The sequence below is a fragment of the Micromonospora sp. WMMD714 genome, assembly GCF_029581315.1.
GTDB classification, from domain to species: Bacteria; Actinomycetota; Actinomycetes; order Mycobacteriales; family Micromonosporaceae; genus Micromonospora; species Micromonospora rifamycinica.
In genome coordinates this window covers 2,468,388-2,582,770 of the sequence record NZ_CP120744.1, presented here as the reverse complement: position 1 = coordinate 2,582,770, position 114,383 = coordinate 2,468,388, and the positions used below count along the sequence as shown (strand labels likewise).

The 114,383-nt window shown below is 73.6% G+C and carries 108 protein-coding genes, 2 tRNA genes and 1 pseudogene (2 of these 111 cut by a window edge); 38 read left to right on the top strand and 73 right to left on the bottom strand.

The features are described 5' to 3' along the window. The 7 genes from O7625_RS11595 to O7625_RS11565 form a co-directional block, all read right to left on the bottom strand. A protein-coding gene (locus tag O7625_RS11595; protein ID WP_348774013.1) for an ABC transporter ATP-binding protein crosses the window boundary here: on the bottom strand, window positions 1-1,298 show its 5' portion. It extends 337 nt beyond the left edge of the window; only the first 1,298 of its 1,635 coding nucleotides appear in the window; its start codon is at window positions 1,296-1,298; its stop codon lies beyond the left edge, outside the window. A gap of 251 nt (window positions 1,299-1,549) precedes the next feature. Continuing rightward, complete coding sequence (locus O7625_RS11590; RefSeq protein ID WP_172898518.1) at window positions 1,550-2,620, bottom strand: BMP family ABC transporter substrate-binding protein; 1,071 nt, start codon at window positions 2,618-2,620, stop codon at window positions 1,550-1,552. Between the two features lie 273 nt (window positions 2,621-2,893). Further along, window positions 2,894-3,235 (bottom strand): hypothetical protein, encoded by a 342-nt coding sequence (locus O7625_RS11585; RefSeq protein ID WP_067309545.1) that lies wholly within the window; start codon window positions 3,233-3,235, stop codon window positions 2,894-2,896. 227 nt (window positions 3,236-3,462) lie between these two features. After that, window positions 3,463-5,337, bottom strand: a complete 1,875-nt coding sequence (locus O7625_RS11580; protein WP_282345822.1) for a glycoside hydrolase family 13 protein — start codon at window positions 5,335-5,337, stop codon at window positions 3,463-3,465. A 25-nt stretch (window positions 5,338-5,362) separates the two neighbouring features. Further along, window positions 5,363-6,172: a sugar ABC transporter permease gene (locus O7625_RS11575; RefSeq protein WP_282346912.1), complete on the bottom strand. Its 810-nt coding sequence runs from the start codon at window positions 6,170-6,172 to the stop codon at window positions 5,363-5,365. A gap of 176 nt (window positions 6,173-6,348) precedes the next feature. Beyond that, on the bottom strand, window positions 6,349-7,971 hold the full coding sequence (locus O7625_RS11570) for an ABC transporter permease subunit (RefSeq protein ID WP_282345821.1): 1,623 nt from the start codon (window positions 7,969-7,971) through the stop codon (window positions 6,349-6,351). After that, window positions 7,971-9,224 (bottom strand): maltose ABC transporter substrate-binding protein, encoded by a 1,254-nt coding sequence (locus O7625_RS11565; RefSeq protein ID WP_282345818.1) that lies wholly within the window; start codon window positions 9,222-9,224, stop codon window positions 7,971-7,973. The genes O7625_RS11570 and O7625_RS11565 overlap by 1 nt, the downstream gene beginning before the upstream one ends. Before the next feature lie 197 nt (window positions 9,225-9,421). Between O7625_RS11565 and O7625_RS11560 the strand changes: the two genes are divergently transcribed. Both O7625_RS11560 and O7625_RS11555 read left to right on the top strand, forming a co-directional pair. Further along, window positions 9,422-10,486, top strand: coding sequence for a LacI family DNA-binding transcriptional regulator (locus O7625_RS11560; protein ID WP_067309534.1), 1,065 nt, complete (start codon window positions 9,422-9,424; stop codon window positions 10,484-10,486). Window positions 10,487-10,731: 245 nt separating this feature from the next. Beyond that, the gene (locus O7625_RS11555) at window positions 10,732-12,369 is read left to right on the top strand and encodes a glycoside hydrolase family 13 protein (RefSeq protein ID WP_282345817.1); all 1,638 of its coding nucleotides are present in this window, start codon (window positions 10,732-10,734) and stop codon (window positions 12,367-12,369) included. Window positions 12,370-12,714: 345 nt separating this feature from the next. Here the strand turns inward: O7625_RS11555 and O7625_RS11550 are convergent, their stop codons facing one another. From O7625_RS11550 to O7625_RS11525, 6 genes are all read right to left on the bottom strand, one after another. After that, a complete protein-coding gene (locus O7625_RS11550; protein ID WP_282345816.1) occupies window positions 12,715-13,173 on the bottom strand; it encodes a hypothetical protein in 459 nt (152 codons plus the stop codon). Window positions 13,174-13,401: 228 nt separating this feature from the next. Next, window positions 13,402-13,791, bottom strand: coding sequence for a GntR family transcriptional regulator (locus O7625_RS11545; protein ID WP_067309525.1), 390 nt, complete (start codon window positions 13,789-13,791; stop codon window positions 13,402-13,404). Continuing rightward, on the bottom strand, window positions 13,791-14,702 hold the full coding sequence (locus O7625_RS11540) for a YhjD/YihY/BrkB family envelope integrity protein (protein WP_089004322.1): 912 nt from the start codon (window positions 14,700-14,702) through the stop codon (window positions 13,791-13,793). The genes O7625_RS11545 and O7625_RS11540 overlap by 1 nt, the downstream gene beginning before the upstream one ends. Before the next feature lie 89 nt (window positions 14,703-14,791). Beyond that, a complete protein-coding gene (locus tag O7625_RS11535) occupies window positions 14,792-15,349 on the bottom strand; it encodes a 2'-5' RNA ligase family protein (RefSeq protein ID WP_089004321.1) in 558 nt (185 codons plus the stop codon). A gap of 44 nt (window positions 15,350-15,393) precedes the next feature. Further along, a complete protein-coding gene (gene trpS, locus O7625_RS11530; protein ID WP_282345815.1) occupies window positions 15,394-16,419 on the bottom strand; it encodes a tryptophan--tRNA ligase in 1,026 nt (341 codons plus the stop codon). 33 nt (window positions 16,420-16,452) lie between these two features. Continuing rightward, window positions 16,453-17,553: a hemolysin family protein gene (locus O7625_RS11525; RefSeq protein ID WP_282345814.1), complete on the bottom strand. Its 1,101-nt coding sequence runs from the start codon at window positions 17,551-17,553 to the stop codon at window positions 16,453-16,455. Window positions 17,554-17,780: 227 nt separating this feature from the next. Here O7625_RS11525 and galE point away from each other — a divergent pair, with 227 nt between their 5' ends. Continuing rightward, a complete protein-coding gene (gene galE / locus O7625_RS11520; RefSeq protein ID WP_231932833.1) occupies window positions 17,781-18,710 on the top strand; it encodes a UDP-glucose 4-epimerase GalE in 930 nt (309 codons plus the stop codon). Then, a complete protein-coding gene (galK, locus tag O7625_RS11515) occupies window positions 18,707-19,915 on the top strand; it encodes a galactokinase (protein WP_282345812.1) in 1,209 nt (402 codons plus the stop codon). The genes galE and galK overlap by 4 nt, the downstream gene beginning before the upstream one ends. Before the next feature lie 380 nt (window positions 19,916-20,295). Here galK and cysN read toward each other — a convergent pair whose 3' ends face one another. The 9 genes from cysN to O7625_RS11470 form a co-directional block, all read right to left on the bottom strand. Then, the gene (gene cysN, locus O7625_RS11510) at window positions 20,296-21,591 is read right to left on the bottom strand and encodes a sulfate adenylyltransferase subunit CysN (RefSeq protein WP_282345810.1); all 1,296 of its coding nucleotides are present in this window, start codon (window positions 21,589-21,591) and stop codon (window positions 20,296-20,298) included. Beyond that, a complete protein-coding gene (gene cysD / locus O7625_RS11505) occupies window positions 21,591-22,505 on the bottom strand; it encodes a sulfate adenylyltransferase subunit CysD (RefSeq protein ID WP_282345809.1) in 915 nt (304 codons plus the stop codon). The genes cysN and cysD overlap by 1 nt, the downstream gene beginning before the upstream one ends. Before the next feature lie 78 nt (window positions 22,506-22,583). Beyond that, complete coding sequence (locus O7625_RS11500; protein ID WP_067307177.1) at window positions 22,584-23,387, bottom strand: 3'(2'),5'-bisphosphate nucleotidase CysQ; 804 nt, start codon at window positions 23,385-23,387, stop codon at window positions 22,584-22,586. Between the two features lie 119 nt (window positions 23,388-23,506). Beyond that, the gene (gene pth / locus O7625_RS11495) at window positions 23,507-24,097 is read right to left on the bottom strand and encodes an aminoacyl-tRNA hydrolase (RefSeq protein ID WP_067307174.1); all 591 of its coding nucleotides are present in this window, start codon (window positions 24,095-24,097) and stop codon (window positions 23,507-23,509) included. Window positions 24,098-24,185: 88 nt separating this feature from the next. Next, the gene (locus O7625_RS11490; RefSeq protein ID WP_282345808.1) at window positions 24,186-24,872 is read right to left on the bottom strand and encodes a 50S ribosomal protein L25/general stress protein Ctc; all 687 of its coding nucleotides are present in this window, start codon (window positions 24,870-24,872) and stop codon (window positions 24,186-24,188) included. A gap of 293 nt (window positions 24,873-25,165) precedes the next feature. Beyond that, window positions 25,166-26,146, bottom strand: coding sequence for a ribose-phosphate diphosphokinase (locus tag O7625_RS11485; protein ID WP_067307168.1), 981 nt, complete (start codon window positions 26,144-26,146; stop codon window positions 25,166-25,168). An 87-nt stretch (window positions 26,147-26,233) separates the two neighbouring features. Then, on the bottom strand, window positions 26,234-27,733 hold the full coding sequence (glmU, locus tag O7625_RS11480; RefSeq protein WP_348774001.1) for a bifunctional UDP-N-acetylglucosamine diphosphorylase/glucosamine-1-phosphate N-acetyltransferase GlmU: 1,500 nt from the start codon (window positions 27,731-27,733) through the stop codon (window positions 26,234-26,236). Between the two features lie 74 nt (window positions 27,734-27,807). Then, window positions 27,808-27,878 (bottom strand) — tRNA-Gln (locus O7625_RS11475). A gap of 46 nt (window positions 27,879-27,924) precedes the next feature. Further along, the gene (locus tag O7625_RS11470; protein WP_282345807.1) at window positions 27,925-28,776 is read right to left on the bottom strand and encodes a helix-turn-helix domain-containing protein; all 852 of its coding nucleotides are present in this window, start codon (window positions 28,774-28,776) and stop codon (window positions 27,925-27,927) included. Window positions 28,777-28,943: 167 nt separating this feature from the next. Here O7625_RS11470 and O7625_RS11465 point away from each other — a divergent pair, with 167 nt between their 5' ends. Beyond that, window positions 28,944-29,636 carry a TetR/AcrR family transcriptional regulator gene (locus O7625_RS11465; RefSeq protein ID WP_282346908.1) on the top strand — a complete coding sequence of 231 codons (693 nt, stop codon included), beginning with the start codon at window positions 28,944-28,946 and terminating at the stop codon, window positions 29,634-29,636. 90 nt (window positions 29,637-29,726) lie between these two features. Here the strand turns inward: O7625_RS11465 and O7625_RS11460 are convergent, their stop codons facing one another. The 7 genes from O7625_RS11460 to O7625_RS11430 form a co-directional block, all read right to left on the bottom strand. Continuing rightward, complete coding sequence (locus O7625_RS11460) at window positions 29,727-30,188, bottom strand: DUF4383 domain-containing protein (protein ID WP_282345805.1); 462 nt, start codon at window positions 30,186-30,188, stop codon at window positions 29,727-29,729. Between the two features lie 101 nt (window positions 30,189-30,289). Then, window positions 30,290-30,745 (bottom strand): DUF4383 domain-containing protein, encoded by a 456-nt coding sequence (locus tag O7625_RS11455; protein ID WP_282270875.1) that lies wholly within the window; start codon window positions 30,743-30,745, stop codon window positions 30,290-30,292. A gap of 89 nt (window positions 30,746-30,834) precedes the next feature. Further along, the gene (locus O7625_RS11450; protein WP_282345804.1) at window positions 30,835-32,637 is read right to left on the bottom strand and encodes an ABC-F family ATP-binding cassette domain-containing protein; all 1,803 of its coding nucleotides are present in this window, start codon (window positions 32,635-32,637) and stop codon (window positions 30,835-30,837) included. 103 nt (window positions 32,638-32,740) lie between these two features. Continuing rightward, window positions 32,741-33,694: a 4-(cytidine 5'-diphospho)-2-C-methyl-D-erythritol kinase gene (locus tag O7625_RS11445; protein ID WP_282345802.1), complete on the bottom strand. Its 954-nt coding sequence runs from the start codon at window positions 33,692-33,694 to the stop codon at window positions 32,741-32,743. Next, window positions 33,691-33,831, bottom strand: coding sequence for a hypothetical protein (locus tag O7625_RS11440; protein WP_282345801.1), 141 nt, complete (start codon window positions 33,829-33,831; stop codon window positions 33,691-33,693). Before O7625_RS11440 ends, O7625_RS11445 begins: the two co-directional genes overlap by 4 nt. A gap of 9 nt (window positions 33,832-33,840) precedes the next feature. Further along, the gene (rsmA, locus tag O7625_RS11435; RefSeq protein ID WP_282345800.1) at window positions 33,841-34,710 is read right to left on the bottom strand and encodes a 16S rRNA (adenine(1518)-N(6)/adenine(1519)-N(6))-dimethyltransferase RsmA; all 870 of its coding nucleotides are present in this window, start codon (window positions 34,708-34,710) and stop codon (window positions 33,841-33,843) included. 32 nt (window positions 34,711-34,742) lie between these two features. Continuing rightward, a complete protein-coding gene (locus tag O7625_RS11430; protein WP_282345799.1) occupies window positions 34,743-35,642 on the bottom strand; it encodes a TatD family hydrolase in 900 nt (299 codons plus the stop codon). Between the two features lie 205 nt (window positions 35,643-35,847). Here O7625_RS11430 and O7625_RS11425 point away from each other — a divergent pair, with 205 nt between their 5' ends. After that, a complete protein-coding gene (locus O7625_RS11425; protein ID WP_282345798.1) occupies window positions 35,848-37,092 on the top strand; it encodes a hypothetical protein in 1,245 nt (414 codons plus the stop codon). A gap of 64 nt (window positions 37,093-37,156) precedes the next feature. After that, on the top strand, window positions 37,157-38,008 hold the full coding sequence (locus tag O7625_RS11420) for an alpha/beta hydrolase (RefSeq protein WP_282345797.1): 852 nt from the start codon (window positions 37,157-37,159) through the stop codon (window positions 38,006-38,008). A 122-nt stretch (window positions 38,009-38,130) separates the two neighbouring features. Here O7625_RS11420 and metG read toward each other — a convergent pair whose 3' ends face one another. After that, on the bottom strand, window positions 38,131-39,933 hold the full coding sequence (gene metG / locus O7625_RS11415) for a methionine--tRNA ligase (protein ID WP_282345796.1): 1,803 nt from the start codon (window positions 39,931-39,933) through the stop codon (window positions 38,131-38,133). Window positions 39,934-40,077: 144 nt separating this feature from the next. Between metG and O7625_RS11410 the strand changes: the two genes are divergently transcribed. Continuing rightward, window positions 40,078-40,950 carry a hypothetical protein gene (locus O7625_RS11410; RefSeq protein WP_282345795.1) on the top strand — a complete coding sequence of 291 codons (873 nt, stop codon included), beginning with the start codon at window positions 40,078-40,080 and terminating at the stop codon, window positions 40,948-40,950. Window positions 40,951-41,099: 149 nt separating this feature from the next. Here O7625_RS11410 and rsmI read toward each other — a convergent pair whose 3' ends face one another. Further along, the gene (gene rsmI / locus O7625_RS11405) at window positions 41,100-41,948 is read right to left on the bottom strand and encodes a 16S rRNA (cytidine(1402)-2'-O)-methyltransferase (protein ID WP_282345794.1); all 849 of its coding nucleotides are present in this window, start codon (window positions 41,946-41,948) and stop codon (window positions 41,100-41,102) included. A gap of 83 nt (window positions 41,949-42,031) precedes the next feature. On the opposite strand from rsmI, the gene O7625_RS11400 reads away from it, so the two are divergent. The 6 genes from O7625_RS11400 to O7625_RS11375 all read left to right on the top strand — a co-directional run bounded on the left by O7625_RS11400 (window position 42,032) and on the right by O7625_RS11375 (window position 49,557). Further along, a complete protein-coding gene (locus tag O7625_RS11400) occupies window positions 42,032-43,828 on the top strand; it encodes a phospholipid carrier-dependent glycosyltransferase (protein ID WP_348774000.1) in 1,797 nt (598 codons plus the stop codon). A gap of 500 nt (window positions 43,829-44,328) precedes the next feature. Further along, a complete protein-coding gene (locus O7625_RS11395; RefSeq protein WP_067307127.1) occupies window positions 44,329-45,609 on the top strand; it encodes a VWA domain-containing protein in 1,281 nt (426 codons plus the stop codon). Between the two features lie 2 nt (window positions 45,610-45,611). Continuing rightward, window positions 45,612-46,391 carry a peptidase gene (locus O7625_RS11390; protein ID WP_282346907.1) on the top strand — a complete coding sequence of 260 codons (780 nt, stop codon included), beginning with the start codon at window positions 45,612-45,614 and terminating at the stop codon, window positions 46,389-46,391. A 237-nt stretch (window positions 46,392-46,628) separates the two neighbouring features. After that, a complete protein-coding gene (locus O7625_RS11385; RefSeq protein ID WP_282345791.1) occupies window positions 46,629-47,285 on the top strand; it encodes a 4'-phosphopantetheinyl transferase superfamily protein in 657 nt (218 codons plus the stop codon). Window positions 47,286-47,347: 62 nt separating this feature from the next. Beyond that, window positions 47,348-48,424, top strand: coding sequence for a DUF4352 domain-containing protein (locus tag O7625_RS11380; RefSeq protein ID WP_282345790.1), 1,077 nt, complete (start codon window positions 47,348-47,350; stop codon window positions 48,422-48,424). A 257-nt stretch (window positions 48,425-48,681) separates the two neighbouring features. Continuing rightward, window positions 48,682-49,557 carry a S1 family peptidase gene (locus O7625_RS11375; protein WP_282345788.1) on the top strand — a complete coding sequence of 292 codons (876 nt, stop codon included), beginning with the start codon at window positions 48,682-48,684 and terminating at the stop codon, window positions 49,555-49,557. Between the two features lie 313 nt (window positions 49,558-49,870). Here the strand turns inward: O7625_RS11375 and O7625_RS11370 are convergent, their stop codons facing one another. From O7625_RS11370 to O7625_RS11340, 7 genes are all read right to left on the bottom strand, one after another. Next, complete coding sequence (locus O7625_RS11370; RefSeq protein WP_282345787.1) at window positions 49,871-50,269, bottom strand: hypothetical protein; 399 nt, start codon at window positions 50,267-50,269, stop codon at window positions 49,871-49,873. Between the two features lie 140 nt (window positions 50,270-50,409). Next, window positions 50,410-50,483, bottom strand: a tRNA-Ala gene (locus O7625_RS11365). Window positions 50,484-50,962: 479 nt separating this feature from the next. Beyond that, complete coding sequence (locus O7625_RS11360) at window positions 50,963-51,778, bottom strand: hypothetical protein (protein WP_172898404.1); 816 nt, start codon at window positions 51,776-51,778, stop codon at window positions 50,963-50,965. A gap of 179 nt (window positions 51,779-51,957) precedes the next feature. Then, window positions 51,958-52,560, bottom strand: a complete 603-nt coding sequence (locus O7625_RS11355) for a GNAT family protein (protein ID WP_282346906.1) — start codon at window positions 52,558-52,560, stop codon at window positions 51,958-51,960. 91 nt (window positions 52,561-52,651) lie between these two features. Further along, window positions 52,652-53,944, bottom strand: coding sequence for a gephyrin-like molybdotransferase Glp (gene glp, locus O7625_RS11350; RefSeq protein ID WP_067314699.1), 1,293 nt, complete (start codon window positions 53,942-53,944; stop codon window positions 52,652-52,654). Beyond that, the gene (locus O7625_RS11345) at window positions 53,941-54,942 is read right to left on the bottom strand and encodes a UTP--glucose-1-phosphate uridylyltransferase (protein ID WP_282345786.1); all 1,002 of its coding nucleotides are present in this window, start codon (window positions 54,940-54,942) and stop codon (window positions 53,941-53,943) included. Before O7625_RS11345 ends, glp begins: the two co-directional genes overlap by 4 nt. Window positions 54,943-54,951: 9 nt before the next feature. Further along, the gene (locus O7625_RS11340; protein ID WP_282345785.1) at window positions 54,952-57,222 is read right to left on the bottom strand and encodes a diguanylate cyclase; all 2,271 of its coding nucleotides are present in this window, start codon (window positions 57,220-57,222) and stop codon (window positions 54,952-54,954) included. An 86-nt stretch (window positions 57,223-57,308) separates the two neighbouring features. On the opposite strand from O7625_RS11340, the gene O7625_RS11335 reads away from it, so the two are divergent. The 3 genes from O7625_RS11335 (at window position 57,309) to O7625_RS11325 (ending at window position 59,438) form a co-directional block, all read left to right on the top strand. Further along, window positions 57,309-57,935 (top strand): 5-formyltetrahydrofolate cyclo-ligase, encoded by a 627-nt coding sequence (locus tag O7625_RS11335; RefSeq protein WP_282345783.1) that lies wholly within the window; start codon window positions 57,309-57,311, stop codon window positions 57,933-57,935. Between the two features lie 235 nt (window positions 57,936-58,170). Then, window positions 58,171-58,569: an FmdB family zinc ribbon protein gene (locus O7625_RS11330; protein ID WP_282345782.1), complete on the top strand. Its 399-nt coding sequence runs from the start codon at window positions 58,171-58,173 to the stop codon at window positions 58,567-58,569. A gap of 215 nt (window positions 58,570-58,784) precedes the next feature. Further along, entirely contained in the window at window positions 58,785-59,438 is a 654-nt protein-coding gene (locus O7625_RS11325) for a flagellar biosynthesis protein FlgA (protein ID WP_282345781.1), read from the top strand. 112 nt (window positions 59,439-59,550) lie between these two features. On the opposite strand, the gene O7625_RS11320 is transcribed toward O7625_RS11325, so the two are convergent. Then, on the bottom strand, window positions 59,551-59,730 hold the full coding sequence (locus O7625_RS11320; protein ID WP_067314717.1) for a hypothetical protein: 180 nt from the start codon (window positions 59,728-59,730) through the stop codon (window positions 59,551-59,553). Between the two features lie 219 nt (window positions 59,731-59,949). Between O7625_RS11320 and O7625_RS30260 the strand changes: the two genes are divergently transcribed. After that, window positions 59,950-60,642 carry a hypothetical protein gene (locus O7625_RS30260; RefSeq protein WP_348773999.1) on the top strand — a complete coding sequence of 231 codons (693 nt, stop codon included), beginning with the start codon at window positions 59,950-59,952 and terminating at the stop codon, window positions 60,640-60,642. 80 nt (window positions 60,643-60,722) lie between these two features. Here the strand turns inward: O7625_RS30260 and O7625_RS11310 are convergent, their stop codons facing one another. Then, a complete protein-coding gene (locus O7625_RS11310; protein WP_282346905.1) occupies window positions 60,723-61,205 on the bottom strand; it encodes a DUF2231 domain-containing protein in 483 nt (160 codons plus the stop codon). Window positions 61,206-61,398: 193 nt separating this feature from the next. Between O7625_RS11310 and O7625_RS11305 the strand changes: the two genes are divergently transcribed. Beyond that, window positions 61,399-62,250, top strand: a complete 852-nt coding sequence (locus O7625_RS11305; RefSeq protein WP_282345780.1) for an oxygenase MpaB family protein — start codon at window positions 61,399-61,401, stop codon at window positions 62,248-62,250. A 67-nt stretch (window positions 62,251-62,317) separates the two neighbouring features. On the opposite strand, the gene O7625_RS11300 is transcribed toward O7625_RS11305, so the two are convergent. The 10 genes from O7625_RS11300 to O7625_RS11255 all read right to left on the bottom strand — a co-directional run bounded on the left by O7625_RS11300 (window position 62,318) and on the right by O7625_RS11255 (window position 70,435). Then, window positions 62,318-63,178 carry a PD-(D/E)XK nuclease family protein gene (locus tag O7625_RS11300; protein WP_282346903.1) on the bottom strand — a complete coding sequence of 287 codons (861 nt, stop codon included), beginning with the start codon at window positions 63,176-63,178 and terminating at the stop codon, window positions 62,318-62,320. Between the two features lie 181 nt (window positions 63,179-63,359). Further along, window positions 63,360-63,974, bottom strand: a complete 615-nt coding sequence (locus tag O7625_RS11295) for a MarC family protein (protein WP_067306697.1) — start codon at window positions 63,972-63,974, stop codon at window positions 63,360-63,362. Window positions 63,975-64,014: 40 nt separating this feature from the next. Then, window positions 64,015-64,881, bottom strand: coding sequence for a PHP domain-containing protein (locus O7625_RS11290; protein WP_067306694.1), 867 nt, complete (start codon window positions 64,879-64,881; stop codon window positions 64,015-64,017). 183 nt (window positions 64,882-65,064) lie between these two features. Then, window positions 65,065-66,312, bottom strand: a complete 1,248-nt coding sequence (locus tag O7625_RS11285) for a hypothetical protein (RefSeq protein ID WP_282345778.1) — start codon at window positions 66,310-66,312, stop codon at window positions 65,065-65,067. Next, window positions 66,309-67,040 carry a SigE family RNA polymerase sigma factor gene (locus O7625_RS11280; protein WP_282345776.1) on the bottom strand — a complete coding sequence of 244 codons (732 nt, stop codon included), beginning with the start codon at window positions 67,038-67,040 and terminating at the stop codon, window positions 66,309-66,311. Before O7625_RS11280 ends, O7625_RS11285 begins: the two co-directional genes overlap by 4 nt. A gap of 103 nt (window positions 67,041-67,143) precedes the next feature. Further along, window positions 67,144-68,010 carry a PH domain-containing protein gene (locus O7625_RS11275; RefSeq protein ID WP_282345775.1) on the bottom strand — a complete coding sequence of 289 codons (867 nt, stop codon included), beginning with the start codon at window positions 68,008-68,010 and terminating at the stop codon, window positions 67,144-67,146. Window positions 68,011-68,016: 6 nt separating this feature from the next. Next, window positions 68,017-68,175: a hypothetical protein gene (locus O7625_RS11270; RefSeq protein WP_165942702.1), complete on the bottom strand. Its 159-nt coding sequence runs from the start codon at window positions 68,173-68,175 to the stop codon at window positions 68,017-68,019. Window positions 68,176-68,291: 116 nt separating this feature from the next. Beyond that, on the bottom strand, window positions 68,292-68,981 hold the full coding sequence (locus tag O7625_RS11265) for a DUF6758 family protein (RefSeq protein WP_332310878.1): 690 nt from the start codon (window positions 68,979-68,981) through the stop codon (window positions 68,292-68,294). A gap of 214 nt (window positions 68,982-69,195) precedes the next feature. Continuing rightward, entirely contained in the window at window positions 69,196-69,819 is a 624-nt protein-coding gene (locus O7625_RS11260) for an RNA methyltransferase (protein ID WP_067306722.1), read from the bottom strand. 109 nt (window positions 69,820-69,928) lie between these two features. After that, window positions 69,929-70,435, bottom strand: a complete 507-nt coding sequence (locus tag O7625_RS11255; RefSeq protein ID WP_282346901.1) for a hypothetical protein — start codon at window positions 70,433-70,435, stop codon at window positions 69,929-69,931. Window positions 70,436-71,124: 689 nt separating this feature from the next. On the opposite strand from O7625_RS11255, the gene trxA reads away from it, so the two are divergent. From trxA to O7625_RS11240, 3 genes are all read left to right on the top strand, one after another. Beyond that, complete coding sequence (trxA, locus tag O7625_RS11250; RefSeq protein WP_282270815.1) at window positions 71,125-71,487, top strand: thioredoxin; 363 nt, start codon at window positions 71,125-71,127, stop codon at window positions 71,485-71,487. Between the two features lie 83 nt (window positions 71,488-71,570). Continuing rightward, window positions 71,571-72,617 (top strand): Rv2578c family radical SAM protein, encoded by a 1,047-nt coding sequence (locus O7625_RS11245; protein WP_282345774.1) that lies wholly within the window; start codon window positions 71,571-71,573, stop codon window positions 72,615-72,617. 70 nt (window positions 72,618-72,687) lie between these two features. Further along, complete coding sequence (locus O7625_RS11240) at window positions 72,688-73,095, top strand: CoA-binding protein (protein ID WP_282345773.1); 408 nt, start codon at window positions 72,688-72,690, stop codon at window positions 73,093-73,095. 63 nt (window positions 73,096-73,158) lie between these two features. Here O7625_RS11240 and O7625_RS11235 read toward each other — a convergent pair whose 3' ends face one another. After that, window positions 73,159-73,995, bottom strand: coding sequence for an SDR family NAD(P)-dependent oxidoreductase (locus tag O7625_RS11235; protein ID WP_172898519.1), 837 nt, complete (start codon window positions 73,993-73,995; stop codon window positions 73,159-73,161). 185 nt (window positions 73,996-74,180) lie between these two features. Here O7625_RS11235 and O7625_RS11230 point away from each other — a divergent pair, with 185 nt between their 5' ends. From O7625_RS11230 to O7625_RS11220, 3 genes are all read left to right on the top strand, one after another. After that, the gene (locus O7625_RS11230; RefSeq protein WP_067306668.1) at window positions 74,181-74,744 is read left to right on the top strand and encodes a DUF4190 domain-containing protein; all 564 of its coding nucleotides are present in this window, start codon (window positions 74,181-74,183) and stop codon (window positions 74,742-74,744) included. 136 nt (window positions 74,745-74,880) lie between these two features. Beyond that, window positions 74,881-75,705 (top strand): SDR family NAD(P)-dependent oxidoreductase, encoded by an 825-nt coding sequence (locus tag O7625_RS11225; protein WP_282346898.1) that lies wholly within the window; start codon window positions 74,881-74,883, stop codon window positions 75,703-75,705. A gap of 103 nt (window positions 75,706-75,808) precedes the next feature. Further along, entirely contained in the window at window positions 75,809-76,030 is a 222-nt protein-coding gene (locus tag O7625_RS11220; RefSeq protein ID WP_282345771.1) for a winged helix-turn-helix domain-containing protein, read from the top strand. Window positions 76,031-76,173: 143 nt separating this feature from the next. Here the strand turns inward: O7625_RS11220 and O7625_RS11215 are convergent, their stop codons facing one another. The 4 genes from O7625_RS11215 to O7625_RS11200 all read right to left on the bottom strand — a co-directional run bounded on the left by O7625_RS11215 (window position 76,174) and on the right by O7625_RS11200 (window position 81,455). Then, window positions 76,174-78,522 carry an APC family permease gene (locus O7625_RS11215; RefSeq protein ID WP_282345770.1) on the bottom strand — a complete coding sequence of 783 codons (2,349 nt, stop codon included), beginning with the start codon at window positions 78,520-78,522 and terminating at the stop codon, window positions 76,174-76,176. Window positions 78,523-78,794: 272 nt separating this feature from the next. Continuing rightward, window positions 78,795-79,766: a DMT family transporter gene (locus O7625_RS11210; RefSeq protein ID WP_282345769.1), complete on the bottom strand. Its 972-nt coding sequence runs from the start codon at window positions 79,764-79,766 to the stop codon at window positions 78,795-78,797. A gap of 87 nt (window positions 79,767-79,853) precedes the next feature. Next, a complete protein-coding gene (locus O7625_RS11205; RefSeq protein ID WP_282345768.1) occupies window positions 79,854-80,369 on the bottom strand; it encodes a hypothetical protein in 516 nt (171 codons plus the stop codon). A gap of 216 nt (window positions 80,370-80,585) precedes the next feature. Then, window positions 80,586-81,455: a PhzF family phenazine biosynthesis protein gene (locus O7625_RS11200; protein ID WP_282345767.1), complete on the bottom strand. Its 870-nt coding sequence runs from the start codon at window positions 81,453-81,455 to the stop codon at window positions 80,586-80,588. Between the two features lie 32 nt (window positions 81,456-81,487). On the opposite strand from O7625_RS11200, the pseudogene O7625_RS11195 reads away from it, so the two are divergent. The 3 genes and pseudogenes from O7625_RS11195 to O7625_RS11185 form a co-directional block, all read left to right on the top strand. After that, window positions 81,488-82,732 (top strand): annotated as a pseudogene (locus O7625_RS11195) (CBS domain-containing protein); the annotation flags it as partial. A gap of 94 nt (window positions 82,733-82,826) precedes the next feature. Continuing rightward, on the top strand, window positions 82,827-83,501 hold the full coding sequence (locus O7625_RS11190) for a DUF1003 domain-containing protein (RefSeq protein ID WP_282345766.1): 675 nt from the start codon (window positions 82,827-82,829) through the stop codon (window positions 83,499-83,501). A 304-nt stretch (window positions 83,502-83,805) separates the two neighbouring features. Beyond that, entirely contained in the window at window positions 83,806-84,954 is a 1,149-nt protein-coding gene (locus O7625_RS11185) for a P-loop NTPase (RefSeq protein ID WP_282345765.1), read from the top strand. 63 nt (window positions 84,955-85,017) lie between these two features. Here the strand turns inward: O7625_RS11185 and O7625_RS11180 are convergent, their stop codons facing one another. Further along, window positions 85,018-85,449 (bottom strand): preprotein translocase subunit TatB, encoded by a 432-nt coding sequence (locus tag O7625_RS11180; RefSeq protein WP_282345763.1) that lies wholly within the window; start codon window positions 85,447-85,449, stop codon window positions 85,018-85,020. Window positions 85,450-85,522: 73 nt separating this feature from the next. Then, window positions 85,523-86,860, bottom strand: coding sequence for a trypsin-like peptidase domain-containing protein (locus O7625_RS11175; protein WP_282346897.1), 1,338 nt, complete (start codon window positions 86,858-86,860; stop codon window positions 85,523-85,525). Between the two features lie 376 nt (window positions 86,861-87,236). Here O7625_RS11175 and O7625_RS11170 point away from each other — a divergent pair, with 376 nt between their 5' ends. Further along, a complete protein-coding gene (locus O7625_RS11170; RefSeq protein WP_231932363.1) occupies window positions 87,237-87,845 on the top strand; it encodes an O-methyltransferase in 609 nt (202 codons plus the stop codon). 7 nt (window positions 87,846-87,852) lie between these two features. Here the strand turns inward: O7625_RS11170 and O7625_RS11165 are convergent, their stop codons facing one another. Both O7625_RS11165 and O7625_RS11160 read right to left on the bottom strand, forming a co-directional pair. After that, complete coding sequence (locus tag O7625_RS11165; RefSeq protein ID WP_282345762.1) at window positions 87,853-89,319, bottom strand: leucyl aminopeptidase family protein; 1,467 nt, start codon at window positions 89,317-89,319, stop codon at window positions 87,853-87,855. Between the two features lie 140 nt (window positions 89,320-89,459). Beyond that, window positions 89,460-89,627 carry a DUF3117 domain-containing protein gene (locus tag O7625_RS11160; RefSeq protein WP_007455245.1) on the bottom strand — a complete coding sequence of 56 codons (168 nt, stop codon included), beginning with the start codon at window positions 89,625-89,627 and terminating at the stop codon, window positions 89,460-89,462. Window positions 89,628-89,818: 191 nt separating this feature from the next. On the opposite strand from O7625_RS11160, the gene O7625_RS11155 reads away from it, so the two are divergent. Both O7625_RS11155 and O7625_RS11150 read left to right on the top strand, forming a co-directional pair. Beyond that, window positions 89,819-90,637, top strand: a complete 819-nt coding sequence (locus O7625_RS11155) for a PaaX family transcriptional regulator C-terminal domain-containing protein (RefSeq protein WP_067306641.1) — start codon at window positions 89,819-89,821, stop codon at window positions 90,635-90,637. A 4-nt stretch (window positions 90,638-90,641) separates the two neighbouring features. Further along, complete coding sequence (locus tag O7625_RS11150) at window positions 90,642-91,433, top strand: enoyl-CoA hydratase-related protein (RefSeq protein WP_282345760.1); 792 nt, start codon at window positions 90,642-90,644, stop codon at window positions 91,431-91,433. A gap of 43 nt (window positions 91,434-91,476) precedes the next feature. Here O7625_RS11150 and O7625_RS11145 read toward each other — a convergent pair whose 3' ends face one another. From O7625_RS11145 to O7625_RS11125, 5 genes are all read right to left on the bottom strand, one after another. Beyond that, on the bottom strand, window positions 91,477-92,229 hold the full coding sequence (locus tag O7625_RS11145; RefSeq protein ID WP_282345759.1) for an SDR family oxidoreductase: 753 nt from the start codon (window positions 92,227-92,229) through the stop codon (window positions 91,477-91,479). 64 nt (window positions 92,230-92,293) lie between these two features. Then, window positions 92,294-92,878 (bottom strand): hypothetical protein, encoded by a 585-nt coding sequence (locus O7625_RS11140; protein ID WP_282345758.1) that lies wholly within the window; start codon window positions 92,876-92,878, stop codon window positions 92,294-92,296. Continuing rightward, the gene (locus O7625_RS11135) at window positions 92,875-93,471 is read right to left on the bottom strand and encodes a DNA-3-methyladenine glycosylase I (RefSeq protein WP_282345757.1); all 597 of its coding nucleotides are present in this window, start codon (window positions 93,469-93,471) and stop codon (window positions 92,875-92,877) included. Before O7625_RS11135 ends, O7625_RS11140 begins: the two co-directional genes overlap by 4 nt. 117 nt (window positions 93,472-93,588) lie before the next feature. Beyond that, complete coding sequence (locus O7625_RS11130) at window positions 93,589-94,110, bottom strand: SRPBCC family protein (RefSeq protein ID WP_282345756.1); 522 nt, start codon at window positions 94,108-94,110, stop codon at window positions 93,589-93,591. Further along, complete coding sequence (locus O7625_RS11125) at window positions 94,107-94,802, bottom strand: DivIVA domain-containing protein (protein ID WP_282345755.1); 696 nt, start codon at window positions 94,800-94,802, stop codon at window positions 94,107-94,109. The genes O7625_RS11130 and O7625_RS11125 overlap by 4 nt, the downstream gene beginning before the upstream one ends. A 276-nt stretch (window positions 94,803-95,078) precedes the next feature. Here O7625_RS11125 and folP point away from each other — a divergent pair, with 276 nt between their 5' ends. Further along, complete coding sequence (gene folP / locus O7625_RS11120) at window positions 95,079-95,948, top strand: dihydropteroate synthase (RefSeq protein WP_067306624.1); 870 nt, start codon at window positions 95,079-95,081, stop codon at window positions 95,946-95,948. Window positions 95,949-95,984: 36 nt separating this feature from the next. Here folP and ndhC read toward each other — a convergent pair whose 3' ends face one another. Continuing rightward, window positions 95,985-96,362: an NADH-quinone oxidoreductase subunit A gene (gene ndhC, locus O7625_RS11115; protein ID WP_282345752.1), complete on the bottom strand. Its 378-nt coding sequence runs from the start codon at window positions 96,360-96,362 to the stop codon at window positions 95,985-95,987. Between the two features lie 145 nt (window positions 96,363-96,507). Between ndhC and O7625_RS11110 the strand changes: the two genes are divergently transcribed. From O7625_RS11110 to O7625_RS11100, 3 genes are all read left to right on the top strand, one after another. Then, window positions 96,508-97,920 (top strand): hypothetical protein, encoded by a 1,413-nt coding sequence (locus tag O7625_RS11110; RefSeq protein ID WP_282345750.1) that lies wholly within the window; start codon window positions 96,508-96,510, stop codon window positions 97,918-97,920. 258 nt (window positions 97,921-98,178) lie between these two features. After that, on the top strand, window positions 98,179-100,026 hold the full coding sequence (locus tag O7625_RS11105) for a 2-oxoacid:acceptor oxidoreductase subunit alpha (protein WP_282345748.1): 1,848 nt from the start codon (window positions 98,179-98,181) through the stop codon (window positions 100,024-100,026). Further along, window positions 100,019-101,053 (top strand): 2-oxoacid:ferredoxin oxidoreductase subunit beta, encoded by a 1,035-nt coding sequence (locus O7625_RS11100; protein WP_282345746.1) that lies wholly within the window; start codon window positions 100,019-100,021, stop codon window positions 101,051-101,053. Before O7625_RS11105 ends, O7625_RS11100 begins: the two co-directional genes overlap by 8 nt. Window positions 101,054-101,162: 109 nt before the next feature. Here O7625_RS11100 and O7625_RS11095 read toward each other — a convergent pair whose 3' ends face one another. After that, complete coding sequence (locus tag O7625_RS11095) at window positions 101,163-102,179, bottom strand: potassium channel family protein (protein WP_282345745.1); 1,017 nt, start codon at window positions 102,177-102,179, stop codon at window positions 101,163-101,165. A gap of 218 nt (window positions 102,180-102,397) precedes the next feature. Between O7625_RS11095 and O7625_RS11090 the strand changes: the two genes are divergently transcribed. Beyond that, complete coding sequence (locus O7625_RS11090; RefSeq protein ID WP_282345744.1) at window positions 102,398-103,039, top strand: transcriptional regulator; 642 nt, start codon at window positions 102,398-102,400, stop codon at window positions 103,037-103,039. A gap of 135 nt (window positions 103,040-103,174) precedes the next feature. Further along, window positions 103,175-103,771 (top strand): ATP-dependent Clp protease proteolytic subunit, encoded by a 597-nt coding sequence (locus O7625_RS11085; protein WP_067314255.1) that lies wholly within the window; start codon window positions 103,175-103,177, stop codon window positions 103,769-103,771. Between the two features lie 68 nt (window positions 103,772-103,839). Here the strand turns inward: O7625_RS11085 and O7625_RS11080 are convergent, their stop codons facing one another. After that, entirely contained in the window at window positions 103,840-104,298 is a 459-nt protein-coding gene (locus O7625_RS11080) for a hypothetical protein (RefSeq protein ID WP_282345743.1), read from the bottom strand. A gap of 19 nt (window positions 104,299-104,317) precedes the next feature. Beyond that, window positions 104,318-104,944, bottom strand: coding sequence for a response regulator transcription factor (locus O7625_RS11075; protein ID WP_067314244.1), 627 nt, complete (start codon window positions 104,942-104,944; stop codon window positions 104,318-104,320). A 480-nt stretch (window positions 104,945-105,424) separates the two neighbouring features. Between O7625_RS11075 and O7625_RS11070 the strand changes: the two genes are divergently transcribed. Then, window positions 105,425-108,958, top strand: a complete 3,534-nt coding sequence (locus O7625_RS11070; RefSeq protein WP_282345742.1) for a BTAD domain-containing putative transcriptional regulator — start codon at window positions 105,425-105,427, stop codon at window positions 108,956-108,958. On the opposite strand, the gene O7625_RS11065 is transcribed toward O7625_RS11070, so the two are convergent. The 5 genes from O7625_RS11065 to O7625_RS11045 form a co-directional block, all read right to left on the bottom strand. Beyond that, the gene (locus O7625_RS11065; RefSeq protein WP_282345740.1) at window positions 108,948-110,384 is read right to left on the bottom strand and encodes a hypothetical protein; all 1,437 of its coding nucleotides are present in this window, start codon (window positions 110,382-110,384) and stop codon (window positions 108,948-108,950) included. The two genes, O7625_RS11070 and O7625_RS11065, sit on opposite strands and share 11 nt — an antisense overlap. 11 nt (window positions 110,385-110,395) lie before the next feature. Continuing rightward, on the bottom strand, window positions 110,396-111,736 hold the full coding sequence (locus O7625_RS11060) for a hypothetical protein (protein ID WP_282345738.1): 1,341 nt from the start codon (window positions 111,734-111,736) through the stop codon (window positions 110,396-110,398). Between the two features lie 121 nt (window positions 111,737-111,857). Then, the gene (locus O7625_RS11055) at window positions 111,858-112,646 is read right to left on the bottom strand and encodes a hypothetical protein (RefSeq protein WP_282345737.1); all 789 of its coding nucleotides are present in this window, start codon (window positions 112,644-112,646) and stop codon (window positions 111,858-111,860) included. A 14-nt stretch (window positions 112,647-112,660) separates the two neighbouring features. Further along, window positions 112,661-114,085, bottom strand: coding sequence for a hypothetical protein (locus O7625_RS11050; RefSeq protein WP_282345736.1), 1,425 nt, complete (start codon window positions 114,083-114,085; stop codon window positions 112,661-112,663). A 109-nt stretch (window positions 114,086-114,194) separates the two neighbouring features. Next, window positions 114,195-114,383, bottom strand: the final stretch of a protein-coding gene (locus tag O7625_RS11045; protein WP_282345735.1) for a hypothetical protein. It continues 1,215 nt past the right edge of the window; the window shows 189 of its 1,404 coding nt (coding positions 1,216-1,404); the start codon falls outside the window, past its right edge — the gene reads right to left on this strand; its stop codon occupies window positions 114,195-114,197.

Here is a 114,383-nt window from a genome sequence, read left to right as displayed (position 1 = left end):
GCGGTGCCGACGTCCCGCTCGCGGATGACCCGGCTGTGGATGAACTCGATCGAGCCGACGTCCACACCCCGGGTGGGCTGGGCGGCGATGAAGAGCTTCAGCGGCCGGGACAGCTCCCGGGCCACGATCACCTTCTGCTGGTTGCCACCGGACAGCGTGCCCACCGCCGCGTCCGCCGACGGGGTACGCACGTCGAACTGGTCGATCCGCTCCCGCGCCGACGCGGCGATCGCGTCCGGCCGCAACGCCAGGCCCTTGCCGAACGGCGGCCGGTCGTAGATGTCGAGAACCAGGTTCTCGGCGACGCTGAACTCCTTGACCAGGCCGTCGACGCTGCGGTCCTCGGGCACGTAGCCGACCCCGGCGCGGAGCACCTTCTTGGTGGACCAGCCGTGGATCGACTCGCCGTCCAGGGTCACCGTGCCGGCGAGGGTCGGGCGCAGCCCCATGATCGCCTCGATCAGCTCGGTCTGCCCGTTGCCCTGCACGCCCGCCACGCCGAGCACCTCACCGGCGCGTACGGTCAGGTCGACGCCGTCCACCGCGCGGACCCGCCGGTCGTCGTCGACGACCAGGCCGGCGACCTCCAGGATCGGCCGCTGCGGGGTGGCGGGCTGCTTGTCCACGGTGAGCCGGACGTTGCGGCCGACCATCAGCGCGGCCAACTCGTCCCGGCTCGCCTCGGGGGAGGCGGTGCCGACGGTCCGGCCGCGCCGGATCACGGTGATCCGGTCGGCGATGGCCTTGACCTCGCCGAGCTTGTGGGTGATGAACACGATCGACTTGCCGGCCGCCTTGAGCGACCGCATGACCGTGAGCAGCTCCTCGGTCTCCTGCGGGGTGAGCACGGCGGTCGGCTCGTCCAGGATCAGCAGGTCGACGTCGCGGGTGAGCGCCTTGACGATCTCGACCCGCTGCTGGATGCCGACCGGCAGGTCCTCGATCACCGCGTCCGGGTCGACCCGCAGGTTGTACCGCGCGGAGACCTCGGCCACCTCGCGGCGGGCCCGCCGCCGGTCCAGGAAGCCGACGATGCCGCCGCGGACCTGTTCCGCGCCGAGCATGATGTTCTCGGCCACGGTGAAGACCGGCACCAGCATGAAGTGCTGGTGCACCATGCCGATCCCGACGGCGATGGCGTCGGAGGGGCCCCTGAGCTTCAGCGGCCGGCCGTCGACCAGGATCTCGCCCCCGTCGGGCTGGTAGAGCCCGTAGAGCACGTTCATCAGGGTCGACTTGCCCGCGCCGTTCTCGCCGAGCAGGGCGTGGATCTCTCCAGGCTCCACCGTCAGGTCGATGTGATCGTTGGCGACCAGATCACCGAACCGCTTGGTGATGCCGCGCAGTTCGAGTCTCAGCGCAACCTCCTGGAGTGCGAGCGATGGTGCAGCCTAGCTGCCGGCCACCGGGGTCGCCGGTCGACCGGTGAGCGGACCGGCCGCCCCGACGTCCGCGGGATCCCCCACGGACGCCGGGACGGCCGGTCGTCCTGCCCGGTGCCCGCCGGCCGCCGCTGCCGATGATCCCATCGTGGCGGCCGGCGCGGCGGTCACTTGGTCGGCTGGGCCTTCGAGGTGACCGTGATGGTGCCGGCGGCGATGTCCGCCTTCAGCTTCTCGACCTCGGCCTTGAGGTCCGCCGGGACCTTGCTGTCGAAGTCGTGGTACGGGGCGATCGAGACACCGTTGTTGGCCAGGTTGCCCACGAAGCCCGGGGTGGCGGCGAGCTTCTCGCCACCGGCGGCCTTGAGCACGGCGTCCTTGACGGCGTCCGGGATGTTCTTGACCACGGTGGTCAGCAGCGCCGCGCAGTCCGGGGTGCTCTCGCAGCCGTCGACGTCGACCCAGACGACCGAGTACTTGCCACCCGAGGCCTTGGCCGCCGAGGTGGTGCCGAGGCCCGCGCCGCCGGCGACCGGCATGACGATGTCCGCGCCCTGGGCGACCAGCGCGTCGGAGACCTTCTTGCCCTCGTCCTGCTTGGCGAAGTCGTTGGTGAAGGAACCCTTCTGGGTCGCCTTGTCCCAGCCCAGCACCTGGACGTTCTTGCTCTTGGTCTTGTTGTAGTGCGCCACACCGTCGGCGAAGCCGTCCATGAAGATGGTCACCGGCGGGATCGGCAGGCCACCGTAGGTGCCGACCTTGCCGCTCTTGCTCATCCCCGCCGCCAGGTAACCGGCCTGGAAGGCGGCCTGGGCGGTGTCGAACTGCATCGGGTAGACGTTCGCCACGCCCGGGTTGGCGTCCACGATGCCGAACTGCTGGCCGGTGTTGGCGGCGGCGATCTTCTTGGTGGCGTCCGCCATCAGGCCGCCGACGGCCAGGATGAAGTCGCACTTCTGGTTGACGTACCCGGTCAGGTTGACCTCGTAGTCCGCCTCGGCCTTCGACGCGACGTACTTGATGTCGATGTTGTCGTTGGCCTTCTTGGCCTCCTCCAGGCCCTTCCAGGCGGAGGTGTTGAACGACTTGTCGTCGATGCCGCCGACGTCGGTCACCATGCAGGCGCTGTACTTCTTGTCGCCGCTGCCACCGGCGTTGTTGTCGTCGTCGGGTGCCTCGCCGCACGCGGCGGCACCCAGCACGAGCCCACCCGCCGCGATGGCAGAGGCGATCCGCATCCCACGCACAGAGCGCAAGACGTCTCCTTCCATTGCACACCGCCTCGTGCGGTGGCAGCCCTTGAACCGACCAGCGCTGTGCTGCCGGCATCCCACGTTACGGACGGGAGCGTAGCTCCACGCCCACCCACCGGCCGCCAATCGTGCACGACTGTTGAACGCTCGTTATCCCGGCGTAACCCTGGGGTGGGGCACATCACTCACCATGCCTGGTAAGGACCGGCCGGGAGGTGTGAACGCCGGGTTTCCGGCCCACCCACCGCCCTGCGCCGGCTATCGCCAGAACACCGCCACGGCCGCCGTGACCAGGGTCAACCCGATGATCGCCAGGAAGTGCCCCCGGGCGACCTGGGTCCGCTTACGAGAGAAGAAGACCATGACGAAGATGAGCAGGGCCAGCACCAACTTGGTAACAAGCTTGGCGGGGGCCGGCTCGTCGCCGTCCCGCAGCGGCGCGGACAGCCCCAGGCCGGTCAGCAACTGGATCACGGAGCCCCAGAGCATGGCCGCGTTGATCCGCAGCTTGCCGCTGACGTACTGGGCCACCGCACCGCCGAGCAGCAGCGCGAACCCGATCAGATGGACATAGAGAAGGATCAGTCGAAGAGCTTCCACGCCGGCAATCCTCCCCCATCAACGACACTTTGTAGTAGGTGGCCCGCCGGCTGAGTTCAATCCGTGATCTCCCCCGGCCACGACACACCCGCCTCACGATCTGCGGCTCAAGACCGTGCTTGAACCTTGTTGTAGTGGCTTTCGCGCGCGGACAGGCCACTACAACAAGGATCGAGCACGATCTTCCAAAAGACATCCCACGAGAAGTGCGGGTGCAGGGTGGGTGGTCAGAGGTGCCAGACCTGGAAGGTGGGGCCGTCACCGGGGAGGGTCACCGCGCCGTCGGCGGCGACCCGCAGAGGTGGAGCGCCACCGTAGGCGTTCTCGCCGGACCCCCCTCCCGCCCCGGAAGTCCCGGAGGCCCCGGAAGTCCCGGACGGCAGGCCGGTCAACCGCACCGGTGCCCCGGCCGCCCGGCGGGCCAGCACCAGCACCGCGCCGGTCGGCGCCTCGCGCAGGAAGACCAGTGTGTCGGCGTCCACGTGCACCCAGCGCAGCCCGCCGTGCCGCAACGCCGGGGTGTCCCGGCGCAGCGCCAGCAACGCCCGGTACGCGGCGAACGTGCCGACGTCCCAGCTCTGCGGCCGGTGCCACGGCATCGGGGTGCGCGAGCCCTCGCCGTTGACGCCGGTCAGTCCCAGCTCGTCACCGGCGAAGACCACCGGGGTGCCGGGCATGGTGGCGAGCAGCCCGGCGGCCACCTCCTGCCGGGCGGCGTCCCCGACCACCGTGCGGATCCGGGCCGAGTCGTGCGAGCCGAGCAACTGCCACGAGTGGGTGTACGCCCGCCAGGAGACCAGCGACCGGAAGCTGTCCATGGTGGCGAGCACCACGTGGGCGTCCCGCCGGCGCACCCCGCCCGGGGTGCCGAGGAAGTTCGGCACCGGCTCGCGGCCCCCGGGTTCGGCGCGCAGCCAGGACCAGACCGGGTCGGTGAAGCCGACGTAGTTCATCGTGCCGTGCCAGCCGTCGCGGTCCAGGTCGCCGGTGTGGTCGTGGCCGTGCTCGGCGAGCAGCAGCCCGTCGGCCCGGGTCTGCGCGACCGTCTCCCGCAGCAGCCGCGCCACCTCGTGGGTGTACGCGTCCGCGCCCCGCCGGCCGGTCATGTTGGCCACGTCCACCCGCCACCCGTCCAACCCGTACGGCGGGCGCAGCCAGCGGCGCAGTGGTGAATTCGGGTCGGTGGCGAAACGGCGGCGCAGCTCGGCACTGCCCCAGTTGAGCTTGGGCAGCGACCGTACCCCGTTCCACGACTCGTAGGTCGGCTCCGAGCCGTCGGTGGCCACGTCGAAGTAGTACAGCTCCCGTTCGGGGGCGTCGACGTCGGCCAGCGCGCGGGTGAACCACCCGTGTGCGTCGCCGGTGTGGTTGCTGGTGATGTCGCCGATCAGCCGCCAGCCCCGAGCCCGGACGGCGTCGGCCAGCCGGACCAGCGCCGCGTCCCCGCCGAGCAGCGGGTCCACGGTGTCGAAGCTGGCCGCGTCGTACCGGTGGTTGGAGCGGGCCGGGAAGACCGGCGTCAGGTAGACCGTGTTGACGCCGAGCCGGTCCAGGTGGTCCAGCCGTTCGGTGATGCCGTCCAGGTCACCGCCGTAGAACTGGTGCGGGGTCTGCGGGCCGCGCCCGACGACCGGGGTGTCCCAGTCGCACGGGACCGCCCAGTCCGGCGGGGTGCGGCCGTTGGCGGCGGCGGACCGGGCGAACCGGTCGGGGAAGATCTGGTAGACCACCGCGTCCCGCGCCCAGGTTGGCGGCGGGGCGTGGCTGACCAGCTTGAAGTCGCCGTGGTCGGGCACGTCGTGGTCGACCGGGCCGGCGGCGTTGAGCCAGCGGTGACCGGTCGTCCCGGTGAGCATGAAGCGGTAGTTGCTGACCGGGTTGCGCACCTGGACGTCGGCCCGCCACCACACCTCGTGGCCGCCCCGGCGGTCGACGGTCGCCTCGACGAAACGCGGTTCGCCGTCGCCGGTGGTCCGGACGTGCACCTGCCGGACGTCGCTGCCCTCGGGCACCCGGACGAAGACCGGCACGGTCTGACCGAGGGTGGGTTCCTGCTCGGGCACGTACAGCGCCGAGCCGTCGTGGTGCGGCGGCAGGGACATGGTGCGACCTCCCGGTCGGGTCTCGTCAGCCCTTGACCGCCCCGGCGGTCAGGCCGGAGACGATGTAACGCTGGAGCAGTTGGAAGACCAGCACGGTGGGGATCGCGGTGAGCAGGGTGCCCGCCGCGAAGATCCCGAAGTTGTTGTTCCGCTCCCCGGCCACCAGGCCGAACATGCCGACCGCCAGGGTCTTCGACCCGGTGTCGGTGAGGAACACGTTGGCGATCATGAACTCGTTGATCGTGCCGATGAACGACAGCAGCGCGGTCACCGCCAGGATCGGCGCCACCAGCGGCAACATGATCCGGAAGAAGACCTGGGCGTGGCTCGCGCCGTCCATGGTGGCCGACTCGTCCAGTTCGCGGGGCAGGGTGTCGAAGAACCCTTTCATCAGCCAGGTGTTCATGCCCAGCGCCCCGCCCAGGTAGAGCAGGAACAGGCCCCACGGGGTGTTGAAACCGATCGACGGCCACAGGTCGGTGACCCGGCTGAAGATCAGGAAGATCGCCACGATGGCCAGGAACTGCGGGAACATCTGGATCAGCAGCAGGGTCAGCAGGCCGAACCGGCGTCCGGCGAAGCGCATCCGGGAGAACGCGTACGCCGCCAGCGCGGACAGGAAGATCGACGCGAAACTGGCCCCGCCCGCGATGAGCAGCGAGTTGAGGAACCAGCGGCCGAACTCCGTCCGCTCGAACAGGTTGCCGAAGTTCTCCAGGGACGCCCCGGTCGGCAGCAGCTCGGTCGAGGAGAGCGTGCCGAGCGGGTTGAGCGCGGCGGAGAGCACGAACAGGATCGGGAAGAGGCTGAACGCCACCGCCAGCACGCCGACCACGTGCCGCCAGCCGACCTGGGCGAGCCACCGGCCCCCGCGCCGCCCGGGGCCGCCCCGGCCACGCGCGGTGCGGCCCGGCCGGACCGCACCGGTTCCGTCGGCACCCGGCCGGGAGTCGGATGGGCCGGCCGCGTCCCGCCGGGGCGCGGTCGCCCCGGCGACGTTCGGGTGGGTCGTCACGAGTAGACCTCCTCCTGCTGGCGGGTGCGCCGGAAACTGACCGCCGAGACCGTGGCGACAATCGCGAAGATGAAGATCGACACCGCGGCGGCCAGGCCGAACTCGGCACCCTGCGCACCGAAGGCCAGCCGGTAGGTGTACGTGATCAGCAGATCGGTGGCCCCGTTGGTCGGGTTGTCCGGCGCGAACGGGCCGCCCTCGGTGGTCAACCAGATCGCGTTGATGTTGTTGAAGTTGAACGCGAACGACGCGATCAGCAGCGGCGAGAGCGCGACCAGCAGCAGGGGCAGGGTGACCGCCCGGAACGACTGGAACGGCGACGCGCCGTCGACCGAGGTGGCCTCGGTCAGCTCCTTCGGAATGGCCTGGAGCGCTCCGGTGGCCACCAGGAACATGTACGGGTACCCCAGCCAGAGCTGCACCAGCAGCACCGCGAGCCGGGCCGACCAGGCTTCGCCGAACCAGTCGACACCGAGTCCGAACAGGTTGTTGACCAGGCCGAAGTCGGTGTTGAACATGTCCCGCCAGACCAGCAGCATCGCGAACGACGGCATGGCGTACGGCAGGATCAGCAGGACCCGGTAGAGGTTGGTGCCCCGCATCCGGGGCGAGTGCAGGGCCAGCGCGATGGCCATGCCGAGCAGAAAGGTGAGCCCGGTGGAGCCGATCGCGAAGGCGAAGTTCCACAGCAGGGTGCCGAAGAACGGGCCGGAGATGTCCGGGTCGGTGAGCACCCGGGCGAAGTTCTTCAGCCCCACGCCGACCTGCCAACCCTGGGCGAGCCGCTCGCCGTCGGCGGCGACGAAGGCACCGGCCTTCGGGTCGGCGGTCCAGGTGCGGCCGGTCTCACTGTCGGTGACGCAGTCGCAGCTCCGGTCGTACGCCCGGATGGCCCTGCCCTCGTAGGCCCGGGACAGGCCGGTGGCGCGCAGCGCGCCGCCCGGGGTCGGCACCACCAGGCCGGTGATCTCCTCGCTGCGGACGCTGGCCTGGCCGAAGGTCAGCACCGTGTAGCCCCGGGCGGCGGTGACCCGGCCGCCGGGCGTGACGGTCACGTCGGCGGCGGCGAGCGGACGCAGCCCGTCGGCGTCCCCGGCGGAGACCGTGCCGGCCGCCGGGTCGGTCACCAGGAAGACCAGCGGGCCGGTGGCCGGGTCGCCCCTGGTGGCGACGGCGAGGGCGTACTCGGCGGAGCCGGGGACCTGCTTGACCGAGGAGCTCTCGATGGCGACGATCGCGTCGTCCTTGGACCCCCGGTGCCCGTCGCCGTAGTTGGTGAACGCGGTGCTCGCGGTGTAGAGCACCGGGAAGACCTGGAAGGCGAGCAGGAAGATCGTCCCCGGCACCAGGTACTTGGCCGGGATGTGCCGGCGGGTGAGATAGAGGTAGCCCAGGCCGACGGTGGTGACCGCCAGGACGGCCAGTCCGCCCCAGAGCCGGGCGGCGACGAGCGGGAAGGCCGCCCAGATCGCGATCCCGGCCACCAGGCCGAGCAGGACCACCTTGACGACCAGACCGGTCGCGGTGATCGGCGCGTGGTGGCGCGCGGTGCGGGGCGTGCCCGGGAGCCCGCCGCCCGGGGCCTGCTGGGCAGGCCCCGGGCCGGACAGCGTGCTCATTACTTGATCTGACCCGAGATCGTCTTACCGGCGGCGGTGACGGTCTTCGCCGGGTCGGCGCCACCGATGACGGCGGCCTCCGCCTTGCCGAACGGATCCCAGATCGCGGCCATCGCCGGGATCGCCGGCAGCACCTGACCGTCCTTGCCCGCCTCGGAGAACTTGGCCAGATCCGGGTCGGTGCCCTTGACCTGGTCGAACGCGGCGGTCAGCGCCGGCGGGCGCGGTTCGGCCTGGTAGAGCGCCACCGCCAGCTCCGGGGTGGTGACGTAGTTGGTGACGAACTCCTGGGCCAGCGCCTTGTTCTTGCCCTTGGCGGCCACGTAGAACGCCTGGACGCCGACGAACGGCTGGGCCGGCTTGCCACCGGCGAAGCCCGGGACCGGCGAGATGTCGTAGGAGATGCCGGCCTTCTTGGCGTCGGCGATCGCCCACGGGCCGGAGACCAGGAAGGCGCACTTCTTGCCGGTGAAGGTGGCGATCGAGTTCTCGCCGGTGATCGAGCGCTTCAGCGCGCCGTCGCCCTTCTCGCCGAGCTTGCCGATCTTCCTGAACGCCTCGACCGACTCCGGCTTGCCCACGCCGAGGTCCTTCGGGTCGTAGTCGCCGTTGGCGGCGGTGCCGAACAGGTAGCCGCCGGCCGAGGTGTACAGCGGGTAGATGTGGTAGGCGTCGCCGTTCTGGCCGGACTGGAGGCAGAGGATCTCGCTGGCCTTCTTCTCGGCCTTGAGCTTCCTGCCGGTGGCGACCAGGTCCTCGATCGTCTTCGGCGCGTCGGGGGCCAGCGCCGTGTTGCGGATCAGCGCGATGTTCTCGGTGGCGTACGGCACGCCGTAGAGCTGGCCGTTGAAGGTCACCGCCTTGACCGCGGTCTCGTTGAAGCCGCCCTTCTGTGCGGCGGTGAGCTGCACCGGGTCGATGGCACCGTTCTGGACCAGGTTGCCGATCCAGTCGTGCGCGCCGACCACGACGTCCGGGCCGCTGCCCTGCTGCGAGGCGGTGACGAAGTTCGTCTGGAGGTCCTTGGAGACGGCCTGCACCTCGACGGTGACGCCGTTGTCCTGGCCGAACTTCTCGGCGAACGGCTTGAGCGCCGCGGTCCGCTTGTCGTCCGCCCAGATGACGAGCTTGCCGCTCGCGGCCGGGGAGGTCGCCTTGGCGGCCGGTTCGTCGTTGCTGTCGCCGCCGCCGCAGCCGGACGCGGCGAGCGCCAGGCCGAGGACGGTGACCACACCCGCGGTACGGATGCGCATCGGTACTCCTGTCGTCATGGCGAGCCGCCGGGGGAGGGCGGCCCGCCCTGGGAAAAGCTGAAAGTTCTTGCCAACCGACGCCGGACCTGCCGGGTCGCTGCTCTCGTGTGTTGCCGGGACGTTAGCAAGAGGTTGCAGCCAATGGAAGGGCTTGCAGAAGCGCCCGCAAGAACTTGCCCGTGGGCTAAAGTTCGGCCATGCGCGCTCGACTGTCCGACATCGCCCAACAGGCCGAAGTCAGCGAGGCCACGGTGTCGCGGGTGCTCAACGACCGCCCCGGCGTGGCCCCGGAGACCCGCCAGGCCGTCCTCACCGCCCTCGACGTGCTCGGGTACGAGCGTCCGGCCCGGCTGCGCAAGCGCAGCGCCGGACTGGTCGGGCTGGTGGTTCCCGAGCTGGAGAATCCGATCTTCCCGGCGTTCGCCCAGGTGATCGAGTCCACCCTGGCGCAGAGCGGGTTCACCCCGGTGCTGTGCACCCAGACCCCGGGCGGGGTCACCGAGGACGAGTACGTGGAGATGCTGCTCGACCGGCAGGTCTCCGGCATCGTCTTCGTCTCCGGCCTGCACGCCGACACGGCGGCCAACCACGACCGGTACCGCGCGCTGATCGCCCGGCCGCTGCCGGTCGTCATGATCAACGGGTACGCCCCCGGCATCGCCGCGCCCTTCGTCTCCTGCGACGACCGGGAGGCCACCGAGCTGGCCGTGGCGCACCTGGTCGCGCTCGGGCACCGGCAGATCGGCCTGGTCACCGGGCCGGACCGGTTCGTGCCGGTGCAGCGCCGGGTGGCCGGCTTCCGGGCCGCGATGACCCGCCTCGGCGCGACCGGGACCGAGCTGGACGCGCTCGCCGAGCTGTCCCTGTTCGGTGTCGAGGGCGGCGAGGCCGCCGCCGGCCGGTTGATCGAGCGCGGGGTGACCGGGATCGTCTGCGGCTCCGACCTGATGGCGCTGGGCGCGGTCCGGGCCGCCCGGCAACGCGGCAGGTCCGTCCCCGGTGACCTGTCGGTGGTCGGCTACGACGACTCGCCGCTGATGGCCTTCACCGATCCGCCGCTGACCACGATGCGGCAGCCGGTGGCCGCGATGGCGGTGGCCGCGGTCCGGGCGCTGGTGGACGAGATCAACGGGCACGCCGCCCCGCACTCGGAGTACCTGTTCCGCCCGGAGCTGGTGGTGCGCGGGTCCACCGCGGTGGTACGCCAGGCCGACGCCGGCCGGCAGCGCCCGGCCCCGCCCGCCCTCGCCGTCCCGGCCTGACCGTCGTCCCGACCCAACCTTCGTCGCGACCTGACCGTCGTCCCGGCGGGGCGCGGCCGGCTTCCCGGTTGATGGGACGGCCCGGAAGCACGCCCGACCCTGGCCGCAGGTGACGGACGTCATTTCTTGCGCAAGAGATGCTTGACGCTTGCAGCATCCGGCCGGCATTCTCTCAGCACCCGCGTCCGTCACCCGGCACCGTGCGGGTCAGCCACCGCGCCGCCGCAGAACGGGGATCTCCACCGATGACCGCCGCCGCCCCCTCCACGCCACCGACCTCCGACCACGACTGGTGGCGTGCCGCGGTCGTCTACCAGGTGTACGTCCGCAGCTTCGCCGACTCCGACGGCGACGGCGTCGGCGACCTCGGGGGTATCCGGCAGCGGCTGCCCTACCTGCGTGACCTCGGCGTGGACGCGCTCTGGCTGACCCCGTTCTACACCTCGCCGCAGATCGACGGCGGCTACGACGTGGCCGACTACCGCGACGTCGACCCGCTCTTCGGCAGCCTCGCCGACTTCGACGCCATGATCGCCGACGCGCACGCGCTCGGCCTGCGCATCATCGTGGACCTGGTGCCCAACCACACCTCCAGCGCGCACCCCTGGTTCACCGCCGCCCTCGCCGCCGGCCCCGGCTCCCCGGAACGGCAGCGTTACCTCTTCGCCGACGGCCGGGGCGTCGACGGTGAGCTGCCCCCCAACGACTGGGAGAGCATCTTCGGCGGCCCCGCCTGGACCCGGCTGCCGGACGGCCAGTGGTACCTGCACCTGTTCGACCCGGCCCAGCCGGACCTGAACTGGCGGCACCCGCAGGTGCGCGCCGAGTTCGAAGACGTGCTCCGGTTCTGGCTCGACCGGGGCGTCGACGGGTTCCGGATCGACGTCGCCCACGGCATGATCAAGGCCGAGGGGCTGCCGGACGTCGGCTTCAGCTCGATGACCACCGGCCGGCGTCAGTCGGAGCTGCTCGGCAAGGGCCGGCTGCCCTACTTCGACCAGGACGAGGTGCACGACATCTACCGCGCCTGGCGGCCGATCCTGGACAGCTACCCCGGCGGTCGGATGGCGGTCGCCGAGGCGTGGGCCGAGACCCCGCAACGGCTGGCCCGCTACATCGGCCCCGACGAACTGCACCAGGCGTTCAGCTTCGACTTCCTCGACGCCACCTGGTCGGCCGACTCGTTCCGCAAGGTGATCGACACCGCGCTGGCCGAGTCGACCATCGTCGGCGCACCGACCACCTGGGTGCTGTCCAACCACGACCGGCAGCGGCACGTCACCCGGTACGGCGACGGCGAGGTGGGCCTGCGCCGGGCCCGGGCCGCCGCCCTGCTGATGCTGGCCCTGCCCGGCTCCACCTACCTCTACCAGGGCGAGGAGCTGGGTCTGCCGGAGGTGCTGGACCTGCCCGACGCGCTCCGGCAGGACCCGGCGTTCCTGCGGACCGGGGAGAGCCGCGACGGCTGCCGGGTGCCGATTCCGTGGAGTGGCGAGCTGGCCCCGTACGGCTTCGGTCCGGAGGGCAGCGCGCTGAGCTGGCTGCCGGCCCCGGCGACCTGGCGTGCCCTCTCGGTGGCCGCCCAGACCGGGACGCCCGGCTCGACGCTGGAGCTGTACCGGGCCGCGCTGCGGATCCGGCACGAGCATCCCGCGCTGGCGACCGCCGCCGGTCCGGTGACCTGGCAGGAGGCCGGTCCCGGCCTGCTCGCGTTCAGCCGCAGCGCCGACGACACCGTGTTGACCTGCGTGGTCAACCTCAGCGGCGCCCCGGCCCGGATCGACGGGTACGGCCACCCGGTGGTGGCCAGCGCAGACCTCACCGCGCAGGACGCCGGACACGTCCTGCCGGTGGACGCCGCCGCGTGGTTCGAACGGCGCTGAGCCGGGTAACCCGCCTTTGACCTGGTCGTCCGTTGTGCCCCGCGCCGACGGGCGACCGGCTGCCGACCCCTTGTGGTGGGGGGTGAGGGTGGCACCGGTGTCCCGGGAAGTGGCTTCCCCGGGACACCGGTGCGCCACCGGGTACCGGTCCCGCCACGGGCAGCCCACCGGATACCCACTCGCGCCACGGGCAGCCCACCGGGTACCGGTCCCGCCACGGGCAGCCCACCGGATACCCACTCGCGCCACGGGCAGCCCACCGGGTACCGGTCCCGCCACGGGCAGCCCACCGGATACCCACTCGCGCCACGGGTGCTCCGCCAGGCCGGCGAGCCGGTGGCGCCGTCACCGTTCGCGCAGCAGCCCGGCGATCCGCCCGAAGCCCGCCCGGACCTGCTCCTCGGTCGGGACGGGCAGCGGCTCCGGCGACGTCGCCCCGACGGTGGCCGTCGCCCACGACTCCCCCGGCCCGTCGTCCTGCTCGTCCAGGACCTGCTCGAAGTCCCCGTAGAGGTCGGCCGCCTCGATTCCGGCGGCCTCGTCGTCGGCGGCGAGCTGCGCGGCGGCGACCTCGCCCCGGATCTCCTCGGCGGACAGCGCCGGCACCAGCGGCTCGACCACCGCCATCAACTGTTCGTCGGCCACCACCGCCTCGGCCAGCGCCAGCGCGTGCGGACGCTCGTACGGCCCGCAGACCACCGGCTCCCACTCCGCCGGGTCGGCGAGCGGGCCGACCGTGATGATCCAGGGCAGGCCGAGCAGCGGGGAGTCGTCCGGCAGGTCCAGCGTCACGAGTGCGCCCACCGGTTCATCATCGGCGGCGTGACCGGAGCCCGCGGCGGCATCCGCCCCCGTTCATCTTTTCCGGCGACCGTCAGCCACCCGACGCCGTCAGCCACCCGGCGACCGGTCACCCGACAACCGCCAGCCGCCCGGCGACCGGTCACACCTGACGACCGCCAGCCGCCCGGCGACCCGGTCGCCGACGCCGTCAGGGGGACCGTCGCCCGGCGACCGATCACCCGACGACCGTCAGCCCTGCGGCGGCCCGGAACCGGTCGGCGGCGGGACGCCCAGCGCGGACCGGACCAGGGCCAGCGCCCGGTCGGCGGGCACACCCAGCCGGGCCGCCTCCTCGGCGTACCGGGTCGCCGCCCGGTGCAACCGGTCCGCCGCGTCGTCCCGCCCCGGGGCGACGAAGCTGCCGTGCCGCCCCCGGGTCTGCACCAGCCCGGCCGACTCCAACTCCCGGTAGGCGCGGGCCACCGTGTTCACCGCCAGCCCCAGCTCGGCGGCGAACTGCCGGACCGGGGCGAGCCGGGTGCCCACCGCCAGCCGCCCGTCCCCGATCATCGCGGCGAGCTGCGAACGCACCTGCTCGTACGGGGGCACCGTCGACTCCGGGTCGATCTCGATCGACATCAGCCCGCTCCTCCCGGCGTACCCGGATCGGTCTCGGTGTCGACGTCGGCCTCGACGTTGACCTGCCGCATCACCGCCCCCTCGGAGAGGTCCACCACCCGGCCGTGCCGGCTGGTGGCGGCGAGCGCGGCACCGAAGAGCACCAGCTGGTTGAGCAGGTACAGGTAGAGCAGCACCGCCACCGCGCCGGCCACCACCGCGTACGCCGGGTTCCGCTCGGTCCGCACGATGTAGAACCGCCCCACCGTGTTGAGCAGCGTGATCCCGACCGCCACCAGCAGCACCACCGGCCGCAGCCGCCGCCGGCTCATCCGCAGCCGGGGCACCGCCACCAGCAGCGCCGTCGCCAGCACCGCGTTGACCAGCACGCTGAGTACGGCGCTGACGGTGGTCAGCCCCACCGAGCCGGTGGCCCGCAGCAGGAACCGCAGCACCGACTCCAGCGCGTCCACGGCCGCCACCGAGACACCGAGCATCACGAAGACCAGCAGCAGCACACCCAGGTCCACCAGCCGGCGGACCACCAGGTTGCCCGGCTGCTGGTTGAAGCCGTACATCAACCGCTGCGACGACCGGATCGCCTCCACCCAGCCGATCCCGGTGAAGACCAGGATGACCAGGCCCACCACCCCGACGGCGTTGCTGCTCTCGGCGATCTGCCGGGGGTCGAGGAAGGGCAGGTTGTCCCGCAGGAACTCGGCCGCCGCGTCGGAGACCTCGTCGTTGTCCTCGAGGATCGCCCCGAAGACCGAGTAGGCGACCAGGGCGAGGGCGAAGACCGCGAAGAAGCCGTAGTACGCGATGGCGGCCGCCAGCCGGCCGCCCAGCACCTCGCCGTAGAGGTCCACCGCCCGCCAGACGTGGTCGAGCCGGGGCCACCGGTGCCGGGCCACGGTGAACCGGCGGTCCATGCCGGCGGTCCACCGGTCCCACGCGTCCACCACGTCATCCTCGCCGATCTGTCGTCACCGGTGCCGACCAACCGGACCCCGGTGGACGGTCAGCCGCCGAGCCGGAAGTCCCGGCGCGGCTGCCACCGGGTCTGCCCGCTGTGCGAGAAGAGGGTGAACCCCTCGACCTCGAACATCGCCGAGAAGTCGGCGAGATCCTCGTACGCCCGGTCCAGCGCCTCGGGGGCGACGTCCTGGGCGACGGTGACGTGCGGATGGTAGGGGAAGCGCAGCTCCCGGCGCAGGGCGGGCGCGGCGTTGATGGCCGCGGCGAGCAGCTCGCACTCGCTGATCCCGGCCGCCACCGCGACGAAGACCACCTGGGTCACCGGCCGGAACGTGCCGGTGCCCCGCAGGTGCAGGGTGAACGGCAGGTGGGCGGCGGCGACCTCGGCCAGGTGCGTCTCGACCGCGTCCAGCGCCTCCAGCGGGATCTCGGTCGGGCCGAGCAGGGTCACGTGCGCCGGGACGACCTGCGGGTCGCCTGTCTGCACCCGGCGTCGGGTGAGCAGCTCACCCCAGGGCTGCGGGATGTCCACCGCGATCCCGATCTGGATCGTCTCGCCGGTCACCGGAACCCCGTCCCTGCGGTCCACGCTCCGCGCCACCCCTCCGCCCGTCGTACCGACCCGTACCGCCGCCCCGCCCACCGCTACTCGAAGTGGACCGGCGCGAGGAACCCGACCCGCTCGTACGCTGTCCGCAGGGTCGGCGCGGTGACCGCGCGGGCCTTCTCCGCACCCGCGGCGAGCAGCTTGTCGAGCTGGGCCGGATCGTCGAGGTAGGTGCGGGTGCGCTCCTGGATCGGGGTGACGAACTCGCGGACCACCTCACCGAGGTCCTTCTTGAGATCGCCGTAGCCCCGGCCCGCGTACGCGGCCACCAGGTCGTCGATGCTCCGGCCGGAGAGCGCCGAGTGGATGGTGAGCAGGTTGGACACCCCGGGCTTGGTGGCCGTGTCGAAGACGATCTCCCGACCGGTGTCGGTGACGGCCGAGCGGATCTTCTTGGCCGAGCGGGCCGGGTCCTCCAGCAGGTCGATGATCCCGGCCGGCGAGGACGACGACTTCGACATCTTCGCCGTCGGCTCCTGGAGGTCGGTGATCTTGGCGGTGTCCTTGACGATGTGCGGGGCGGGCACCGTGAAGGTCGGCCCGAACAGCGAGTTGAACCGCTGGGCCAGATCGCGGGACAGCTCCAGGTGCTGCCGCTGGTCCTCGCCGACCGGCACCGCGTCGGCCTGGTAGAGCAGGATGTCGGCGGCCTGGAGGATCGGGTAGGTGAACAGCCCGACGCTGGACCGGTCGCTGCCCTGCTTCTGCGACTTGTCCTTGAACTGGGTCATCCGGCTCGCCTCGCCGAAGCCGGTGATGCACCCCAGCACCCAGGCCAGCTGCGCGTGCTCGGGCACCTGCGACTGGACGAACAGGGCGCTGCGGTCCGGGTCGATGCCGACCGCGAAGAGCTGCGCGGCGGCCACCCGGGTGCGCTGCCGCAGCACCGCCGGGTCGTGCCCGGCGGTGATCGCGTGCAGGTCGACCACGCAGTAGAACGCCTCGTGGGTGTCCTGCAACGCCACCCAGTGCCGTACCGCGCCCAGGTAGTTGCCGAGATGGAACGAGTCGGCCGTCGGCTGGATACCGGAGAAGACGCGGGGACGGGAGGGAACGTCGGACATGACGGCAATTCTGTCAGCAACGCCCCGGGTACGTCATGACGGGCCGGCGGGTCGACTCGCCGCCGGCCCCGCCGGGGCGGTGACCTCGCGTCCCGCCGGGGCGGTGACCCCGCGTCCCGCCGGGGCGGTGACCCCGCGTCCCGGCGGCTCGGCGGGAACGGGCACCCCGCGGCGCGGCTCCGGCAGGCGGGCGGCGGAGACCGCGACCCGGGAGACCCGACGGCCGTCGAGGGCGAGCACCCGCAGCAGCCACCCGTCGGCCGGTTCCGTCGGCGGTGGATCGTCCGACGAGCCGACCGGAACCTCGTCCCCGGCGACCGGCAGCCGGCCGAGGGCCGCCATCAGGTATCCGCCGACCGTCTCGTACGGGCCGGCGGGCAGCGGTACCCCGGTCCGCTCGGCGAAGTCGGCCAGGTTGAGCCGACCGTCCACCACGGCCGGCAGGCCGGCGGACGCCGGTTCGGGCGGGCCGGTGTGCTCGTCGTAGATCTCCCCGACCAGTTCCTCGATCAGGTCCTCGCAGGTGACGATGCCGGCCGTGCCGCCGTACTCGTCGACCACCACGGCGAGGTGGTGGCCCTCGCGGCGCATCTCGGTGAGCGCGGCGAGCACCCGCTTACTGCCGGGCAGCCGCTTGACCTCCCGGCTCAGCCGGCCCACCGTGGTGGTCGGGTCCAGGTCGGGGCGGAGCAGCACGTCCCGCAGGTGGATGAAGCCGACCACGTCGTCGTGGGTGCCGTCGACCACCGGGTAGCGGGTGTGCGGCTCCATCCGGACCAGCCGTTCCGCCTCGGCGAGGGTCAGCCCGGCGGCGAGGAAGACCACCTCGGTGCGGGGCATCATCACCTCGCGGACCAGACTGGCCCCGGCGACCAGCACCTCGTCGATGATCCGCCGCTCGTCCGGATCGATGACGGTGTTGGCGGCGACCAGGTCGCGCAGCTCGTGTTCGCTGATCCGTTCCCGCCCGGCGGCGGGGCTCGCGCCGAGCAGACCGGTGACCAGCCGGGTGGCCCCGTCGGCGGCCCGCACGACCAACCGGGCGACACCGCGGGCCACCGGCCCGGGTGCGCGCCGGCTCCGTACCGGCGTACGTCTCCTGGGGCCGGCCCCGGGACCACCCGCCTCCCGCATGGAAGTGATGGTAGGACCGCCGGTCACCGGGCGTGGGCAATGTGCGGATCTGTTCAATCATGAAGGTTCATGATGGAATGGTGGCCATCTACGACGCACAGCGCGGCGACAGCACCCGGCCGTAGGGTGATCACGAACGGCCGCAGCGGGCGCGGCCAGGCAGGAGGACCGACGTGAAACTGCTCGTCACCGGCGGTGCCGGGTTCATCGGCAGCGTGGTGACCCGGATGCTGCTCGACGCCGGCCACCGGGTGACCGTCCTGGACGACCTGCGCACCGGCCACCGGGCCGCGTTGGCCCCCGACGCCACCCACGTCGACCTGCCGGTGCACGAAGCCGCCCAGGTGCTCACCCCGGACGCCGGCTACGACGGGGTGCTGCACTTCGCCGCGCTGATCGCCGCCGGTGAGTCGATGGTCCGCCCCGAGGCGTACTGGCACGCCAACACGGTCAGCTCGATCGCGCTGGTCGACGCCGTCCGGGCCGCCCGGGTGCCGCGCCTGGTCTTCTCCTCCACCGCCGCCGTCTACGGCAACCCGGTCGAGCTGCCCATCCCGGAGACCGCCGTCAAGGCCCCCACCAACACGTACGGCGCCACCAAACTCGCCGTCGACCTGGTGCTCACCTCCGAGGCGACCGCACACGACCTGGCCGCCGTCTCACTGCGCTACTTCAACGTCGCCGGGGCGTACCTGCGCGACGGCCTCGCCATCGGCGAACGGCACGACCCGGAGACCCACCTCATCCCCATCGCTCTCGACGTCGCCGCCGGCCGCCGGGAGAAACTCCAGCTCTTCGGCGACGACTACCCCACCGTCGACGGCACCTGCGTCCGCGACTACATCCACGTCGAGGACCTCGCCCGCGCCCACCTGCTGGCGCTCACCGCCGCCGTGCCCGGCCGGCACCGCATCTACAACCTCGGCAACGGCAGCGGCTTCACCAACCGCCAGGTCGTCGACGTGGTCCGCGAGGTCACCGGCCACCCGGTGCCGGTCGAGACCGCCCCCCGCCGCGAGGGCGACCCGGCCGAACTCGTCGCCTCCGCCGACCTGGCCCGCCAGGAACTCGGCTGGGTGCCCGAGAAGCCGACCCTCACCGACATGGTGGGCGACGCCTGGGCGTTCTACCGCACGCACGTGCTGGGGCAGTCGTGACGCCCGCAGCGGACGGACCGGCCGCCGCCGCCCCGGCCACGACCGACGTCGCCGACCGCGCCACCGCCGCCTTCCGCTCCGGGTACGACGAACAGCCGGCAGGCCGCTGGGCCGCACCCGGACGGGTCAACCTGATCGGCGAGCACACCGACTACAACGACGGATTCGTGCTCCCCTTCGCCCTCCCGCTGCGTACCGTGGTCGCCGCCAGCCCCCGGCCCGACGAACACTGGACGGTCCGGTCGGAGATCGCCGACCAGCCGGTCGACTTCGGCACCGCCGAGGTCGACACCCCCGGCCGGGTCACCGGCTGGGGCGGCTACGTCGCCGGAGTGGTCTGGGCCCTGCGCGAGGCCGGATACGCCGTCCCCGGTGCCCGGCTGGCGATCGCCTCGGACGTGCCGCTCGGCTCCGGGCTCTCCTCGTCGGCGGCGCTGGAGGCCGCGGTGCTCACCGCCCTGGTCGACCTGGCCGGGCTCGACCTGCCCACCGGGCGCCGGCCCCGGCTGGCCCAGCGCGCCGAGAACGCCTACGTCGGCGCACCCACCGGGATCATGGACCAGTCCGCGGTGATCCGCTGCCGCGCCGGCCACGCCCTCTTCCTCGACTGCCGCGACGAGTCCGTCGAACACATCCCGTTCGACCTGGACGCCGCCGGCCTGGCCATCCTGGTGATCGACAGCCGCGCCCCGCACCGGCACGCCGACGGTGAGTACGCCTCCCGCCGGGCCGCCTGCGAACGCGCCGCCGCCCTGCTCGGGGTGCCCGCACTGCGCGACGTACCGGCCGCCGACCTCGACGACGCCCTCGGCCGGCTGCCCGACGACGAGACCCGACGCCGGGTCCGGCACGTGGTCACCGAGAACCAGCGGGTACTCGACACCGTCGCGTTGCTCCGCGCCGGCCGGGTGCCCGAGATCGGGCCGCTGCTGACCGCCTCGCACGCCTCCATGCGGGACGACTTCGAGATCACCGTCCCCGAGGTCGACACCGCGGTCGAGGCGGCGCTCGCGGCCGGCGCGCTCGGTGCCCGGATGACCGGTGGCGGCTTCGGCGGCTGCGTCCTCGCCCTGGTCGAGACGGACCACTCGGAGGCGGTGGCGGCGGCCGTCACGACCGCGTACGCCGAGCGCGGCTTCCCCACCCCCACCACCCTCACCGCCCTCCCCGCCCCCGGCACCACCCGCCTCCCCTGGCTCCCCTGACTCCCCGGTTCCCCCACCACCCCCGCCCCGACAGCACCCAGCCCGCCTACGCCCACCCCAACCGACCCGGCCGAGCACGGGCACGACACGACTGGGCACGGGCACCGCTGGGCACGGTGATCAAGAGGTTTAGGTCAACCCCACGCTCGCATCCCGACGTAAACCTCTTGATCACCGAGCCGATCACGCCCTTGCGGGGTGGGGTGGGCCGGGGTGGAGGATCACCGGGTGGGGTCAGCGGGTGATCAAGAGGTTTAGGTCAATCTCGCGGACGAGATTGACCTAAACCTCTTGATCAACGGGCCAAGACCGGACCAGGCCGGGCCAGGGCCGGGACCAGGCCGGGCCGGGCCGGGCCGGGGGAGTTGAGGGGTGGGGGTTCAGGCGGTGTCGACGATCATGCCGGCGGCTACCGTGCGATTGGTGGCCTCGTCGATGATGATGAAGCCGCCGGTGGTGCGGTTGCGGCGGTACTCGTCGGCGAGCAGCGGCACGGTGGTGCGCAGCCGGACCCGGCCGATCTCGTTGAGTTTCAGCTCACCGGCGGCCTCGTCGCGGTGCAGGGTGTTGATGTCCAGGCGGTAGTACAGACCGCGCACGATCGTCCGCGCCGTCCGGGTGGTGTGCTTGATGGTGTACTTGCCGCCGACCTGGAGCGGCCGGGTCTCGTCCATCCAGCAGACCATCGCCTCGATGTCCTGCGAGACGGTGGGGGCGTTGTTCGGCCGGCAGATCATGTCGCCGCGGGAGATGTCGATCTCGTCGGTGAGGCGGACGGTGACCGACATCGGGGGGAACGCCTCGTCGACGGGTCCGTCGGCGGTCTCGATGGCGCTGATCCGGCTGGTGAACCCGGACGGGAGGACCATCACCTCGTCGCCGGGCTTGAGGACGCCGGAGGCGACCTGACCGGCGTAGCCGCGGTAGTCGGTGACCGTGGTCGACTGGGGGCGGATCACGTACTGCACGGGGAACCGGACGTCGACCAGGTTGCGGTCCGAGGCGATGTGTACCCGTTCCAGGTGGTGCAGCAGGGACGGGCCTTCGTACCAGGGCATGTTCTCCGAGCGGGTGGCGATGTTGTCGCCCTGCAACGCCGACACCGGCACCACGGTCAGGTCCGGTACGTCGAGTTTCGCGGCGAACGCGGTGAACTCGTCGGCGATCTGCTCGAAGACCTCCTGGGAGAAGTCGACCAGATCCATCTTGTTGACGCACAGCACCAGGTGCGGCACCCGCAGCAGCGAGCACAGGAACGCGTGCCGCCGCGACTGTTCCACCAGCCCCTTCCGCGCGTCCACCAGGATCAACGCCAGATCCGCCGTCGACGCCCCCGTCACCATGTTCCGGGTGTACTGGATGTGCCCCGGGGTGTCGGCGATGATGAACTTGCGGCGGGGGGTGGCGAAGTAGCGGTACGCCACGTCGATGGTGATGCCCTGCTCCCGCTCGGCCCGCAACCCGTCGGTGAGCAACGCCAGGTTGGTGTACTCGTCGCCCCGGGCCGCGCTGACCGCCTCCACCGCCGCCAGCTGGTCGGTGAACAACGACTTCGTGTCGTAGAGCAGCCGCCCGATCAGGGTCGACTTACCGTCGTCCACGCTTCCCGCGGTGGCGAACCGCAGCAGGTCCATCGGCCGGGCCTCGACCTCGGGCGACACCGTCTCGGTGCTCATCAGAAGTAACCCTCCCGCTTGCGGTCCTCCATCGCGGCCTCGCTGACCCGGTCGTCGCCCCGGGTCGCCCCCCGCTCGGTGATCCGCGTCGCGGCCACCTCCTCGATCACCAGGTCCACCGTGTCGGCGTCCGAACGCACCGCCGCCGTGCAGGAGGCGTCGCCGACGGTGCGGTAGCGCACCCGCGCGGTGAACGGCTCCTCGCCCGCCCGGGGCTGGAAGAACTCGTTGACCGCGTAGAACATGCCGTCACGCTCGACCACCTCCCGGTCGTGCGCGTAGTAGATCGACGGCAACGGCACCCGCTCCCGCGCGATGTAGTGCCAGATGTCCAACTCGGTCCAGTTCGACAACGGGAACACCCGGATCGACTCCCCCGGATGATGCCGACCGTTGTACAACGACCACAACTCCGGCCGCTGGTTCTTCGGATCCCACTGCCCGAACTCGTCCCGGAACGAGAACACCCGCTCCTTCGCCCGCGCCTTCTCCTCGTCCCGCCGCGCCCCACCGAACAACGCGTCGAACCGGTGCTTCTCCACCGCGTCCAACAACACCGGCGTCTGGATCCGGTTCCGCATCCCGTCGGCCGACTCACGGACCGTCCCGGCCGCGAGTGCGTCGGGGACGCTCGCCACGATCAGGTGCAGGCCCAGCTCGGTGACCCGCTGGTCGCGGTAGTCGAGGACCTCGGGGAAGTTGTGCCCGGTGTCGACGTGCATCACCGGGAACGGGATGTTCGCCGGAGCGAACGCCTTCTGCGCCAACCGGAGCATCACGATCGAGTCCTTGCCACCCGAGAAGAGCAGCACCGGCCGCTCCATCTCGGCGACCACCTCACGCATCACGAAGATGCTCTCCGCCTCCAGGGCGTCGAGGTGGGAGACCTGGTAGGAGTGCGTGGGGGCGCTCATGCCACGGGCTCGATCGGCGCGGATCCGTTCATGGATTCCAGACCTTTCCGGTCGGACAAATCAAAAACAGCGCTCAGGCTACCCGGAATGTCTCTGCAACGCTGCAAGCAACCGGCTGGCGAGATCCTTGCGGCAGACCAGCAGGTCCGGCAGGCGCGGATCCGCCTCGTTGTATCTCAGCGCAGAACCGTCGATTCGGGAAGCGTGCAGGCCGGTGGCCGTCGCCACAGCGATCGGCGCCGCCGAGTCCCACTCGTACTGGCCACCCGCGTGGATGTAGGCGTCCACGTCCCCGGTCACCACCGCCGCGATCTTCGCCCCCGCCGAACCCATCGGCACCAACTGCGCGCCCACGTCGTCGGCCAGCGCGGTGAGGAAGGCCGGCGGCCGGCTCCGACTCGCCGCCAACCGCAGCGTACGGGCTCCCGAGGTGGCCGCCTCCACCGTCATCGGCGGGTACGCCGGCGGGTAGTCCGTGGCCAGCACCCGGTGCTGCGCCGGCAGACCCACCGCGCCCGCCACCAGCCCGTGCGGCGACGGCGCGTTGCGCGCCCAAAGCGCCACGTGCACCGCCCAGTCGGACCGCCCCGGCTCGGAGAACTCCCGGGTACCGTCCAACGGATCGATGATCCACACCCGGTCGGCGGTCAGCCGGGACACCCCGCCGACGGCGCCCACCAGCCGCGACCCCTCGTCCTCCTCGGAGAGGACGGCGTCACCGGGTCGCCACTTCGCCAGCTCGCTGCGGATCAGATCGTGCGAGACCTTGTCCCCGGCCGACTTCAACGCCCCGGCGTCCGCGAACCCCAGCTCGGCGCGAAGCTCCACCAGGGCCTGCCCGGCCCGGTCCGCCAGCCATCGGGCGAACGCGCCGTCGATCATCGGAGGACTGCCCACGAACTCGCTCCCGTCGCCGCACCACGGCCCGCGCGGGGGTCGGGCCACGTCAGAAGGCGCAGACTACCGGCACCTCCACCGCGCTCCGAGTACGCCCCCGCGCCTCAGGCCCCGTGATACGCGTTCTGGGTCGGCTCGACACCCTTGGTGACCACCGACTCCACCACGTCGGCGGCCCGGTCCACCAGGAACGCCAGCTCCTTGCGCTCCGCCGCGCCGAAGTCCGACAGCACGAAGTCCGCCGGATCCTGACGCCCCGGCGGCCGGCCGATGCCGAACCGCACCCGGGCGTACTCCTTCGTCCCCAACGACTTCGACATCGAACGCAGACCGTTGTGCCCGCCCTCGCCACCGCCCAGCTTCACCCGCACCTGCCCGTACGGGATGTCCAGTTCGTCGTGGATGGCGATCACCCGGTCGGCCGGGATCTTGTGGAACTGCGCCAGCGCGGCCACCGGCCCCCCCGACAGGTTCATGTACGTCTGCGGCTTGAGCAGCACCACCTTCGGGCCGCCGAAACCGATCCGCCCCTCGGCGACGTCCGCCACCACCCGCTTGTACCGGCCGAACCGCGCGCCCAGCCGTACGGCGAGCAACTCGGCGACCATGAAGCCGACATTGTGCCGGTTCCCGGTGTACTCCCGACCCGGATTACCCAGGCCGACCACCAGCCACGGCCCCGTCTCGTCCGTCACGTCCCGTATCTCCCCTCACCGTCGGTGCCCCGATACGCCGACAGGCGCCCCCGCGACGGGAGCGCCTGCCGTGAAACGATGCGGCCGATCAGGCCTCGGTCTTCGCCTCGGCGTTCTCGGCACCCTCGGCGGCCGAGGTCTCGGCGGCCTCCGCACCCTCGGCGGCCTCGGTGGCCTCCGTCTCCTCGGGGGTCTCGACCTCCGGCAGGGTGGCTTCGAGCTGCTCGGCGGTGGGGGCCGCGGTCACCGAGGCGACCGTCTGCTCCGCGTCGGCCGCCAACTCGACACCCGTGGGCAGCTCGACGTCGGCGGCGGTGACCTGGCTGCCGGCCTCCAGCCCCTCGATCGACGCCTCCAGGTGGTCCGGCACCTTGGTGGCGTCGGCGGTCACCGAGAGGGTGTCGTGGTCGTGCACGATCAGGGTGTCCCGCGCGGCCTCACCGGTCAGCTGGACCGGGACCTCGACGGTGACCTTCTCGCCCCGACGGACCAGCAGCAGGTCCACGTGCTCGAAGCTGTCCCGGATCGGGTCACGCTGGATCGCCTTCGGCAGCGCCAGCACCTGGGTGCCGTCGCTGACCTCGATCGCGAAGAGCTGGTTGGCGCCGCCCTTACGGATGGCGGCGGCGAACTCCCGCGCCGGCAGCGCGATGTGCTTGGGCTTCTCGCCGTGGCCGTACAGCACAGCGGGCACCTTGCCGGCTCGGCGGGTACGACGGGCACCACCCTTGCCGAACTCCGTACGGGGCTCGGCGCTGATCTTTACCTCGGACACGGGAAAACTCCTGATGCTAACGCTACGGCGGCTTGTCGTCTGGCGGTGCTGGGGCGAGGGGCTCGCTTGGGGCTCATGCGTCATGAACGACTGCCCGGAGCACCGCGTCGATGACGGTGCCTCCGTGCGGCGCTCTCTCAGCGACCCGCCGGGCACCCTCGCCGTGGCAACCGCACCAGTCTACCCGAGGTCTTTCCGGGCTCTCCGGCAGTCCCCGTCTCGCGCCGCCGCCCCGCGCGTCGGCCCCGGCCCGGTCGCCGCCGACCGGGCCGGCACAGCCCTCGGTCCGGGCGTCAGCTGAGCCCGCCGAAGAGGGTGGTCACCGACCCGTCGTCGAAGACCTCCCGGATCGCCCGCGCCAGCAGCGGCGCGATCGACAGCACGGTGAGCTTGTCCAGCTGCTTCTCCGGCGGCAGGGGCAGCGTGTTGGTCACCACCACCTCGGTGACCGGGCTGTTCTTCAACCGCTCGGTCGCCGGGTCGGAGAGCAGGGCGTGGGTGGAGGCCACCACGATCTCCGCCGCGCCGGACTCCTTGAGGATGTCCGCCGCCTTGGTGATCGTCCCACCGGTGTCGATCATGTCGTCGACGATCAGGCAGACCCGCCCCTCGACCTCGCCGACCACCCGGTTCGCCACCACCTGGTTCGGCTTCATCGGATCCCGGGTCTTGTGGATGAACGCCAGCGGGCAGCCGCCGAGCCGGTCCGTCCACCGCTCCGCCACCCGCACCCGGCCCGAGTCCGGCGCCACCACGGTCATCGGCCGACCGGCGAACTTGCGCTCCACGTACTCGGCGAGGATGTCCATCGCGAACAGGTGGTCCACCGGTCCGTCGAAGAAACCCTGGATCTGCGCGGTGTGCAGGTCCACGGTGAGGATCCGGTTCGCCCCGGCCGTCTTGAGCAGGTCCGCCACCAACCGGGCCGAGATCGGCTCCCGGCCGCGGTGCTTCTTGTCCTGCCGGGAGTACGGGTAGAACGGCAGCACCACGGTGATCCGCTTCGCGGAGCCCCGCTTCAACGCGTCGATCATGATCAGGGTCTCCATGACCCAGGTGTTGACCCCGTGTGTGACGGACTGGACCACGAAGGCGTCCGAACCACGTACCGAGTCCCGGAACCGGACGAAGATCTCCCCGTTGGCGAACTCGTACGCGTCGGAAGGGGTCGGCGCTACACCGAGCACCTCACCGATCTCCTTGGCCAACTCCGGAAAGCCACGTCCGGAGAAGAGCATCAGGCTCTTGCGGTTTTCGGCCACGATGCTACCCATGGGCTCGTCTGCTCCCGTTGGTCGGTGGTGCCCGGCGGCGGTGGGCCGGGGCTATTCGGTTGCAGTATGCCCCGACACCGACGACCCTCACACCGCCTCGGCACCCCCGTGGATTGCCTCACCTTCGCTTGTCGACGGCGAACCGCCCGACGCACCCTCGGCAGCCGCCCGGGCCTGCTCGGCAGCCCGCGCGGAGACCGTCCCCGGCCGGTTACGCAGCACCCAGCCCTCGATGTTGCGCTGCGGCGCCCGGGTCACCCCCAACGCCCCCGGCGGCACGTCCTGGCTGAGCGCGCTGCCCGCCGCCACGTACGCCCCAGCGCCCACCTCGACCGGGGCGATCAGGTTGGTGTCACAGCCGACGAACGCACCGTCACCGACCACCGTGCGGTGCTTGTTCACCCCGTCGTAGTTCACGAAGATCGTCGCCGCGCCGATGTTGGCCCTCGCCCCGATCGTCGCGTCCCCCACGTACGACAGGTGCGGCACCTTCGCGCCCGGCCCCACATCGGAGTTCTTCACCTCGACGAACGTGCCCACCTTCGCCTTCTCGGCCAGCCGCGCCGCCGGCCGCAGGTAGGCGTACGGGCCGACGCTGGCCCCCGGACCCACCTCGGCGCCCACCGCGTGGCTGCGCAGCACGGTCGCCGCCGGACCCACCACCGTGTCGACCAGCGTCACGTCCGGCCCGACCACCGCCTCGGCACCCACCACCGTGGCCCCCCGCAGCTGGGTGTTCTGGTCGAGCACCGTGTCCCGCCCGACGGTGACCGTCACGTCGATCCAGGTGGTCGCCGGGTCGAGGATCGTCACCCCGGTCCGCATCCAGGCCTCGTTCACCCGGTCCCGCAGCAGCCGGCGCAACCCGGCCAGCTCCACCCGGTCGTTGCAGCCCAACGTCTCGACGTGGTCGGCGGCCACGTGCACACCGACCGGCTCACCCGCCGAGAAGAGCAGCCCGAAGACGTCGGTGAGGTACTCCTCACCCTGGTCGTTGTCGGTGGAGAGCTTGCCCAGCGCGGCCCGCAGCCGGGCCAGGTCGAAGGCGTAGATGCCGGCGTTGATCTCCCGGAGCGCCCGCTGGGCCGGGGTCGCGTCGCGCTCCTCCACGATCTGCTCCAGCCGACCGGCGGCGTCCCGGACGATCCGCCCCAGCCCGGTCGGGTCGGGCACCTCGGCGGCGAGCACCGTGGCCGCCGCCCCCTCGCCCTCGTGCGCCGCGACCAGCGCCTCCACCGTCCCGGTCCGCAGCAGCGGGACGTCACCGTTGATCACCACGACGGTGCCGGTGGCGTCCGGCACGGCGTCCAGCGCGATCCGCACCGCGTGCCCGGTGCCGAGCTGCTCGGCCTGGAGGACTCCGGTGGCCTCCGGGGCGACCTCGGCCAGGTGGGCGCGGACCTGATCCGCCCCGTGCCCGACCACCACCACGGTGCGGTCCGCGCGCAGCGGCCCGGCCGCGGCCAGCACGTGGCCCAGCAGCGTCCGGCCGAGCAGGGGGTGCAGTACCTTGGGCAGCGCCGACTTCATCCGCTTGCCCTCCCCCGCGGCGAGCACGACGACGGTACGGCGGTGGGGCTGGGACACGGGTGGGCTCCCGTCAGGGAAGGCGACAGTCTCGCCGCCATGCTAACCAGACTGCGGCGGGCGATCAGTGGAAGCTCCCGGGAGAGGACTCGAACCCCTACAATCAGGACCAAAACCTGACGTCCTGCCATTAGACGACCCGGGACGGTCTAAAACCGGCAAACCGACTAGCTCGGTCGACCTCCTACACCTTAGCGCCCCTCACCACCGCCGCCATCGCCCATTCCCCTCATGATCCCTTCGATCCGCCAGTACAGCTGCCGGGACCTGGGCACCTCGACGATCAGACAACCCCGATAGTCCGCCCCGGTATTGCGGCGAATCGTGTCGGGCCGGTGGCGCTTGAGCGACGTGGGGCGGAACGCCTCGACCGGGACGCCAACCCGCTCGGCCCACCAACGGACCGCCGCCTCGGAGTCCGCGGTCTCGTGGATGCTCACCCGAAAGCGCAGGGTCTCCCGTGGTGTGCCCGTCGCCTCGACGAAACGGATGAAGACGTCGACCAGCCCGGGATCACTGTTGATGAACCTGACCCGACACTCGTGGGGTCGCCAGGGCTTGGCCTTCTCCCCCTCCGCCCAGTAGAGCGCCGCGCCCACCAGGATCAGCTCACGATGCCGCAGCGACCCGACCCAGGCCGCAGCGTCCGCCACGGTGGCTGCCCGCGCGGCGTCCCGTGCCTGCCGATGGGCCGCCCACCGGGCGTCCGTCATCACCTTGGAGTGCGCCCGCCGGCGTTCCCGGGCGGCCTCGTCGTCCGGGTCGAGGGGAAGGTGTCTGACCCAGAGGTAGGCGGTCGACTTCGCCACCCCCAGTTGGGTCGCGATGTCGTCGACCGAGCGGCCCTCGCCGCGCAGCGCCACCGCCGCCGCGCGCAGCCCGTCCTTCGCCGTCGGCCGCCGGGTCCACGCCGGTGGCGGGACGCCGCGCAGCAGCGCGTACACCCGGTTGCGGCCGAGACCGGTGCGGGCCTGGATCTGGCGGACGGAGAGCCCTTCCCCGGCGCGCAGCCGGCGCACCTCGGCGGCGCTCGGATCGGTCATGGCCGGCAGGTTAGGACACCCGTACGACACCCCTCGGGGTCGGTGCGGTGTCGAAGCCGGCGGTGCCACGGGGATCCACCTGGCAGGATGGCCGGGTGACCGAGACGGACGGGCACGACCGGAGCATTCCACGACAGGGCGTCACCGAGCGCCGGCGAGGTGACGAGATGGCCCAGACCCCGACCGGGAACGATCCCGGTGCGCGACGACGGTCGGTACCGGCCGCGGGCGCGAAGCCGGCGTCCCGGGTACGGATGTCGGCCGCACAGCGTCGCGAGCAGCTGATCGCGATCGGTCGGCAGGTCTTCGCCGAGAAGGGCTTCGACGCGACCTCGATCGAGGAGGTGGCGGCGCGGGCGCGGGTCTCCAAGCCGGTGATCTACGAACACTTCGGCGGCAAGGAGGGCCTGTACGCGGTGGTCGTCGACCGCGAGGTGCGGGCCCTGCTGGACCGGATCACCACCGCCTTGACAGCGGGTGACCCCCGCGAGTTGCTGGAGCAGGCCGCACTGGCCCTGCTGGGCTACATCGAGGAGGAGACCAGCGGGTTCCGGGTGCTGGTGCGGGAGTCGCCGTTGATGTCGGCGACCGGCAACTTCAGCAGCGTGATGAACGACGTGGGGCACCAGGTGGAGCACATCCTGGGGGCCGAGTTCTCCAGCCGGGGCTACGACCCGAAGCTGGCCGAGCTGTACTCGCAGGCGCTGGTGGGCATGGTGGCGTTGACCGGCCGCTGGTGGCTGGAGGTCCGCAAGCCGGGCAAGGAGACGGTGGCGGCGCACCTGGTGAACCTGGCCTGGAACGGCCTGTCCCATCTGGAGGCCGAGCCGGGGTTGATCACGGTACGCAGGCCCGGCTGACCGGTGCGGCCCGGGCGGGCCGGGCACCGGGAGAGCCGGGCAGGCGGCAGCTGGGCACCGGGAGAGCCGGACACCGGGGCGGCGGGCCGGTCAGCGGGCCGGGTGGAGGCGGTCGGCCCGCTCCCGTTCGGCGTGCTCGTCGGTGCCGATCTTGTCGTACAGGCCGGTGGCGAGCAGCAGCAGCCCGAACAGCAGCGAGACGATCACCGTCGACATGGAGAAGTTGAGGATGTTGGCGCGGGTCTGCAGCACGCTCATCATCGCGATGCCGGTGACCATGAAGACCACCCCGGCGGTGAGGTTCATGACGTGGCCGAGGTTGCCGCGCCGGGACGCCCCGACGATCAGGACGAGCCCGAAGACCATCGAGACCAGCGAGAAGGCCAGGTTGGTGCGCAGGCCCAGCGCCCAGTGGCTGCCCCGGGCGAACAGCGGCTCGCCCCAGGTCTGCACCACGCCCCAGACGCCGAAGACCAGGATGTAGAGGCCGACGAGACCGGCGAAGACCCGGTACAGCGGGCGGGCCGGGTGGTTGACCGGGAAGTGCGCCATGGCCCCTCCTGCACGTGGACGCGATATCGGGAGAATTGTCCCCCGTCCCGCCGTCCGGCGTGGGCGAAACGCCAGGCTCCCGGCCTGCCCGCGAGTACGGGTCAGAGCACCAGGCGGGCCTTCTGCCAGGCTTCCTTCTCGTCGTCGGTGCCGACCTTGCCGTACATGCCGACCATCAGCAGGACGAGGCTGAGGGTCATCAGCACGATCACCGTGAGGATGCTGAAGTTGGCCACGTTGGCGTCGGTCTGGAGGAAGGCCAGCCCGGCCAGGCTGATCACCATCAGGGTGTAGGACAGCCACTGGTTGATCGCCACGTCGAGGTTGCGGCCGATCACCGTGCCGACCAGGATGACCACCCCGAACAGCACGGACAGCAGCGAGAAGCCGAGGTTGGTGCCCTGACCGAGGACCTTGGTGTCGTCCTGGGCGAAGATGTCGTTGCCGGCGCTGGCGATGACGCCGAGCACGCCGAAGACCACGAGATAGAGACCGAGGAGCCCGCCGATCGCCCGGTAGACCGGCCGCGCGGGGTGGTTGACGGGGGTGTGGGCCATGACTGTGTCTCCAACGCCGTTCGGGTGAGGGTCGCCGACGATTGTCCCGTACGCGAGGGTGTGACGCCGCACACGGGGGCGGTCCGGGGTTACAGCGGCGGGATCTCGTCGGCCAGGGTCAGCCAGGTCTCCTCGCTCCGCTCCCGCTCGGCGCGTACCTCCTTGAGCTGCGCGTCGAGTTCGGCGACCCGGGCGTAGTCGGTGGCGTGCGCGGCGAGCTGGTCGAGGAGGGCGGCTTCCTTCTGGTCGAGCTTGCCGATCTGCCGTTCCAGCCGGGTCAGCTCCTTGCGGGCCTGCCGGGCGTCGGCGGCGGACATCCCGCCGCCGGCCGGGGCGGCCGGGGCGGCGGCCGGGCCGGGCGCGGTCCGGGCCGGGCCGGGTCCGGCGGCGCGGGCCAGGTACTCGTCGACGCCGCCGGGCAGGTGCACCAGCCGTCCGTCGCCGAACATCCCGTACGCGGCGTCGGTGACCCGTTCGATGAGGTAGCGGTCGTGGCTGGCCACGATGATCGTGCCGGGCCAGGAGTCGAGCAGGTCCTCCAGCGCGGCGAGGGTGTCGGTGTCCAGGTCGTTGGTGGGCTCGTCGAACAGCAGCACGTTGGGCTCCCCGGCGAGCAGCCGGAGCATCTGGAGCCGGCGGCGCTCCCCGCCGGAGAGGTCGCCCACCGGGGTCCAGAGCCGGCGGTCGTCGAAGCCGAACACCTCGGCGAGCTGGGCGGCGGAGATCTCCCGGTCGCCGAGCTGCACCCGGCGGGCGACCTCCTCGACGGCCTCCAGGACGCGCAGGTGGCCGGGGAGTTCGGCGAGTTCCTGGGAGAGGAACGCCGGCTTGACGGTGGAGCCGGTGTGGAACCGGCCGCCGTCGGCGCTGGTGATGCCGGCCAGCAGCCGCAGCAGGGTGGTCTTGCCGGCGCCGTTGCGGCCGAGGATGGCGATCCGGTCGCCGGGGCCGACCTGCCAGGTGGTGTCGTGCAGGATCTCCTTCGGCCCGGCGTGCAGCCGGACGTGCTCCAGGTCGTACACCTGCTTGCCGAGCCGGGCGGTCGCCATCCGCTGCAACGACATGGTGTCGCGCGGCGGCGGTACGTCGTCGATGAGCGCGTTGGCCGCGTCGATGCGGAACTTCGGCTTGGAGGTACGGGCCGGTGGGCCGCGCCGCAGCCAGGCGATCTCCTTGCGGAGCAGGTTCTGCCGGCGGGCCTCGGTGGCGGCGGCGACCCGTTCCCGTTCGGCGCGGGCCAGCGTCCAGGCGGCGAAGCCGCCCTCGTAGGCGCGGACGGTCTGGTCGGCGACCTCCCAGGTGGTGGTGCAGACCGCGTCGAGGAACCACCGGTCGTGGGTGACCACGACGAGCGCGCCCCGGCGGCCGACCAGGTGCCGGGCCAGCCAGTCGACGCCACCGACGTCGAGATGGTTGGTGGGCTCGTCGAGGATGAGCAGGTCCGACTCGCGGACCAGCAGGGCGGCCAGCGCCACCCGGCGGCGCTCGCCGCCGGACATCGGGCCGACCGGCTGGTCGAGGCCGAGGTGGGGCATGCCGAGGCCGTCGAGGATGGCCCGGACCCCGGCGTCGCCGGCCCACTCGTGTTCGGCGCCCATGCTCTGGCCGAGCCAGGCGGTGCCGAGCACCACGTCCCGCACGGTGGCCTCGGGGGTCAGGGTGAGGGCCTGCGGCAGCCAGAGCACCCGCAGGTCACGGCGGTGGGTGACCCGGCCGTCGTCGGGGTCCTCCTGCTTGGTGAGCATCCGCAGCAGGGTGGACTTGCCGGCGCCGTTGAGGCCGACCACACCGATCCGGTCGGCGTCGTCGAGGCCGAGTGAGACGTCGGTGAGCAGCGGCCCGGCGGCGCCGTACCCCTTGGACACCCGGTCCAGGTTGACGATGTTGGCCACGGTCCCACCTTTCATGATCAAGGCGTCCCGGTGCCGGCGGGCACCTCGGGACGCCTGGGGCAAGGGTACGCGGCGGCCCGTCGGGGCCGGTGGGCGGCGCGGGTCAGCCGATGCGGGCGCCGGGGACCGGGCCGTGGGCGACCCGGGTCTCCCGACACACCCCGGCGGCGGCCACCTCGGCGGCGACCCGTTCCGCGTCGGCGGCGTCCCGGACCAGGAACACGCAGGTCGGGCCGGAGCCGGAGACGATGCCGGCGAGCGCCCCGGCGGCCTCCCCCGCCTTCAGCGTGTCGGCCAGGGCCGGGCGCATCGACAGCGCGGCGTCCTGGAGGTCGTTGCCGAGGCAGCCGGCCAGCACCCGGGGATCCCGTTGGCGCAGCGCGCCGAGCAGCCCGTCGGTGCTGCCCAGCGGCGCACCGGCGGTGCCGGCGGCGCGCAGCCGGTCCAGCTCCCGGTAGGCGGCGGGGGTGGACAGGCCGCCGTCGGCGACGGCCACCACCCAGTGCCAGGAGGTGGGGCGGGCCAGCACCGGGCTGACCGCCTCGCCCCGGCCGGTGCCCAGCGCGGTGCCGCCGTGGATCAGGAACGGCACGTCGGAGCCGAGGTCGGCGGCGATGCCGGCCAGCTCGTCGCGGGACAGCCCGGTGCCCCACAGGGCGTCGCAGGCGACCAGCGCGGCGGCGGCGTCGGCGCTGCCGCCGGCCAGCCCACCGGCGAGCGGGATCTGCTTGCGCAGGTGCAGCCGGGCGTGCGGCGGCACCCCGGCGTACCCGGCGAGGGCGTGGGCGGCCCGGATGGCCAGGTTGGAGTCGTCCAGGGCCAGCTCGCCGGTGCCCTCGCCCTCCATGGTCAGGGTGAGCGTGTCGCCCCGGCGGGCGGTCAGCTCGTCGTAGATCGAGATCGCGTGGTAGACGGTGTTCAGCTCGTGGTAGCCGTCCCGGCGCAGCGGTCCCACCCCGAGGTGCAGGTTGACCTTCGCGGGTACCCGGACCCGGACCGGCCCGCTGCTGCCCCGTCGCTGATGGTCGTCGTCGTCCGGTCGCCAGGCCTCGGTCACCGGGTGACGTCCCACCGGCACGGGCGGATGTCGAACGGGATCTCCACGATCAGCTCCTCGGCGGCGTCGGCGGCCGGCGGCGTACCGGCCGGCAACCAGGTCGGACGCGCAGCGGCGGCGCACCCCCCGGCGGGCACGGCGTCAGCCTACTGTGCGACGGGCGCGGGCGTCGGAGCCGACGCGGCGATCGCGGCGAACTGCTCCACGGTGAGCGACTCCCCGCGGGCACCGGGGTCCACCCCGGCGGCGGTGAGCGCCGCGGCGGCCCGGTCTGGGCCGCCCGCCCAGCCGGCCAGCGCCGCCCGCAACGTCTTGCGCCGCTGGGCGAAGGCGGCGTCGACCACGGCGAAGACGGCCCGCCGGGGCACGTCGTGGCGGGGTGGTTCGCGCCGGGTGAACGCGACCAGTCCGGAGTCGACGTTCGGCACCGGCCAGAACACGTTCGGCGGCACCCGGCCGGCGGCCCGGGAGCGGGCGTACCAGGCGAGCTTGACCGACGGGATGCCGTACACCTTGGAGCCCGGGCCGGCGACCAGCCGGTCGGCGACCTCCTTCTGGACCATCACCAGGCCGTGCCGCAGGCTGGGCAGCTCGGCGAGCAGGTGCAGCACCACCGGCACGGCGACGTTGTAGGGCAGGTTCGCCACCAGCGCGGTGGGCGGCGGGTCGGCCAGCTCGGCGGCGGTGATCCGCAGCGCGTCGGCCCGGTGCACGGTGAGCCGGGCGGCGCCCGGGCCGGCGTGGACGGCGGCGGTCTGCGGCAGCGCGCCGGCCAGCACCGGGTCGATCTCCACCGCGTGCAGGTGGGCGGCGGCGGGCAGCAGGGCCAGGGTGAGCGAGCCGAGGCCGGGGCCGACCTCCAGCGCCACGTCGTCGGGGGTGAGGCCGGCGGCGGTGACGATCCGGCGGACGGTGTTCGGGTCGTGCACGAAGTTCTGGCCGAGCTTCTTGGTCGGGTTGACGTCGAGGCGCGCGGCGAGTTCCCGGATCTCCGCCGGGCCGAGCAGGCCGGTCACGCCCCGAAGCGTAGTCGCGGGGTCCGGGCCGGTCACCACGGTCCGAAGGCCCGGTCGCCGGTGGCGGAGATCGCGACGCACAGCTCGTCGAGGTCGGTCCCGGTGGTCTCGGCCAGCGACCGCACGGTCAGCGGGATCAGGTACGACGCGTTGGGTCGACCCCGGTACGGCATCGGGGTCAGGTACGGCGCGTCGGTCTCGACGAGGAGCTGGTCGACCGGGGTGAGCGCGGCGGCCTCGCGTAGCGCGGCGGCGCTGCCGAAGGTGACGGTGCCGGCGAAGCTGAGCAGGTGACCCCGGCGGACGCACTCGCGGGCGAAGTCGGCGTCGCCGGAGAAGCAGTGCAGCACCACCGTGTCCGGGGCGCCCTCGTCGTCGAGGATCCGCAGCACGTCGGCGTGGGCGTCCCGGTCGTGGATGACCAGGGCCTTGCCGTACCGCTTGGCGATGGCGATGTGCGCCCGGAAGCTCTCCTCCTGGGCGGCCCGACCCTCGTCGCCGGTGCGGAAGAAGTCCATGCCGGTCTCGCCGACGCCCCGGACCCGGTCCCGGGCGGCCAGCGTCTCGATCTCGCGCAGCGCGGCGTCCAGGTCGGCCAGCCGGGGGGCCTCGTTGGGGTGCAGCGCCACGGTGGCGAGCACCGCCGGGTACCGGTCGGCGACGTCGGCGCCCCAGCGGGACGAGTCGACGTCCACGCCGACCTGGACCAGCCGGTCCACGCCGACGGCGGCGGCCACCTCGACCGCCGCGGCCACCGGGTCGGCGGCGTCGCCCCCGCCGGGCACCCCGGCCTCGCTGACGGTGATGTCGAGGTGGGTGTGGCTGTCCAGCACGGGACGGGGCAGCGGCGGCGGGGCGGGCGGGAACTCCCCGGCCCGGCGGGCGGCGCGCTGCTTGCGGGTTTCGGTCGGTCCGGTCATCGAGGTCAGCATCACACACCCGGCGTCCCCGACCGCACCGACCCGGACCGGTCGGCCCGGTCGACGGCGCGGCGGGATCGGGGCGGCTCCGGGCGGCGTCGGGGGCCGGGGCGGCGTCGGGCGGTGTCGGGGGGCCGGGGACCGGGGTCGGGGTGCGTTCCCGGGACGCCACCGGCTGTTCACCGGGCCGGCACCTGACCGGCTTAGCCTCGCCGGGATGAGCGTCACCGACCGGGCCAGCGACGCGGCCTCCGAGCGGACCGGGTTGCGCGTGACGTACGGCGGGGTGGTCCATCCGGCCGGGGAGCTGGCCCGGGGCGCGGCCTACGAGCTGTTCAGCGCCGAGGCGGCACCGGGCTTCGAGTGGGCGCCCCGACCGGGCTCGCCCTGGCCGTGGCGGCGGTTCGTGCACGTCACCGAGGTCACCGAGGTCACCGGCGCCGGCGAGCCCGTCGAGGAGCCGGAGGCAGCGCTGCTGATGCCGGTGCACCGGGACCGGGGCTGGTCGTACCTGCACCAGCTCAGCCAGCAGCCGACGGCGGCCGGCGATCCGACGCTGGTCGCGGTGCGCGGCTCGGCGGTGCTCCGGCGGGGCACCCGGATGGTCAAGGTGCTCTCCGCCCGGCAGCTCGCCGGCTACGTGCGGGGTTGGCTGCCGCACGGGTTCTGCTACCGCGAGCACGACGTGGCGCACCTGCGCACGCCGGCCGCGTTGGCGGTGCTGCGCGGCGACGGCACCAGTGGCGACGACAGCGACGTCGGGTACGCGCTGCGGTGGCGGGCCGCCGATCCCGGCGACTACGACGTGCCGGTGGGTGAGGCGCACCGCGGCCTGCTGGGGTTGCCGCCCCGGGAGCGGCTCGGCCCGCCGGTGCTGGGCACCGGGTTCGTACCGAGTTCGGCGCAGTTGATCCCCGAGTTCGTCACCCGGGACTTCGCCGACCTGCCGATGCCCGCCAACGCCAGCCTGCTGGCGTACACCGCCGAGGGCACCGAGGTGGTGCTCTACAGCTACCAGGCGGAGCAGCGGGGCTGGTTGCGGATGGTGGGGCCGCAGTGGCGGCACCTGCTGGCGGCGGTGCCGGGGCTCTCCCCCGACCAGGAGTACGTGCCGACCGGTGAGGTGCCCCGCTCCACCCAGCTCGTCGGCGGGTACGCGGGTGGCGAGTACGAGGCGGTGGCGGATCTGCCCGGCGGGTTCCGGGTGTTGGCGATGACCCGGGCGGCCCGGTATCCGGTGGACGCGGTGGCCCGGCGGCTGCGGTACGTCCGGTGGCGGGGTGTGCCGTGTCTGGTGCTCCGGGAGGAGGGGGGCTGGCTGCGGCTGCGGCTGCGCCGGCCGAATCCGGACGCGGTGCTCGACACCGGGGCGCAGTGCCACGAACGGGGCGTGTACGAGACGTGGGCGCCGGCCGCCGAGGTGACCGACGACCAGGTGGTGGACCTGCCGTACGCGCTGTGAGGGCATACCGGTGGCCGGTCGGGGAAAGCGCGGGGCGTCCGACACCGACGGATCAGGAGAAGACATGCCCTTCATCACCGTGGGTACGGAGAACTCCGCCCCGATCGACCTGTACTACGAGGATCACGGCCAGGGTCAGCCGATCGTGCTGATCCACGGCTTCCCGTTCAACGGGGCGACCTGGGAGAAGATGTCCGGTCCGCTGCTCGCGGCCGGGTACCGGGTGATCACCTACGACCGGCGGGGCTTCGGCAGCTCGGCCCAGCCGGCCACGGGCTACGACTACGACACCTTCGCCGCCGACCTCGACGTGCTGATGACCGAGTTGGACCTGCGCGACGCGATCCTGGTGGGCCACTCGATGGGCACCGGTGAGGTGACCCGCTACCTGGGCGCGTACGGGTCGAACCGGGTGGACCGGGCGGTGCTGATGGCGCCGTTGGCGCCGTACCTGTTGCAGACGAAGGACAACCCGGAGGGTGTCGAGAAGAGCCTCTTCGACGGGTTCCAGCAGGCGATCATCGCGGACCGGTTCGCCTACCTGACCCAGTTCTGCGACGCGTTCTTCAACTACGGCGAGAACAAGGGCAGGTGGGTCAGCGAGGAGGCCTACCGGGCGCACTGGCAGATCGGCGCGCAGGCGTCGGCGAAGGGCACCCACGACTCGGTGGACGCCTGGCAGACCGACTTCCGGGGTGACGTTCCGAACATCGACGTCCCGGTGCTGATCATCCAGGGTGACCAGGACAACGTGCTGCCGTACCCGAAGACGGGTCAGCGGTTGGCGCCGATGCTGCCCGACGGCAGGCTGGTCACGCTGCAGGGCGCCCCGCACGGCATTCCGTGGACCCATCCCGCCGAGGTGAACCAGGCGCTGATGGAGTTCATCGGCGCACCGTCGATGGTCCGCGCCTGACGTCGCGCCGACGCGGCCCCGGGGGGTTCCCCGGGGCCGGTTCGTCGTCCGCCCGCCGCGATGACGGACCCGAGGCCCGTCGTCCGGCCGTCGACGCGGCCGTTCGTCGTCCGCCCGCGCGCTCAGCCCTCCAGCCGGGCCAGCTCCTCCTCGACGATGGACGGGTCGAGCTTGCGGAAGACCGGTTTCGGCGCGGCGAGCGGCCGACCGGCGGGCAGCGGCACGGACTCCCAGCGGGCGCCGACCGTGTAGTCGCCGGTCAGCACCGGGTAGCCCGGCCCGCCGTCGAGGTCGTCGACCTCCTCGAGCACCGGCATCGGGGCGTGCACGCCGGTGCCGCCGAGCAGCTCGTGGATCTGCTGCGCGGAGTGCGGCAGGAACGGGGTGAGCAGGGTGTTGGCGTCGCTGACCACCTGGAGGGCGACGTGCAGGATGGTGCCCATCCGGGGCTTGTCGGCTTCGGCCTTGAGCTTCCAGGGGGCCTGTTCGGACAGGTAGCGGTTGGCCTCGGCGACGACCTTCATCGCCTCGCCGATGGCCTGCTTCTGCCGGTGCCGGCCGATCAGGTCGCCGACCGTGGCGAACCCGGCGCGGGCCACCGCGAGCAGCGCCTCGTCGGCCTCGGTGAGCCCGGCCGGGTCGACCGGCGGGATCTGGCCGAAGTTCTTGGCCGCCATGGAGACCGAGCGGTTGACCAGGTTGCCCCAGCCGGCGACGAGTTCGTCGTTGTTGCGGCGGAGGAACTCGGCCCAGGTGAAGTCGGTGTCGTTGTTCTCCGGGCCGGCGACGGCGATGAAGTAGCGCAGCGCGTCGGCGTCGTAGCGTTCCAGGAAGTCCCGGACGTAGATGACCACCTTGCGGGAGGAGGAGAACTTGCGCCCCTCCATGGTCAGGTACTCGCTGGAGACGACCTCGGTGGGCAGGTTGAGCCGGCCCAGCTCACCGGGCTGGCCGTCGTGGGAGCCGGCCCCGGAGTACCCACCGAGCAGCGCCGGCCAGATCACCGAGTGGAAGACGATGTTGTCCTTGCCCATGAAGTAGTAGCCCGGGGAGTCCTTGCCCTCCCCGTCGGCCGACCACCACCGGCGCCACGCGTCCGGGTCGCCGGTGCGCCGGGCCCACTCGATCGACGCGGAGAGGTAGCCGATCACCGCGTCGAACCAGACGTAGATCCGCTTGTCGCCGCGCTCCTGCCAGCCCTCCAGCGGGATCGGCACGCCCCATTCCAGGTCCCGGGTGATGGCCCGGGGCTGGAGGTCGTCGAGCAGGTTGCGGGAGAAGCGCAGCACGTTGGGCCGCCAGCCCTCCCTGGTGTCCAGCCACTGGCGCAGCGCGTCGGCGAGGGCGGGCAGGTCGAGGAAGAAGTGCTCGGTCTCCACGAACTCCGGCGTCTCGCCGTTGATCTTGGACTTGGGGTCGATCAGGTCGATCGGGTCGAGCTGGTTGCCGCAGTTGTCGCACTGGTCGCCGCGGGCGCTGTCGTAGCCGCAGATCGGGCAGGTGCCCTCGATGTAGCGGTCGGGCAGGGTCCGCCCGGTGGACGGGGAGATCGCCCCGGTGGTGACCTTGGGAACGATGTAGCCGTTGCGGTGCAGCCCGGTGAAGAGCTCCTGCACCACCGCGTAGTGGTTGCGGGTGGTGGTCCGGGTGAACAGGTCGTACGACAGCCCCAGCGCCAACAGGTCCTCGGCGATCACCCGGTTGTAGCGGTCGGCCAGCTCGCGCGGGGTGACCCCCTCGGCGTCGGCCTGCACCTGGATCGGGGTGCCGTGCTCGTCGGTGCCGGAGACCATGAGCACGTCGTGGCCGGCCATCCGCATGTACCGGGCGAAGACGTCGGAGGGAACGCCGAAGCCGGACACGTGGCCGATGTGGCGCGGACCGTTGGCGTAGGGCCAGGCGACCGCGGCGAGAACGTGACTCATGACCAGCAAGCCTAGTGACCCGCGCCGGGCGCCCGCGAACCAATAGGGCGCAGCCCGCCCCGACGACGGAAATCGCCCTTACGCCGGAATTGCCGGCCGACACGCGGAGTCAACTGACGGACACCGAGCGACACCCGGTGTCCAATGGCTGTCGTGACGGGCAGACGATCGGGGCACGACGAGCCGACGGCGGGCCGCCGGCGACCACCCAGCCCGGGCCCCGGGGACGGCCCGGGGCCGCGCGGGGCCGCCGTCGCCCCGCAGCCACGGCCCGGACCCGGCCCCGGCGAGGCGGCCGTCGAGGTCGAGCCGACCACCGGGGCACCGGTCGACGCGGTGCCCCGGCGGGTGCCGGTACGGCAGCCACGCACCGCCCGCTCCGCCGCCGGGGCGACCCCACCGGACGACGACGGGTTCTTCTGGGCGCCGATCGAACAGGTGCACTGGGACGGCACCCCGCTCCGCAAGGAGCCCAAGCAGCGGCGGCGGTCACCGCGCCGGCCCCGCCCCACCCGCCCCGTCCATCCGCCGGACCCACTGCGAGGGCTCACCGTGCTGCTGACGTTGAGCCTGGTGGCGGCGTTCTTCGCCTGGGTGAGCGCGGGGCCGCTCTGGCTGGCCGTCGGGCACTCCACGGCGGGGACGGTGGTGATCACCGACTGCTCGGGTGGTGGCCTCACCCAGCGCTGCCGGGGCATCTTCGCCGCCGACGACGACCGGTTCCTGACCCACGGGATACGGGTCAGCGGGGTACCGGCCGCCCGCACCGACGCCGGCACGGCGCTGCCGGCGCGGGTGACCGGACCGGGCGGGCAGACCGCGTACGTGGACACCGGGGTGGGCAGGCACCTGCGGTGGCTACTCGGCCTGCTGGCGGTGGCCGGCTGCGGGGCGGGAATCGTCCGCTGGACCGGGGCAACCCTGCTGGCCGACCCCCGACGTCGCCGCTGGGCGACCGGTGGCGGCTACGCCGGGCCGGCCCTGATCACCCTGGGCTTCCTCGTCGCCGCCTGGTGAGCGCCGCCGCCAGGCGAGTACCGCCGCCTGGTGAGCGCCGCCTCCGATGAGTGCGGCGGCCGGATGAGTGCCGCAGCCGGATCAGCGCGGCGGCCGGATGAGTGCCGCGGCCGGGCGGGCAGGTCCCGGGCGGGGCACGGGGTGGTCGGTCAGCGGTGCACGACGGTGTAGACGTCCCGACGGCGCAGCCCGTACCCGGTGGCCACCTCGGTGATCGCGTCCCGCCGGGACGTCCCGGCGGCCTCCCGCTCGGCCACCGCGGCGCGCAGCGTGTCGTCGTCGGGGCGCTCGGCGGGGGTTTCCGGCGCCCCCGCGACGACCAGGGTGATCTCGCCGCGCGGCTCGCCCCGGGCGGCCCACTCGGCGAGTTCGCCGAGTGGCCGGCGGACGACCTCCTCGTAGGTCTTGGTCAGCTCGCGGCAGAGCGCGGCGGGCCGGTCGACACCGAACGCGGCCGCCAGGTCGGCCAGGGCCGCGGCGATCCGGTGCGGGGCCTCGAAGAGGACCAGGGTGCGCGGCTCGGCGGCGAGGGCCGCCAACCGGGCCCGGCGGCCGCCGGGTGTACGGGGCAGGAAGCCCTCGAAGCAGAACCGGTCGCAGGGTAGCCCGGACAGGGCCAGGGCGGTGGTCACGGCGCTCGGACCGGGTGCCGCGGTGACCGGCACCCCGGCGTCGAGAGCGGCGGTGACCAGCCGGTACCCGGGGTCGGAGACGCTCGGCATGCCGCCGTCGGTGACCAGGGCGACCAGGTAGCCCTCGCGGAGCACCTCGACCAGTTCGGGGGTACGCCGCTCCTCGTTGCCCTCGAAGTAGGAGACGATCCGGCCGCCGACGGTGACGTCGAGATCGCGGGCGAGCCGGAGGAGCCGGCGGGTGTCCTCGGCGGCGACCACGTCGGCGGTGGCGAGGGCGTCGCGGAGCCGGGGGGACGCGTCAGCGGGGTTGCCCAACGGCGCACCGAGCAGAATCAGGCGTCCAGTCTCGGACATTTCGCCCACGAAACGCGCTCCTTCATCGATAGTCGTACCAATCTCGGGGACGATGGACGCCACCGGGCACCTTCTCAGCCTACGATCGCCGGGTGACGAGTGCGTCGACAGCACAGGGTGCGAGCGCGGACCGATCCGACCCGGAGGCACCCCCTCCCGAGGGCGGCGGAGGTGGCGTGCCGGCGATCGTCCGCCGCCGGCTCGCCACCGTCGAGAACCGGCTGGACGTGAACTCGTGGATCGCCACCGCCGTGGTGGTGGCGATCGCCGCCGTCCTGCGCCTGCTCGGGCTGAGCAGCCCGAAGGGCAAGATCTTCGACGAGATCTACTACGCCCGGGACGCCTACGGCCTGATCGACCGGGGCGTCGAGTGGAACTACAAGGACAACGGCCCGTCCTACGTGGTCCACCCGCCGCTGGGCAAGTGGCTGATCGGGCTCGGCGAGTGGGCCTTCGGCTACCAGGACGCGGAGACCAACATCTCCGTGCCGGGCCACCTGATGACCACCGCCCCGGAGTTCGGCTGGCGGATCGGCGCGGCGCTGGCCGGCATCCTCTCGGTGCTGATGCTGACCCGGATCGCCCGCCGGATGTTCCGTTCCACCACGCTCGGATGCGCCGCCGGCCTGCTGCTCGCCCTGGACGGCTTCCACCTGGTGCTCTCCCGTACCGCGCTGCTCGACATCTTCCTGCTACTGTTCGTGCTCGCCGCCTTCGGCGCGCTGGTGCTCGACCGGGACGCCCGCCGGCGGCGCTGGGCCCGCGCACTCGACGCGGGGCTCGACCCGACCGCCCCCGGCCGGGCCGGTCGCCCCGCCGGCGGCTGGCGGAACTGGCCCTGGTGGCGGCTGCTCGCCGGGGTGCTGCTCGGCTGCGCGTGCGCGGTGAAGTGGAGCGGGATCTACTTCGTGCCGGCCTTCGGGCTGCTGGCCCTGCTCTGGGAGGTCGGCGTCCGCCGGTCGGCCGGGGTACGCCGGCCGTGGCGCGACGCGCTCCTCGACGAGCTGCCCTGGCTGGTGCTCGCCGGGCTGCTGGTGGTCGGGACGTACCTGGCGACCTGGTCGGGCTGGCTGCTCTCCGACGAGGGCTACTACCGGTCCGCGGCCCGGTACCCCAACCTCCCGGGGCTCAACGACACCCCGATCATCGGCTCGCTGACCAACCTGTTCCAGTACCACAAGGCGGCGTTCGAGTTCCACACCGGTTTGGAGACGGCGCACAAGTACCAGTCGTGGCCCTGGCAGTGGTTGCTGCTGGGTCGACCGGTGGCGTTCCACTGGTCGGGCGACGGCGCGTGCGGCGCTCCGACCTGCGCCTCGGAGATCCTGCTGCTGGGCACGCCACTGCTCTGGTGGTCGTTCCTGCCGGCCCTGGGGGCCACCCTCTGGCTCGGTGTGGCACGGCGGGACTGGCGGGCCGGGGCGATCCTGGTGACCGTGGCGGCCGGTCTGCTGCCCTGGTTCTGGTACGCCCTCGACGGCCGGACGATGTTCTCCTTCTACGCCGCCCCGGCGCTGCCGTTCCTGGTGCTGGCGGTGGTCTACGTGCTCGGCGCGATCGCCACCCCCACCACCACCGGCCCCACCAGCCCGGCCCGGGCCACCCCGGCACCGGACGACCCCCTCCCCGACAGCTCCACACCGGGCAGCCCCGCACCGGACGGCTCCGCACCGGAGGGCAAGGAACCGGTCGCGGTGGGTGTCGCGGAGGGCGATGCGGCCACCGCCGAGGAGATCGCCGACCGGCGACTGATCGGTGGGGTCATCGTCGGCGCCTACGTGCTGCTGGTGGCGCTCTGCTTCGCGTACTTCTACCCGATCTTCGTCGGCAACCTCCTGCCGTACGACGACTGGTCCGCCCGGATGTGGCTGGACGGTCGCTGGATCTGATCCGACCCCGTCGCGGGGTGGTGGCCCGACGCCCGGCATTCCGGCCGGCGTCGGGCCTGCCGGGTGGTCCGCACCCGCCACCGGTCGCCATGGCGGAGGTGCTCGGAGCCGCAACACGGCCGCGGAGCCGTAGCGCGGGGCGGCGCAAGGCCGCGGAGCCGCAGCACAGGCGGCGGGAGAGCGCGACGCGCGGGACCGACGGGACGACGGCACACAAGGACGCGCCCCGATCGCCTGCCACGGGGGAAGCGGGCGATTGGGGCGCGCAAAAAGAGCTTAGCCACGTTGTGCCACCGGCACAACGGGTCGACTTCAGTCAGATTTCCGACTGATGCTTCGCACGGCAAATAGTTTACATCTAGCATCTAACGGACCGTCATCGACCGTCGAACGGACGTCCACCATCCGCCACTTGGACGACCCGGTGACCGGGTCACGACGTCGCGCAGACGCAGTGGTCCCCGGTGAGGCTCCACAGTGGATCTCACTACACTCGCCCGGTGATCAACACGAGACGACGATCGACGGCCGTCCTGATCGGACTGTTGGCGGCGACCTCGCTGACCGGCCCCGCACCGGCCCGCGCCGATGACGAGGAACCCGTCGAGCCGCCCAAGGTGGAGCTGGTGCTCGACGTGAGCGGGTCGATGCGGGCCGCCGACATCGACGGACGCAGCCGGATCTCGGTCGCCCAGCAGGCCTTCAACGAGGTGGTCGACGCACTGCCCGGGGAGACCCAGCTCGGCATCCGGGTGCTCGGCGCGACCTACCGGGGCAAGGACAAGAAGCAGGGCTGCCTGGACACCCAGCAGATCGTGCCGGTCGGACCGGTGGACCGCACCGCGGCCAAGGCGGCGGTGGCGACCCTGCGGCCGACCGGCTTCACCCCGGTCGGGCTGGCCCTGCGCTCCGCCGCCCGGGACCTCGGCACCGGCACGACCGCCCGCCGGATCGTGCTGATCACCGACGGCGAGGACACCTGCGCCCCGCCCGACCCGTGCGAGGTGGCCCGGGAGCTGGCCGCCCAGGGCACCAAACTGGTGGTCGACACGCTCGGCCTGGCCCCCGACGAGAAGGTCCGCAGGCAGCTGCTCTGCATCGCCACCGCGACCGGCGGCACCTACACCGCGGCGCAGAGCGCCGACGAGCTGACCGGCCGGATCAAGCAGCTGGTCGACCGGGCGAAGGAGACGTACACCGCCGCTCCGGCCGTGGTGACCGGGCGGGCGGAGTGCGCGAACGCGCCGCTGCTCGCCCCCGGCGTCTACGCCGACCGGGAGGAGTTCTCCGAGCACCGCTGGTACCGGGTGCCCGTCCGGCCGGGGCAGGAGCTGCGCGCGTCGGTCAGTGTGGCGCTGGACCGGCCGGTCAACCCGGACCACGCGGTGCTGCTGCGGGCCACCGCCACCGACGGCCGGGAACTGGTCCGGGGGGTCGACGCCGGCAGCGGTCGTACCGACGTGGTGTCTGCGGGGTTGCGCTGGTCGGGGACGGCGGACGGGGCGACGCCCAGCCCGTCGGCCACCGACGCGCCGGTGCCGGCCACCACGGTCTGCCTGGTGGTCAGCAACGCCTTCGCCCCCCGCCCGGGAACCCGGGCCGCACCCGGCATGCCGGTCGAGCTGACCATCGACGTGGTCGCCTCCTCCCCCGCCCCGGCCGCGCCGGACCTCGGGCGCGGCTGGGTGCTGCTGCTCCTGCTCACCCTGGCCGGGCTGCTCACCGGCCTGGTCGTCGGGCTGCTCACCCGCTGGTGGGTGGCGACGTGGAGGACGAACTGACCATGCGTACCCCGATCATCCGGACCAGCGCGGCGCTGGTCGCCGCCGGACTGGCCCTGCTCGTCGCCCCCCGCCCGGCCACCGCCGCGCCCACCCCCTCCCCCGGCGCCACCCCGGTCACCCGGGCCGGGACGTCCTTCCTCACCGCCACCGTCATCGCGGCCGGTCAACCGGTCCGGGTGAGCGCCTCCACCGGCGACTTCCTGTACTGGTCGTTCCCGGCGACGGCGGGGCAACGGCACGAGGTCACCGCTACGGTGTCCCTGCCCAAGGCCCGCACCGGCGCGTCCACCTGGACGGTGGAGGTCTTCGACGGGCTGCGTCGCCGACAGGCCTGCACGGCCGGGGCGCAGACCCCGACGGTGGCCGCGTCGGCGGGCAGCGTGGCGCTGGGCTGCACGCTGCGTCAGGTGCGCTCCTGGGCGGAACCGTGGTCGGCCGACCCGCTGCCCGGCACCTACTTCGTCCGGCTGTCCGTGACCGAGCTGCCCGAACCCGACCTGGGGCAGCCGGTCGACGTGGAGCTGCTGGTGTCCGCCGAGGGCGAGGGCTCGCGCGACGACGGCGAGTTGCGGGCGCCGCTGGTGCCGAACACCCGGGCCGGCACGGTGCTGACCGGGGAGCCGGCAGCCGCCCCCGCCGAGTCCGACGACGACTGGTTCGACGGCGACTGGCTGCCGACGCTCGGCTCGCGGTGGGCGTGGAGCACCGTCGGCGGCGCGCTCGCCGCCGTCGCCGGGGTGGTCGGCTTCGCGCTGACCCGCCGCCCCCGCCGCCGCTGACGGCCCGGCAGCCGGCTCCGGGGCCGGCCTTGATGCCGGAGCCGGCCGCCCGGCCCCGCCGCCGCTGGCCGGTCCTGACGCCGGGCCGACTGCCCGCGGTGACCGGTGCCGACGTCGGGGCAGGCTGACCGCGACGGGGCGGTCCGGTGTCACCCGGTTGCGGTACGTTCACCTGCCATGGCCGATGGTCCGCTCACCGGGCGGACCGGCGGCGGTCGTACCGGAAGGGGTGGGTTGATGCGTGACCTGCTGCCGGCGGCGGTCTCGGTGGCGGTGGCCGAGACGGCCGACTGGGTGGGTGAGCTGCTCCCGGCGGAGCGGGCCGGGCTGGGCGAGCGGGCGGTGGAGAGCCGACGGCGGGACTTCACCGCCGGTCGGGTCTGCGCCCGCCGGGCGATGACCGCCCTCGGTTTGCCGGCCGCCCCGGTCCCGGCCGCGCCCAACCGCGCGCCGGTCTGGCCGGCGGGGCTGGTCGGCACCATCACCCACACCCGGGGCTACTGCGCCGCCGCCGTCGCCCGCCACGCCGACCTGCGCGCGGTCGGCATGGACGCCGAGCGGGACAAGGAACTCAACGCCGGGGTACGCCGGCTGATCATGTGCCCCGAGGAGGAGGACCACCTGGCCCGGCTGCCCGGCGGGGTGAACTGGCCGGTGGTGGTGTTCAGCGCCAAGGAGACCGTCTACAAGGTCTGGCACCCCGTGGTCAGATCCTGGTTGGATTTCCTCGACGCCACCGTCGAGCTGGAACCGGACACCGGCGTCTTCACCGCCCGGATCAGCCCGGCACGGGTGTCGGCGGCCACCGTGGCCGACCCGCCCGCCCTGGTCACCGGCCGGTTCGCGGTCGAGGGCGACCTGGTCCGCACGGCGGCCGTGCTGCCCCTGCGCTGAGCCCTTGCCGCCACCCACTAGCGTCCAGGAGTTACGACCGTCGACCGCGTGCGAGGAGTACGGTGAGCCAGCCCCAACCCCCGTCCGGGCCGCAGGACCCCGACCAGCCGCCCTCCGGGGCGGCGCAGCCGTTCCCGCCGGCATCCGACCGACCGAAGCCGGTGGACCCCACCGCCGCGCTGCCACCGGTCCCGGAGCCGCCGCCTTCCTACTCCACCGACCCGTATGCACCGCCGTCGCCGTACGCGCCACCGCCGGTTTCCGGCGTTCCGCAGCCGGCGTCCGGGCAGCCCTACCCGTCGTACCAGCCGGGCACGGCACCCCCGCCGGTCTCGGGTGCGGGCTACCCGCCGGTCTCGGGCGGGGGCTACCCGCCGTCCGCCCCGGGCCATCCGCCGGTCTCCGGTGCGGGGTATCCGACGCCCACTCCTGGCTATCCGCCGGTCTCCGGTGCCGGATACCCGCCGCCGCCCGGCGGGCCGGGTGGACCCGGTTACCAGTGGGGACCGCCGCCGGCCGCCTCGTCGGGCAAGAAGGTCTGGATCATCATCGGCGTGGTGGTCGCCGTGGTGCTGCTGCTCTGCTGCGGTGGCCTCGTCGTCGCGGCGGTGGCCGGGAGCCAGCGGGCCGACGAGGCGGCCGAGGAGACCCACCGCCCCGTGCCGGCCCCCGACGTCACCAGGGTGCCGGGGCTGCCCGGCGACCGACCGTCGGCCGGGCCGTCGTCCACCGACGACGAGACGTTCAACCTCAGGGCCGGTGAGACGCTGGTGATCAACGACGACGACGGGACCATCGAGATCACCGTCCGGAGTTTCACCACCTCGTCCAAGGGCTGCCGCTCGTTCGCCCCGCCGCCGAACAAGGGTATGTACCTGATCGCCGACGTCACCGCCACGGTGACCAAGGGCACGGCATCGATCAATCCGTTCTACTTCCAGTGGGTGGCCGACGACGGCACCACGGTCAACGGGCTGGCCGGCGCGCTGTCCGGCTGCGGCGGCGACATGCTCGACTCGGGCAGCGGCATGCGGGCCGGCAGCAAGCGGTCCGGCGCGGTGGTCTTCGACGTGGCCGACAAGTCGGGCGCGGTCGAATACCAGCACAAGTTCGAGGCGGCCGGTTCCTGGAAGCCCTGACCTCCCAGGTCCCGTGCCGGGCCGGCTCCCCGGTGGGAGCCGGCCCGGTCCCGTCACCGCCCCTGCCCGGTTCCGTCACCGCCCCGGTCCCGCCCGGTCCCGTCACCGCCCGGCCCGGCCTGTGGCGGAGGCGGCGGCACCCGGTCCGGTCCCGCCCGGTCCGTGGGGGGCCGGGATCGCTGCCGCGTCTTGAAACGGGTCCGGTGCGGGCGGATGCTGATGGCATCGACCTTCACCGATCGACTTGGAGGTGGGAGATGCGCCGTCTCTCGCTCGCTGCCCTGACCCTGGCCGTCGCCCTACTGCCGGCGACCCCGGCCGTCGCGTACGCCGGTGCCACCGACCCGGTGGCCGTGCCGCCCGGGTCCACCGGACCGGCCGCGGCAACCGCTCTACAGGACGTGCGGACCGTCGGTACCACCTGGGGTCCGGATCCGACGACCGGCCGGCTGACCCTCACCGTCGACGACACCGTCCACCCCGAGCAGGTACGCGCGCTACGCGTCACCGCCGCACGGGCCGGGGCGGACCTGCGCCACGAGCCCGGTCGGCTGCGCCTCCTCATCGCCGGCGGGCAGGCCGTCTACGGCGGTGGTGCCCGCTGCTCGCTGGGCGCGAACGTGCGCAGCGGCACCACCTCCTACTTCCTCACCGCCGGGCACTGCACCGCCGCCGCGACGACCTGGTACGCCGACGCCGGTCAGACCACCGCGCTGGGCACCCGCGTCGCCAGCAGTTTCCCCACCAACGACTACGGCCTGGTCCGCTACACCGGGCGGGTCGACCGGCCGAGCGCCGTCTACACCTACCCCGGCCTGCTCACCATCAAGGGTGTGGGCACTGCGTACGTCGGCCAGGCGGTCTGCCGCAGCGGTTCCACCACCGGCGTCCGGTGTGGCACCGTGACCGCTCTCAACCAGACGGTCAACTGGGCCGAGGGCAGCGTGTCCGGACTGATCCGCACCAACATCTGCGCCGAGCCCGGCGACAGCGGCGGTCCGCTCTACGTCGCCGCGACCGGGATGATCATCGGCATCCTCTCCGGGGGCAGCGGCAACTGCACCAGCGGCGGCACCACCTTCTACCAGCCGATCGCCGAGGCGCTCGCCGCCTACGGCGTCACCATCCCCTGAACCGGCCGCCCGGCCCGGCCGAGCCGAGGGCCGGGGCCGGGCGGGCCGGGCGGGCCGGGCGGGCCGGGGCGGGGCGGGGCGGGGCGGGGCGGGCGACCTACTCCCCGCCGGTCCCGGTGATCAAGAGGTTTGAGGCAAGCTAGAGATCAAAGACGACTCAAACCTCTTGATCGCCGGAACGAGCATGCGGGCGGGGGTGAGCACGCCGGGGTGAGCATGCGGGCGGGGGTGAGCGCGCGGGGGGAGCACCCGGGCGGGGGTGAGTGAGCCGGCCCCAGGAGGCATCGGATCGGTGTCGTCGGAGGTCGGTGGGTCAGCGCCGCGAGAGGCGGACGTGGTACCGAATCTGGTCGGCGGGCTCCCGCCGGTAGTGCACCTCCTGGATCTGCCGGTCGTTGCCGTACACGGCGACGGACGCCAGCTCACCCAGGTGGTCCAGAGGTCCCCGGTGACCCTTCGACTCCAGCACGTCGGCGATGCCGCCCAGGTAGTTGGTGGCGTCCGACGGTGGCTCGGCCGGGCTCTCCAGCACGACGTCCAGCGCGAGCGGCCCGTCCGGGAAGAGCGGTCCCGGCCCCTCGCCGAGGGCCTTCCGCGCAGCGTGGAGCAGGGCCAGCACCCGGTCGGCGTAGCAGTGACCAGCAGCGAACATCGACTTGGCCTCGTTCTTGGCCGGCGGCAGTCCCTGCACCCAGAAGCTGATCTCCGTCATCGCTCCACTCTCTGCCCTCGTCGGCGGCGACACAGGTGCGGCGGCCCGCCGGAAACGGCACGACCCTGCTGCGGTACTTCGCTGACGCACCAGAGCGAAAAAGGCCGCCTCCGTGTCACGGAGACGGCCTTTGCACTGGGTGGAGCTGAGGGGACTCGAACCCCTGACCCCCTCGATGCGAACGAGGTGCGCTACCAGACTGCGCCACAGCCCCTCTGCCGGCAGACCGGCTCCGGTCCCACCCGGCTTTCACCGGGCGGGCCGGCAGCAAGACTAACAGCCCACCCACCCCCCGGGCGAATCACCCCTCCCACCACCCGGGCCACCTGCTCCGCCGCGCCGGCGGGCCGAAGATGCGGCATCTGATCGCCCCGACAGCACAACTTCGACCCAAGAAAGTCGATCACGCCGCCCCGGCGAGGCGGGCATGTGCCGCCCCGGCGAGGCGGGCATGCGCCGGCCAAACTAGGCGGGCATGCGCCGGCCAAACTAGGCGGGCATGCCGCCCCGGCGAGGCAGACACGCCGCCCAAGCGAGTCGATCACGCCGCCCGGGGCGAGGCGGGCATGCCGCCCCGGCGAGGCAGACACGCCGCCCAAGCGAGGCGATCACGCCGCCTGGGCGACGCGGGCATGCGCCGGCCAAGCGAAGCGGACACGCAGCCCGGCCGAGGCGAGGCAGGACAGGCGGGGGTCAGCGGGGGTCGCGGCCGGACTGGTACGGGCGTCCGCGCAGGCCACCGGAGCGGCGGTACGACACCGAGGCGCCCCCGCTGGCCGCCGCCGGCAGGTCGGTCGGCCGATCGAGACCCATCGCGGTACGGCGTACCGCCTCGCGTTGTGCGGCCAGTCGGCGCTGCGCCTCCCGACGGGCCGCCGCCCGGCGGGCCTGCTCGCGGCGCACCTCGGCCTGCCGGGCGGCCAGCCAGGCCTCCTCCCGGGCCCGGATCCGCCGCCGCCGACGCTCGGCCAACGCCCGCCGCCGCAGGTGTACGACGTACACGACGAGCAGGGCGGCGGTGACCGAGAAGCTGATCCAGAACCCGGGGCTGACCAGGATCACGCCGACCAGCTCGACGAAGTTGAGCAGCAGCAGCGCGGCGAGCACCCGGCGTCGCCGGTAGACGACCGGGGTGTGGTGCCGCTCACGGGGCGGCCGGCGACGGGCCTGCCGGGGGGCGGGCGGCACGGCGCGCAGGCGACCCGAGCGTCGGCCGGCGGGCGGGGCGGCTCGACGGGCCGGGGCCGGCGGCGCGGAGACCGGTGCGGTGAGGTTCCCGGTGGCGGCGTCCTCGGCCAGGGTGACCACGAGCGCCCGGGGCTGGTTGACCGGTCGCCGGCCGGGGACAGTACGACGCCGCCGGCGGCGCTGGAGCACCCGCGCCGTCGACTGCGCCCGCTCCGCCACCAGCCGCTCGGTGGCGTCGTACCGACGGACCAGCGCCGGCGCGAGGGCGAGCAGACCGGCGGCGGCGAGGACGGCGAGGAGCACCGAGGTCGGCACCCTCACCCCTCCCGTCACCGAATTTCGGGACAACCACCGAACATCAGCAAGATCTTTCCCGAAAGATCACTCTCGACGCAGATCCTGCGGTCGGGCGGTGCTTGCCGCAGCTTGCAGTTACTTGAGGTTACGGGCCACCGACCGGGATACCGGCACGCCGCGCCGATCCCGCCCGGGGGGACGGCTCACCCGACGTCGTGGCGCAGCCGGTGCCAGCGGGCCAGCAGACCGCCGTCGGCCGCCGCCTCCTCACTGGTCATCGCGTATCCGATGTGGTCCCGCCAGGCCCCGTCGATGTGCATGTAGCGCACGTGGTACGCCTCCTCGCGGAAGCCCAGCTTCTCCACCACCCGCCGGGACGGCTTGTTCTCCGGCCGGATGTTCACTTCCACCCGGTGCAGGCCCCCCGGGCCGAACGCGTGGTCGACGGCGAGCGCCATCGCGGTGGGGATCACCCCGCGCCCGGCCGCCCGGGAGTCCACCCAGTAGCCGACGTAGCCGGAGCAGAACGCCCGCCGGACGATGCTGCCCACGTTGAGGTGCCCGACCAGCCGTTCCTGCCCGCCCTCGCGCAGACAGACCGCGAACGGCATTCCCTCGCCGGTCCGCGCGGAACGCCGCTGGTCGGCGTGCACGTACCGGAACGCCGCCGTTGAGTTGGCCTCGTTCCAGCTACCGGGCAGGTGCGACTCCCACGGCGACAGCCACGCCTGGTTCGCCCGCCGTACCTCCGACCAGGCGACGGCGTCGGAACGTCGGTACGGCCGCAGCACCACCGGACCGTCCATCAGCACCACCGGCCACCCCGGCGCCCGCCCGAACCAGCTCACCGCGCCGACCTCCCGTCCACGGCCGGGACGCCGACCGCCCCGAACCGGCTCACCGCCGCCGGTCCAGCAGCAGCACGTCCACCGTGGAGCCGGCGGCGGCGGTGGTCACCCGCTCACCGAGCACCATCAGGCCGTTCGCCTCGGCCAGCCCGGAGAGGGTGTACGGCCCACCGCTGAGCGGCTGCACCGTGTAGCCCCCGCCGCGCCGCTCGGCCACGTGCGCGGGCCGGAACTCGCGCAGCCCGCCGGGCGACGAGATGGTCTCCAACAGGTGCGCCCGTACGCTCGGCCGGAACACCGGCTCCGCGCCGGCCAGCAGCTGGATCGCCGGCCGGGCCAGCACCTCGAAGCCGATCAGCGCCGCACCGGGCTCACCGGGAAGACACACCACCGGCACCTCCTCGGCGCCGACGGTACCGAACCCGAGGGCCGTGCCGGGGTACAGCGCCACGTCGGTGAAGGTCACCGGCCCGGCCCGGCCGCCCTCCCGGCGGGACAGGATCCGCCGAACCATGTCGCCGGGGCCGGTGCCGGTGCCACCGGTGGTGATGATCAGATCGGCCCGCAGGGTCTGGTCCTCCAGCAGCCCGCGCAGCCCCTCCGGGTCGTCGTCGCAGATCCCCACCCGGTACGCCAACGCGCCCACCTCGGCGGCGGCGGCGGTCAACGCGTGCGAGTTGGCGTCCACCACCTGACCGGGCTGGCTGCCCCGCCCCACGTCGACCAGCTCGTCCCCGGTGGCCACGATGACCACCCGGGGGCTGGGCCGCACCACCACGTGCCCGATGCCGGTGGCGGCGAAGACGGCCACCAGCGCCGGCGTGACGTACGTGCCGGCACGGGCGAGGACGGTGCCGGCGGGCAGCTCCTCACCGGCGCGGCGGACGCCGTACCCGCGCTTGGGGATGCGGAAGATCTCCACCGCCGCCATGCCCTGGTCGGTCCACTCCACCGGCACCACCACGTCGGCGGCGATCGGCATCGGCGCACCGGCCGCCACCGAGAAACACGAGCCGGGAGTGAGCCGCACCGGACGCCAGCTCGCCGCGCCGAGGTCACCGACCACGTTGAGCCGTACCGGACGGCCCGGCCCCGGCGAGGGGACCGGGCCGTACCCGACGAGGTCCTCCCAGCGCGCGGCGTACCCGTCCACCGCGGCCTGGTCGAAGGCGGGGAACGAGTGCGGGGCGACGACGTCCGAGGCGAGGACGTTGCCGTAGGCCTGGGTGAGGTCGAGGTCGAGCGGGGGCAGCGCGCGTAACCTGCGCAGCACGCTGCCCAGGTAGTCGGCGAGCGGCGTCAACTCGTTCGCGGCCGCCTCGGCGTCGGCCGTCGAGGTCATGTACCGGAGCCGCCCGCCGCGTCACGTACCCCGTTGAGGATCGCCGCCGTGACGGTCTCGTCGCCGTTGTTGACGAACTCGGTCAGCCAGCTGCGGAACTCGGCCCCGAGGTCCTCCCGCTCGACGGCGATCTGCACGACTGTCTGGAGGTAGCCCAGCGGCATGCCGGTGTCGTAGCGGGTGCCCCGGTAGACGATCGCGTGCACCGGCACCCCCTCGGCGCGCAGCAGCTCCATCGCGTCGGTGAGCTGGATCTCCCCGCCGCTGCCCGGTTCGGTACGCCGGATCGCGTCGAAGATCCGTCCCGGCAGGACGTACCGGCCGAGGACCGCCAGGTTGCTCGGGGCCTCCTCCGGCTGCGGCTTCTCCACCATGCCGGTGACCTTCACGACCTCGCCGAGGTCGGTCAGCTCGGCCTCGGCCGGCTCGACCGAGGCGATCCCGTACCGCTTGGTCTCCGCCGGATCGACCTCGAAGAACGCCAGCACCACACCACCGGTGCGGGCCTGCAGCTCCAACATGGCCGGCAACAGCGGCTCGGACGGCTTGACGAACTCGTCGCCGAGGAGCACCGCGAAGGGCTGGTCGCCCACGTGCGACTCGGCGTACCCGACGGCGTGGCCGAGGCCGAGCTGCTCCGGCTGCCGGCAGGTGTAGATCTCGGCCAGCTCGCTGGGGCGCTTCACCGCGGCCAGCCGTTCGGCGTCCCCCTTGGCCTCCAGCCGGGCCTCCAGGTCGGGACGCCGGTCGAAGTGGTCCACCATCGACGTCTTGCCCCGACCGGTGATCAGCAGCACGTCGCCGATGCCGGCCTGGGCGGCCTCCTCGACGATGTACTGGAGCACCGGTCGATCGATCACCGGCAGCAGCTCCTTGGGCACCGCCTTCGTGGCCGGCAGGAACCGGGTGGCCAGGCCGGCGGCCGGGATCACGGCCTTGACCGCACGGGCACGACCGGTCGCGGCGGTCGTTGAGGGGTTCGCTGAGTGCTCCGACATGCCGCGAGACTATCGGCCACGGCTCTGCCGCGGCGGGTGAGGACCGGAAGACGCGCCGCCCGGCTGCGTCACACCGGGGGTGCCGACGGCGTGCCGACCGGTCGGCTGCTCGGTCCGCGCGCCGTCGGCGGGGGTCCGGTCGGCGGCCGACCGGTCGGAGGGGGGCTGGTCGGCGGCGGACGGACCGGTGGGGGGACCGGCGCGGGGCGGATCGTCGTCCCCGACCGCCGTTCCCGCCGGGACCGCCGTCGGATCGGCCGGCACCTCCCCGCCCGGCACCGGTCGCGGACGCGCGGTCGCCACCCGGTAGCCGTCCCGGCCCGCGCCCTTGGCCGCGTACAACGCCTCGTCGGCGGCGTCCAGCACCTCCGTGCCGGTGCCGGCGTGGTCCGGGTAGACGGCGATGCCGATGGAGACCGACATCGTGATCGTCGTCGGGGTTCCGGTGTGGCCGGCCACCACGACCGGGGTCTCCCGGACCGCCGCGCCCAGCCGCTCGGCGACGGTCGCCGCGCCCCGGGCGTCGGTCTCCGGCAGCAGCACCACGAACTCCTCACCCCCCTGCCGGAAGGCCAGGTCCACCTCGCGGATCTCGCCCCGGACCCGACGGGCGAACTCGGCGAGCACCGCGTCCCCGGCGGCGTGCCCGTAACTGTCGTTGACGATCTTGAAGCGGTCCAGGTCGAGGACCAGGATGCTGAGCATCCGACCGAACCGGTTGGCCCGCTCCACCTCCCGGCGCAACGACTCCCGCAGGTAGCGGTAGTTCCACAGCCCGGTCAGCGGGTCGGTCAGCGACAGCCGCTGCGCCTCCTCGTGCACCCGGACGTTCTCCACCGCCACCGCCGCGTGCCCGGCGAAGGTCCGCAGGGTGGCCAGGTCGTCGTCGTCGAACTCGTCACCCCCGAGCCGGTCGTAGAGGACCAGCACGCCGACCGCCGGATCCCGGCCGGCGGCCTCCCCGGCGGGCGCGGTGAACGGCACCGCCACGTACGTCTCGCACCACGGCTCGCCGGACGGCGTCGGGCCGGGTCGGACCCGCCCGCGTTGCGGCTCGCCGGTGGCGGCGACCGCACCGACCACCCCCGCGCCGACCGGCATCCGCAGCTCCTCCGGATCGGTGCCCGCCGGGCAGCGCCCGGCCAGCCCCTCGACGCACTGCCCGACGAGCATCCCGGCGTCGTCGCGCAGCAGCACCGCCCCGGCCCGCGCCCCGGTCGCCGCGATGGCGCTGTGCAGGATCACCCGCAGGATGCGTTGCAGATCGTGGGTGCTGGCCAGGGTGTCCCCGAGCACCCCGAGATGGCCGCGCAGCTGGTCCCGGCTGCTGGTCAACGCCGCGACGTAGCCGGCGGTCTCCCGGATCATCCGGTTGAACGCGGCGGCGAGCCGGCCGATCTCGTCCCGGCTGCGCACCGGCACCCGGGCGGTCAGGTCGCCCCCGGCCACCCGGTCCACCGCGCCGGCCAGCTCCACCAGCGGCCGGGTGGTCACCCGGGCCAGCCGCCACGCGGTCAGCACGGCCAGCGCGGCGGCCAGCAGCACCGCCCCGAGCAGCACGACCGGCAGGCCCGACGACTGCCCACCGGGCACCGAGAGGACCAGCGGCAGCGGCTGCCCCGGGGCCGGTCCGAGCCGCCGGACGTACCGGCCGTCGGGGGTGGCGGTGACCCGCTCGCCGTCGGCCGTGCCGGCGGCGGCCAGCACCGCCGCGCGTACCCCGTCGGTTTCGGTGGTGTGGGCGATCCGGCCGGGACCGGCGGTGTCGTCGAGGAGGGTGACCGCGACGCCGGTCACGGCGGCCAACCGGGCCACGAACGCCGAGTCGACCAGCTCGGCGGCGGCCACCGCGCCGAGCGGCGTGCCGGCCGGGTCGCGCAGGTCCACCCGGGCGCTGATGGCCCGCACCGGCCCGCCGGTCCGGACGCCCGCGCAGTCCTGCCAGCCGGTGGCGGGTCCACCCGGGGTGGCGTACGTGACGCCACCGGCCCGGTCGGTGACCAGCACCGCGGCGGCCAGCCCCCGGCTGACCACCTGGCCGGCCGCGCCCGCCCGGCCGGCCGGGTCGGGGCGCAGGGCCACCGCGTCGGCGGCGGCCCGCAACTGCTGGCAGAGCGCGTCGATCGAGGTACGTACGGCGGTCGCGGCCAGGCTGAGCCGTTCGGTGGACCGGCTCCGGTCCACCGTCGACAGCGTGGTTCCGACGAAGACCGCACCGAGCACCACCGGGCCGAGCACCACCGTGAGAAAGGCCGCCGTCAACCGCCCGCGTAGCGTCAACGTTCTTCCCCCCGGAAGTTCCAGGCCCGTTCCTGCGATGCTGACACAGAGCGACCGGCCGCACGGCGTTGCGTCAGGAGTGTTGCGTGCCCAATTTCTCCGATCACGCGGATGCCGTCCCGGCGGCCAAACGCGAGACACGCGTCGCGCTGCTCGCCCGCCGCCGGGCGCTCACCGCACCGCAGCGGGTCGCCGCCGCGCGGCACGTCCAGGCCGAGCTGACCGATCTGGTACGCCGTCTGCGGCCGACCACGATGACCGCCTACGTGCCGGTCGGCTCCGAACCGGGCGGCCCCGACCTGCCCGACGTGCTCCGGGCCGCGCTGCCGGCCGGGGCGGACCTGCTGCTGCCGGTGCTCCGCACCGACCTCGACCTGGACTGGGCCCCGTACGCCGGGCCGGGCACCCTGGTCGCCGCCGGCCGGGGCATGCGCGAGCCGGACGGCCCGCGCCGGGGCCGGGCCGCGGTCACCGGGGCCACCCTGGTCGTGGTGCCCGCGCTGGCGGTCGACCGGCGCGGGCTGCGGCTGGGCCGGGGTGGCGGTTCCTACGACCGGGCGCTGGCCCGGGTGCCGGCGGCCGTCCTGACCGTGGCGCTGCTGCACGACGGCGAACTCCTCGCGGCGCTGCCCGCCCAGCCCCACGACCGCCCGGTGGGCGCGGCGCTCACCCCGTCGGACGGCCTGCGCCGGCTGCCCACGGCCGCGCTCTGAAGGCCGGCCGTACCGCCGCTCCGGACGACCACCTCCGCTCCCCCGGACGGCTCAGCCCGGCCGCGTCCCGCCGCACCCGCTCCCCGACGCGTCGGCGTGCCGACGCCTGCCCGGCTCCGCGATGTGCCGGATCACGATCCGGCCCCGTCCGCTGGACGAACCCGGGTCCGATGACGCACCATTGGCACTCGAATACGCCGAGTGCCAACCGGCCGTCCCAGATCCGGAGGAGAACGTGCCCACGTACCAGTACGCCTGCACCGCGTGCGGCCACCAACTCGAGGCGGTGCAGTCGTTCTCGGACGAGCCGCTGACCGAGTGCCCCGCCTGCGAGGGGCGGCTGCGCAAGGTCTTCAACTCGGTCGGTGTCGTGTTCAAGGGCTCCGGCTTCTACCGCACCGACTCCCGGGCCTCGGGCACCGAGGGCAAGAGCAGCGCGGTGAAGTCCGACAGCACCTCCTCCGGTTCCGGCAAGGACTCGTCTGGTTCGTCCCCCGCGACCGGTTCGGGCTCCGGGTCCGGCTCGGGGTCGGGGTCGGGGTCGTCGACCGGCTCCGGATCCGGCTCGGCGGGCTCGACCGGCGGTGGTTCCTCCGGGTCGACCAAGTCGCCGGCGGCCAGCACCTCCTCCTGACCCGGTAGCCACCGAAGACCCCTGCCGCCCCGGGCCGCAGGGGTCTTCGTCGTCTCGGCCGGCCTTAGCAGATCCGGCGGGAGGACGGTGGCCGTCCACAGGTCCGCCCGTCGTCCACCGGCTGTGGACGACGGCTCGTGCCTCGCCCGACGCCCGCCTAGCCTGCTGAGCCGGGGATGCCGGCGGGGCATCCGATGAGCGGCGGAGGTGTGGTCATGGCGGGCGGTGGCACGGATGACGAAGGCTCACTGCGGCCGTTCCGATGGCCGCATCGCCCCGGCGGGGCGACCCTGCTCCGGGCGGTGCTGGTGGCCGCCCTGCTCGGGTCGGCGGTGCTCGTCCTGGACGCCCCGGCCCGCTGCCCCGCCGGCCCGCCACCGCCCACCGTCGGGCTGGCGCTGGCGGCAGGCCCCGCCACCGTCACCGCCCCGGGCGGATGCGTCCCGCCCGGGGCGGACGACGCCACCCGGGCGGGCCGTTCCGACCACCCCCGGACCCCGACAGGTCGGGCCGGGGCCGGCGACGCCGCCGTCCCCGGCGGGGAGGAGGGCGGCCCACCCGACGGCCGGGACACCCAGGTCGCGTTGCCGCTGCCGAGTGGCTTCGTCGGGGTGCCGGTACGGCTGGCCGAACCGGCCGCCCTGGCGGTCCTCCGCCCCGGCGCGCGGGTCGACCTGCTCGTGGTGCCGGCCGGGCGGGCGGCCGGTGAGACCATCCTGCTGGCGGCCGACGCGCTGGTGCTCGACGTGGTGGGCGACGGTGCCGCCGACGGCTCCTCCGCGCTCTATCTGGCGGTCCGGCCCGACCAGGCGCAACGCTCCGTCGGGCAGCCGGAGGGCAGCCGCTTCGGTGTCGTGGTCCGGCAGTGAGCCACCGCCGTGTCCTGGAGCACCGGCAGCACACCGGTGCCCGGGTGCCCACCGCGCCAGCCGGGAGGGGGCGGGTCCTGCCGCTCGTCCCGCCGGTGGCCACCGGCGGCGGTCAGCCCCAGTGCGGAGGACGCTCGGCGAGCAGCCAGTCGTCGTTGCCGCCACGGCGCTCACCCCAGCCGGAGTCGGTGTCGTCGGCGGTCTGTTCGGGCAACACCACGAAATCCTCGCTGAGGTCGACCGTGCGGTCGTCGTCGCCGGGTACGCCCTGCCCGGCCGGGTCCTCGATGATCACAGCCGGTAAGAATACCCGGGCCACCGGACCGGCCGCCCCTACGGTGACCTGACGTGTCGACCCAGCAACGGCCGGCCCCGGCGTCAGGAGACCACGATCCGTAGCCGCGCTCGGCCGGTCCCCGGGGTGGGCCGCCCTGGACCCGGCGGCCCGCACCGCCCCGAAGATCGCCCTGTGACCGGCTGACGGCCCGCCACGTTGGTAGCGTCGGACGGCGTGACGACGCCCAGCGGTGCCAGCCCCGAGGACGAGTACTGGCGACGCCCGCCCGCGCGGCAACCCGCCGAGACCGAGCCGACGATCCCGGCCGGTCGCACGAACGCCGCCGGCCCACCGGTCCCGACCACCGCCGTCGGCAGTTCGCGGAGCACTGACGATCCGCCTGGAGCGCCGGTGGACTCCCCGACCGGAGCCGGGGCCGGCAGCCGAACCGATGCCGGGACCGACACGCCGGCCGGTGTCCAGCCCGGCACCGGCACCGGAGCCGAGACCGAGGCCTGGACCGTCACCGGGGCCGGCAGCGCGACCGCGACCGGAGCCGGAGCCGACGGTGGGGCCGGGACCGGGGCCGGAGCCGACGGTAGGGCTGGCACCTGGGCCGGGACCGACGGTGGGGCCGGGGCGGCGAGCGGTGCCGGGGACGCCGCCGGCCCGGCGGGTGGAGCCGGCCCGGGGTGGCCGACGGCGGGGGTCTACACCGGACCACCGCCGACCACGCCACCGCCACCGGGCTGGCGTCCCCCGGTGCACCTGGAGGCGACCCCCGCACGCAGCCTGGCCTGGCAGGACATGGAGGCGATGGATGTCGCGGAGCAGCAGGCGCAGCGGGTCACCTGGAGCGTCGGCGCGGTGGTCGGCGTCGTGCTGCTGGTACTGCTCTGCCTGCTCTGTTCCCGGGCGTTGTTCTGACCACGGCCGGCCGGGCACCCCCGCCCGTCAGGCGGGGGTGCCCGGCCGGCCGTGGTGACTCCGCCAGTCGCGGTGACCGGTCAGAACGTGTTGGTCCACACCGAGGCGGCGCCGCTGTCCCCGGTGAGGTAGACGGAGATGCAGGAGAGCACCGACAGCACCACGACGACCCCGGTCAGCACCCAGGTCGCCCAGGCGGGCAGCTTCGGGGTACGCACCCGGTCGCTGGTCACCGCCAGCAGCAGCAACGCCGCCACGGCCAGGGCGAGGGTCCACCAGAGCAGGATGTCACCGAGTTCGGAATGCTCCTGGATCTTGGCAAGCAGCTCCGGCGAGTAGCCCTTCGCCTTCAGCGCCGCCTGGAACTCCTCGCCCGTCTCGGTCGCCACCCAGGCCAGGACCGGGGTGACGACGGCCAGGATGGCCACCGCCCAGTCGAGGCGGGGACGCCAGCGTGGCACCAGCCCGTAGGCACTGGCCAGCAGGGCGAGCAACGGCACGAAGACCACCACGGCATGGACCACCAGAACGTGGGATGGCAGACCATTGAACTCTTTGAACACCGACACCTCCGGCAGTGGACGCGGTTGCGGCAGACAGCGTACGACGAGTGCATGGTCGTCGCGTCCCCCATCCGCGTACACGCTGTGGCGGACGGTCCGGTTCACCGGTCGCCGACCGCGGTCGGGTGCGGCGACCGGTCACGCGACCACCCGACGCCGGGCGGCACGACGCCGGGCGTGGCACTGTTGACGGGTGGACAACGACGATCTCGGTCTCTTCGGTCCCGGTTCGATCACCTGGAAGGTGCACGACGAACCGGTCCTGATCGTCGCCGGCCTGCGCTCCCTCTACCTCCAGGCGCTGCACCCCCGGGCGATGGCCGGGGTGGCCCAGAACAGCAACTACCGGTCGGACGCCTGGGGGCGGTTGGTCCGCACCGGCACGTACATCGACACGGTGAACTACGGCACCACCGCCGAGGCCGAGACGGCCGGTCGGCGGTTGCGTGCCCTGCACGCCCGGCTGCGCGCCACCGACCCGTTCACCGGGGAGCCGTTCCGGATCGACGATCCGGACCTGCTGCGCTGGGTGCACGTCACCGAGGTCGAGTCGTTCGTCGGCACCGCACGTCGGGCCGGCCTGTCGCTGACCGACGCCGAGGTGGACGGCTACTACGCCGAGCAGCGGCGGGCCGCCGCGCTGGTGGGTCTGGATCCGGCCGACGTGCCGGGCAGCGCCGCCGAGGTGGCCGACTACTACCGGACGGTCCGGCCCGAGCTGCGCATGACGAAGGCGGCGGCGGAGACCGCGCTGTTCCTGACCGCCCCGCCGATCCCGTGGAAGCTCAGCCGGCCCGCCCGGCTGGGGCTGAGCCTGGGGCCACCGCGCTGGGCGTACTTCGGGGTGGCCGGGACGGCGCTCGGGCTGCTGCCGCCGTGGGCGCTGCGGTTGTACGGCGGGCTGGGACTGCCCACCACCGCGCTCACCGCCGACCTGAGCGTCCGGACGCTGCGGCTGGCCCTGGCGGCGCTGCCCCGCACCTGGCGGGAGAGCCCGATCCGGCAGGCGGCGAAGGACCGCGTCGTCCGCAGTGTTGCCGCCTGACAGCCACGCCGAGGCGGTCGACACCGGACCACGCGACGACCCCCGACCGGGGCGGCCGGCCGGCGGCTCAGTCGGCCGGGCGGGCGGCGGGGCGGTCAGCCGACGGGGCGACGGGACGGTCGATCGCCGACCACGGCTCCCGGCCCGGCATCTGCGCGCCGACCGGGCAGGTACGCCGGTAGTCGCACCAGCCACAGCGGGGACCGGCCACGGCGGGGAACGCCTCGTCCGGGTCGGACCCGTCGGTCACCGCCCGCTCGGCGGCCATGATGTCCCGGGCGGTGTCCTCGGCCCGGGTGAGTTGGCGGGCCAGCGACTCGGCGGTGTGGTCGTGCCCCGCGACGGTGCCGGTCGGCAGGTGGTGCAGCTCCACCCGGCGGCACGGCCGACGGAAGGTCCGTTCGGCGGCGTACGCGTAGAGGGCGAGCGCCTGCGACCCGCGCGCGTCGTCGGCGTCGGACCCGCTGCGGCCGGTCTTGTAGTCGACGATGACCAGTTCGGGGCCGTCCGGACCGGGGCGGGAGTCGATCCGGTCGGCCCGCCCGTTGAAGGCCAGCACAGCGGTCTTGACGGCGACCACCCGCTCCACGCCCAGCGGGTCGTCGCCGGGGTCGAGGGTGGCGACGTACCCCTCCAGCCAGCCCAACGCCCGCTGGTACGCCGCACGCTCCTGCTCGTCGTCGCGGTAGCCGTCGCGGACCCAGGTGCCCTTGAGCAGCGCGGGCAGCGCCTCGGGACGACGACGTTCGACGGGCAGCGCATACCAGTTCTTCAGGGCGGTGTGCACGCTGGAGCCGAGGGAGTTGTGTGCCCACGGCGGCCCCTTCGGCGGGGCGGGCCGGTCGAGGTAGGCGTACCGGTAGCGGCGGGGGCAGTCGGTGTACGCGCCGAGTTTGCTGGGTGTGCAGGTGAAGAGCCGTTCGGGCATGCCGGCGAAGCCGAGCTGTTCGGGTTGGCCGGAGCGGGGCCGGGGCGTACCGGCGGAGGAGGCTCGTCGCACCCTGCGATCCTGCCAGCCCGGTACGACAGCCCCGCAGCGGCCCGACGGCAGCCCCACCGGCACCGGCATGACGGCAGCGACGGCAGCCCCGCACCGGCCCGACGGCGGGTCAGGCCGTGTTCACGTACTGGGTGACGAAGGCGGCCACCGCGTCGGCGATGAGCTGCACCGCGATGGCGGCCAGGAGCAGGCCGGCGATCCGGGTCAACACCTCGATGCCACCCGGCCGGAGGATCTTCACGATCCCGCCGGAGAACCGCAGCACGACCCAGACCGCCAGCATCACCGCGATGATCGCGGCGGCGATCGCCGAGATCTGCCCCACCCCGTCGGCCTGCTGCACGAACAGCATGGTCGCCACGATCGCGCCGGGGCCGGCGAGCAGCGGGGTGCCCAGCGGCACCAGGGCGATGTTGGAGGTGACCTGCTGGCTGGGGTCGTCGGCCTTGCCGGTGAGCAGTTCCAGCGCGACCAGGATCAGCAGCAGACCCCCGGCGGCCTGCAACGCCGGCAGGTCGACGTGCAGGTAGGCGAGGAGGGTCTGGCCGGCGACGGCGAAGACCACGATGACGCCGAGCGCCAACGCGACCGCCTGCCAGGCGGCCCGGTTGCGGTCACGGGCGGCCAGCGGGCCGGTCAGGGCGAGGAAGATCGGCATCATGCCCGGCGGGTCGACGATGACCAGCAGGGTCACGAAGACCTCACCGAAGAGCTTGAGATCCACCGGACGAGGGTAGCGGTGCCACCGGCAGGCGGAACGCGGATCACCCGGAAGCGACGCCGGTCACCCCGGAGGCCGCCGCGACGATCCGCTCGTACGCCTCCGGCGCGGTGGTGTGCGCGCCCAACCGGACGGTCTTGTGGCTGCCGTGGAAGTCCGACGAGCCGGTGACCAGCAGGCCCAGGTCGGTGGCGAGGCGCCGGACGTGCGCCGCCTCGGCGGGGGTGTGGTCCTCGTGGTCGGCCTCCAGGCCGGCGAGCCCCGCCCCGGCCAGGTCGGCGATCAACGCATCGGGGACGATCCGGCCCCGTCGGCTGGCCCGGGGGTGGGCGAACACCGGCACGCCGCCGGCCGCCCGCACCAGGGCGACAGCCCGGAACACGTCGATGTCCTCCTTGGGCAGCCGGTACCGCTCGCCCAGCCAGTCCCGGCCGAACGCCTCGGTGGTGGTGGCGACCAGGCCGGCCCGGATCAGCGCGGCGGCGATGTGCGGGCGGCCGACCGTGCCCCCGTCGGCGGCGGCCAGGATCTCCGGCCAGCTCACGTCGATCCCGTCGGCCCGCAACAGCGCCACGATCCGTTCGCCGCGCTCCTCCCGGGCCTGGCGTACCCGGGCCAGCTCGGCGACCAGCTCGGGGTGCTCCGGGTCGAACAGGTACGCCAGCAGGTGCAGCGGCAGCGCCGGTTCGGCACCGTGCCAGCGGCAGGACAGCTCCGCGCCCCGCACGAGGCTGAGCCCGGCCGGCAGCGCGTCGACCGCCGCCGCCCACCCGGCGGTGGTGTCGTGGTCGGTGATCGCCACGACGGTCAACCCGGCGTCGGCGGCAGCCCTGACCAGCTCGGCCGGGCCGAGCGTGCCGTCACTGGCGGTGGAGTGGGCGTGCAGGTCGATCAACGGGCGCGCGGGCATGATCCCGACGCTACCCGGCAGGGCCGCCACCGCCGTGCCCAGTCGATCCGCCCCGGCCACCGCCGTCCCGGGGCGATCCGGCCCGGCCACCGCCGTCCTGGGGCGATCCGGCCCGGCCACCGCCGTCCCGTCCCGGCCGCGGCCCCGGGGTCAGTCCGTCCCGTCCTGGCCGCGGCCCCGGGGTCAGTCCGACCCGGCCACCACGACGGGTCGGACGTCGGCGTTGGCCCCGGCCACCGGGGTCGAGGTGGCCCGCGCCCCGGACAGGACCTCGTCGGGACGCATCCGCGCCAGGGCGCCGCCCCGGTCGACGTAGGTCGCGTTCCGGGTGTCCGTCCAGGCCACCACGTCGCCGATCACCGGTCCGGCGGTCCGTTGGGGCGCGGCACCGCCGGCCAGGTCGACCAGGATCGCGCCGTCCGCACCGGCGAGTCGACCGTTGACCAGCAGCCAGCGCCCGTCGGGGGAGACCGCGCCCCGGCCGTCGGCGGCAGGCGTCGACTCGCACCGGGTGGTGTCCTGGCTCAGGTCGGGGCCGAGCAGGGCCAGACAGCTCCGGGCTCCGGCGCGCACCCGGGCGACCAGCCGGCCGTCGGACCTGGCCCCGTAGACGTCGAGGACGTGCGGCGCGACGGCGCCGGGCGGCGTGCCGGGGGACGGACGCCACAGCAGGTGACCACCCTGGGGGCCGGCCCGGAGCAGCACCTGGTTGCCGATGAACCGGACCGGGACCATCCCGGCGGGGGCCGGCTCGTCGACCACCGCGAGGAGCTGGCCGGCGACGATCCCGGCCGAGAAGATCCGTCCGTCGTCGCGCCAGGCCACCTGCCGGCCGTCCGGCGACACGACGATCTCCTCCGCCCCGGCGAGCAGCGCCTGCGGTTCACCGCCCGCGGGCACCATCCAGAGGGTACGGCCGGCGACGGTGGTCGGCCCGGTCAGCAGCCAGCCACCGCGGTCGGGCAGCCGCTGCGCCCGTTCGACCGGCCCGATGCCGAGGTCGTACCGCTGGCCGGTGGCGGTGACCAGGACACCGGCCACGATCAGGTCGACCTCGCCGTCGGCCGGTCGTTCCGCCGGGACGGGCGCGACCGGTGCGGCGGAACGGGTGGCCACCCCGCGCGGGTCGCCGAGCACCACGGTCGGGGTGGTGGTGCGGTCCGCCTGCCCGCCGAGCTGGGTCATCCCGCCGGTGGCCAGGGCGGTGGCGATCCCGGCGAGCGCGAGCCCGGCGACCGTGCGCCGGCGACGGGTCCGCCCGGCCCGGCGGAGCGCCAGCCCGGCCGGGTCGAACGGCAGCTGGTGCGGTACGGCGACCCGCTGGGCGAGGGTCTCCCGCAGCGCCCGCTCCAGCTGCTCGTCGTCGGTCACGGCGAATGGACGCTCGGGGCGGCCGGTCTGGTTGCCCGGTCGGGGTGACGAGGGGTTCATCGGGTCTCCGCGGTGACCGGGGTGGCCCGGGTGGGTGTCCGGGAGCGGTCGGCGGCCCGGCCGGGCGGGGTCGGGCGGGGAATCCGGGCCGGCTGGACGGCCGGCGCGGTACCGCCGGCCGGCGCGGCACGGGCAGTCTGTGCGGCACCGGCGGCCGGCGCGGCACGGGCAGTCTGTGCGGAACGGGAGGCCGGGGCCGGGCGGGCGGCGGGATCGGCCGGGAGGTCGAGCTGCGCCTCCGCCCCGAGCCGGCGGCGCAGGGTGGCCAGCGCCCGGGACGTCTGACTCTTCACCGTGCCCGGGGAGATCTCCAGCAGGGCCGCTGTCTGTGCCTCCGACAGGTCCTCGTAGTACCGCAGCACCAGCACCGCGCGCTGCCGGGCGGGCAGCGCCCGCAGGTGCCCCCAGAGGAGGTCCCGGTCGAGGTGCTGGGCGATCTCGTCCACGCCGGCCCGTTCGGGCAGTATCTCGGTGGGCCGCTCACCGTGCCACCGTCGTCGCCACCAACTGGTGGACGTGTTGACCAGCACCCGTCGGGCGTACGGCTCGACCGCCTCGATCCCGCCCAGCCGCCGCCAGGCCAGGTACGTCTTGGTCAGCGCGGTCTGGAGGAGGTCCTCGGCGGTGGCCCAGTCCCCGGTGAGCAGGTAGGCGGTACGCAGCAGGGCGCCGGAGCGCGCCGCCACGAAGTCGCGGAACTCGTCCTCCAGCGGATCCCGGTCGGCCACCGCTCACCTCCGCGCCCCGTCCTGCCTGGCAGGTTGTCATGCCGGGCGACACCCGGTCGACGGCGGAAGGGGTGCAGTTCGCCCGCCGGACGGACGAGAGCCTTCAGGCGCCGTCGTCGGCCTTGGCCTCGTCGGCCTCCTTGCCCAACCGCGCCTCGACCGCCTGCGGCTCGTACATCTCCTCGACCACCCGCAGGTAGAGCTCGTTCGGGTTGGGCAGGTTCTTGATCTCGCGTAGCGCCTGTTCCTGGCCGGCGGATTCCAGCACGAAGGTGCCGTAGTTGAGTGCCCGGCCGGTCGGGGTCTGCTCGTACTTCATGTCGGTGACCCGGGCCAGTGGCATCATGGCGACCTTGCGCGTGACGATGCCGTTGACCACCATGACCCGCTTGTTGGTCAGGATGAACCGGTCGTACCACCAGTCGGCGACCTTCCAGGCCACCCAGCCCATCGCCGCGAACCAGAGCAGCACCGCGATGGTGGTCAGCGCGCCGACGTCCTGGCCGGCGAGGAAGCCGGAGAGGTAGCCGAGCACGAAGGTGGCCGCCACGCCGACGATGATCGGGGTGGTGAGGTGGATCCAGTGCCGCTTCCACTCGCCGCGGTACCGCTCGGTGGGGAAGAGGTAGCGGGCGACCAGCGAACTGGGCTCGTCCTCCAGCGGAAGGACCCGGCGGGGGGCCATCCCCTGGGAGTCGGACCGCAGCCCGGCCAGCTCCTCTTCGGAGATGACCGGCTGCTGGTAGCCCGCCTCCGGATCACGGACCCAGGCACGTCCCTCACCGGCGTACGCCGGGCCGTCGCCGTAACCGGCGTCGTCCGAGAAGGACGGTCCGTTGGAGAGTCCCGCACCGGACCCGTAGCCCGGCCCCTCGTCGGGCCGGTATCTCGGGATCGGTTCGGTGTCCCGCTCCCGGCGGTCCCGGCCGGGATCGTCCGGGTCGAACGGGGGTCCGGAGGGGCTGCCCATCGCTGGCTAGGCGACGAGGCTCGTGAAGAAGTCACCAAAGCCCTGGGCGATGTCCACGATGCCACCGCCGAGCGACTTGAAGACGTCCGCTGCCGAATTTGGCCGGTAGGCAACGAAGAAGATCAAGAATGCGATACCGGCCCAGGTGAGGACCTTCTTGACCATAGCGGGCCATCCTCTCGCGCGGCGCCGGGTCCATTTACCGCAGCGGCACCCACAGTATCAGCATGGTGCCGCAGCGTGAATATCTGCGTCCCATCTCCGACTCGCCGACAGGGCCGTCAGGCCCCGCCGTGCAGGTACGGAGACGGTGCGCCGTACACGAGCTCGGGCGGAGTCCACTCGGTGAGGTCGTGCAGGACGACATCTTCCGCGAGGAGGTAACCCGCGCTCGCCGGCCAGGCTATCGCATGGAGCCACATTCCCCGAGCCTCACCGGCGTACGCGCTTCGATCCGTTGCCGAATTGATCAGCCACAGTGGAGTCGGGTGGCCGCCGGCCCGGATCCGCGCCGGCTCGACATGCTCGGGATGACCAGGGCCGGGGCCCGGTCCGGCCAGCACCTCCGTCAACTCTGGACCGGGATCCGGGCCGGCCACTCCGGCGAACCGGGTACCCAGTCCGACCCCGGGCTCCTCGGCCACCAGCACCAGCTCGGCCGGTCCGCCGCCGAGCGGCGCCGGACCGGCGCAGGCGACGGCCGTGGCCCGGACGCCATCGGCCTCGTCGCCGGCCCAGGCCACCCCGGTCACGGTCCAGCCGGACGGCAGCGGCCACGGGCACCACAGCGGCATCGCGGGCCGCTCCGGGCCGCTCTCCGCAGCCACCCGGTCGACCACGCTCGCCACGATCTCGGCGTCGATCCGCTCGGGCACGTGCAGCGGGGCGACCGGCCCGCACCGGACGCAACGCGAGGAACCGTTCATCAGGTCCGGCGGGCGCACCTGACCCGCACACCTCGGACAACTCACCACGACACTCACATCCCCACCGTGGCCCCACGATCCGGGTCCGTCAAGCCGACCCCGCCGACACGCCGTCTCCCGATCCACCCGCCTCCCCGCCGTCCACCTGGGGTTCCGGGGCGGATCCGCCCCACCGGGAGGGCCGCGATCTCCGGTGCCGCCGAGCCCGCGGGGCGGGTCGGAGACGGCGGTGACGCGGGCGACGCACGCGCCGGGCGGGTCAGGGCGGCGGGGCGGCGGCGTACGCGCGGATCCAGGCGTGCATGGCAATGCCGCTGGCCACCCCGGCGTTGATCGACCGGGTCGAACCGTACTGGGCGATCGAGAAGAGCTGGTCGCAGGCGGCCCGGGCGGCGTCGGAGAGGCCGGGGCCCTCCTGGCCGAAGAGGAGCACGCAGCGCCGGGGCAGGGTGGTGGTCTCCAGCGGCCGGGAACCGGGCAGGTTGTCGATACCGACCACCGGCAGGTCGTGGTCGGCGGCCCAGCCGACGAACCCGTCGATCGTCGGATGGTGCCGGACGTGCTGGTACCGGTCGGTGACCATCGCACCCCGACGGTTCCACCGACGCAACCCGACGATGTGCACCTCGGCGGCGAGGAAGGCGTTGGCGTTGCGGACCACCGTGCCGATGTTGAAGTCGTGCTGCCAGTTCTCGATGGCCACGTGGAAGTCGTGCCGCCGGGCGTCCAGGTCGGCCACGACGGCCTCCCGCCGCCAGTAGCGGTACCGGTCCACCACGTTGCGCCGGTCGCCCGCGGCGAGCAGCTCCGGGTCGTAGCGGGGGTCGTCCGGCGGGTCGCCGGGCCACGGTCCGACACCCACGTCGAGTTGGTCCTCGGTCACGATCCCGAGAGGGTACGGACCCGGGCCGCGACCGTCGCACCCCACCCCGCGTCCGACCCGGGCCGGCGCGGGCACCCGCGGGTCGCCGCGTCCACCGGGTCGGCTCCGGTCACCGCAGGCCCAGCGCGTCGCCGAGGCGGTCCAGGAACCGCTGGTCGGTCGGATCCGGGTCGCCGGCCCGGCACACCCGGACCGCCACCGACTCGACCCACTGCCGGTACGCGGCCGAGTCGGCCGGGTCCGCCCGTCGGCGCAGCACCCGCACCACGGCCCGGCAGACCGGCGGCAGGTCCGCCGCCCCGGCCAGCCCACCGGTCGGGGTGCTCGAGCTGTCGTCCCGGGCGTAGATCGTCGCCACCACGGCGCGGACCAGGTCGCTGTCGGAGGCCCGGCCGGCGGCGAGCGCGTCCAACCCGACGAGGCCGGCGGCGACGGTACGCGCCGGGCGTCCGGGACCGGGCGAGGCGGCGGCGACCAGCACCCGGCCGGGCAGGGTGGTGAGCAGGCCCCACTCGCGGGTGGAGTAGCCGGCGGTGGTCAGTGGTGCGGCACGCCGTCCGGCAGAGGGCGGCTCTCCGGCGAGGGAGTGGCTCATCAGGACCTCCGCCGCCAGCATATGCCCGCCGGGCGCAGGGCCGGGCCGGTCCATCCCGATCCGCGTGGCCGTGTGGCGGCGGGCCGGACTCCAGCTCGACGTCCGTCACCAGCATCCTGTCCCGCGTGGCGGCGGGCCGGACGGTGTCCGTCCGCCTCCGCCGGGTGACGACGGGGCGCACCGGGCGCGCCGTACCGGCGGTTTGCGCCTTAGCGCTGGTTGAGGAGATACCGGGGGCGGGGGTGACGGGTAAATGTCACACCGGTGTTCACCCGGGGGGAGACGCAATGAGCGGCGGGGCCCTCCCCGGCACCCGCCGCCCACGCTCTGATGTCCAAGAGTCTGCCCCACGGAAGCGACGGACGGACAGAGACGGAGGTCACATTTATCTTTTCGTAACAATACGGAGAGTCATTAACGATCAACGAGAGAGCGATCTCCGCAGCCTAGATAGCACCTCGTCAGGACGTCGATGGAGGCATGCCCGCTGCTCCGGGGGGCGATCTCCCTGGAAACGCTCCCATCACGGGCGGTCACGCAAATGCGTCGTGCAAGTGCAGTCCGCACGCGCGCATCGACAGCGCCGGTTCGATGGGCGTGAGCGGACCGCCCCACCCGCACCGGTTTCGGCGTCCGCCACCCGGGAATTTGCCGGGGTACCGCCTGGTTCTACCGGACGAAAAAGCAATCCGCGCTGATCGGAGAGTCCAATGGCAACCGTCGAGCTGACCACGGCCAACTTCGACGAGGTGACCGCGAGCGACGGCATCGTGCTGGTCGACTTCTGGGCCGAGTGGTGCGGCCCCTGCAAGCGGTTCGCCCCGGTCTACGAGCGTTCGTCGGAGAAGCACCCGGAGATCACCTTCGGCAAGGTCGACACCGAGGCCCAGCAGGAGCTGGGCGCCAAGTTCGACATCCGGTCGATCCCCACGATCATGGCGATCCGGGACGGCGTGATCGTCTTCGCCCAGCCCGGCGCGCTGCCCGAGTCGGCCCTGGAGAACCTGATCGAGCAGGTCCAGGGCCTCGACATGGACGACGTCCGCAAGCAGCTGGCCAACCACCAGCACTGAGCACCGCCGACGGCGGCCGGGTCCACGGGGTCCGGCCGCCGTCGACTTGCGCCGGCTATCGCACACGTGTTCGAATAGGCGTCATGCGCTGGGAGCACCTCTCCGCTCCCCCGGACGAGGAGCATCCCGACCGGGCAGCGCCAGCGGCGCCACCCCTGCCGCTGGCGCTGCCCGGAGCGGTGGCCCGCACCTTCGACACGCCGGACTTCGCGGGCATGACGTTCTACGAGGTGCGGGCAAAGTCGATCATCAACCGGGTGCCGGGCGGCTCGCGGGTGCCGTTCGGCTGGACGATCAACCCGTACCGGGGCTGCACCCACGCCTGTGTCTACTGCTTCGCCCGCAACTCGCACACCTACCTCGACCTCGACGCCGGGGCGGACTTCGACCGCAAGGTGATCGTCAAGGTCAACGCCGGGGAGCTGGTCCGACGCGAGCTGGCCGCCCCGCGCTGGCGCGGCGCGGCCATCGCGATGGGCACCAACGTCGACTGCTACCAGCGGGCCGAGGGGCGCTACCGGCTGCTGCCGCCGATCATCGAGGCGCTGCGCGACTTCGGCAACCCGTTCTCGATCCTCACCAAGGGCACCCTGATCCTGCGCGACCTGCCGTTGCTGCGTCAGGCCGCCGAGGCGACCCGGGTCGGCCTGTCGTTCTCGGTGGGTTTCGTCGACGAGGCGCTGTGGCGGGCGGTCGAGCCGGGCACCCCGAGCCCGCGACGCCGGCTCGACGCGGTACGCCGCCTCACCGACGCCGGTTTCGCGGTGGGGGTGCTGATGGCCCCGATCCTGCCCGGCCTCAGCGACGGCGACGAGTCGATCGACGCCACCGTCTCGGCGATCGCCGCCGCCGGAGCCACCAGCGTCACCCCGCTGGCGCTGCACCTGCGGCCGGGGGCACGCCAGTGGTACGCGCACTGGCTCGGCCGGCAGTTCCCGCACCTGGTGCCCCGGTACCGCGAGCTGTACCGGTCCGGGGCCTACCCGCCGCAGGCGTACCAGCGGGAGCTGACCGCCCGGGTGCGGATCGCGGCCCGCCGGCACGGCCTGCACCGGGGCGAGCCCGGCGACACCCGACGACCGCCGGTCCCGCCGCCCGCGCCCGCCCCCGAACAGCTCGCCCTGCTGTGAGGGCCGGCGCGGCCCGTCCGTGCCGGTCTCGGCCACCCGCGCCGGCACCCGGCCGGGCTAGGCTCGGCGGATGCGGACCGCCCAGCAGCTCCTCGCCGACTCCGCCGTGATCGCCGTCGTTGGCGCGTCCCGCGACCCGGGCAAGGCCGCACACCGGGTGCCGGCGCAGATGCAGCGGTACGGCTGGCGGATCATCCCGGTCAACCCGGCGGTGGAGGAGTTGTTCGGGGAACGGGCGTACGCCTCGCTGGCCGACATCCCGCACCCGGTGGACCTGGTGGACGTCTTCCGACCGGCCGGGGACGCGGTCGAGGTGGTGCGTCAGGCGGCGGCGATCGGCGCTCCGGCGGTCTGGCTCCAGCTCGGCATCGTCTCGGCCGAGGCCCGGCGGATCGCCGAGGAGGCCGGCATGGACTACGTCGAGGACCGTTGCCTGATCGTCGAACGGGCCGCCGCCGACCTCACCCCGCCCCGGTGACCGGTCCCCCGACGGGGGGCGGCAAGCCCGTCGCTGCCGGTAGCGTCCGGCACCGGCTACCGATCAGCGGAACTGTGCCTCCCGGACGCTGTTGCCGCCGTCCACCACCAGCATCTGCCCGGTGATGTACGACGCCGCCGGTGAGCAGAGGAAGCTGATCGCGGCGGCCACCTCGTCCGGGGTGCCGGGACGGCCGACCGGCGTGCCCAGCCCCTGCTTGATCTCCGCCATGGTGGAGGCCGCCGTGTAGATCGTCCCCGGGGCCACCGCGTTCACCGTCACCCCGTCGGCGATCATCTCCATGGCCAGCGCCCGGGTCAGCCCGACCACCCCCGCCTTGGCCGCCGCGTACGCCGCCTCGGTCGGCAGGGCGTTCACCGGCCCGGCGGTCGCCGAGAGATTGACGATCCGCCCCCAGCCGCGTTCGGCCATCCCGCTGATGAAGGCCCGGCTGCACAGGAACGCGGTGGTCAGGTTCCGGTCGATCTCGCCGCGCCACTCGTCGTAGCTGAGCTGGGCCACCGGGCGCAGTACCTCGGGGCTGGCCCGGCTGGCCAGGCCGGCGTTGTTGACCAGCACCTCGACGTCACCGAGCTGCTCGGCCACCGCGTCGGCGAGCGCGCCGACCTCGGACTCGTCGGTCAGGTCGGCGACGAAGCCGGTCACGCCCAGCTCACCGGCCCGCTCGTGGATCCGCCGGGTGGTGGAGACGATCGCCACCCGGGCACCCAGGTCGGCCAGGCGGCGGGCGGTCGCGTACCCGATGCCGTCCGCGCTGCCCGCGCCGGTGACCAGGGCGACCCGGCCGTCCAGCCGCATGGTCACCGGATCGGCCACCGGCACCGGCTCGTCCTGGCCGGGCTGGCTGCCGGCGGCCGTGGCGCGGGTACGCCGGGCCAGGCCCGGTCGGCTCACGTCCCGCCTCGGTCGACTGCCGGATCGGTCGGCCCCACGCGCGTCCATAGCCATGCCGGGCATCCTGCCCGTTCGGCAGGGCGCGGGCAACGAGCCACCACGGGCGGACCTCGGCGCTGTCGGGGCCTGGCTACCCTGACGGCGCACCTACATGCGACGGAGAAGATCACATGACCTACCCCCCGCCCTCCGACGGTTGGCAGGACCCGGCATGGTCGGGTCACCAGCCCGATCCGACCCTGCCGGCCAGCGCCCCACCGGTTTCCGTCCCACCCATCGGCAAGGACCCGTACGCCCCGGTCGACCCGTACGCGGGTGCGCCGGGCATCCCGGCCCAGGCCGGCCCGGTCGACCCGTACGCCGCCGCGGCCGGCTACCCGCAGCCGGTCGGCTACCCGCCGGCGGCCGGGTATCCCGGTTACGGCGGCTACCAACCCCCACCCACGCAGAACGGCCTCGCCATCGCCTCGATGATCGTTTCGATCATCGGCGCGATCGGCCTGTGCGGTTACGGCCTCGGCGGCTACATCGGCGTCATCGGCGCGATCCTCGGCCACGTGGCCCGCAAGCAGATCAAAGAGCGTGGCGAGGGTGGCTCGGGCTTCGCCACCGCCGGCATCGTCGTCGGTTGGATCTGCACCGTCATCGCGGTGCTGGCCACCATCGCCATCGTGGTCTTCTTCGTCTGGCTGGCCAACCAGGAGTCGTCGACCGGCTACGGGACCACGTACTGAGCCCGTCCTGGCCGCCCCGGGGAGGCCCGGGGCGGCCCGACCGGTCACCGCTGCGGCGGGACGACCGGTCCGTTCCGGCCGCCGGAGACCGGTGACGCCGCGGTAACCTCGTGCGGTGACCGGGGTGAACGGACCTGTGGAAGATCTCACCGGGCGGCGGACCGTGGTGGTGACCGGGGCCAGCTCCGGCATCGGGCTGGCCGCCGCCGTGGCCCTGGCCCGACGGGGCGACCGGGTGGTGCTGGTCGGTCGGGATCCGGCCCGCCTCCAGGCCGCCGGTGACCGGGTACGCGAGGCGTCCGGCGAGCGCCCCGAACTCTTCCGCGCCGATTTCGCCGTACTGGACGACGTGCGCGGGCTCGCCGAGCGGCTGCGGGCGGCGTACGACCGGATCGACGTGCTGGCGAACAACGCCGGGGCGATCGTGTTGCAGCCGCTCACCACGGTCGACGGGTTCGAGCTGTCCATCCAGGCCAACCACCTGGCCCCGTTCCTGCTGAGCAACCTGCTCGTCGACCGGGTCGGCCGGCTGGTGGTGACCGCCTCCGGCGCGCACCGCAGCGGCACCCTCGACCCGGACGACCTCAACGCCCCGCTGCGCCGTTACCGGCCGATGCGCGCGTACGGCACCAGCAAGCAGGCCAACATCCTGTTCACCGCCGAGGCGGCCCGACGCTGGCCGGACGTGCCGGCGTACTCGTTCCACCCGGGGGTGGTGCGGACCCGGTTCGGCGCGGACAGCAAGCTGGTCGCCCTCGGCATGCGGGTGATGCCGTTCCGCAGCCCGGAGAAGGGCGCGGAGACCCTGGTCTGGCTCGCCAACCAGCCCGCCTCCCGGCTGGTCGACGGGGCCTACTACGCCGACCGGCGACTGCGCCGGCCGTGGCCGCGCGCCGCCGACCCGGCCCTGGCCGCCCGCCTCTGGACCGCCAGCGCCAAGGCCGTCGGCCTCGACACCTGACCCGGCCGGGAACGGCCCCCACACCCGCCGTCACGCCTCCGGACCGGCGTGGCCGTCGCCGGGCTGCCAGGCCGCCATTCGGGGTACGACCCGAGGAGTACAGATGCCCGCCAAGTACGAGCGGGTGGCCGAGGCCATCCGCGAGCAGATCCGGACCGGCCAACTCGCCGTGGGGGACAAACTCCCCTCCACCGCGGAACTCAAGGCCGAACACGACGTGTCCTACGGATCGATCCGTGGGGCGATGCTGGTCCTCAAGACCGAGGGCCTGGTCGAGGGACGCCAGGGCGAAGGCGTCTACGTGAAGGCGGTGCCGGCAGACTGACCCCACCCGCCGGAACGCGCGGAGACGCACGTCTCTGCGGAGAATTGTTGCTGCTACAGCGACAACAGATCTCCACAATGCCGTGCCCCGAGGGGCGCCGACGGTGACCCGATGTCGTCGCTCTCCCCGGTCGGGTAGCCGCGCTACTCGACCACGTGGACCGGGATGCTGGTCACCACCACGCCGGGCAGCGCCCGCAAAGCCCTGCGCAGCCGGTGCCCGGTGCGGCTGTGCAGCAGGCGGTGCCAGGGGCGGCGCAGCACCACCTCCGGCACCACCACGGTCAGCACCAGCTCCGGCGCGGCGGCGTGCAACGCTGCCAGGTAGTGCGCCAGCGGCCCGATCACCGCCCGGTACGGCGAGACGATCGTCTCCAGCCGGACGTGGTCCCCCCAGGCCCGCCACTGCTCCCGGAACCGGTCCGCCTCGACCTCCTCCGGGGCGAGGTGCACCGCCAGCGTCGGCCGACCCAGCGACACCGCGTACGCCAGGGCACGCATCGACGCCCGGTTGAGCCGTACCACCGGGACCACCACCAGGTGCCGCAGCTCCTGCGGCACCTCCTCCCACTCGACGGACCCGGCGCCCCGCGCTGGCACGGCGGGCGGAGGCACGGCGGGCGGGGGGACGGCGGGCGGGGGGACGGCGGGCGGGGGGACGGCGGGCGGCCCGGCCGCTACCGGCGACGGCCGGGCGGCCCCGGGCTGCCGGCCGCCCGGCGGGGGGCGCAGGGCCAGGGCGGCGTGCAGGGCGCGGTAGTGCCGGTGCACCCGGTGGAAGAGCAGCACCAGCAGGGGTACGGCGATCACCACCACCCACGCCCCTTCGGTGAACTTCGCCACCGCAGCGGTCAGCAGCACCAGGCCGGACAGCACCGCGCCCACCCCGTTGACCAGCGCCCGACGCCGCCAGCCGACGCCCCGGTGCCGCCGCCAGTGCACCACCATGCCGCTCTGCGACAGGGTGAAGGCGAGGAACACCCCCACCGCGTACAGCGGGATCAGCTTCTCGGTGTGTCCACCGAACGCGACGAACACGACGGTCGCCGTCCCGGCCAACGCCACCAGCCCGTTGCCGAACGCCAGCCGGTCGCCCAGGTGCAGGAAGCGGCGCGGCGCGTGGCCGGCGCGGGCCATGAAGAACAGCAGCCGGGGGAAGTCGTTGAACGCGGTGTTCGCGGCGAGCAGCAGGATCAGCGCGGTGGTCGCCTGGACGACGGCGTACCAGGGGCCGGTCGGGAAGGTGACCCGGGCGAGCTGGGACAGCAGCGTCTCACCGGGGCGGGGCACCAGGCCGGTCAGGTGGATCAGCAGGGTCAGCCCGGCGAAGAGGACCACCAGCATCGCCACCATCCAGGACAGCGTGGTGCGGGCGTTGCGCCACTCCGTCGGGCGGAACGCCGGGACCGCGTTGGAGACCGCCTCGATGCCGGTCATCGACACCGCCCCGGAGGCGAACGCCCGCAGCACCAGCAGCAGCCCCAGCCCTTCCGTCGCCGGCACGACCGGCGGGGCCACCGGCGCGAAGCCCCGGCCCGCCGCCCGCAGGTAGCCCATCACCAGCAGCCCCAGCACGGCGGCGACGAAGGCGTACGTCGGCAGGACGAAGATGTTGCCGGCGGTCCGTACCCCCCGCAGGTTGCCGGCGAGCAGCAGCAGGATCACCAGCACCCCGAGCGGCACGGTGAAGGGCGTCAGCCCCGGCAGTGCCGAGGTGACCGCGTGCATCCCGGCGGCGATCGACACCGACACGGTCAGCACGTAGTCCAGCATCAGCCCGGCGGCGGCGGTCAGCCCCGCACCGACCCCCAGGTTGTCCCCCGCCACCAGGTACGAGCCGGCCCCGTGCGGGTACGCCGGGATGGTCTGCCTATACGAGATCCCGACGGCGACCATCAGCAGCACCAGCCCGGCCGACAGCGGCAGGGTCAGGCCCAGCGCCCCGCTGCCGGCGAGCACCAGCACGGTCAGCAGCGCCTCCGGCCCGTACGCCACCGAGCTGAGCAGGTCGGAGGAGAGCACCGGCAGGGCCACCAGTTTGCGCATCCGCTCGTGCAGCACCGCCGCGCTGGCCAGCGGTGGCCCGAGCACCGCCCGCCGGACCCGGCCCAGTCGCCGCCCGAGGCCGGAGTCGGGACGGTTCGCGGGTTCGGCGGCGACCAGTCCGTCCCGCCCGCCCCGGTCATCCCGCTCGGGCCGGTCGTCCCGCCCGCCCCGGTCATCCCGTTCCGGCCGGTCATCCCGTTCCGGGCGGTCGTCCTGCTCGGGCCGGAACAGGGCGATCGGGGCCAGCCGGCTGAACCGGCCCGGGGCCGGTCGGCTCCGGTACCGGCCCAGGGTCGGGTCGACCGGCAGGGCGGGCGGCACCCCGGTCCGCCACTGCGCGCCCACCCGGCGCAGGGTGTCCACCTCGGCGGGGTCGAGCGGCGGGAACTCGGCCGACGGGGTGACCACGGTGTCGCTGCGGTCGTCGTCCATGCTCCGCCCCGGCATCGCCCACCTCCCCCCGCACTCTCACGCGCGGACGGGATCCCCACCCGCCGTTCGGGCGGAATCGCGACGAACGGGCTCCCCGTGCACGGCCGGGACCGGGTCCGGCCGGGCAGCCGACCGCGCGCGGACGAGCGCGCACCCGACCACGCGGGCCAGCCGGCCGCGAAGGACAGCCGACCGCGCCCGCCAGCCGGACAGGACGGGCCACCGGACAGGACGGGCCGCCGGGGTGGGCGGCCGAACGGGACGGGCGGCTGGGCGGGACGGGCAGGTCAGCCGGCCGGCGGACGGGACGATGGCGGGGCGGCGTCGGCGGGGAGCGCCGCCGGGACGGGGCGACGGCCGGCGCGGGATCCGCCGAGCACCACCACTGTCACCCCGACGAGCAGCAGCGCCAACCCGGGCAGGGCGAGCGGGCGCGGCAGCTGGCCCAGCCAGGCCCAGGCGATCAGCGCCGCGCCGGGCGCCTCCAGCAGGATCAGCACGCTGATCGTGGTCGCCGAGACCCGGCGCAGCGCGTGGTTGAACATCGAGTGGCCGAGCAGTTGTGCCCCCGCCACCAGCCCGAGGATCGCCAGCCAGGTGCCGGGGCCGTAGCCGTGCAGCCGTACCCCGCCGACCAGGCAGACGACCAGCAGGACCAGCGCGCACACCCCGTAGCAGATGGTGGTGTAGGTGGCGGTGCTGATGGTGGCGCGGGCGCGCTCGCCGAACGCGGTGTAGACGGCGGCGAACATCCCACCGACCACCGCGAGCAGGTCACCGGCGAAGGCCCGGCCGGAGACGCCGACGTCCGCGCCGGTGGCCAGCACCGCGCCGGTCACGGCCAGCCCGATACCGACCCAGACGGCGGACGGCAGCCGCCGGCCCTGCCAGCGGGCGATCAGCCCCTGCCACACCGGTTGGGTCGCGCCCAGCGCGGTGGCCGCCGCCACCGAGGTGAGCTGGGCGCTCGGCATCCAGGTGGCGAAGTGCGCGGCCAACGCCACCCCGGACAGCACGCAGTACCAGCCCTCCCTGCGGGCCGCCCCCACGGTCAGCGTGCGGAGCTCGACCCGGCGGCGGGTCAGCGTGAAGGGCGCGAGCACGGCGGTCGAGAGCAGGGTGCGCCAGAACGCGACGGCCAGCGCCGGCGCCGCCGCGAAGGCGATCAGCGGGGCCGACGACGAGACCGAGGCGACGGCGAGCGCGAGGACGCCGACGGTCAGCGGATCGACGGGCGGGCGCGGGTGGGCGGAGGACACGGGGAGTAATCCTCACACGGCCCGCACCGGCTGCGGCGATGCCGGGCGGCGGCGGGTCAGCGGCAGCAGGCGGCGGGCAGCAGCGGGTCAGCGGCGGCGGACCCGGTGCAGGCGGAACGGTTTGCGGGTGGCCCGGACCACGGCCGCGCCGCGTGGCTCGGCGGCCAGGGAGGTGTCCGGCAGGGCCGTCCCGGCGTCCGGCGGGCCGTCCGGGGCGAGCCGGGTCAGCGCGCAGCCGTCGGCCGCCCAGCGGGCCACCAGGTCGGCGGTCGGGCCGGAGGCGTTCAGCCGCTTCGCCGCCACCAGCGGGGCCGCCGTCTCCCACTCCGGGGTGCCCGGGGCCAGCCGGGTCACCCGGGCCGGCCAGGTCACGATGCGTCCGCCGTGGTCGCCGCGCAGGGTCACCCGGGCGGCGTCGGCGTCGGCCAGGCCCGGCGCGGCCTGCTCTCCCGGCCCGCTGACCACGAACAACGACCCCTCCAGGGGTACGCACCACAGCGCGGTCGCCGCACCGGCACCCACCGCCACCCAGGCCACGGCGGCCTTCTTCATCGCCTCGTCGACCAGGGGCGTCGACCGGGGAGCGTCCACCTCGTCCGTCACCCCCGCATCCTCTCGCAGCTCCCGCCCGGACGACACCCGACCGCCGACTCCGCCGGGTCACCGTCGCCCCCGACCGCCGACCCGTCGCCCTTGACCGCCCGCCCGCACGACGGCGGGTCCGGAGCCCGCGCCCGGCAGGCCGGCGCCAGCAGGTAGCCATAGCGGACCGAGAATGCGCCCCGGAGCCCGCGCCCGGCCGGCCGGTGCGCTCCGTGGTCAGCCGACGAACGGGGGGACCAGGATCTCGCCCCGGGCCACCGGCATCACCTGACCGGCCACTGTCGCGCCGACCGCCTGCCCGTCCACGGCGGTCACCGTGCAGGCCAGCTCGGACGGGCGACCGATCTCCACGCCCTGCCGGACGGCGTACCCGGAGCGGCCCTCGCCGGGGAGCAGACCGCTGGCGACCAGCCACACCCCCAGCCCCAGGGCGGCCGAGCCGGTGGCCGGGTCCTCCGGCACCCCGAGCCCCGGCACGAAGACCCGGGCGTGCGCGGTGCGCGTGTCGGCGTCCCAGGAGAAGACGCTGACGTGCTCCACCCCGTACCGCTGGGCCGCCGCGGCGTTGACCCGGGCGCGGGGCACCGCGTCCGGGTGCACCGGCAGGTAGGGGAACTCCAGCCCGCAGCCGGCCACCCGGGGGGACGGGCCGGCGTGGTCGGCGGCGGTGAGCCCGGCCATCTCCAGCAGCGGCTCCGGGTCGAGTTCCGGCCCGAGGGTGCAGGTGCCGCCGGTCAGGGTGGCACCGGTCGCGGTCACCTCGATCGGCAGCACCCCGGCGTGGCACTCCTGGCTGACCGACCCGGCGGGGAACAGGCCACGGCGGCTGGCGGTGACCGCCGCGCCCACGCTGGGATGACCGGCGAAGGGCAGCTCCCCGGTCGGTGTGAAGATCCGCGCCCGGTACGTGGCGCCCACCTGGGTCGGCGGCAGCACGAACACCGTCTCCGACAGGTTGAACTCCATCGCCAGCGCCTGCATCTGCTCCGTGGCCAGCGCTTCGGCGCCGAAGACCACGGCCAGGGGGTTGCCGGCGAACGGGCGGTCGGTGAAGACGTCCACGATCTCGTAGGCCAGGGTCGACATGGTGGTAAACACTAGGCGCTTAGGCTGGGGCCGTGAGTACGCCGAACCGGGTCTACATCGCTCGACTCGCCGGAGTCGCCGTCTTCGACCCGAACGGCGACCAGGTGGGGCGGGTCCGCGACGCGGTGGCCCGGATCCGGCCGACCCAGCGCCCGCCCGAGGTGGTGGGTCTGGTGGCCGAGATGCCGATGCGCCGCCGGATCTTCCTGTCCATCAACCGGATCACCTCCATCGACCCCGACGCGGTCGTCCTCGGCAGCGGCACCCTCAACCTGCGCCGCTTCTCCAAACGCCCGAACGAGCTGCTCGTCCTCCAGGAACTGCTGGACCGGCGGGTGCAGCTCGACCCGGGTGGCCAGCCCGGCGCGGTGGTGGACGTGGCGATGGAGCGCAGCCGGGGCGGCGAGTGGGCGCTGTCCCGGGTCGCCGTCCGCGAGCAGTCCAGCCGGTTGACCCGCCGCGGCCACCTGCACCAGGTCGACTGGGACCGGGTCCGCGGCCTGACCGGCATCGCCGACAACCGGGGTACGGCCAACCTGCTCGCCGTGCTGGAGGACATGCGCCCCGCCGACCTGGCCAACGCCCTCCAGGACCTGCCCGACGCCCGGCGCAACGAGGTCGCGGCGGCGCTCGACGACGAACGCCTCGCCGACGTGCTCGGCGAGCTGCCCGAGCGTGACCAGGTGGAGATCCTGGCCGCCCTGGACCGGGAGCGGGCCGCCGACGTGCTGGAGGAGATGGACCCGGACGACGCCGCCGACCTGCTCAACGAGCTGCCCCCGCCGGAGCAGGACGTGCTGCTCGACCTGATGGAGCCGGACGAGGCCGACCCGGTCCGCCAACTGCTCAAGTACACCTCCGGCACGGCCGGCAGCGTGATGACCTCGGAACCGGTGATCCTGCCGCCGGACGCCACCGTCGCCGAGGCGCTGGCCCGGATCCGGGAGGAGCAGCTCTCCCCCGCGATCGCCGCGCAGGTCTTCGTGACCCGGGCGCCGATGACCACCCCCACCGGCCGATACCTGGGCATCGCGCACTTCCAGCGGCTGCTCCGTGAGCCTCCGGCCGACCTGCTCGGCGGGGTGGTGGTCAACGACATAGACCCGTTGCGGCCGACCACCCCGCTGCCGGAGATCACCCGCCGGATGGCCACCTACGACCTGGTGGCGATGCCGGTGGTCGACCGGAACAACCGGCTGGTCGGCGCGGTCACCGTGGACGACGTGCTGGACCACTCCCTGCCCCGGGACTGGCGGGACCGGGACGCCGTACCGGCCCCGGACACCGACGAGGCTGATCCGGACACCGGCCGGGCGGACCCGGACACCGGCCAGGCGGATCCGGGCGACCCGGCGAACGGCGGTGGCACCGATGGCTGACCAGCGGCGGACCGAGCGGCTGGACCAGCCACGGGAGCCCCGGGGCGTCAAGCTGCCCCGGTTCGACCCGGAGGCCTTCGGCCGCTGGTCGGAGGGGATCGCCCGGGGCATGGGCACGGCGAACTTCATCGTCTACATGACGGTGGTGATCGCGCTGTGGTTCGGCTGGAACACCCTGGCCCCGGCGGAGCTGCGCTTCGACCCGTACACCTTCACGTTCCTGACCCTGGTGCTGTCGTTGCAGGCGTCGTACGCGGCCCCGCTGATCCTGCTCGCGCAGAACCGGCAGACCGACCGGGACCGGGTGGCCCTGGAGGAGGACCGCCGCCGGGCGACGATGCAGAAGGCGGACACCGAGTACCTCGCCCGGGAGGTCGCCGCGCTGCGGATCGCGCTGGGTGAGGTGGCCACCCGCGACTTCCTCCGCTCCGAGCTGGCCCGGCTGGCCGAGGAGCTGGACGCGGCGGCCCAACGCCGGCAGAAGCGGGAACGCCGGCAGGCGGACCGGGCCGGCGGCTGGCCCGGGGCCGGCGAGGGTCGACCCGGGATCGGCGAAGGTCGGCCCGGGATCGGTGGGCGACGGCCCGGAGGGGGCGAACCGCCGCTGGACGAGCCCCGGGACGAGTGGGACGGCGACTACGCCCGGGACGGTCACCCGGAGAGCTGACCAGGCGGGGGGCGGGCGGCGGCGACCGGCACGGACGGCGGCGACGAACGCGGGCGGCAGGCCGGGTGGCAGTGACCGGCCCGGGCGGCAGGCCGGGTGGCAGTGACCGGCCCGGGCGGCAGGCCTGGCGGCGGCGACCGGCACGGGCGGTCCGGCATCGGTCGGGGGACCGTGGCCGGTCTTTCGCACCTGATCGTCCGGCTTCGTCCGGTAGGGCGGGACGGTCCCGATCGGGCGATCGATTCGCTCACACCCGGCCCTGCTGCCGGCGGTCGCCCCGCGCGGTCGACGTAGCATTGCCCGCATGTCAGCTCCCGTCAGCACCCTCTCCGACGCGATCCAGGCCGCCCTGGCCACCGTCAACGACCCGGAGATCCGCCGACCCATCACCGACCTCGGCATGGTCCGCTCCGCCGAGATCGGTGAGGACGGGGTGGTCCGGGTCGGGCTGCTGCTCACCGTCGCCGGTTGCCCGCTGAAGGACAAGCTGCGCGGCGACATCACCGCCGCCGTCGGCGCGGTGCCCGGGGTGGCCGGCGTCGAGATCGAGTTCGGGGTGATGAGCCCGGAGCAGCGGCAGGAGTTGCAGGGCAAGCTGCGCGGTGGTGCCGCCGGTGACGAGACGGTGATCCCGTTCGCCCAGCCGGGCACCCGGACCCGGGTGTACGCGGTGGCCAGCGGCAAGGGCGGCGTCGGCAAGTCCAGCGTCACGGTCAACCTGGCCGCGGCGCTGGCCGCCCGGGGCCTGGCCGTCGGTGTGGTGGATGCCGACATCTACGGCCACTCGGTGCCCCGGATGCTCGGCGCGGACGGCAAGCCCACCCGGGTCGAAGACATGATCATGCCGCCGCAGGCGAACGGCGTGAAGGTCATCTCGATCGGCATGTTCACCCCGGGCAACGCGGCAGTGGTATGGCGCGGCCCGATGCTGCACCGGGCATTGCAGCAGTTCCTGGGTGACGTCTACTGGGGTGAGCTGGACGTCCTCCTGCTCGACCTGCCCCCGGGCACCGGCGACATCGCCATCTCGGTCGCCCAGCTGCTGCCCAACGCCGAGATCCTGGTGGTGACCACCCCGCAGGCCGCGGCGGCCGAGGTCGCCGAGCGGGCCGGCGCGATCTCGTTGCAGACCCACCAGCGCATCGTCGGTGTGATCGAGAACATGTCCTGGCTGGAGCTGCCGGACGGCTCCCGGATGGAGGTCTTCGGCAGCGGCGGCGGCGCGGCGGTGGCCGAGTCGCTGAGCCGGACGATCGGCGCGCAGGTGCCGCTGCTGGGCCAGATCCCGATGGACAGCCGGGTCCGCGAGGGCGGCGACGCGGGCACCCCGATCGTGCTGGCCGCGCCGGACGCGCCCGCCGCGAAGGCGCTGCACCAGGTGGCCGACCGGCTGGCGGTACGCCGCGAGTCGCTACTCGGCAAGCCCCTCGGCCTCAAGCCCGCCGGCCGCTGACCGCCGCCGCTCCCACCCGCCGCCGATGGTGCCCGGGTGGGGGCCGGCGGTCGGGCGCGGATGTCAGGTGGCGTCGTCGTAGCTCCGCCGGGGGGCCGGCGCGGGAGCCGGTGCGGGCGCGGTGTCCGTCGTGGCGGCCTTCCGGGCGGCGGCGCGCGGGTCGATCCGGTCGGCGACCTCCTTGAGGTCCTCGTGCACGCCGGTCACGTCCGACCGCAGGCTGTCGTAGACCCCCTGGAGGGGCTTGCGGATCGCCTGCTCGTCCTCCTCGCTGAGGAGGTGCTTGCGGATGAACGCCTTCGGGTGCAGATCCTCCAGCTGGATGTCGGTGCCCAGCTCGCGGCTCAGGTCACCGGTCGCGTTGCGGGCCATCGCGCGCAGGTTGCGCACCATCCGCAGGCCGTCGCTGATGACGTTGGGCAGCCGGTCCCCGAAGATCAGCAGCGCCAGGAGCAGCAGTGCGCCGATCTCCCACCAGTTCAGGTTGTCGAGCACTGCGGGGCCTCCTCGTCACGTAGGGCCAAGACTACGCACGTCAGACCCCGCTCCGGGAGGGGGTGAACGGTCCTCACTTGGCGTCCGCGGCGAGCGTCACCGAGGCATTCTGCCGGGTGGTGCCCCGCCGGTACTCCACCGTCACCACGGCCCCCGGGGCGAACTTGCGGACCAGGGCGATCAGGTCGGTGGGTTCGTTCATCGGCCGCCCGTTGAGCTTGAGGACCACGTCCCCGGCCTGGAGGCCCGCCCCGGCCGCCGGACCCGCCGGCTCCACGGCCGCCAGGCGGACGCCGGCACCGGCCCGGGTGGCGGTCCCGGTCCCGGCGACCTGGGCCCCGATCACGGTACGCCGGGCCTTGCCGGTGCCGATGATGTCCTGGGTGATCCGTTTCGCCTGGTTGATCGGGATGGCAAAGGCGAGCCCGATGTTCCCCGCCTCCTGCCCCTCCGCGACCAGCGACTTGATGGTCGAGTTCACCCCGATCACCCGACCAGCCGCGTCGACCAGCGGGCCGCCGGAGTTGCCGTGGTTGACCGCCGCGTCGGTCTGGATCGCGGCGTAGTACCGGACCGGCCCACCCGGCTCCCCCGCCTGCATGGTGCGGTCCACCGCGCTGATGATGCCGGCGGTGACCGTGTTCGCCAGGGACAGCGGTGAGCCGATGGCCAGCACCGGATCGCCCACCGCGAGCGACTCGGAGTCGCCGAACTCGATCGGCCGCAGCCCCTTGCGGTTCACCTTGATCACCGCGATGTCCGACTCCGGGTCCTGGCCGACCACCGTCGCCGGGGAGCTGTTGCCGTCGTTGAAGGTCACCGACACCCGGCCGGTGCCGTCGGCGACCACGTGGTCGTTGGTGACCACGTAACCGTCGGTGCTGACGATGAACCCGGACCCCTCGCTGGTGCCGGCCGGCCCGGCCACCCGGATGGTCACCACGCTGGGCAGGACCCGGCCGGCGACCCCGGCCAGCGAGTCCGGGCGACGCTGGGCCAGCGCCGGCCCCTCGGCGGGACCGGCTCCCAGGGTGACCCCGCCGCCGACGCCGCCGCGGACCGCGAAGGCGTACCCGAGGGCACCGCCCAGGGTGCCGGCGAGCAGCGCGACAACGAGCGGGACGAGGAGCAGTTGCCGCAGCTTCGGCCGCCCCGGCGCATCGGGGTCGACGACCGGCTCGGGTGCCGCCCCGGCCGCCGGCCCGCCCGGCAGGATCACCGCAGCCGGGGCGTACGGGTCGCGCCAGGGGTCGGCGAGGGCGTCGGACCACCAGGGCGACGTCGGGCCGCCGTGGCCGCCGTACGCGGTCGTCGGACCCGTCGGTGGCGGCCCGGCCGGCGGCGACGCCGACCCCGGAGCCCCGCCGGACGCTCGCCAGTCCCAGCCGTCGGTCACGTCGGTGCCTCCCAGTCCGTCCCCCGGTGCCCCGGGCCACGACCGGGGGTGACGGTCACGCGCGGGGGGCACCCCATCCAGGATTGCACGGATGCGCCGGGCCGGGTCAGCTCTTGTCCTCCCGGAGGCACCGCCGGCCCCTCGTGATCAGCCACGACCAGGCTCCGGCCCGCCCGGAACGGCTCGACCACCACCGGATCCGGCCCGCCCCGAACGGCCCGACCACCACCGGATCCGGCCCGCCGGCACGGCCACGGGTGGACGCGCGGCTGCGTCGAAGAAGGCTCGCCTCTAGGCTCATACCCGCCACCCGTCCGTCGCACCACCCCACCCCGCCCGGAGGTGTCCCATCGCCACGGTCGCCAGTTCCGGTAACCCGACGGCGCAGGCGTTGCAGTTCGCCGAGTCGTACGTCGGCGAGGACATCGTGCTCCGGACGGCCCGCAGCCTCGCCCGGGAGGTCGGTCTCGACGCGGTCACCCCGGGTGCCGGGGCGGCCCTGCGCCTGCTCGCCGCGGCCGGCAACGCCCGCGCGGTGGTGGAGATCGGCACCGGCACCGGGGTCAGCGGCGTGTGGTTGCTGCGCGGGATGCGCGCCGACGGGGTGCTCACCACCATCGACGTGGAGGTCGAGCACCAGCGGATCGCCCGACGGATCTTCACCGAGGCCGGTTTCCCGTCCGGCCGGACCAGGATCATCACCGGCCGGGCGCTGGACGTGCTGCCCCGGCTCGCCGACGGCGCGTACGACCTGATCTTCGTGGACGGCGAGGCGACCGGCTCGGCGGCCTACGTCGACGCCGCCCTGCGGCTGCTGCGCCCCGGCGGGGTGCTCGCCCTCAACGGCGGCTTCGCCGGCGGCCGGATCGGTGACCCGGCCGCCCGGGACGCCCAGACGGTCACCATGCGGGAGACGGTCAAGGCGATCCGGGAGGCCGAGCAGTGGATCCCGGCCCTCCTCCCGGTCGGCCACGGCCTGCTCACCGCGGTGAAGTGCTGACCGGGGCTCAGCCCAGGGTGGCCAGCCAGCGCAGCAGGCCACGGACGCCCCAGCCGGTCGCGCCCCGGGTCAGCTCCGCGTCGTCGCCGTCGGCCCAGGACGGCGCGGACATGTCGATGTGCAGCCACCGGTCCCGCAGCTCGCCGGTGAACTCGCGCAGGTAGAGCGCCGCGATCACCGAACCGGCCCCCCGGGCCGGTGAGCTGTGCCGGTCGGCCAGGTCGCTGCCGAGGTACTCCAGGTAGTCGGCGGGCAGCGGCATCCGCCAGGCCGCCTCGCCGGCCTCGTCCACGGCGGCCAGCACGGCGGCGGCCAGCTCGTCGTTGTCGCTGTAGAGCGCGCCGGTCCGCTTGCCCAGCGCCACCGCGTTCGCGCCGGTCAGGGTGGCCAGGTCGACCAGCAGGTCGGGGCGGAGTTCCCGGGCCGCGTAGCCGAGCGCGTCGGCGAGCACCAGCCGGCCCTCGGCGTCGGAGTTGGTGCTCTCGCTGGTCGTGCCGTCGTAGTGCGTGATGACGTCGCCGGGGCGGAACGCCGCACCGCTGACCATGTTCTCGGCCAGCGGGGTCAGCGCGGTCACCCGGACGGGCAGCCGCAGCGCCGCCGCACCGAGGGTGGCCGCGACGACCGCCGCCGCACCGGCCATGTCCTTGCGCATCAGTTTCATCGCCGACACCGGCTTGATCGAGATGCCGCCGGTGTCGAAGGTGATCCCCTTGCCCACCAGGACGACGTGCAGCCGGGCGTCGGCCGGCCGCCAGGCCAGCTCGACCAGGCGGGGGGTGCTGGCCGAGCCGCCGCCGACGGCGAGGATGCCGCCGAAGCCCTCGGCGGCCAACTCCTGCGGCCCGCGTACCCGCAGGTGCAGGTCGGGGTGCTCGGCGGCGGCGTCGGCGACCTGACCGGCGAACCACTGCGGGGTCTTCACCGAGGAGGGGGTGTTGGTCAGGTCCCGGGCGAGGCGGGTCATCCGGGCGGTGGTCCGGGCCGTCTCTACCGCCCCGGCGAGGGGGTCCGGCGCGGCGGTCAGCAGGGTCACCCCGGTCAGCGCGGGCGGTTCCCCCTCGGCCAGCCGGAACCGGTACGAGGCGAGCAGCAGACCCTCGACGAACGCCCGGACCACCCCGGCCGTCGCGTCGGCGGGCAGACCGAACGTGACATGTGTCTCAGCTACCGCGGCCCGGGCGAGGGCGGCGCCGGCCGTCCGCCAGGCCCGTTCCCCGCCGTCGCCCACCCCCAGCAGGATCAGCCGGCCCGGGGTACCACCGGGACGCAGCTGGCTCAGGGTCTCGCCGGGTCGGCCGGTCAGCCGGGCGACCGGCAGCAGCGCCGCGGCCTCGGCCCGCACCTCGTCGGTGGGCGGCGGTGCGGTGGCGACCAGCGTCGGCGCGCTGTGGTCCGGATCGGTGGCGGCGCGGACGGGCAGGACGAGGACGTCCGAGTGGTCGACGGCGACGGCGAGACTGATGGCGAGCACGCTGGACCGTACCTCCGGGAAGTTCGTGGTGCGGGACCTCGACGACCCGCGGGGGACAGACGAAGTCCCTGAGTCACCGGCGTCGCCGGTGACTCAGGGACACGGGACCGTCCGCGCGGCACCGCGCGGAGTGCCGGCGATCAGCCGGCGGCCGCCTTCAGCGCGTCACCGAGCGCGTTGGCCTCGTCGGGAGTCATCTCGACGACGAGCCGGCCACCGCCCTCCAGCGGGACACGCATGACGATGCCCCGACCCTCCTTGGTGACTTCCAGCGGACCGTCGCCCGTCCGCGGCTTCATCGCCGCCATGTTGTCTCCCCTCAGACCTATACATCAGGGTAGGTGTACTGCCCCACAGCCACTTCGTGCCGACCACCCGCAAGGTACGCGGGGGCGTCGACCACGATTTTCCCTGATGAACACCGCCGGACCCAAACCGGAGCAGCATTGATGTAACAGCACCTAGCTTATCTTGAGAAGGCCTGTCACAATGTGCGGTCATGCAGGCACGGTCGGCACTCTTCGACCTCTACGGTGACCATCTCCGCACGAGAGGTGGGCGCGCACCGGTCGCCGCCCTGGTGAAGTTGCTGGCTCCGCTCGGGGTGGCCCCGCCGGCCGTCCGGACCGCCGTGTCCCGGATGGTCCGCCAGGGCTGGCTCGAACCGCTGCGACTCGCCTCCGGCCCCGGGTACTCGATCACGCCGAAGGCGGTCCGCCGGCTCGACGAGGCCGCCGCCCGGATCTACCGCACCGGCCGGGTCAGCTGGGACGGGCGGTTCGACCTGCTCGTCCTGGCGACGCCGACGGCCCGCCGGGACCGGCAGCGGCTCGCCGCCAACCTCAGCTTCCTCGGCTACGGCACCCTCGACGAACACACCTGGGTGGCGACCCGGGCCAGCGAGGACGTCGACGTGCTGCTGGAGGAGGCCGGGGTGCGCTACGAGCGGTTCACCGCGGCGCACGCCGCCGGCACCCCCGGCGCGATGGGCGTGGTCCGCCGGGCCTGGGACCTGGCCGAGATCGGGCACGCCTACGAACGGTTCGTCGCCGAACAGCGCGCACAGCTGGCCGGGGTCACCGTGCGCAGCGGCGACGAGGAGGCGTACGCGGCCCGGTTCCGGCTGGTGCACGCGTGGCGTACCTTCCTCTTCCAGGACCCGCAACTCCCCCCGGCACTGCTCCCCGAACGCTGGCCCGGCACCGCCGCCGCCAGCTTCTTCGACCGGCACGCCACCCGGCTCCGGCCGGCCGCCGACCGGTACGTCGAGCAGTGCCTCGACGCCGGCAACCGGGTTCCCCGACAGAAGGGCCGTTAGAGACGTGACCGAGCCGCTGCTCGTCGACCGCACCGATGGCGTGGTCACCCTGACCATGAACCGCCCCACCGCGATGAACGCCCTCGACGTGGCGCTCAAGGAGGCCCTGCGGGACGCCCTGGCCGCGCTGGAGACCGACCGGTCCTGCCGGGCCGTGGTGCTGGCCGGCGCGGGTGGCTCGTTCAGCGCCGGGCAGGACCTGCGCGAGCACGTGCAGGTCCTGGAGTCGCCGGGCCGGGATCCGCTGGACACCGTCCGGGCGCACTACAACCCGATCGCCGCCCGGCTGGCCAACCTGCCCAGGCCGGTGGTCGCCGCGGTCCGGGGCATGGCCGCCGGGGCGGGCGCCTCGCTGGCCTTCCTGGCCGACTTCCGCATCGGCGGGCCGAAGACGAAGTTCCTGATGGCGTTCGCCGGGGTGGGTCTCGCCGCCGACACCGGGGCGTCCTGGACGCTGCCCCGGCTGGTCGGCCACGCCAAGGCCGTCGAGCTGCTGATGCTCGCCGAGCCGGTGGACGCCGCCGAGGCGTACCGGCTGGGTCTGCTCACCCGGCTGGTCGACGACGACGAGCAGGTGCTGCCCACCGCGCACGAGCTGGCCGCCCGGCTCGCCGCCGGTCCGACCGTGGCGTACGGGGCGATCAAGCGGCAGCTCTCCATCGCCGACGCCGGCACCCTCGCCGACGCCCTCTCCGCCGAGGCGCAGGCGCAGTCGATCTGCGGCGGCACCGCCGACCACCGGGCCGCCACCACCGCCTTCGTCAACAAGCAGAAGCCGGTCTTCCAGGGCAACTGAGCCTCCCCGGCGGCCACCCGGCCGTCGGACCGAGGGCGGGCGGTCAGCGGGCGACGTAACCGCCGTCGACGGGGATCGTGTGGCCGGTGATCCAGGCGGCGTCGTCGGAGCAGAGGAAGAGCACCACACCGGCCACGTCGTCCGGGGTGGGCATGCCGGGTTTCGGGTTGAACGACTCCATCCGGGTCCGCATCTCCGCGGGGTCGGGCGCGTTGTCGATGAAGTTCTGCACCAGCGGGGTCATCACCACCGTGGGGGCGACCGCGTTGACCCGGATGTCGCGGGCCGCGTACTCCACCGCCGCCGACCGGGTCAGCCCGACGATGCCGGCCTTGGTGAAGGTGTACGGGGAGATGTTCTCCTGCGCCGCCAGGCCGGTGGTCGACGAGGTGTTGACGATCGCGCCCCCGGAACCGCGCAGCATCGCCTCGATGCCGTACTTCAGCACGTGGAACACGCCGTCGCCGTTGATCCGCCGGACCTTCTGCCAGTTCTCCACGTCCATCTCGTGCAGCGGCTGCTGCCGGCCGTCGATGCCGGCGTTGTTGAAGATGACGTCGATCCGGCCGTAGCGCCCCACCGCCTCCGCGACGCTGCGCTGCACCGCCCCGGCGTCGCCGGTGTCGACGGTGACCGCGAGCGCGTCGGGCAGGTCGGCGGCCACCCGCTCGGCGCCCTCGGCGTCGATGTCGGCGATCACCAGCCGGGCGCCCTCGGCGGCGAAGCGGCGGGCGGTGGCCTCGCCGAGCCCCGAGGCGCCACCGGTGACGAATGCGACCTTGTCCTGGAACCGCATCGGCTCTCCCTCACCCGGCCGGCCGGCTGCCGGCACCGGTGCGCCATACCCGGTGGGCCGGCGGCTAGTCGTCCTCCTCCGGATCCTGGTTGGCCTCGACGCCCAGCACGAACGCCTGCATGGCCAGCTCGTCGCCGCTGGGCGAGACGAACGCGGGCAGCTCGGCCGGACCCAGCTCCCGCACGTAGGACCAGAAGAGCCGGACCGCCTCGGCCCGTGACTCGGCCTCGATCGGCAGGTCGAGGCTGACCAGCCAGGTGCGGCGGGGCGGTGGCGGGCCGAGCCGGTCGACCAGCTCGCGGTAGGTGCCGGGGTCGAGCGCGGTGACCGGGCCGGCGACCGCGACCCGGTCCACCGGCACCGGTGCGTCGAACGACCGCCGGGTGTACGTCACCAGCACCGCCCCGCCGTCGTGCCGGGCGACCCGGCCCAGCGCCACCAGCCGGGGCGGCTCGTCGGCCAGCACCGCCACCGGGTCACCCGGGCGGGGGGCGGGCACACCGGCCGGGACGGCCAGCTCCAGGGTGTCGTGGTGGACGAGACGTTCGGCGTCGTACCGCCCGGCCGGGAGCAGCACCGCCCAGGCGTCGTCGCCCCGCCCGCCGTCGACGTCGGTCGGGCCGGTGCTGCGGTGGTCGGTCACGGTCATGACCCCATCCCATCACGGGCCACGGGGGTGCCGGCGTGGCAGCCCGCGAGATGGTCGTCGACCATGCCGGTGGCCTGCATCAGCGCGTACGCCGTGGTGGGGCCGACGAAGCGGAAGCCCTGCCTCTTGAGCGCCTTGGCCAGGGCGACGGACTCCGGGGTCGTCGCCGGCACCTCGGCGAACGACCCGGGCCGGGCCGCCCGGGGCGGCGGCGCGTACGACCAGAGCAGCGCGGAGAGCCCGTCGGGCAGGGCCAGCGCGGCGCGGGCGTTGGCGATGGCCGCCTCGATCTTGGCCCGGTTGCGGACGATTCCCGCATCGGCGAGCAGCCGGGTCACGTCGGCGTCGCCGAAGGCGGCGACCCGCTCGATCCGGAAGCCGGCGAAGGCGAGCCGGAACGCCTCGCGTTTGCGCAGGATGGTCAGCCAGGACAGCCCGGACTGGAACGCCTCCAGGGTGAGCCGTTCGTAGAGGGCGTCGTCGCCGCGCAGCGGGCGGCCCCACTCGGTGTCGTGGTAGATCGCGTAGTCCGGGGTGCTCGCCCCCCAGGCGCAGCGGGGCAGGCCGTCGGGGCCGGTCACCAGGTCAGTCACCCGGTACACGCTAGGCCAGCGGCCTGACACCCGTCGCCCGGCACCGGCTCCGCGCGCGGTCGGTCGGAGCGGCGGCTGGTCGGCGGTCCGCAGCCGGTCGGGCCGGCGGTCGGTCGGTCAGCGGCGGGGGGTCGGGCGGGGCAGCCGGCCGGACTCGACCAGCCGGGCGAAGCGCCTGAGGGCCAGCGTCAGGCTGGCCTTGGAACCCGGCCAGAGCAGCGGCCAGGCGACCCGCCCGGCCGACCCGCCGGGCAGGTGGAACCACTCGTGCCAGACCACCTGGGTGCGGTCGTCCGCGAGCGGGGTGCAGCGCAGCACGCCGGGGCCGCGCAGCAGCTTGCCGAAGTGGACCACCCCCACCTCGTACGGCGCGTCGACCCGGACCACCCGCATCTCGTCGCGCAGCACCGCCGGGCCGAGCGCGGTGACCGCCTCGATGACGCTGCCCTCCCCGCCGTCACCCTCGACCACCCGGACCCGGGTCAGCGGAATCCAGTCGGACTGCCCCTCCCAGTCGGTCAGCGCGGCGAAGACCCGCGCGGCGGGGGCGTCGACGATCACGGTGGCGGTGAACTCACCGGCGCCGGGCTGGGCGGCCTCGTCGGCCAGCCCACCGCCGGCCGGGTCGGTTCCGGTCACACCGGCTCCGACCGGACGGCCGTACCGCCGGGGCGGTCCTCGACGCTGTCGGCCGTCCGGTCCGTCCCGGCCCGGCCGTCGGCTGGGGTGGCGTTGACGGGGACGGCCTCGGCCCGGCCCGCTTCGGCGGGGGTGGCGTCGGGGTGGTCGTCGCCCGGGGCGGGGGCGGGCAGTTTCGCGGTCGTCCCGCCCGCCGCCGGGCGGACGGTCGGGGCCACCGGCTCCGGCGACGCGGCCGGCGCACCGGCGGACTCCACCGGCTCGACCTCGACGGTGGGGGCCTCCGGCGCGGTGCCGTCGGCGACGGGCGTGGCCGGGGCGTCGTCGGCCGGGGCGCCGACGGACTCCTCCCGGGTACGACGCAGCGCGTCGGCCTCGGCGGTACGCCCCTCGCGCAGCGCGGCGATCTCGGCCTCCAACACCCCGATCAGCTCGGTCTTGTAGCCGATGTCGTAGGCGGCCCGCCGGAAGGCCTGGTCGACCTGGGCCATCCGGTAGCCGCGCAGGGCGGTGTCGAAGCGGAGCGCGCCGACGTCCGACTCACGCAACGGCCGGCCACCGGGCAACGGGACGGCCCGGCCGTCGGGCTCGACGGGCGTCAGCCCGTCCCGGCCCGAGATCAGCACCGTCACGCCGAACACGACCGCCGCCACGGTCAACGCGACGACCACAATGAGCAGAGTCTGACCCATGAGGAGATCGTGGCACGGGGAGACCCTCCGGAGCGACCCCAACCACCATCATCGTCGCCGATCTTTGCGCCGTACCCGTACCGGCCCCGGGGCGGGCCGCCGTGCCGCACCGGGGCCGGGGCGGGCCGCCGTGCCGCACCGGGGCCGGGGCGGGCCGCCGTGCCGCACCGGGGCCGGGGCGGGTTCCCGTGCCGTACCGGGGCCGGGGCGTGGTCGGCGACCGGATAGCGTCGGCACCGGTCGGGTGGTCCGGCCGGTGACCTGCGGGAGGCGGAATTGGCCGGGGCGCTGCGGCTCGGGGGGCGGACGTTCGCCCCGGGCGAGCCGGTGGTGATGGCGATCGTCAACCGGACGCCCGACTCGTTCTTCGACCGGGGCGCCACCTTCGCGCAGGACAGCGCGTTGCGGGCGGTGGAGCGGGCGGTCGCCGAGGGCGCGGAGATCATCGACATCGGCGGGGTGAAGGCCGGGCCGGGCGACGAGGTCGACGTGGCCGAGGAGATCCGCCGGACGGTGGACACCATCGCCGCCGTCCGGGCCGCCTTCCCCGGGGTGGTCATCTCGATCGACACCTGGCGGGCCGAGGTGGCGGTCGAGGCGGTGGCGGCCGGTGCGGACCTGCTCAACGACACCTGGTCGGGGGCGGATCCGGCGCTCGCCCGGGTGGCCGCCGAGACCGGCGCCGGGCTGGTCTGCTCGCACGCCGGTGGCCTCGCACCCCGGACCCGGCCGCACCGGGCGGCCTTCCCCGACGTGGTCGCCGACGTGGTCACCACGGTCACCGGGCTCGCCGAGCGCGCGGTGGCCCTGGGGGTACGGCCCGACGGCATCCTGATCGACCCCGCGCACGACTTCGGCAAGAACACCCGGCACTCGTTGGAGATCACCCGCCGGTTGGACGAGTTGTCCGGCACCGGCTGGCCGCTGCTGGTGGCGTTGTCGAACAAGGACTTCATCGGCGAGACGCTGGACCTGCCGGTGCCGGAACGGCTGGAGGGCACCCTGGCGGCGACGGCGGTGTCGGCCTGGCTCGGTGCCCGGGTGTTCCGTGCCCACCAGGTGCTCCCGACCCGCCGGGTGCTCGACATGGTGGCCTCGATCCGGGGCGACCGGCCCCCCGCCGCCACCCGGCGCGGCCTGGCCTGACCGCCGCGCGGCGCGGCGGCCCGACAGGTGGGGTGGTCAGGTCCAGCGCAGGATGCGCTTGCGCCAGGCGTAGAGGATGCCGAGCGCGACCACGGCCACGAAGACGCCCATCTCGGCGACCGTCACCGCGCCGAAACCGGGCCGGTCGAAGACCAGCGCCCAGGGGAAGAGGAAGACCGCCTCGACCGCGAACAGCACGTACAGGTACGCGTACACGTAGTAGCGGATCTGCATCTGTGCCCAGTCGCCGCCGACCGGGTCGAGGCCGCATTCGTAACCGGCCCGCTTGCCGGCCGGGTCGGCGGGCCGGCGGGGACGTAACACCCGGTTGGCAGAGAACGCCGTAACGAAGAAGAGGGCGGCGGCGAGCAGCAACAGCCCGAGCGTCGCGTACGAGCCCAGGTAACCGGTCACGGTGGGCCAGCCTACCGGGCGGCGTGCCGGTCCGGACGCCGTGCCGGCCACCCGGAGACGGCGGGCGGTTTCTTTTCCGCAGGGACTGGTGCCACCCGGCAACTGTTACCGAATAATGAACGGCACCCCGAGTCACGGAGGTCAGATGCCCGGCAGGGACACGCGTGCCGTTCGGCGGTTCCCCGCCCGGCGTACCCCCGCCCTGGTCCTCGGGGCGGTGCTGACGGCCGGGCTGGCGGTCGCGCTCGGGATGTCGCCGGGCCTGGCCACGGCCGCCACCGGCGCGCAGCGGGCGGTCACCGGCCCGTCCACCTCCGGCGGCGGGCCGCCGGAGGGCACCGCGCCCCCGGGCGAGCCGACGGCGACCGCACCGGCCCCGACCGCCGTGCCGCCGACGCTGCCGCCCGGCCCGGAGCCGACCGGCACCGCGCCGGAGCCGACCGGCACGGCACCGGGGACCACCGCACCGGCCCCCACGGCCACCACACCGCGCCCGAAGCCGCCGCCCAGCAGATCCGCGCCACCCCGCGGGCCGAACCCCCACCAGCCGGGCGCCGACCGGGTCGGGGTCCGGGTCACCACCGGGGACGTCACCCTCGACGCCCGGTACTGGGACGCCCCGAGCACGGTCACCACCCTGCGGGTCACCGTCACCAACACCGGTGCCGTGCCGGAACGGTTGCGGCTGGCGTACACGCTGCCGGTCGGGCTCACCGACGCCGGCACGCCGGGTTGCGCGGCGACCGGCGACGACAGCTGGCACTGCGGCGAGTGGAGCACCGCGCCGGGCGACCGGTTCGACAGCCTGATCCGGGTACGGGTCAGCGGCACCGCCTGGCGACAGCTCCCGCTGGGCGGCACGGTGCGGGTCACCGCGACCGGGCCGGGCGACGGCGACACCGCCCAGGACGACGAGGGCTTCGCGGTCCTCCTACCGCCCGGTCCGCCGGTGCCCGGCATCCTGCTGGACGCCGACGAGGTGGTCTTCGACATCGGTGGCGGACCCACCGCGCTCGCCGCCCACCTGGGCAACACCGGCAGCGTGGCCGCCGACGGGCAGATCGAGGTGGCACTGCCGGCGGGTGTCAGCGTGCTGAGCGCACCGGCCGGCTGCACGCCGGGGTCACCCACCCGCACCCGGTGCGACCTGGGCGTGCTGGCGGCGGGGCGGACGGCGACGCTCCGGTTCACCGTCGCCGCCACCCCGGACGCCCAGCGCGCGGCCCCGCTGGCCGGCGCGTTGACCGGGCGGCTGGAGCCGGCGAGCGGGCCGGCCCGTCAGCTCCGGATGAGCTTCCGGATCACCGCCGCCGCCGCGCTGGCCACCCCGGTGGTGGGCACCCCCGCGCCGACCGGCTCGCAGGGTCTGATCGCGGCCCAGGGCGTGGCCGCCGACCTCGGCGGGACGTCCGCCGGCCGGCGCACCGCGCTGGCACTGATCGTGGTCTCTGTCCTGCTGGTGGCGCTGGCCCTCGTGCTGGCCACCGGTTCGCTGCGGCGACGGATGGCCGAACGGGCGGCGGACGAGGGGGCCGGCGGCGGCCCGAGCGGGCGGTGATCTCAGTTACGGCCGCCATCCCAAAACGCCGTATAATTCCCCAAATGCCGCCGGCCAGCTTCCCAGGTGTCGGACCTCCACCAAGGTTGCCCTAAGCCCGGGACGTAGGCTCGCAGCGAGAGACGACAGCGGGCCGGGCCAGCCCACGGGCGGACCGGGCGCAGCGGCGCACCAGGGAGGTCACGTGGCCTGGCAAGACGGGGTCACCATCATGTGCAGCCGCGCGCGCGGCGGGGCCGAGCGAAGCGAGGTGCAGACGTGACCAAGCAGATCCGTCAGTTGGACCGGGTGGTGATCCGTTTTGCGGGTGACTCGGGTGATGGGATGCAGTTGACGGGGGACAGGTTCACCTCGGAGACGGCGCAGTTGGGTAATGATATTTCGACGTTGCCGAATTTCCCGGCGGAGATCCGGGCGCCTGCGGGGACGTTGCCGGGGGTGTCGAGTTTCCAGGTTCATTTCGCCGATTACGACATTTTGACGCCGGGTGACGCGCCGAACGTCCTGGTCGCGATGAACCCGGCGGCGTTGAAGGCGAACCTGGCGGATCTGCGTCGGGGTGCGGACATCATCGTGAACACCGACGAGTTCACGAAGCGGAACCTGGTGAAGGTCGGGTATGCGGTGTCGCCGTTGGACGACGACACGCTGGACGGGTTCGTGGTGCATCCGGTGGCGTTGACGTCGATGACCGTCGGGGCCCTGGCAGAGTTGTCGGTGTCGAAGAAAGACGCCGAGCGGGCGAAGAACATGTTCGCGCTCGGGTTGTTGTCGTGGATGTACTCCCGGCCGTACGAGTCGACGTTGCGGTTCCTGGAGCGGAAGTTCACCAAGCGTCCGGATCTCGTCGCGGCGAACATCGCCGCGTTCAAGGCGGGCTGGAACTACGGCGAGACCACCGACTCGTTCTCGGTGCGGTACGAGGTGAAACCCGCGAAGATGCTCCCGGGCACCTACCGCAACATCACCGGTAACGCCGCCCTGTCGTTGGGGTTGGTCGCCGCCGGGGTCCGGTCGGGTCTGCCGGTGTTCCTCGGCGCGTACCCGATCACTCCGGCGTCGGACATCCTGCACGAGTTGTCGAAACACAAGAGCCTCGGTGTGGTCACCATGCAGGCCGAAGACGAGATCGCCGCGGTCGGCGCCGCCCTGGGCGCCTCCTACGGCGGCGCCCTCGGCGTCACCACGACCAGCGGCCCCGGGGTCGCCCTGAAATCCGAGACGATCTCCCTGGCCGTGGCCCTGGAACTACCGTTGGTCATCGTGGACGTGCAACGCGCCGGCCCGTCGACCGGGCTGCCCACGAAAACCGAACAGGCCGACCTGAACATGGCGTTGCACGGCCGCCACGGCGAAGCACCCGTCGCGGTCATCGCCGCGAAGTCCCCCTCGGACTGTTTCCACGCCGCCCTGGAAGCCGCCCGCATCGCCGTGACCTACCGCACCCCGGTGATCCTGCTGTCGGACAACTACGTCGCCAACGGCTCCGAACCCTGGCTCCTCCCCGACGTCGCCGACCTCCCCGACCTCCGCGTCGACTTCGCCACCACCCCCAACCACGACGACGGCGTCACGTTCCTGCCCTACCTACGCGACCCGGCCACCCTGGCCCGCCCCTGGGCCGTCCCCGGCACCCCCGGACTGCAACACCGCATCGGCGGCCTGGAGAAAGCCGACAAGACCGGCGACATCTCCTACGACCCCGCCAACCACGACTTCATGGTCCGCACCCGCGCCGCCCGCATCGACGCCATCGACGTCCCCGACCTCGACGTCGACGACCCCGACGGCACCGCCCGGACCCTCGTCCTCGGCTGGGGCTCCACCTACGGCCCCATCGGCGCCGCCTGCCGCACCCTGCGCCACCGCGGCCAACCCATCGCCCAGGCCCACCTACGCCACCTCAACCCCCTCCCGGCCAACCTCGGCGACATCCTCACCACCTACGACCGGGTCGTCATCCCCGAGATGAACCTCGGCCAACTCGCCCAGGTCATCCGCGCCCGCTACCTGATCGACGCGATCACCTACAACCAGGTCCGCGGCCTACCCTTCACCGCCGCCGAACTGGAGACGATGCTGGAAGAGGTCTGCAAAAATGCCTGAACCCGTCGCCGTGAAACTCACCACCAAAGACTTCAAATCCGACCAGGAAGTCCGCTGGTGCCCCGGCTGCGGCGACTACGCCATCCTCGCCGCCATCCAACAATTCATGCCCGAACTCAACATCCCCCGCGAAAACACCGTCTTCATCTCCGGCATCGGCTGCTCATCCCGCTTCCCCTACTACATGAACACCTACGGGATGCACTCCATCCACGGCCGCGCCCCCGCCATCGCCACCGGCCTCGCCGTCACCCGCCCCGACCTGTCCGTCTGGGTCGTCACCGGCGACGGCGACGCCCTGTCCATCGGCGGCAACCACCTCATCCACGCCCTGCGCCGCAACGTCAACCTGAAAATCCTGCTCTTCAACAACCGCATCTACGGCCTCACCAAAGGCCAATACTCCCCCACCAGCGAAACCGGCAAAATCACCAAATCCACCCCCGCCGGCAGCGCCGACGCCCCCTTCAACCCCCTCTCCCTCGCCCTCGGAGCCGAAGCCACCTTCGTCGCCCGCACCATCGACTCCGACCGCAAACACCTCCAAACCGTCCTGCGCGCCGCCGCCCAACACCACGGCACCGCCTTCGTCGAGATCTACCAAAACTGCAACATCTTCAACGACGGCGCCTTCGACCAACTCAAACAACCCGACACCCGCGACGACTACCTCATCCCCCTCGAACACGGCCAACCCATCACCTTCGGCCGCGACCGGCAACACTGCGTCGTCCACCCACCCCACGGCTTCGGCCTCGAAATCCGCGACACCGCCACCACCCCACCCGAAGACATCGTCACCCACGACACCACCATCACCGACCCCGCCTACGCCTTCGCCCTCACCCGCCTCCCCCAACACGACCTCCGCAACACCCCCATCGGCATCCTCCGCCACATCAACCGACCCACCTACGACACCACCGTCCAACACCAAATCACCACCGCCAAAAACACCACCACCCACACCCCCGAACAACAACTCACCACCCTCCTCCACACCGGCGACACCTGGACGATCAGCTAGTCGACCGAGCAGTGCGACGTGGCCGTGCCCCGGGGTCGGGGGCACGGCCACGTCGGCGTCGGCGGACCGCCGGGGGCGGTGCGAAGGCCCGGAAGGCGGTACGGGTCGGTCAGGAGGGGGTGGCGGTGGCGGTGGGACGGTCGTCGCGAACGTGCACGAGCATGTCGCCGGTCTCGATCACCGCGCCGGCCCGGTCCGCCAGGGTGACCACCTTGCCCCGCCGTACCAGCGCGATGACCAGGGACTCCAGCTCGCGGGGAGACTTGCCCACCTCGTGCCGCTCGGCGGAACGCATCGCCAGCGCCATCCCCTGACCGGGGGTGAGCAGGTCCTCCACCACGTCGATCAGCGGTGGGGCCGAGGTGGAGAGGCCGAGCAGCCGACCGGCGGTCGCCGAGGAGACGATCACGTGGTGCGCGCCGCTCTGCCGCAGCAGCGGGGCGTTCTCGGCCTCCCGGACCGCCGCGATGATCCGTACCTGACCGGCGGTGAGCTGCCGGGTGGTCAGCGCCACCAGCACCGAGGCGTCGTCGCTGTCGGTGGCGATGATGACGGCCTTGGCGTTGCGGACGTGCGCCTCCTCCAGCACCGAGGAGCGGGTCGCGGAGCCCTCGATGGCGACCAGCCCGGCCGAGGTGGCCTGGCGCAGCGCGGTGCCGCTGCGCTCCACCACCACGATCCGGGACTTGTCCAGACCGTTCTCCAGCAGGGCGGAGACCGCGCTGCGGCCCTTGGTGCCGTAGCCGCAGATGATGACGTGGTCCTTCACGGTTCTCCTCCACCGACCCAGCCGACGGCCGGTCCGGTACTGCTCGGTCAGGACTTCCAGGGTGGTGCCGACCAGGATGATCAGGAAGATCACCCGGGCCGGGGTGATGAACAGGACGTTCACCAGCCGGGCCGACTGCGCGTACGGGGTGATGTCGCCGTACCCGGTGGTGGAGAGGGTCACCACCGTGTAGTAGAAGCAGTCGAGCAGGGTCAGCCCGTTCTCGTCCACGTCGCGGTAGCCGTCGCGGTCCAGATAGACCACCGCGACGGTGAGCAGGACCAGGCCGAGGGCGGCGGCCAGGCGGAGACTCAACGCGCTGAGCGGACCCCGCCGCTGCGCCGGGAAATGGATCACCGTCGGTCCTGCTCCCCCTGGGTCGCCTGCACGAGCACAACATAGCGGTTACCAGGCAGGTCGACCCGCCGGGCCGGCGACCGCACCACCGGTGAGTGTCCCGTCACCCCGGGGACCGCCGCAACGGGTGGCGACGGTCGGTCCCGCCGGGCCGGTACCGGGGCCGCCGACGGGGCATGATGGGAGGGGTTCCGGACACCGGCCACGAGGAGGCCCGCATGTCGCTGCTGCGTCGGGTGATCGGCGGGGTACTGCGTCGGGTACGGCTGCGTCAGCGCCGCACCCTGCGCGAGGTGGCCGCCGCCGCCGGGGTGTCCCTGCCCTACCTCTCCGAGGTCGAGCGCGGGCGCAAGGAGGCCTCCTCCGAGGTGCTGGCGGCGATCTGCCGGGCGCTCGGCATCAACCTGTCCGACCTGCTCGAAGAGGCCCGCGACGAGCTGCGCCGGGTCGAGCGTCGGGTTCCCGTCCCGCCGGGCGGCAGCCTCACCCGGCTGGACCGGATACCCGCCGCCCGCCAGGGCCGGACCGGCTCCGGCGCGGCCACCGTCGGCAGGATCGGGGTGACCACCGTCGGCGGGGTCGGGATGACCACCGTCGGCAGGATCGGCGGGACCGGGACGGCGACCGTCGGCATGGGCGGCGGGACCACCATCGCCGAGGCCGCGATGGCGACCGTGGGCAGGGCCGGGGCCGGGCTCGGGGTCTCGGTCGTCGGCGGATCCGGATGCGTGGTGACGACGGTCGCCGTGCCCGTCCGGGTGATCGCCGTCGGGTCGGCCGGCCGCCGCGCCGCGCGTACCGCCGGGGTGCCGGCGCGCCGACGGGCCGGTGCGGGCCGGCGGCGCAGCCCCGTCGGCTAGGCCGGCCGGTTCTGCCGAGGGCAGATCTGCCGGGGGCAGAAAGGCTGGGGTGACGGCCGCCCGACGGCGCAGGCTGGACCCGCCGGCCCCCGGGCGGAGCGAGGCCGCCCGCCGGCGACGCGGAGGGTGGTCACCATGATCGGGTACGACGTGCGGATGCTGGACGGCGGTCAGCCGGCCTTCGGCGACCAGGTCTTCGAGCGGCTGCTGCGGGAACGGATCATCTTCCTCGGCACCGAGGTCACCGACGCCTCGGCCAACCAGATCTGCGCGCAGATCCTGCTGCTGGCCGCCGAGGACAGCAAGCGGGACATCTACCTCTACATCAACTCGCCCGGTGGCTCGGTCAGCGCCGGCATGGCCGTCTACGACACCATGCGGTACGTCCGCAACGACGTGGCCACCCTGGCCCTGGGGTTCGCCGGGTCGATGGGGCAGTTCCTGCTCTGTGCGGGGGCCGCGGGCAAGCGGTTCGCCCTGCCGCACGCGCGGATCATGATGCACCAGCCGTCCGGGGGGATGGGGGGCACCGCCGCCGACATCACCATCCAGGCGGAGAACATGCTGCACGTGAAGCGGACCATGCAGGAGCTGATCGCCGAGCACAGCGGGCGCGGCCTCGACGAGATCCAGGCCGACTGGGACCGGGACCGGTGGTTCACCGCCGAGCAGGCCCGGGAGTACGGCCTGATCGACCGGGTGCTCACCCGGGTCGACCAGCTTCCCGGCTGACCGCAGCCTTGGGGCGGCGGCCCGGCCGGGCCGTCCTGGCGGTGGGGCCGGAGCGGCTGTGCGCGGGGCTAACCGGGCAGGTGGTCGACGAGGGCGGCGAACTGCGCCCGGGTCAGGTACGACGGGTTGGCCGCCTGCGGCTGGCGGAACACCTCCAGCCCGGCCAGCCGGGGATCGGCCCGCAGCCGGTCCCGGGACAGCCGACCCGCCTCGGGCAGGATGGTCAGGTCCAGCGGCACCGTCCAGGGTGCCCGGACGTCCGCGCCGGGCACCGGCTCGCCGGTGAGCCGCCCGATCCCCCACACGCCGTAGGGCAACCGCCCCCGGCTGCCGCTGGCCCAGAAGACCACGGGCTGACCGGCCCCCATCAGCCGGGCCCGGTAGCCGGGGCGTACGCACCAGCTCGTCACCCGGGGATCCCGGGCGAACCGGCCGGTCAGGTCGACCAGGTCGGCGTTGCCCTTGATCAGCCAGGCGCCCAGGTCACCCCGGGTCACCCGCCGCCCGTCGTCGCGTCCGTGCGGCACGTCGGACCCTCCTCGACCGTCAGATCAGCCCCTCCCGGACCGCGTACGCTACCGCGTGCGTCCGGTTGCGCAGCTGGAACCGGCTGGTGATGTCGTGCAGCACGTTCTTGACGGTCCGCTCCGAGTAGCTCAACCGGGTCGCCACCTCCCGGGTGTCCATCCCGTCGGCCACCAGCCGGAGGATCTCGCTCTCCCGGACCGAGAGCCCGTTGACGTCGATGCCGCGCGGGGCGAGCACCGTCTGCTGCAGCCGGGTCACCTGCTTGACCAGCAGTCCGAGCACCTCCGGGGGCATCGCCGCGCCTCCGGAGGCGGTGCTGACCACGAGCTGGGCCAGCCGGTGACCGGTGGCCTCGGCGCGGGAGGCGAGGGCGCGTACCCCGAGCTCCACCGCGGGGATCAGCGCCGAGTCCGACTCGACGGTCGCGACCAGCACGAAGCGCCGGCAGCCCAACCGGCGGACGGCCCTGAGCACGTCGAGCGTGTCGTGGTCGAGGGTGTCGGCGGCGACCACCCCGACGGTCTCGGCGGTGATCATCTGGGCGGGGACGACCTCGATCTCGGCCCGGCCGCGCAGCGCCGCGGTGATCCCGGCCGTGGAGATCGGGTCTGGGGTACGGATGTAGGTCTGGGCACGTCCGTTCATGGCGGTTCCTTAGCTTCCGGGCTGAAGAGAGCGTCAGCTGCCAGGCTGCCGTTCAGCAGGGGGACAGATCGGTGGTCCGGAGGCCGGTGCCGAACGGTTCCGTGACCGGGTGGGAGTCGCTTCGCCGAGTGGACACCGGCCAGCGGGTGGTGGCGGTGTCCGTCGTCCACGGTAGAGAGGGCGGCCGGCCGCGCACTGGAGGCCGACTGGACGCCACCACATCGATGTCCTTGCCGCACAACAACGTTTTGAGCTGGCCAAATATACGAATGTTCGAAAGCGAGCCGGCGGAGCACCGGCAGAACCGGCAGAACCGTTGCCCCACAGGGCGGCCAGCACTGCCCGATCGGCAGGTTTGGCCAGGATGGAACCCGGTGATTCAGTGTCGAAGATCATGGTCATCCGACCGGCCAACCGGCAGAATCGTGTGCTGGCGGCGCTGGTGGGACGGACGCGCAGCCATGACAGGGAGGCCCGTTGATGGCCGACAGCGGCGGTGAGATCCGACGACGACGACTGGATGCCGGACTGACCCAGGAGCAGTTGGCCGAACGGGCGGGGATCAGTGTCCGGGCGGTGCGTGACATCGAGCAGGGTCGGGTGCGCAACCCCCGGGCCGAGTCCCTCCGACGCATCGCCGACGCCGTCGGCCTGCCCCCACGGAAGCCACCGGGCCCCGCGCCACCGGCCCCGACGCCACCGCAGACCCTCCGGATCGACGTGCTCGGCCCGCTGCGGATCCAGGTCGGGGCGGAACCGGTCGCACTCGGTTCCAACCGCCAACGGATGCTGCTCGGCCTGCTCGCCCTGCACCCGGACGCGATCGTGTCCCGCCATGAGATCGTCGACGTGCTCTGGGGTCACGACCCGCCGGACAGCTGCCTCAACCTCGTCCACACCTACGTCGCCCGGCTGCGCCGGGTACTGGACCGCCCCGGGGGCACCACCACCATCACCCACGTCGGCGGCGGGTACCGGCTCCGGGTGGACCCCTCCCAGCTCGACCTGAGCCAGTTCGCCACCGCCATCGAACGCGCCGAGGGCAGCGTCGCGGGCGACCTGCCGAGCCTGGACCGGCTGGCCGGAGCGTTGGCGCTGTGGCGGGGGCCGGTGCTGGCCGACGCCGCGCCGAGCCTCACCCAGCACCCGGTCGCCGCCGCCCTGAACCGGCGGCGCATCGCCACCGCCGTCACCTACGCGACCCTCGCCGTCGACCTGGGCCTGCCCGAGCGGGCGGTCCGGGAGCTGCACGCGGTGGCCCGCCACGAACCGCTGCACGAACAGGTGCACGCCCGGCTGATGCTCGCCCTGGCCGCCTGCGGCCAGCAGGCCCGCGCGTTGACGCTGCACCGCCGGCTGCGGGACCGGCTCGCCGAGCAACTCGGCGTGGAGCCCGGCCCGGAGCTGCGCGAGGCGCAGCTGCGCATCCTGCGCCAGGACCTGCCCCGGGCGGTCGCCCGCGCGGGCAGCCCGGCGGGCGGCACCGGGCCGACGCCCGCCGAGACGGCACCACCCCGGGTCGAGGTGCCGCCGCCCCGCCCACCCCGGCACCGGCTCCCGGCGCAGTTGCCGGCCGACGTCGCCTACTTCACCGGGCGGAGCGCCCAGCTGGCCGCCCTCGACACGCTGCTGGCCAGGGCGACGGTGGACGGCGGGCCGGTGGTCGTCTCCGCCGTCACCGGAATGGCCGGGGTCGGCAAGACCGCCCTGGCGGTGCACTGGGCGCACCGGGTCCGCCGGCACTTTCCGGACGGGCAGCTCTACGTCAACCTGCGCGGCTACTCGGCGGCCAGCCCGGTCCCCGCGGCGGAGGCCCTCGCCGGGTTCCTGCACGCGCTCGGCGTACCGGCCGAGCAGGTGCCGGTCGACACCGGGCAGGCCGCCGCGCTGCTACGCACCATGCTGGACGGTCGCCGGATGCTGGTGCTGCTGGACAACGCCGCCAGCGCCGACCAGGTACGCCCGCTGCTGCCGGGAAGCACCGGCTGCCTGGCGCTGATCACCAGCCGGGACCGGCTCAGCGGGCTCGTCGCGGTCGACGGCGCACGACGCATCGACCTCGACGTGCTCACCGCGTCCGAGGCCAGCACCCTGCTCACCCGGATCCTCCCGACCGGACGGGTGGCCCGCCCAGGCGAGATCACCGAGCTGGCGACGGTCTGTGCCCGGCTGCCCCTGGCCCTGCGGATCGCCGCCGCCAACCTGATCGACCAGCCCGAGCAGTCGATCAGCGCACACGCCGCCCGGTTGACCGCCGGCAACCGGCTCGCCGGCCTGCGCATCGAGGGCGACGACCAGGCGGCCGTGCGGGCCGCCTTCGACCTGTCGTACGCCGCGCTGCCCGCCCCGGCCCGCCGGCTCTTCCGGCTGCTGGGGACCGCGCCGGGCACGGACGTCACGGTGGCCGCCGCCGCCGCGCTGGCCGGGATCGACGAGCCGGCCGCCACCCGCGAGCTGGACCGGCTCGCCGCCGCGCACCTCGTCCAGCAGGTCACCCCCGGCCGGTACGCCTTCCACGACCTGCTGCGGATCTACGCCCTGGAGCGGGCCACCGCGGAGGACCCCGCACCGGACCTGCGCTCCGCCACCGGACGCCTCTACGGCTGGTACCGGCAGCGGGCCGACGACGCCGCCGCCGCGGTCTACCCCCACCTGGTGCGGTTGCCCCCGGACCGGGCCGGGCCGGTCGCCGGGACGCCGTTCCGGGACGCCGCCGAGGCGATGGCCTGGCTGGAGGACGAGCACCCCAACCTGATGCGGGTGATCGCGCACGCCGCCGGGAACGACGCCGACCCGGCCGCCTGGCGGATCCCGGACGCGCTGCGCGGCTACTACCAGTTCCGCCCGCACAGCGACGGACTGGTCGCCGCGGCCAGCGCGCTGCGCGCCGCCCAGCAGGCCGGCGACCATGCCGGCGAGGCCGCCAGCCGGCTCGGGCTGGCCAGCCTGCACCTGCGCCGCGGCGAGTACGAGGTGGGCCTGTCCCACGCCACCGCGATGATCGACGCGGCGCACCGGGCGGCCTGGCCGGAGGGCCTGGCGGCGGCGTACGGCACCTGCGGGCTGGTGCACCTGCGGGCCGGTCGGCTCGCCGAGGGGGCGGAGCTGACCCGGCTGGCGGTGAGCATCCACGAACGCCTGGGCGGCCCCGAACGGCTCAGCACCAGCCTCGGCAACCTCGGCGTCATCTACCGCGACATGGGCCGGCTCCACGAGGCCGCCGAGGTCTTCCGGCAGGCCCTGGCGCTGACCCGCAGCACCGGCATGTGGATGAGCGCCGGGATCAGCCTGAGCAACCTGGGCGAGGTGCAGCACGCCCTCGGCCGGCACGGCGAGGCGCTCGACCACCTGCGGGAGGCGCTGGAGCTGAGCCGGCGGACCGGCTACCGGCCGACCGAGACCGAGAGCCTGCGCCGGCTGGCGGCGCTGCGCGTACAGACCGGGGAGCTGGGGCCGGCGGCCGAGCTGGCCACCGAGGCGCTGACCCTCGCCGAGCTGATCGGCGACACCGCCCAGCAGGCTGCCGCCCGCAACGTGCTGGGCGCGATCCACCTGCGCGACGGCGATCCGGCCGCGACCACCGAACACCGGCGGGCGCTCGAACTCGCCCGGGCCGGCGGTGCCCGGGGTGAGGAGGTCGAGGCGCTGATCGGGCTGGCCGAGGTGTACCGCGACAGCGACCCGGTGGAGGCGCTGGCGCTGGCCCGGCAGGCCCGGCGGGTGGCCCGTACCGCCGGCTACCGGGTCTGGGAGGGGCACGCGATGGTGGTCGCGGCCGAGGCGATGCAGGCCACCGGCCCGATGACCGCGGCCCGGACCGCCGAGGAGGCGCTGGCGATCCACCGGGAGACCGGGCACCTGCTCGGCCAGGTCCGCGCGCTGCGACTGCTCGTCGCGCTCGGCCCGGCCGGCGGCATCGACGCCGCCCAGCAGTCGTCCTACCGGCGCGAGACGGCCGAGCTGGCCCGGCGGGTCCAGCCGGTGGTCGACGAGGAGCTGCCGGTCAACCCGTGACGGTGAAGTGGCGGCGGCTCTCCTCGTCCAGCGGGGTCAGGGTGGGCCGACCCGCCTCGTCCACCCGGAACGCCAACCGGCCCTCGACCGGGGACGAGTCGTCGGAGTGCGACGCTGCCCAACGGACCCGCAGCTCCGGCGCGTGGTCGTCGTCGCCCGGCTCCCACTCGGGGGTGAGGGCCAGCCGGATCCGGGAGCCGGTGCTGTTGCGCACCGGTTCGGGACCGCCCCCGCCCGGCCCGCCGTCGGCCCCCGCCACCAGGAGCGCGACCTGCCGCAGACCGGGGTGCCGCCGCCCCCGGTGCCACAGCACCGGCCACGCCTCCCGGTTGGTCGTCGGGTCGTCGCCGTAGTAGGCGTCGATGTCGACGTCGCCGTCCTCGGGGGGTCGCTCGACGCCGCTGCCGTCGACGCCGGCCGGGGCGACCAGGTACCGGTGCACGGCGAACCGGAGGCCCAGCAGCAGCCGGACCGTGCCGGCCCGGCCCGGGTCGGCGTACCCCGCCTGGTAGGTCAGCAGCAACGCGCCGGGCTCCGGGGCCACCGCGTCCAGCATCGCCGTCCGCGCCCGACCGGCGGCGTCGCGTACCGCGAGGGTCTCCGGACCGTCCAGCCCCTGGAAACCGGTCACCACGGCGGTGTCGTCGGTGTACGGCGTCGGTCGCACCTCGGCCGGGGCGGCCGGGGGGGCGGCGAGCCCGGTCGCGTGCCACGCCGGGCGGGTGCCGCCGGGCCGACGGGCGGCGTGCGGCGGCACCCACGGCCGGTCGTGCACGCCGGCGTTGACCGGGGTGACGAGAAAGTGGGTACGGGTCGCCAACGACTGGTCGGCCGCCTCGAAGAGCCCGTCGCTGTGCACCAGGAACGAGCCCACCTCGTCGTGGGCCGGGGTCAGCAGGACACCGTCGACCACGGTCGGCTCGTGGTGCACCCGGTAGCCGATCCGGACCGCCGGCACCGTCCCATGGCCGGTCTCCAGCCGGGCGTCGAAGACCAGCGAGCCCACCTCGTTGAACTTGTTGAACGGGTTGCGGCCGGCGCCGACGGCGTGCGGCGACACGCTCAGGTCGGCGACCCCCCAGCAGGGGAAGCCCGCCAGCGCGTGCTGCCGGGAGGGCAGCGGGCCCGGCCCGATGTCGGCCACCACGTAGTCGAAGGTGGTGAACCGGACCAGCAGGTCCACGCAGACCCGTTTCGGACCGGTCGGGCCGCCCAGCCGACGCAGGTAGCGCAGCCAGTAGGAGTGCTGCCGTTGCTGGTCACCGCGGACCATGCCGGCACCGGCCAGGTAGGGCTGCGCCGGGGTGACCAGCTCCCGCAGCGTCGCCTGCTCCGGGAAGCCGGCACCGCTGAATCCGGTCACCGTGAAGGGGTCGCCCACCGGCTGATCGGGTCGGTAGCCGACCAGCCGCATCCGACTCGGCACAGTGCGCCCCCTCAGCTCGTCACGGTCAGGTGCTGGTAGGTCTGCTCGTCGCCGAACCGGACCACCGGCCCGCCGGAGGCGTCCACGGTGATCAGGAACGACCCGCCGACCGGCACGGCGGGGCCGGCGGCCGGGTCCACCGCCTCCTCGGACCAGCGGACCAGCAGGCCCGGCACGTCGTCGGCCGTCCCGTCGTACCACTCGGGGACGAACCGCAGCCGTGAGCCGACCGGCGCGGCGGCACCGGTCGGGTCGGGGTCGGCGTCGTCGGGCAGGGGGCGCAGCGACACGTCGACGAAGCCGGGGTGCCGACGACCGTGGTGGAAGACCACCGCGTCGGCGAACTCGTTCATGTCGATCAGGTACGAGCAGGTGAGCAGGCGCAACGCCAGTCGGGCCCGGACCCGGCCGGCCCGGGGTCCGTCGCCCCGGTCACCGGGCCGGGCGTACTCCACGATCATGCCGTCGTCGCGGGTGTCGCCGCCCATCGACGCCCGGTACCAGCGGGGGTGGCCGGTGTGCCAGACCTCGATCTGGTCGGGGCCGGCCATCCGCTCGAAGCCCTGCACCTCGACCGCCCCCCGGCGGGCCCGGCCGGTCGACACCCGCAGGGCGGTGACCGGCGGCGGGACCGAGACGTCGGTCGCCTGGTAGACGGTGAGGCTACGCCCGGGCGGCGGGTCGGCCCCGACCATCGGCCGCCCGTGCACCGTGCCGCTGACCGGGACGAGCCGCCACGACGAGCACCCGGGCTTGCCGGACCCCGGTTCCAGGGTGACCCCGCCGTCGCTGTGCACCGTCAGCGCCCCGGTCTCCTCGTGCCCCGGTGCCATCGCGGCTCCGAGCAGCGGATTCTCCACGTGCCGTACCCGGTGCTCGACCCGGATCGCCGGCACCACGGCACCGGTGCCGGTGGGGGTGAACACGACCTTCGGCTCGAAGACCAGGTGACCGGCGTCGTTGAACTTGTTGAACGGGTTCCGGCCGCCGGCCCCGGTGGACCGCAGCGAGATGCTGAGGTCCTCGATCCCCCAGAGGCCCAGCACCGGCGGCGCCGAGCGGGGCGAGTACCGGTCCACCCGGGGGCGGGCCTGGTAGGGAAAGGTGCTGAACCGGATCACCAGCTCCACCGCGACCAGCTTTCGGTGCCCCGGTCCCCGGTAGTGGTACCGCAGCCAGTAGCAGTGCCGGTGGGTCCGGGTGCCCCGGTCCAGCCACACCGCGCCGTCCTGGCCGTCCGGCCACAGCTCCTCGGCGAGGATCTCCCCGACCGGCAGGCCGGCGTCCCGGAAGCCGGTCACGGTGAACCGGTTGCCGGACAACTCCTCCGGCTCGTACTCGATGCTGGTCACGACGTGGGATCCCTTGTTCGGCCGGACGGCCCACCGGGCGCGGCGGTGACCGGTGTGTCCATCGGGTGCGGCGGATGTCGGGCCGGTGGCCGGGGAGCGGCCCCGGCCCGACCCCGGCGGATCACACCAGGTCGTACTCGCGGGCCAGGTACTGGAACTTCTCCACCGTCAGCACCGTGGCCAGGATGCGCTGGTCGGCCTCGGAGAGGTCGTCCACCTCGTCGTCCAGCACCCGGTCGAGCACCGCGCGGGCGGCGTCCGGGTCGAGGTCGGTCAGCGGCTCCGGTGCCGGTTCGACCGGCCCGTCCGGGTGCTCCCCGGGCTGCTCCCCGGGGTACGCCGACCCGTCCTGGCCCGACCCGTCGTAGGCCTGCGGGTCGTAGGCCTGGCCGTCGTAGCCCTGCTCGCCGTAGGCCTGCCCCTCGTAACCCTGCTGGTGGTAGGCCTGCCCGTCGTAGGTCTGCTCGCCGTAGCCCTGGCCGTCGTACGCCTGGCCGTCGTAGGCCTGCTCGTCGTAGGCCTGCTCGTCGTACGCCTGGCCGTCGTAGGCCTGCTCGTCGTGTTCGGCCGCCTGGTACGCCGCGGCGACCCACGCCTGCGTCACCGAGTCGATCAACCGGGCCATCTCCGCCGCCGGCTCACCCATCTCGTCGACGGCGAAGATCTCCACCGGTTCGAGGGAGCCGGCCCGCTGGTAGACGGTGGTGTAGAAGTCGGCCAGCCACTCGTTGCGCTGGTACCAGTCCGGATCGCCCCACCCCTGTCCGAGCAGGTCGGGCAGCAGCTCCCAGCCGGTCTGCGGCTGCTCGGCGATGATGTGGTGCGCGCTGACCGCCGCCCAGCTCAGATAGGCGTACGCGTCGTCGAGGCTGGCCGGGCCGGTGGTGTCGAAAACCTCTGGGTAGTTCATCGTGGATCCCCCGCTCAGCCCGTGACGGTGAAGTACTTGTTGCTGTCGGCGTCCAGCAGGCGCAGCACCGGGCTGCCGGACTGGTTGACCCCGAGCCGGAACTGCCCCTTGTTGTGGTGGCTGCGGGACCGCACGTCGGCACCGGCGTGTTCGGCGGCCCAGTCGATCCTGAGCTGCACGCCGACCTGTCCCTGGACCTCCTCGACGTACGGTCCGAAGAAGAGCGTCGACTCCTCGTGGTGCCGGTTCTTCACCGCATCGACGTCGTACCGCTCGCCCTTCTCCCCCACCACCGCCGCCTCGCCGCGCCCCACCTCCAGCACCCGCAGGGAGACGTTCCGGAAGGCGGTGTACCGCACCCCGTTGTGGTAGACGATCTGCCGGTTGCCCTGGTCGTCCGGCGCGGTCAGGTAGGGCACCAGGGTGAACCGCAGCAGCAGCAGCGCCCTGATCTTGGTGCGGACCTTCCGGCCCAGCACGGCACCGTCGCGGACGTACTCCAGCCGCAGCGCCGCCTCGTACCCGTCCTCCTCGGCGGCCGAGGCGACCACCGGCTGTTGACCGTCGTTGCGGACGGTGACGGTGTTCGGGCCGTCCATCCGGTCGAAGCCGATCACCTTCATCCCCTTGTGCTCGTGCGGGTCGAGCATCCGGCCACCGTGGTCGATCCCACCCAGCTCGATCCGTTGCGCGTTGAGCACGGTGGTCGTGGGCGTCCGGCCGTCCTGGGCCACCGGCACGACCCGGGTCGGGCGCTGGTGCACGCTGCCGCTGAGCGGGGTGATCCGGAAGTGCTTGTCGGTACGCCCTTCACCGGGGTCGATCTCGAAGCTGCCGTTGCTGTGCACCAGGAACGCGCCGACGTCGTTGTGGCTCAGCCCGAGCGGCGCACCGAACACGTTCTTGGCCTGGTGCTGCACCCGGTAGTTGATCCGCAGGTGGGGCATGCCGTCGTTGGCGGCGGCCACGTCGAAGGTCAGGCTGCCGGACTCGTTGAACTTGTTGAACGGGTTCCGCCCCCGCCCGGTCGCCATCAGCGACACGCTCAGGTCGGTGATCCCCCAACACGGATAGCCGCGCAGGACCGTCGACTCCTGGTCGGTCGGGCCGTCATCACCCTCCCGCGGCACGTAGTCGAAGGTGGTGAACCGCACCAGCAACTCCACGCAGACCCGCTTCTTGTCCGTGATCCCGATGCCCCGGCGCAGGTAACGCAGCCAGTAGACGTGCTGCCGGGACTGACTGCCCCGGACCATGACGAGCTGGCTCCGGGCGATCGGCACCGGTGCGATCAACTGGTTCAGCGGCACCTCCGGCAGGAAACCGGCGTTGCTGAACCCGCTGACCTGGAATACCCCGTCTGTCAACCCCTTGACCTGACCCTGCGCGAACCCGATCAGGTTCGCGGTGGTGTTCAGGGCGACGGCGACTTCTGTCACGGATGCACCTCCGACGTGGCTGACCGTCGACCCGTTGACCGACGGTGGTGGTTGTTGCGGTGTTGCGCCGGGATGCCGCGCCCCGGCGTGACGTGCCGCCCGACGCCGCTCACTCCCGGGCGAAGAACTCGAACTCGCTGACCGCCACGTCGGTGCCCTTCTCGGCCCGGTGCACGTCGGTGACCTGGATCTGCACGCTGGTGACCCCGTCGGCCCCGTCGAGGGTGAGCGTCTGCGGCTCGCCGGTGTCCTCGACGGTCAGGGTGTCCGAGCGGTTGGTGGAGTAGACCAGGTGCAG

Coding starts and splice junctions, on each gene's coding strand:
- O7625_RS11375 (WP_282345788.1), top strand. CDS start 48,682: ATGCGCCGTCTCTCGCTCGCTGCCCTGACCCTGGCCGTCGCCCTACTG.
- O7625_RS11220 (WP_282345771.1), top strand. CDS start 75,809: ATGCCCGCCAAGTACGAGCGGGTGGCCGAGGCCATCCGCGAGCAGATC.
- O7625_RS11140 (WP_282345758.1), bottom strand. CDS start 92,878: ATGACCGTGACCGACCACCGCAGCACCGGCCCGACCGACGTCGACGGC.
- O7625_RS11580 (WP_282345822.1), bottom strand. CDS start 5,337: ATGTCCCTGCCGCCGCACCACGACGGCTCGGCGCTGTACGTGCCCGAG.
- O7625_RS11160 (WP_007455245.1), bottom strand. CDS start 89,627: ATGGCGGCGATGAAGCCGCGGACGGGCGACGGTCCGCTGGAAGTCACC.
- O7625_RS11285 (WP_282345778.1), bottom strand. CDS start 66,312: ATGAACCCCTCGTCACCCCGACCGGGCAACCAGACCGGCCGCCCCGAG.
- trxA (WP_282270815.1), top strand. CDS start 71,125: ATGGCAACCGTCGAGCTGACCACGGCCAACTTCGACGAGGTGACCGCG.
- O7625_RS11245 (WP_282345774.1), top strand. CDS start 71,571: ATGCGCTGGGAGCACCTCTCCGCTCCCCCGGACGAGGAGCATCCCGAC.
- O7625_RS11090 (WP_282345744.1), top strand. CDS start 102,398: ATGTCGCTGCTGCGTCGGGTGATCGGCGGGGTACTGCGTCGGGTACGG.
- O7625_RS11560 (WP_067309534.1), top strand. CDS start 9,422: ATGCGCGCTCGACTGTCCGACATCGCCCAACAGGCCGAAGTCAGCGAG.
- O7625_RS11215 (WP_282345770.1), bottom strand. CDS start 78,522: ATGCCGGGGCGGAGCATGGACGACGACCGCAGCGACACCGTGGTCACC.
- metG (WP_282345796.1), bottom strand. CDS start 39,933: ATGAGTCACGTTCTCGCCGCGGTCGCCTGGCCCTACGCCAACGGTCCG.
- O7625_RS11190 (WP_282345766.1), top strand. CDS start 82,827: ATGGCTGACCAGCGGCGGACCGAGCGGCTGGACCAGCCACGGGAGCCC.
- O7625_RS11590 (WP_172898518.1), bottom strand. CDS start 2,620: ATGCGGATCGCCTCTGCCATCGCGGCGGGTGGGCTCGTGCTGGGTGCC.
- O7625_RS11565 (WP_282345818.1), bottom strand. CDS start 9,224: ATGCGCATCCGTACCGCGGGTGTGGTCACCGTCCTCGGCCTGGCGCTC.
- O7625_RS11275 (WP_282345775.1), bottom strand. CDS start 68,010: ATGGGCAGCCCCTCCGGACCCCCGTTCGACCCGGACGATCCCGGCCGG.
- glp (WP_067314699.1), bottom strand. CDS start 53,944: ATGACCTCGACGGCCGACGCCGAGGCGGCCGCGAACGAGTTGACGCCG.
- O7625_RS11240 (WP_282345773.1), top strand. CDS start 72,688: ATGCGGACCGCCCAGCAGCTCCTCGCCGACTCCGCCGTGATCGCCGTC.
- galE (WP_231932833.1), top strand. CDS start 17,781: ATGCTGCTCGACGCCGGCCACCGGGTGACCGTCCTGGACGACCTGCGC.
- O7625_RS11185 (WP_282345765.1), top strand. CDS start 83,806: ATGTCAGCTCCCGTCAGCACCCTCTCCGACGCGATCCAGGCCGCCCTG.
- O7625_RS11525 (WP_282345814.1), bottom strand. CDS start 17,553: ATGCGGGAGGCGGGTGGTCCCGGGGCCGGCCCCAGGAGACGTACGCCG.
- O7625_RS11470 (WP_282345807.1), bottom strand. CDS start 28,776: ATGACCGATCCGAGCGCCGCCGAGGTGCGCCGGCTGCGCGCCGGGGAA.
- O7625_RS11085 (WP_067314255.1), top strand. CDS start 103,175: ATGATCGGGTACGACGTGCGGATGCTGGACGGCGGTCAGCCGGCCTTC.
- O7625_RS11300 (WP_282346903.1), bottom strand. CDS start 63,178: ATGCCCGAACGGCTCTTCACCTGCACACCCAGCAAACTCGGCGCGTAC.
- O7625_RS11155 (WP_067306641.1), top strand. CDS start 89,819: ATGCAGGCACGGTCGGCACTCTTCGACCTCTACGGTGACCATCTCCGC.
- O7625_RS11110 (WP_282345750.1), top strand. CDS start 96,508: ATGCCCGGCAGGGACACGCGTGCCGTTCGGCGGTTCCCCGCCCGGCGT.
- O7625_RS11430 (WP_282345799.1), bottom strand. CDS start 35,642: ATGCTGACCTCGATGACCGGACCGACCGAAACCCGCAAGCAGCGCGCC.
- O7625_RS11460 (WP_282345805.1), bottom strand. CDS start 30,188: ATGGCGCACTTCCCGGTCAACCACCCGGCCCGCCCGCTGTACCGGGTC.
- O7625_RS11390 (WP_282346907.1), top strand. CDS start 45,612: ATGCGTACCCCGATCATCCGGACCAGCGCGGCGCTGGTCGCCGCCGGA.
- O7625_RS11500 (WP_067307177.1), bottom strand. CDS start 23,387: ATGATCGACGGCGCGTTCGCCCGATGGCTGGCGGACCGGGCCGGGCAG.
- cysD (WP_282345809.1), bottom strand. CDS start 22,505: ATGAGCGCCCCCACGCACTCCTACCAGGTCTCCCACCTCGACGCCCTG.
- O7625_RS11485 (WP_067307168.1), bottom strand. CDS start 26,146: ATGGGTAGCATCGTGGCCGAAAACCGCAAGAGCCTGATGCTCTTCTCC.
- O7625_RS11410 (WP_282345795.1), top strand. CDS start 40,078: ATGGCTGTCGTGACGGGCAGACGATCGGGGCACGACGAGCCGACGGCG.
- O7625_RS11100 (WP_282345746.1), top strand. CDS start 100,019: ATGCCTGAACCCGTCGCCGTGAAACTCACCACCAAAGACTTCAAATCC.
- O7625_RS11270 (WP_165942702.1), bottom strand. CDS start 68,175: ATGGTCAAGAAGGTCCTCACCTGGGCCGGTATCGCATTCTTGATCTTC.
- O7625_RS11230 (WP_067306668.1), top strand. CDS start 74,181: ATGACCTACCCCCCGCCCTCCGACGGTTGGCAGGACCCGGCATGGTCG.
- O7625_RS11570 (WP_282345821.1), bottom strand. CDS start 7,971: ATGAGCACGCTGTCCGGCCCGGGGCCTGCCCAGCAGGCCCCGGGCGGC.
- O7625_RS11385 (WP_282345791.1), top strand. CDS start 46,629: ATGCGTGACCTGCTGCCGGCGGCGGTCTCGGTGGCGGTGGCCGAGACG.
- O7625_RS11200 (WP_282345767.1), bottom strand. CDS start 81,455: ATGTCGACCCTGGCCTACGAGATCGTGGACGTCTTCACCGACCGCCCG.
- O7625_RS11465 (WP_282346908.1), top strand. CDS start 28,944: ATGGCCCAGACCCCGACCGGGAACGATCCCGGTGCGCGACGACGGTCG.
- cysN (WP_282345810.1), bottom strand. CDS start 21,591: ATGAGCACCGAGACGGTGTCGCCCGAGGTCGAGGCCCGGCCGATGGAC.
- O7625_RS11455 (WP_282270875.1), bottom strand. CDS start 30,745: ATGGCCCACACCCCCGTCAACCACCCCGCGCGGCCGGTCTACCGGGCG.
- O7625_RS11145 (WP_282345759.1), bottom strand. CDS start 92,229: ATGCGGTTCCAGGACAAGGTCGCATTCGTCACCGGTGGCGCCTCGGGG.
- O7625_RS11355 (WP_282346906.1), bottom strand. CDS start 52,560: ATGGACGGTCCGGTGGTGCTGCGGCCGTACCGACGTTCCGACGCCGTC.
- O7625_RS11555 (WP_282345817.1), top strand. CDS start 10,732: ATGACCGCCGCCGCCCCCTCCACGCCACCGACCTCCGACCACGACTGG.
- O7625_RS11070 (WP_282345742.1), top strand. CDS start 105,425: ATGGCCGACAGCGGCGGTGAGATCCGACGACGACGACTGGATGCCGGA.
- O7625_RS11325 (WP_282345781.1), top strand. CDS start 58,785: ATGGCGGGCGGTGGCACGGATGACGAAGGCTCACTGCGGCCGTTCCGA.
- O7625_RS11345 (WP_282345786.1), bottom strand. CDS start 54,942: ATGTCGGAGCACTCAGCGAACCCCTCAACGACCGCCGCGACCGGTCGT.
- trpS (WP_282345815.1), bottom strand. CDS start 16,419: ATGTCCGACGTTCCCTCCCGTCCCCGCGTCTTCTCCGGTATCCAGCCG.
- O7625_RS11255 (WP_282346901.1), bottom strand. CDS start 70,435: ATGCTGGCGGCGGAGGTCCTGATGAGCCACTCCCTCGCCGGAGAGCCG.
- O7625_RS11420 (WP_282345797.1), top strand. CDS start 37,157: ATGCCCTTCATCACCGTGGGTACGGAGAACTCCGCCCCGATCGACCTG.
- O7625_RS11540 (WP_089004322.1), bottom strand. CDS start 14,702: ATGGACCGCCGGTTCACCGTGGCCCGGCACCGGTGGCCCCGGCTCGAC.
- O7625_RS11290 (WP_067306694.1), bottom strand. CDS start 64,881: ATGCCCGCGCGCCCGTTGATCGACCTGCACGCCCACTCCACCGCCAGT.
- O7625_RS11055 (WP_282345737.1), bottom strand. CDS start 112,646: ATGAACTACCCAGAGGTTTTCGACACCACCGGCCCGGCCAGCCTCGAC.
- O7625_RS11125 (WP_282345755.1), bottom strand. CDS start 94,802: ATGGGTCAGACTCTGCTCATTGTGGTCGTCGCGTTGACCGTGGCGGCG.
- O7625_RS11370 (WP_282345787.1), bottom strand. CDS start 50,269: ATGACGGAGATCAGCTTCTGGGTGCAGGGACTGCCGCCGGCCAAGAAC.
- O7625_RS11075 (WP_067314244.1), bottom strand. CDS start 104,944: ATGAACGGACGTGCCCAGACCTACATCCGTACCCCAGACCCGATCTCC.
- O7625_RS11425 (WP_282345798.1), top strand. CDS start 35,848: ATGAGCGTCACCGACCGGGCCAGCGACGCGGCCTCCGAGCGGACCGGG.
- O7625_RS11545 (WP_067309525.1), bottom strand. CDS start 13,791: ATGTCGATCGAGATCGACCCGGAGTCGACGGTGCCCCCGTACGAGCAG.